The organism is Okibacterium fritillariae (assembly GCF_052783725.1).
Genome location: NZ_CP199917.1, coordinates 1,534,239 through 1,649,581, shown reverse-complemented (window position 1 = coordinate 1,649,581; position 115,343 = coordinate 1,534,239). Strand labels below are relative to the sequence as shown.

Below are 115,343 nucleotides of genomic sequence, written 5' to 3'. Positions count from 1 at the left end.
ACGAGAGCGCGTTCGGCGGCGAGGTCGCGGAACGCTTCCAGACCGACGAGCGACTCGACGCGGCGGTTGGTGGAACCGACCGACGATTCGCTGACGAGGCTGATAAGGCCGATCTCGGAGCTGCGCTCGACGTGGGTGCCCGCACAGAGTTCTCGCGACCAGGGGCCACCGATGTCGACGACGCGCACGACGTCACCGTATTTCTCGCCGAAGAGGGCCATGGCCCCGAGGGATTTGGCCTCATCGATGGGCAGCTCGCGCGTGACGACCTCGAGGTTGTCGCGCACGGCGTTGTTCGAGATCTCTTCGATCTCGCTGCGCGTCTCGGGCGACAGTGCCTGGTTCCAGGAGAAGTCGAGACGGAGATATCCGGCCTTGTTGTAGGAACCGGACTGGTGGGCGTTGGGGCCGAGGACCTGTCGCAGGGCAGCGTGAATGAGGTGCGTGCCGGAGTGCGCCTGTCGGGCACCGCGGCGGTAGTTGGGATCGACGACGCTCGTGGCGACATCGTCGACACCGACCTCGCCGAAGGTGACCTGCACCTTGTGGCTGATGAGCCCCTTGATGGGCTTCTGCACGTCGAGAACCTCGAGTTCGAATCCGGCGCCCACGATGAGCCCCTGGTCGGCGTCCTGTCCACCCGACTCGGCGTAGAGCGACGTCTCGGCGAGGATGACCTCGGCGATGTCGCCGGCCTGGGCCTTCTGCACGGACTCGCCATCGACGATGAGCCCGAGCACGCGCGACTCGGTCTGCAGCTCGGTGTAACCCGTGAACGTGGTCTCGCCGTGGGCTCGGAACGCCCCATAGACCGAGAGGTCGGCCAGAGCCGTCTTCTTCGACTTGGCGTCGGCCTTCGCGCGCTGACGCTGCTCGCTCATGAGGCTGTCGAACGCCGTGCGGTCGACGGTGAGCCCGGCTTCCTGAGCGATCTCGAGCGTGAGGTCGATGGGGAAACCGTAGGTGTCGTGCAACAGGAACGCCGTGTTGCCGGGCAGGGTCTGCGCGCCCGTCTGCTTGGTCTTGTCAACAGCCAGGTCGAGGATGGTCGTGCCGCTCGCCAGCGTGCGGAGGAACGTCTCTTCCTCCCCGTAAGCAACCTGCGAGATGCGCGAGAAGTCGGTGTCGACCTCGGGGTAGGCCGCCATCATGGCCTGACGCGAAGCGTCGAACAGCTCGGGGAAGGTCGCCGTGTCGACGCCCAGGAGGCGCATGGCGCGTACGGTGCGGCGCATCAGACGACGCAGGATGTACCCGCGCCCCTCGTTGGACGGCGTGACGCCATCGCTCATCAGCATGAGCGACGAGCGCACGTGGTCGGCGATGACACGCATGCGGATGTCGTCGCCGTGGTCGGCACCGTAGCGACGGCCGCTCAGCTCGGCGGCGCGATCGAGCACCGGGCGGACCTGGTCGATCTCGTACATGTTCTCGACGCCCTGCTTCAGGAAGGCGACGCGCTCGAGCCCCATGCCCGTGTCGATGTTCTTCTTGGGAAGCTCGCTGACGATGCGGAAGTCCGTCTTGCTCTGCACGTTGTCGACGAGGTACTGCATGAACACGAGGTTCCAGATCTCGACGTAGCGGTCGTCATCCGTTGCAGGGCCGCCGTCGCGGCCGTAGGCGGGGCCGCGGTCGAAGAAGATCTCGGAGCAGGGGCCGGCGGGGCCGGCTTGTCCGGTGGACCAGTAGTTCGTGTCGGCGCCCAGGCGCTGAATGCGCTCGTCGGGCAGACCGGCGATTTTCTTCCACAGCGAGATCGCCTCGTCGTCGTCTTTGTAGACCGTGACCCACAGGTCCTTCGGGTCGAAGCCGTAGCCGCCGTCGGACTCGGACGACGTGAGAAGCTCCCACGCGTAGCCGATGGCGCCCTCTTTGAAGTAGTCGCCGAAGGAGAAGTTGCCGTTCATCTGGAAGAACGTGCCGTGGCGCGGAGTCTTGCCGACCTCTTCGATGTCGCTTGTGCGGATGCACTTCTGCACGCTCGTGGCGCGCGGGTAAGGCGCGGGCACCAACCCGGTGAGATAGGGCACGAAAGGCACCATGCCGGCCACCGTGAACAGGAGGGTGGGGTCGTCGCTGACGAGGGAGGCCGAGGGGACGACTGTGTGCGAACGCTCGCCGAAGAAGTCGAGCCAGCGCTGACGAATGTCTGCTGTTTTCATGATTCCGTTCAGGTGGTGCGGATGGGGGCGTGCCACGGACCGACGGGGATGATCGGCCGGCACCGCGGATGACGCTTAGTTCTTGCGGAGCTCGTCGAGCGTCTCTTGCGCCTCGTCGACGATCGTGTCGATGCGTTCTTTGAGCTCGGCTTCGCGTTCTTTGTAGGCGTCACCGATCGTCTCGGTGAACTCGCGGATGCGGGAGTCCACGTCTTCGAAGAAGTCGCGACCACGCTGGCTCTTGTTGATCTCGTGGGCGACCACGAAACCGGCACCAACGCCCACGATCAGCCAGAAGACGTTCTTCATGCGGTTCTCCTCAGAGTCGACGATCAGGGACAGCCTGACAATCCTAGCCGGATGCCTCGCGCGCATCCCGTTGGCACAGGGACCCGGGAGAAATCGCTCGTTTTCGCGCTGTGGAGAACGATCCGTACATCCGACCGACGAGACCAGCAACGCCGAAGCCAGGAACACCGAAGCCGGGAACGCTGAAGGGGGCCACGGCTGAACCGTGACCCCCTTCGGGCTGAACTCTGTGTCTTACTAGCGCGCGGCGTAGTACTCGACGACGAGCTGAACTTCACACGTGACGGGAACTTCGGCACGCTTCGGGCGGCGAACGAGTCGCGCCTGGAGCTTGTCGAGCTCGACCTCGAGGTAGCCCGGAACCTTGGGCAGAACCTCGGCGTGACCGCCGGCGGCTGCGACCTGGAAGGGCTCGAGGCCTTCGCTGCGCTCCTTGACGTGCACGAGCTGACCCGGCTTCACGCGGAAGGACGGGCGGTCGACGAGCTGGCCGTCGACGAGGATGTGACGGTGCACGACGAGCTGGCGGGCCTGCGAGGTGGAGCGGGCAAAGCCGGCACGCAGGATGACAGCGTCGAGACGCATCTCGAGCAGCTCGACCAGGTTCTCACCGGTCAGGCCGTCGGCGCGACGAGCTTCCTGGAACGCGATCTTGAGCTGCTTCTCGCGAATGCCGTACTGGGCGCGCAGACGCTGCTTCTCACGCAGACGAACGGCGTAGTCGCTGTCGGCCTTGCGCTTGGTGCGGCCGTGCTCACCGGGAGCGTAGGGGCGCTTCTCGAGGTACTTCGCTGCCTTCGGGGTGAGGGCGATGCCGAGCGACCGCGACAGGCGGGTCTTGCTACGGGTACGTGACTTGGTAGACACGGTTTCCTTTCGTGGAATTCTGAAGAGTGGATGTCAGCGCCGCTCGGCTCTCACTCGCGGGCGCCAGGGCACATGCGAGCAATCGCTGAGAAGCGATGCAAAATCAGAGGGGTTGGCCGGGACGTTCGGCTACAGAACGTTTCCCATCGATCGCTGGTGTCGCGCAGCCGCACGCTCAACCGGATCTTTGGCCTCATAGATCGTAGCACGACGAAAGGCCATCAGCCCGGATGTCGGTGCGCCGCGTTTCGTCGCCGTTACTTCTCGCCGCGCACGATGCGCATGAGCTTCGCCAGACGTGACGACACGTCTCGCTCATTGCCGTGGTTGGTCGGCGTGTAATAACGGACGTTGCGCAGCTCGTCGGGCAGGTACTGCTGCTCCGCGACGCCCAGATCCGTGTCGTGGGGGTAGCGGTATCCCTTGCCATGGCCGAGGCGTTTGGCACCGGCGTAATGGGCATCTCGCATGGGCTTGGGCACGCGCCCGAACGCTCCCGCTCGGACATCCGCAATGGCCTTGTCGATCGCAAGATAGGACGCGTTGGACTTGGCCGCTGTGGCGAGATAGACGACGGCCTGGGCGAGAGGGATGCGACCCTCCGGCATGCCGATGAATTGAACGGCATCGGCGGCCGCCACGGCGACACCGAGAGCATTGGGATCGGCCATGCCGATGTCTTCGGAGGCCGAGATGATGATGCGGCGCGCAATGAAGCGCGGATCCTCCCCCGCCTCGATCATGCGCGCCAGGTAGTGCAACGCCGCGTCAACGTCGGAACCCCGGATCGACTTGATGAACGCGCTGATGACGTCGTAGTGCTCGTCGCCGTTGCGGTCGTAGCGCAGGAGGGCCCGGTCGACGGCCGAGGAGACGATATCGGCCGTGATGCGAGGCCGGGCTGGGCCGTCCGAGGCCGTCGCGTCACGCGCACCCGATGCGTCTTCGTCGCCCTCTTCGCTCTCGTCCTCGTCGTCGTCGCCGTCTGCGCTCTCGTCGTTCTCGCCGTCGTCGCTTCCCGTCGGAGCGTTCTGTGCGGCTTCGACCAGATCGGGCACGACGTTGGCCAGCGAGTCGGCGCTCACCGAGGCCGCCTCGAGAGCAGTGAGCGCGCGGCGGGCGTCACCCGAAGCGAGGCGGATGATCGTGTCCATCGCTTCGTCGGTGACCTCGAAACGACCGCCTAAACCGCGAGGGTCGTCGACGGCACGCTGCACCACGGTGCGCAGATCGTCGTCGCTCAATTGCTCGAGTGTCAAGAGGAGGGAGCGCGAGAGCAGGGGCGAGATGACGGAGAACGACGGGTTCTCGGTCGTTGCCGCGACGAGGATGACCCAGCCGTTCTCGACCCCCGGCAGCAACGCGTCCTGCTGCGCCTTGGTGAAACGGTGGATCTCGTCGAGGAATAAGACGGTGGACAGCCCATAGAGATCGCGACTGGTCATGGCCTCTTCCATGACCTGGCGCACGTCTTTCACGCCCGCGGTCACGGCCGACAGCTCGACGAAACGCCGTCCAGAGCTGTGCGCGATGGATTGCGCGATCGTGGTCTTGCCCGTGCCGGGAGGCCCCCACAGGATGACCGAGGCAGAACCCTTGGCGCCCGAGGCATCCGTCGCCAGACTGACGAGGGGCGAACCGGGCTTCAGCAGATGCCGCTGCCCCGCGACCTCATCGAGGCTCTTCGGACGCATGCGCACCGCGAGGGGTACTGCGCCCGAGAACATGCCGCTGCCCGCCAACGTGTGCCTTTCTTATGCCGGTCGTCTCCTACGCGGCCGGAAACAGCCGCTCGTTCAGGCTAGCCGCAACCACTGACACCGCGGATGCCGAGGGGCCGCAGCATCCGCTCGGTTCGTCGTTTGTCCGCCCAAAGCTTCGAACAATAGAGTTCTCCTGGCGACACCGGACGTTGCCACCCGCACGCCGATGCAACCCCGCCCCTGCAGCACCGCCGAGGAGTACACGTGGCCCCCAACAGAAGCACCGATCGACTGAGCCGTGAGTCGCGCGAACGCCTGCGCGGGTACGAAGCTCGGCAGACCGTGCACCGGCACAAGATCGCTCGCCGGCGCCGCGACAACTGGATCGCCGCCATCGCCTTCGTGGTCGCCATCGCGGCCGTCACCGGCGCGCAGATCTTCTACTTCTCGGGCGGCCCCGGCACACCCGCCGCCACGCCGACGGCCAGCGCCACGCCGACACCGACCCCCGGTGCGACACCGTCCACCACGGAGAACACGGGCGACGTCCCCTCTGCCGACCTGTCGGAGAGCCGCACCTGGACCGGCACCATGACCATCAACGGCATCCCGCTCGGAATCGACCTCGACGGTGCCGCCGCTCCCCAGGCCGTCGCCTCCTTCGTCACGCTCGTGCAGAACACCTTCTACAACGGCCTGACCTGTCACCGTCTCACCACGGGCGGCGCGGCCGTTCTGCAGTGCGGAGATCCCGAAGGGACTGGCTCGGGCGGCCCCGGCTGGTCGTTCGGTCCCGTCGAGAACGCCCCGGCCGACAACGTCTACCCCGCTGGCACGATCGCCATGGCACGTCTGGGCGACAACGGTTACAGCAACGGCAGCCAGTTCTTCATCGTCTACGAGGACACCACGCTGCCGGCCGACGCTGCCGGTGGCTACACCGTGCTCGGACAGGTCACCTCCGGGCTCGACACGCTCAACTCCGACATCACGAGCAAAGGCACGGTGGATGGCTCGGGCGACGGCGCTCCCGCAGTGCCCACCACCATCGACTCGATCACCGTTCAATAACGTCCCGAGTCAATCCCTGCAAGATCGGCGTTCGCCTGGACTGCCGACGTAATAGGCTGGGACCAGTTTCCGGTCGCGCGCCATGCGCGACACCCGCAGCAAGGTGAGGCACGTGTCAACTACCGAACAGCAACCGTGGGGCCGCGTCGATGAGACCGGCACCGTATTCGTCCGCGAGGGCGACGAGTGGCGCACCGTGGGGCAATATCCCGACGGAACCCCCGAAGAGGCGTTGGCCTATTTCGAGCGCAAATTCACCGACCTGGCCGGCCAGGTCACGTTGCTCGAGCAGCGCGTCAAACGCGGCGCTCCTGCCGCTGACGTGCAGAAGGCTGCGTCTCGTCTGACCGAGGCTCTCACCGAGCCCAACGCGGTGGGCGACATCGCAGCCCTGCGCACGCGTGTCGCAGCTCTCGACACGACGGTCGAGGCGCTCACCGAGCAGCAGACCGAAGAGGCGAAGGCGGCGGTGGCCGAGGCCCTCACCTACCGCGAATCGATCGTCGTGGAAGCCGAGACTCTCGCCGCCGGCGACCCGGCCAAGACGCAGTGGAAGCAGGCGACCGAGCAGATCACCGAACTGTTCGCTCGCTGGCAGGCGCACCAGCAAGACGGGCCCAAGCTGCCGAAGAGCGACGCTAACGATCTCTGGAAGCGGTTCCGCACCGCACGATCCACGATCGAGGCCAACCGGCGCGCGTTCTTCGCCGAACTCGACAATGTGCACCGCGACGCCAAGACCAAGAAGCAGAAGCTCATCGAGCGCGCAGAAGCCCTCGTGCCCCAGGGCGCCGATGGCGTGCACGCCTACCGGGGTCTGCTCGACGAGTGGAAGCTCGCGGGCCGTGCCGGCAAGCGTCACGACGACGCACTGTGGGCTCGCTTCAAAGCCGCCGGTGACGCGATCTACGGCGCCAAGTCCGAAGTAGACGCTCGCGACAACGCGGAATACCAGGAGAACCTCGACGCGAAGTTGGCGCTGCTGACCGAAGCCGAGCCCATCCTCGAGATCAAGGACCGTGACAAGGCTCGCCAGGCACTGACGGCAATCCAGCGTCGCTGGGACGAGATCGGTCGCGTTCCGCGCGACCAGGTCAAGCCCGTCGAAGAGCGTTTGCGCAAGGTCGAACAGCATGTGCGTGGGCTGGACGAAGAATTCTGGGAGAAGAACAACCCCGAGCGCAAGGCACGTTCGGAGGGCCTCGCCGGCCAGTTGAACGCCGCGATCGAGAAGCTCGAGGCCGAACTCGAAACGGCCAAGGCGTCGGGTGACTCCGCCAAGGTCGCCGAAGCCACCGAAGCGCTCGAAGCGCGCAAGGTCTGGCTGAACGCCCTGGGCTAACCGGGAGATCTGGGCTAGTCGGGAGATCTGGGCTAGTCGGAGAAATCTGAGCTCGACAACGGAACCCGCGTCCGGCATCACTGCCGGAGGCGGGTTCCGTCTTGTGACGGCCCATCTTTCTTCTCCACGACCCGGTGACGGTCGCGTTCTCCACAGAAGCGGCGACGGCGAGTCCGGGATGGTCGTGGTCCATCACACTGGGACCATGCCTCGTGCACTGCCCGCAACTCTCGGACCGGACATCCTCCCCCGGCCCGAGCTCAGCGCGCTCGTGCTCGACGGCGACGTGTGGCCACTCGACCGCACGTTCCATGCCGTCGACGAGCCCGACCGTCCGGGCTTGCGAGCGGATGCCCTGTTCCGCTCGTTCGTGTTCGACCTCTCGTGTCGCCGCGGCTCGACAGCACCGCACTCGGTTTCGCAGCGGATCGCGGCGGCGTCGGGCGCGGGTGCGGCTTTCGTGGCGAGCGGACTCAGCGCGGCGTGGGTGCACGGCGCCATCCTCAACCCTCCCCGGGTGCACGAGGTGCTGGCCCGGGCTCCAGCGCGCGTGCCCGTTCCGCCGCTCGCCGCTGACTGGCAGGTGGCGCAGGCGCACATCCGTGACACCGACGTGTGCCTGCGGGGAGGGTGGCCGGTGCTGACAGAACTGGCCACGGCGTTTGCCCTCGCGAAGGCGCTGATCGATGCGAGGGTTGATGAGCGTCCGGAGGGTGCAGCGAGCGTCGATGCCGGCACGGGGGTGGCCCCGACGGGGTGCCCGTCAGCGACCCGGGGAACAAGCATCCGCTCGGCCGCGCTCGTCACGATCGTGCGTCTGGCCGGCGTCGACACTGTGCAGGCCTACCTCGCGGCGTCGCGACCGCGACGGGGAACACGGGCACATGACGCTTTCGAACTCATCGCGCGCATCACTCGCAATCTCGCTACCGACGATCTCGGGGCGGCCGAACGCGAGCGGCACCGTGAACAGGAACGCGAACGCGAACGAGAACGAGAACGGCCGACCGCCGACCACCTCTATTGGACCTCCGCGCCGTCAGCTCTCGAGCTGGACAGATCTCGATCGCTCTCCGGCCAGCGTGTGCACGACGACGACGAGGAGCCTCGCCTGACCGAGCACAAACGCCTGGCCCCTCTTGCCGATCCACGAAGGCAGGGGGCCGCGCGGTGGGTGCCGCCTAGCGGTCCCGAAATAAGCCTGGCACACCCGCACTGAGGGTCACACCGGCACTAAGGGTCACACCCACACAGGGGGTCTAACCCGCACAGAGGGTCACACCCGCACAGAGGGTCACACCCGCACAGAGGGTCTAACCCGCACAGAGGGTCTAACCCGCACAGAGGGTCTAACCCGCACAGAGGGTCACACCCGCACAGAGGCTAATCCGCACAAAGGGTCTAACCCCCACCGAAGGTCTAACCCGCGCTCACCCGGTAAACGTCGTAGACGGCCTCGATGCGGCGCACCGCATTCAGCACGCGATCGAGGTGGGTCGTATCGCCCATCTCGAAGACGAAACGGCTCAGGGCGAGTCGGTCACTGTTCGTCGACACCGTGGCCGAGAGGATGTTCACGTGATACTCGCTTAACACCCGCGTCACGTCACTCAACAGGCCCGCCCGGTCGAGCGCCTCGACCTGAATCTGCACGAGGAACACGCTCTTCGACGACGGCGCCCACTCGACCTCGATCATGCGCTCGGGCTCGTTGAGCAGCGACGCCACGTTATGGCAATCGGCCTGGTGCACGGACACGCCCGAACCTCGCGTCACGAAGCCGACGATGTCGTCACCCGGCACGGGCGTGCAACACTTCGCCAACTTCACAAGGATGTCGGGGGCTCCGCGCACGAGCACGCCGGAATCGCTGTGCGGCACCGGCCGCGTGCGACCGCGCACCGGGAAGTCGATTTCGGTGTTCTCGCTCTCGGCGTCGCCATGCAGCAGGGCCGCGACCTTCTCGAGCACGGACTGCGTGGAGATGTGCCCCTCGCCCACCGCGGCGTAGAGCGCGGACACGTCTTCGTAACGCATCTGCGCCGCTACCTCGGCGAACGAATCCTGATTCATGAGCTTCTGCAGCGGGAGGTTCTGCTTGCGCATGGCGCGGGCGATCGCATCCTTGCCCTGCTCGATCGCCTCGTCGCGTCGCTCCTTGGTGAACCACTGGCGGATCTTGTTGCGCGCGCGAGTGCTGCGCACGAAGTTCAGCCAGTCTTGGCTCGGGCCGGAGTCGGGGTTCTTCGAGGTGAAGACCTCGACCACGTCGCCGCTGTTCAGCTCGGTCTCGAGCGGCACGAGTCGTCCGTTGACCTTCGAGCCCATCGTGCGGTGGCCGACCTCGGTGTGCACGGCATACGCGAAGTCCACGGGGGTCGCACCGGCGGGCAGGCCGATGACCCGGCCCTTCGGCGTGAAGACGTACACCTCTTTGGCGCCGATCTCGAACCGCAGCGAGTCGAGGAACTCCCCCGGATCGGCTGTCTCGGCCTGCCAGTCGGAGATGTGGGCGAGCCAAGCCATGTCGGTGTCGTTCGACTTCGACGTCACGGACGGCGTCTTTCCGTTGACACGCTCTTTGTACTTCCAGTGCGCCGCGACGCCGTACTCGGCGTGCTGGTGCATTTCGTGCGTGCGGATCTGGATCTCGACGGATTTGCCGCCCGGGCCGATTACCGTGGTGTGCAGCGACTGGTACAGGTTGAACTTCGGCGTCGCGATGTAGTCCTTGAAACGACCTGGGATGGGCGTCCACCGCGCGTGGATGGCACCCAGCACGGCGTAACAGTCGCGCACCGAGTTGACGAGAACTCGAATGCCGACCAGGTCGTAGATGTCGTCGAACTCGCGACCCCGCACGACCATCTTCTGGTAGATCGAGTAGTACTGCTTCGGGCGGCCGACGACCTTGCCCCGGATCTTCTGCGACTTGAGGTCGTCGTTGACCGCGTCGATGACGTGCTGCACGAATTCTTCGCGCTGGGGCGTGCGCTGCCGCACGAGGCTCTCGATCTCGGCATAGATCTTGGGATAGAGCACGGCGAAGGAGAGGTCTTCGAGTTCCCACTTGATGGTCTGGATGCCGAGGCGGTGCGCGAGCGGCGCATAGATCTCGAGCGTCTCGGTGGCCTTCTTGCTCGCCTTCTCCGGCGGCACGAAACCCCAGGTGCGAGCGTTGTGCAGCCGGTCGGCGAGCTTGATGATGAGAACGCGGATGTCTTTCGACATGGCGACGATCATCTTGCGCACGGTCTCGGCCTGCGCGCTCTCGCCGTATTTCACCTTGTCGAGCTTGGTGACGCCGTCGACCAGCATGGCCACTTCGTCGCCGAACTCGGCCTGCAACTCGTCGAGGCCGTAGTCGGTGTCTTCGACGGTGTCGTGCAGCAGCGCGGCGGCGAGGGTCTTCGGACCGATGCCGAGGTCGGCGAGGATCTGCGCGACCGCCAGTGGGTGCGTGATGTAGGGCTCGCCGCTCTGGCGTTTCTGACCGCTGTGGGCACGATCGGCGACGGCGTAGGCGCGCTCGAGGATCGAGAGATCGGCCTTGGGGTGGTGCAAGCGGGTGGTGCGCACGAGCCGATCGACGGCGCCCGCGGGTTGTGCTTTGGAGAAGATGCGCGGCACGAGTCGGCGCAACGACGCGGTGGAGGACTGTACGGCCTCGGACATATTCGCTCCTCCCACGGAATGAGACAACACTCCATTATCCCGCGAGATCGACCGCCCGAAGACCAGCGGCCGACCCAGCGCTCCCCTGCGCGCGAAAAGAGGCCGCATCCCGAAGGATGCGGCCTCTGCGACCTCCGCGAGACACCCCGAGGGGTGAGGAGCGGATGGCCGCGGTGTTAGACGGTCTCTGCTGCCGGAACGGTGTCGGCCGAGGCGCCGGACACACTCGAGCGGTTGGCCTTCTCGCGGGCCGCCAGCACACGAGCGTCGCGCTTCTTGATGGCCGGCTCGTTCTGGCGGAACAGCGCGTAGAGCGGGGCCGCCACGAAGATCGTCGAGTAGGTGGCGACCAGGATGCCGATCAGCAGCGACAGTGAGATGTCACGCAGCGTCTCAGCGCCCAACACGAAGTCACCGATCACGAGGATGGCGGCAACGGGCAGAGCCGCCACGACCGACGTGTTGATCGATCGCACGAGCGTCTGGTTGACCGCGAGGTTGACGGATTCGGCGAAGGTGCGGGAAGCATTCTCCCCGTCATCCGTCGTGTTCTCGCGGATCTTGTCGAACACCACCACCGTGTCGTAGAGCGAATAGCCCAGGATGGTGAGGAATCCGATCACCGCCGCGGGCGTGATCTCGAAGCCACTGGCCGCGTAGACGCCGAGCGTGATGATGAGCACATCGAGAAGCGCGAGCATGGCGGCCGCGGACATCTTCCAGGTGCGGAAGTAGAGGGCCATGATGACGAACGCGAGCGCGAGGAACGCGACGAGGCCGAGGAGCGCCTGGCGCGTGACATCCGCACCCCATGAAGCGCCGATGAACGAGGTGCTGACCTCGGAGGCGTCGACCTTGTACGCGCTGGCGAGCGAGTCCTGGACCTCTTTGGTCTCGGCGGCGGTCATCTGGTCGGTCTGGACTCGGACGGCGTTATCACCGACGGTGGTCACACGCACGACGGCATCGGGGACGACCGAAGCGACGGCATCTTGTGCGACGGTCTGATCGGTGGTGGAGACCTCGGCGATCTGGAACTGCGATCCGCCGCTGAACTCGATGCCGAAGTTGAAGCCGCCCTTCACGATGGGGACGAGGATCGACAACACGACGAGCGCGATGGCGACGCTGAACGACACCTTGCGCTTGCCGACGAAGTTGATCGACTTCTTACCCGTGTAGAGGTCGTTGCCGAAGCTGGTCAAGCTGGCCATCAGGCGTCCTTCTTCTTGCTCGTGGTGGCGGCGTCATCGGAGCGAGTGGCTGCGCCCGCCGATACCGACTCGCGCTCCTGCTCGGCCCGCTTGCGCTCGGCGATGGTCTGGCGACGCTCGGCCTCGCGGCTCGACTTGGCGACCTTGGAACCGGGCACGTCAGTCGGCGTGCGGAACTGCGCGCGGCCGCGGTAGACGGCACCAAGGGCGTTCGGGTCGAGCCCCGACAGCTTGTGTCCGCTCGAGAAGAACCGCGTCTGCGCGAGCAGCTGCAGCATGGGGTGCGTGAAGAGGATGACGACCAGGATGTCGATGATGGTCGTGAGCCCCAGCGTGAACGCGAATCCACGCACGTTGCCGACCGCCAGCACGTAGAGCACGACGGCGGCGAGCACGTTGACACCCTTGGACGCGTAGATCGTGCGCTTGGCACGACGCCAACCCGCCTCGACCGCGGACTCGAGCCCACGACCATCGCGCAACTCGTCGCGGATGCGCTCGAAGTAGACGATGAACGAGTCGGCCGTGAAACCAATGGCCACGATCAGACCCGCCACACCGGCGAGCGACAGGCGGTAGCCCTCGCTCCACGACAGCAGGGCGATCGACAGGTAGGTCAGGATGCCCGCCACGATGAGCGACGCGATCGTGACGAAGCCGAGCAGACGGTATTGGAAGAGCGTGTAGATCACGACGAGGATCAGACCGATGAGACCGGCGATGAGGCCGATCGTCAGCTGCGACGAACCCAGCGTGGCCGAGATGGTGTCGGATGACTGCACCGTGAAGCTGATGGGCAGCGCACCGTACTTCAGCTGGTCGGCGAGCGTCTTGGACGTCTCCTGCGTGAAGCTTCCCGTGATACTGGGCTTGCCGTCGGTGATCAGACCGTTCATCGACGGGGCGGAGAGCACCTTGCCGTCGAGCACGAACGCGAACTGGTTGAGCGGCGCCTGTGCGCCGTAGAGGCGCTGGCTGATCTGGGCGAAGACATCGCTGCCCTTGCCGTCGAGCGTGATGTTGACGGCCCACTGGCCCGTCGATCCGCCGGACTGCGTGGTCTGCAGGCCGTTCGTCGCGTCGGTGATGGCCGAACCATCGAGCTCGACGGGGCCGAGAATGTACTTGGCCGAACCGGCGTCATCACACGTGATGAGCGGCTGATCGGCCGGAGCCTGGTCTTCGTCGCTCGGCGGGTTGGCGCAGTCATAGGCCTGGAACTGCGCCTGCAGTGCCGGTGTGACGTATGCGAGGTCGCTGCCGTTCGTCGGCGCGGCCGTCGGCGTCGCCACGAGACCCGGGTCGGGAGACGGGAACGGCGTGGACTGGCCGTCATCCCCCACGAACGTGTTGGCCGGTGCACCCGCGACGAGCACGGGACGGAATTCGAGCTTGGCGCTCGACTCGATGCGGTTGCGCGTCTCTTCGTCGGCTTCGCCCGGGATGGACACGACGATGTTCTGCCCGCCCTCGGTCGTGACCTCAGCTTCGGAGACACCCGAGGCGTCGACGCGCTGGCGGATGATCGAGACCGCCTGCGTCAACTGCTCGTTGGTGATCTGCTCACCGCCCTGCAGCTGCGGAGCCAGGATGATCTGCGTTCCACCTTGCAGGTCGAGCGCGAGTTTGGGCATCCACGAGGCGTTCGACCAGATGACACCGCTGGCGAGGACGCCAAACAGAACCAGGACGATGACACCCAACCACGAGAGGGAACGCCATGCTTTGCGCACGGGCGTCGATCTGGACTTAGCCAACGATTTACTCAGCTTTCTTAGGCGTCCGGCCCTTTCGGGGCCGGACGGGGCAATTCCAGTATGTTATTCGTCGATCTTCTTGTTGCGCGAATCGTTGGTGGTGCGCTCAGTTCCGTCGACGCGCTCACCGAACTCGGGGTTCTCGGCGTAGGTCGCGTGGTCGGCGTTGAGCTCGGGGCCAGCAACCGTGTCCGTGGCGTCGTCGGCGGGCACGATGACCTCGTCGGTGATGACGCGTGCGATGGTCTGGCGGTGCACGGTGACGACGTTGCCGGGGCTCGTCTCGAGCTGCACCTTGTTGTCGCCCTCGTCGATGGCGAGGATCGTGCCGTAGAGACCGAAGTTGGTCATCACCTCGGCACCGGGGACAACTTGGGACTGCAGGCTTTCCATGTCGCGCTTGCGCTTCTGCCCGTTGCGGAACATGAAGAAGATGAGCACGGCCAGAATGGCGAGCATTCCGATAGTCAGCGGATCAAATGCCATGAGAGACGAACCTTTCGCGGCGCTTTTGCCGCATGTTTTGGGGTAACCGGCCAGGGGGCCAGCTTGAATTATAGGACACCGGGCAGGAAGGCTCCCTGGGAGGGCTCGATTCCGAAGTGTTTCCAGGCTTGCGGGGTCGCGACCCGTCCGCGCGGTGTGCGCGTGATGAGTCCGATGCGCACGAGGAACGGTTCGACCACACTCTCGATGGTCTCGGATTCCTCTCCCACCGACACGGCGAGCGTGTTGAGACCCACCGGTCCCCCGTCGAAACGGTCGAGCAGGATCTGCATGACGGCCCGGTCGAGGCGGTCGAGCCCGAGGGGGTCGACATCGTAGAGCTCGAGGGCCGCGCGCACGGCATCGGCGTCGGCATCCCGACCGTGCACGAGGGCGAAGTCGCGCACACGGCGCAGCAGACGGTTGGCGATACGTGGCGTTCCGCGGCAGCGGCCGGCGATCTCGGCCAATCCCTCGCGGTCGAGATCGAAGTGCAGCAGGCGGGCGGCGCGCGCCAAGACCTCGCGCAGCTCATCTTCTTCATAGAACTCGAGGTGCGCCGTGAAGCCGAAGCGGTCGCGCAGCGGGTTGGGCAACAGGCCCGCCCGCGTCGTGGCGCCGACGAGCGTGAACGGCGCCAGCTCGAGGGGAACGGACGTGGCACCCGCCCCCTTGCCGACCATGATGTCGATGCGGAAGTCTTCCATCGCCAGGTAGAGCATCTCTTCGGCCGATCGGGCCATGCGGTGGATCTCGTCGATGAAGAGCACCTCGCCGGGCACGAGCGACGACAGCACGGCCGCCAGATCACCCGAATGCTGGATGGCGGGGCCGCTCGACATGCGCAACGGTCGACCCGATTCGTGCGCCACGATCATGGCGAGCGTCGTCTTGCCGAGCCCGGGGGGGCCCGCGAGCAGGATGTGGTCGGGCGTGCGCCCCTGCATCGACGCGGCGGTCAGCAGCAGCTGCAGCTGGCCGCGCACCTTCGTCTGCCCGACGAATTCGGCGAGCGACTCGGGTCGGAGCGCACCCTCGAAGGCGAGCTCGGCATCCGATTCGAGGTCGGGGCGCGTGAGATCGTCGGACATCAGCGGGCCCTCCCGGCGGCACTACTCGCGGCGGGCCCGAGTTGGGCGAGCGCCAGGCGCAGCAGGGCGGGCACGGAGGAGACATCCGCTTCGGGGTTGTTCGCGACCGCGTCTTCCACGGCGCGCTGGGCGATTTTCTCGGACCACCCCAGGCCGATGAGCGCCACGAGCACGCTCTCGTCAACGGGCTGGGCCGCAACGGCGCGCGACGACGAGGCCGACGTGGTGGATGCCGTGATGCGCAGTTTGCCCGTCAGCGCAACGACGATGAGCTTGGCCGTCTTGGGCCCGATGCCCGACACTTTGCGGAACACGGCGTCGTCTTCGCTCGAGACGGCGCGGGCCACCTGGTCGGGGGTGAGCACGGCCAGCACACCGAGCGCCGACTTGGGGCCGACGCCCGTGACGCTCGTCAGCAGCTCGAACACGGCGAGCTGCTCGGCGGTCTCGAAGCCGAAGAGGGAGAGGGAGTCTTCGCGCACGATGAGCGTGGTGTGCACGAACGCCTCTGATCCGGTGCGCATCGAGAGCGCGTGCTCGGGGGTGACCTGGATCGACAGACCCACCCCGCCGACCTCGATGACGGCCGTCGAACCCAGGGCGCTCAGAACTGTTCCACGTACCGAAGAAATCACTCTGTCAGCCTAGGCGACGCCCCCGACGTTCCCCCGGAGCGTTCGGCGGCGCGCCATGCCCGTTGCGCCGGCGTGAGCCCGGCCGAGCGTGTGCCCGCCGATGCCTGCGCCTTCGCCATGCGGGTCGATACTCCCCCGCCGGCGGCCGCGGCCTGTTTCTGCAGCGACACGTTGCCGCGCCACGCGTGGCAGATTGCCAGCGCCAAGGCGTCGGCGGCGTCGGCGGGTTGCGGCAGTTCGGCGAGGCCGAGGATGCGCGCGACCATGGTCTGCACCTGCTTCTTCTCGGCCGAGCCATAGCCCGTGATCGAAGCCTTGACCTCGCTCGGCGTGTGCATGCCGACCGGGATGCTGCGACGCGCGGCCGCGTGCAGCGCGAGTCCCGACACCTGCGCCGTCCCCATGACGGAACGCAGGTTGTGCTGGGCGAACACCCGCTCGACGGCGACCGCGGCGGGATTGAACTCGTCGATCGCTTGGTCGATGCCCTGCGCGATCGTCAGGAGGCGCTCCTCGATGGGCGCATCGGACGACGACCGGATGACGCTGTAGTGCACAAGCGACGCGGTGCGCGTGCGCTCGACATCGACCACGCCCACACCACAACGGGTGAGGCCGGGGTCGATGCCGAGCACGCGCATCGTCACGCTCGACTACTCGTCGTCGTCGGCGTGCAGCTCGGCTTCGACCTCGGGGCTGAGGTCGAGGTTGGTGTAGATGTTCTGCACGTCGTCGCTGTCTTCGAGCCCGTCGATGAGCTTGAACACGCGGCGGGCGGTGTCGGCGTCGACCTCGACCTTGAGGTTCGGGACGAAGGCCACGTCGGCGGAGTCGTAATCGATGCCCGACTCCTGCAGCGCCTGACGCGTCGAAACGAGGTCGGACGCTTCGGTGAAGACCTCGAAGGTGTCGCCCTCGTTGGTGACCTCTTCGGCGCCGGCTTCGAGCACGGCGGCGAGGATGTCGTCCTCCGTCGTGTTCTCGGCCGGAACGACGATGACGCCCTTGCGGCTGAAGTTGTAGGCCACGCTGCCGGGGTCGGCCATGGTGCCGCCGTTGCGCGTCATGGCGGTGCGCACGTCGGCCGCGGCGCGGTTCTTGTTGTCGGTGAGGCACTCGATCAGCAGCGCGACGCCGTTGGGGCCGTAGCCCTCGTACATGATCGTCGTGTAGTCGATCACTTCGCCCGTGAGACCGGCGCCGCGCTTGATGGCGCGGTCGATGTTGTCGTTGGGGACCGAGGTCTTCTTCGCCTTCTGCACGGCGTCGACGAGCGTCGGGTTTCCCGACATGTCGGCGCCGCCGATCTTGGCGGCGACCTCGATGTTCTTGATGAGCTTGGCGAACGATTTCGCACGTCGCTGGTCGATGACCGCTTTCTTGTGCTTGGTCGTCGCCCATTTGGAGTGGCCGGACATATGCTCCCTTACTGCCGTGAAATCCCGTCTATTCTATGGCCCGACGGGATGTCCGGGGCCCGCGCACCGCCGACGTACGCCACCACGGGCGCTCAAGCCCGGACTCGACCGGCGATCGTGTCGAGGAAATACCGGTGGAACCGCGTGTCGCCCGTGACCTCCGGGTGGAACGATGTGCCGAGAACGTTGCCCTGCTGCACGGCGACGATGCGCCCGTCGGGCACGCGTGCGAGGACATCGACGCCCTCGCCCGCAGCATCCACGACGGGTGCGCGGATGAAGACCGCGTGCACGGGCGGATCGCCCAGCACGGGAATGTCGAGGTCGGTTTCGAACGAGTCGGTCTGCGTGCCGAAGGCGTTGCGCCGCACGGTGATGTCGAGCCCACCCAGGGTCTGCTGGCCGGAGATGCCGTCGACGATGCGGTCGGCGAGCATGATGAGGCCGGCGCACGTGCCATAGGTGGGCAGCCCGCCCCGGATGGCGTCGTGCAGGGGTTCGGCCACGTCGAATGCGCGCGACAGCTTGTCCATGACGCTCGATTCGCCGCCCGGGATGACGAGCCCGTCGATCTCGGACAGCTCACTGGCACGCCGAACGGGCACGGCCGTTGCGCCGAGCCCGTTCAGAACCGCGAGGTGTTCGCGAAAATCGCCCTGGAGTGCCAGGACCCCGATGCGGGGCGTCGCGCTACCAGCCACGCTCGGCGAGGCGGTGCGGGGCGGCGAGGTCGGCGACGTTGATGCCGACCATGGCTTCACCGAGACCGCGCGACGCTTCGGCGATGACCTTGGCGTCGTCGTAGAACGTGGTGGCCTTGACGATAGCGGCGGCACGCTTGGCCGGGTCCCCCGACTTGAAGATGCCCGATCCGACGAACACGCCGTCGGCGCCGAGCTGCATCATGAGCGCGGCGTCGGCCGGGGTGGCCACGCCGCCCGCGGTGAAGAGCACGACGGGGAGCTTGCCGGTCTGCGCGATCTCGGCGACGAGCTCGTAGGGCGCCTGCAGCTCTTTTGCGGCGACGTAGATCTCGTCCTTCGTCAGTGCCGACAGGGCGCGGATCTCGGCGTTGATGGTGCGGATGTGCTTGGTGGCCTCGGAGACGTCGCCCGTGCCGGCCTCACCCTTGGAACGGATCATGGCCGCGCCCTCGTTGATGCGGCGCAGGGCCTCGCCCAGGTTGGTGGCACCACAGACGAACGGGATGCCGAAGCCCCACTTGTCGATGTGGTTGACGTAGTCGGCCGGGCTCAGCACCTCGGACTCGTCGATGTAGTCGACGTTGAGGGCCTCGAGCACCTGCGCCTCGACGAAGTGGCCGATGCGCGCCTTGGCCATGACCGGGATGGACACGGTGGCCTGGATGGCCTCGATGAGGTCGGGGTCGCTCATGCGGGCCACGCCGCCCTGGGCGCGGATGTCGGCGGGGACACGCTCGAGGGCCATCACGGCCACGGCGCCGGCATCTTCGGCGATGCGCGCCTGCTCCGCCGTGACGACGTCCATGATCACACCGCCCTTGAGCATCTCTGCCAGGCCGCGCTTCACGCGGTTGGAGCCGAATTCGCCGTTCGTGGTGCTGTCAGTCATAGTCTCAGATTCTACTCGGGATTGATGAAGAGAACGCGGCCGGAAGCCACAGTATTACGCTCGGGAAGCGGGGCACCCGGGCGGGGAGATATCAGGCCGGCCAGGCCGCCGCGAGCGACGAACGCACGTCGCCGAGCAGCTGCGGCAGCGCCTTGGTCTTGGCGATGATCGGCAGGAAGTTGGCGTCGTGCTGCCAGCGCGGCACGATGTGCTGGTGCAGGTGTGCCGCGATTCCGGCCCCCGCCACCTCGCCCTGATTCATGCCGATGTTGAAGCCGTGGTTGTGCGAGACCTCACGGATGACGCGCATCGCGGTCTGCGTGAGCGCCCCGATTTCAGCCACTTCTTCGGGAGTGGCCTGGTCGTAGGTCGCGATGTGGCGATACGGGCAGACGAGCAGGTGGCCGCTGTTGTAGGGGAACAGGTTGAGCAGCACGTAGGCGTGTTCGCCGCGTGCCACGACGAGGCCGTCCTCGTCGCTCAGCGAGGGCGCGTGGCAGAACGGGCACTCGTGTTCCTCGGGCTGTTGGCCCTTTTCGATGTAAACCATGCGGTGCGGGGTCCACAGGCGCTGGAACTCGTCGGGCACACCCGCGAGATGCGCGGCGTCGTCGATGCGCACCTCGGATGCCGCGGCATCCTCACCGGCGTCGTAGTCCCCCATGCTCAGGCGGGCCATGCGGTGTCCACCTGAACGCGGTCGGCGATCGACTGGGTGATGCGCTGGATGGCGTCGGCCACGGGGATGCCGTTGAGCTGCGTGCCGTCGCGGAACCGGAAACTGACCGAACCATTGGCCGAATCCTCTTCGCCCGCGATGAGCTGGAAGGGCACCTTGGCCTTGGTGTGGTTGCGGATCTTCTTCTGCATGCGGTCGTCGGAGTGGTCGACCTCGGCGCGCACGCCGGCCTTCTTCAGCTGGTCGATGACGTCTTGCAGGTAGTCGCCGTACTGCTCGGCGACGGGGATGCCCACGACCTGCACGGGGCTCAGCCATACGGGGAACGCGCCGGCGTAGTGCTCGAGCAGGATCGCGAAGAAACGCTCGATCGAGCCGAGGAGTGCGCGGTGGATCATGACGGGCTGCTGGCGCGATCCGTCGTCGGCCGTGTACTCGAGTTCGAAGAGTTCGGGCTGGTTGAAGTCGAGCTGCACGGTGGAGAGCTGCCACGTGCGGCCGATGGCGTCCCGAGCCTGCACCGAGATCTTGGGGCCGTAGAAGGCCGCTCCCCCGGGGTCGGCGACGAGCTCGAGACCGGACTCGACGGCGACCTGACGCAGGGTCTCGGTCGCTTCCTCCCAGACCTCGTCGGTGCCGACGTACTTGACCGGGTCTTTGGTCGACAGCTCGAGGTAGAAGTCGTTCAGGCCGTAACCGCGCAGGGTCTCGAGCACGAACTGGAGCTGGCGGGCCAGCTCCTCCTTGACCTGACCGGGCGTGACGTAGATGTGGGCGTCGTCCTGGGTGAGGCCGCGCACGCGCGTGAGGCCCGAGAGGGTGCCGCTCTTCTCGTAGCGGTAGACGGTGCCGAACTCGGCCAGACGCATGGGCAGCTCGCGGTAGCTGCGGCCCCGCGCGCGGTAGATGAGGTTGTGCATCGGGCAGTTCATGGGCTTCAGGTAGTAGTCCTGGCCCTGACGCGTGACTTCGCCGGCCTCGTTGTACTCGGCGTCGAGGTGCATCGCCGGGAACATGCCGTCTTTGTACCAGCTGAGGTGCTGGCTGGTCTCGAAGAGGTGGCCCTTGGTGATGTGCGGGGTGTTGACGAGGTCGTAGCCCGAGGCGACGAGTCGCTCGCGCATGTAGTTCTCGATCTCGGCGCGGATGATGCCGCCCTTGGGGTGGAAGACGGCGAGGCCCGAGCCGATCTCGTCGGGGAAGCTGAAGAGGTCGAGCTCGCGGCCGAGCTTGCGGTGGTCGCGCTTCGCCGCTTCTTCCATGCGGGCCTGGTAGGCGCGCAGCTCGTCTTTCGTGGGCCACGCGGTGCCGTAGATGCGCTGCAGCTGCGGGTTCTTCTCCGAACCGCGCCAGTATGCCGCGGCCACACGGGTGAGCGCGTAGCCGTTGCCGATCATGCGCGTCGAGGGCAGGTGCGGGCCCCGGCAGAGGTCCTTCCACAGCGTCTCGCCCGACTTCGGGTCGACGTTGTCGTAGATCGTGAGTTCGGCGCCGCCGACCTCGACGCTCTCGTTGTCTTCGCCGGCGGGTGAGCCCTTGATGCCGATCAGCTCGAGCTTGTAGGGCTCGGAGGCGAGCTCTGCGCGGGCCTCTTCTTCGGAGACGACGCGGCGCACGAAACGCTGCCCCTGCCGGATGATCCGGTCCATCTCTTTCTGCAGCGCCTTGAGGTCTTCGGGCGTGAACGCCTCGTGCACGTCGAAGTCGTAGTAGAAGCCGTCGGTGACGGGCGGCCCGATGCCGAGGCGTGCGTCGGGGTTGACCTTCTGCACGGCCTGCGCGAGCACGTGGGCGGCCGAGTGACGCAGGATGTTCAAGCCATCCTCGGAGTCGATCGTGACGGCCTCGACCGTGTCGGCGTCGGTGACCTGCGTGGCCAGATCTTTCAGCTCGCCGTTGACGCGCATCGCGACGACGGACCGGTCGGTGAATAGCTCAAAACCGTCAGGCACCAGGGTCCACTCCTTAGACAAAATCGTTCGATACAACTGTAGTGCGATGCCGGTGACTCAACGCGCAGCGGGTCCCCGCGGCCGAAGCCGCGGGGACCCGCTGCGGTCGGGCGCGGTGCGCTTAACGCTTGGCCGCGCGCCGACGCGCTGCGACCCAGAGGATCGATCCGAGGATCAGCAGTCCGAGCACTGCCAGGCCTGCCACCATGGGCGCGGCGCCGGTCGCCGCGAGGATGATCTTCGGCTCGGGCGACAGCGGCACAATCGCCACAGACGGTTCGGAGGCGACGGGTCCCGAGCGAGCGGATGCCGTGGCCGACGCCGTATTCGAAACACCCTGGGCACGGATATCGGCGTCGGTCACCGCATAATTGGCCGAGGCTGTCACGGTTTCTCCGGGCGCGAGTTGACCCGCCTCCCCCGGCCACGTGCCGAAGGTGATGAGCGAGAGCCGGGGCAGCCGATCATCCACTCGCACGTCGGTGAGCGTCACGTTGCCCTCGTTCGTCACCGTGAAGGAGTACTCGACGGATTCGCCGGGGACCGCGTGCGAACCGCCGGCGAAGGCCGCGCGCTTCTCGATGGTGAGCACGGCCAGATTGTTGAGGTCGACTTTCGCCGAGTCGAGCGCCTCCGGGATGACGCTCCCGTCCAGGGTCCGTGCCCCAGCCGAAGCGGTGTTGTCGACCGTTCCAGTATCGATGTCCGCTTGTGTCAGAACGTAGGAGGCGGTTGCGTGCACGCTCTGGCCGGGGGCCAGCACGCCGTCGGTTTCGCTCGGGTACGGCTCGAATGTCAGTGCCGAGAGGCGAGGTAAATCGTCGCGCAGAGTGACGTCTTTCGCGGTGGTGGCGCCGACGTTCGAGATTTCGAACTCGTAAGCGATGCGGTCGCCGGGCTTCGGTGTATCGCCTCCCTCGAAGACGGCTGTCTTCTCGATGGCGATCTCGGAGCGTGACGGGATCGGAACGCTCGCCGTGCTCTCGACGGGCGGCACGGGGCCGGCGCCGCTGACACCGGATACGGTCGCGGTGTTATCTACGGAACGCGCATCGATGTCCGCCTGCGTGAGTTCATATGTCGCGGATGCCGTGACCGTCTCGCCCGGGGCCAACGAACCGGGTGTTCCCGGCCAGGCGTCGTACTCCAGCGTGCTGAGACCGGGCTTCGGGTCGACGATCGCGGTTTGGGCGACCGTCAGCGACCCGGTGTTGGTGACCGTGAAGGTGTAGTCGACCCGTTCCCCCGCTTCGGCATCGCCCGGGGCCAGAAGGCCCATCTTCGTCAGGGTCAGGCTCGCGGTTCGGTCGAGCGGTGTCGTGGTCGTCGAGTCGGGTGCGTCCACGGCCTGGCCGAGCGGAGACTGCGCCGAGGCGGATGCCGTGTTGACCACCGACCCGCGATCGGCGTCCGCCTGGGTCACCGTGTAGTCGGCTCGGAACGTGACACTCTGGCCGGGACGCAGCACGCCGGCGCTGCCGCTCGGCCAGACCGAGGCCGTGAGGGTGCCGAGCCCGGGAAGCGGGTCCGTGACCGTCACGCCCGTCAGAGACACTGAGCTCGGGTTGGTGACGACGAACGCGTAGGTCAGCACATCGGAGGTGTTGGTGACGGCGTCTTTCGATACATCCGTCACCTTTTCAACGGTCTTCTCGAGATCGAGCGTGGGCTCGGCGGCGACAAGCTCAACGGAGTAGTCCTCGACTTCACCCGCGCGCTGCGGGCCAACCGGGCTGGGCGTGGCGTCGGTCCCGACAGCGAGGCGAACCCGCGCGAACGACGGTCCGCTGGCCGCGATGCGCTTCTCGAGGCCCGTCCAGGTCACGCGCGTGCTGGTGCCGGATGCACCGGGAGGAACGGCGGCCGAGGCGGCTTCATTCGGCTCGAACGTTCCGTTCCGGTCGAAGTCGATCCAGGCGGTCAGTGTGGCCGGAACCGACAGGACACGGTTCGTGGTCGAGATGTCGAGCGAGTACCCCGCACCTTCGACGGCCTGGACGGTCGGCAGAGTGGCGACGCCATCCTCATCGTCGACAGCCACGTTCGGGCGATCCCCGGAGGAGGCGTCGTCACCGCGAGCGTCGGCACTGAAGGCGGACGTCTTCTCGCCGTCGACCAGTGTGCCGAGGAACGTGCCCGCGTTCGCGGGGTGGGATGCCGCCCCATAGCTCTCGGGCGCATCGCCGTGATCGACCGCGAAGGTCGCACAACTGGGCGCGTACCCGTCGAGACCTTCGCCGCCGAGCTGTGGACGGTAGCCCCGCACGATGGATGAATTCAGCTCACCATCACCCGATTCGCACAACGGTCCTTCGATGCGCTGGCCCGTGGGGTTGGCACGGCTGTCTCCCGCTGTCACGAGCGTCTTCTGTGCCGTGCCATCCACCTTCAGCTCACCGTCGGCTGTCACGACGAGGGGGCGGCAACTGAGGATCGCGCTCTGCGTCCACTGTGTGGCTTCGCTGGTGAAGGTCGAGCCGGAGAGCTGATAGGCCACTTGGTTCGCCGGGCAGAGGCCTTCGGTGGTGTTGCCCCGGCTCTCGTTGAATGTGGGAAAGGTCAGCCATTCCGCGTTCGGGGTCACAGCAGGCTTTCCATCGGCACCGATGTCGACGGAACCGCACAAGAGATCCAATTGCACGAGGATGCCGCCGGGGCCCGTCGCTCCCACACGGTTCTGCCCTCGGGCACCGATGAGGACTTCGTCACCCTCGCACTCGCGCGGCACGTCGGTGTTCTTCTGCGTACCGATCACGCCTCCGCTCATGGAGGGCGTCACCGGCACCGCGGCCAACGCAGCGCTCGCGGCGCCACCCCCGACCATCAGAGCGACGCAAGCCGCTGCAACAAGCCCCCGCCCGCGATTTCGCCGCGTTCGCGACCTCTTCTTCTGCCCTCTACCTGGATCGATCACTCGGCACACTCCATTCATCAAACTGTCATCACATCATGACATGCTGATATATTGCTTGCAACAGTGAGATACACATCGCCAAGCTCTGGTCCGTATGTCGCGATACCGGGACCGAACTACCCCGATCGCAGGTCATGCGATCGCGGACCACCGCCGATCCCCCAAAGAACCCTCAGCTGCCAATAGCTGCACCTGCCCCAGCAGGAAGCCTCCAGATCTCAATCCGGAGGCTCGGTTGGCTGGCCGTACTGGGATCGAACCAGCGCGATCGCGGGTTATGCGATCGCGGGTCACTGTCGATCCCCAACATGAATCGCTGCTGCTTCGGGTTGCAGCTTGTCGAAAACGAAAAACCCCCGGATCTTGATCCGGGGGTTTGCTTGTGGGCGATACTGGGATCGAACCAGCGCGATCGCAGGTTATGCGATCGCGGGTCACTGTCGATCCCCAACACGAGCGATGGCTACGAACAGTTGCAGCTTTTCCCAAACAAAAAACCCCGGATGAACTCCGGGGTTTTGTCTGTGGGCGATACTGGGATCGAACCAGCGCGATCGCAGGTTATGCGATCGCGGGTCACTGTCGATCCCCAACACGAACGATCGCTGCGAACAGCTGCAGCTTGTCCCAAACAAAAAAACCCCGGATGAAATCCGGGGTTTTGTCTGTGGGCGATACTGGGATCGAACCAGTGACCTCTTCCGTGTCAGGGAAGCGCGCTACCGCTGCGCCAATCGCCCGCTGAACATCTTTCGATGTGTGGGGTTTGTGAGTGTTGGAGGTGGCGACGGGATTCGAACCCGTGTGGACGGCTTTGCAGGCCGCTGCCTCGCCTCTCGGCCACGCCACCGCGTGTGGTTGCCCACATGCCGTGACCAGCCTGGAAGACTGATCTTGACACTCGAGCGGATGACGAGATTCGAACTCGCGACCCTCACCTTGGCAAGGTGATGCGCTACCACTGCGCCACATCCGCATTGCGCTCATTTCTGAGTGCTTAGGAACTCTAACTGACGGGGAACGCTTTGCACAAACCGAGAACCCACTTTTTCGGTTTTCGGGGTGTTTGTGACGGTTTCGGGGGTTTCGTTTCGGTCGCCGATTCGGGATGTGACCGGGCCGATCGTCTTAGGGTAATTTTTCTCTGTTTTCGGGTAAATTTTTTGGCGGACCGCTCGTCGGGGTGCGGATGTCGGCCCGGTTCGCGTTTCCCGGTTTCGCTCCGCTAAGATCGAATCTCGCAGGCGGACGTTCTTCCGTTTCGCGGGCGATTGGCGCAGTTGGTAGCGCGCTTCCTTCACACGGAAGAGGTCATCGGTTCGAGTCCGGTATCGCCCACCATCCCCTCATCTCCGTCAGCTGTTGCTGGCGGATTTTTTTGTGCCTGAGACGGCGGGGCCTCTCTGGGGCCCGCTACGTCGGGTCCGCTGGTTCGTCAACGGGGTGTCGCCGGCATCCGTGTCGTTTTAGCGTGGGATGCGTTCGACCGGTTGGCCGGACGACGCGAGAAGGAAGGATTCCACGATGGCTGAGAACATTTCGGGTAAGAAGGTCGCTTTTCTGTTGACCGACGGTTTCGAGGACGCTGAGCTGACGAGCCCCTGGGAGGCCGTGACGGAGGCTGGCGGCATCCCCACCCTGGTGGCGCCGTCGTCGGGCGAGGTGACCGGCAAGAACGGCCACACGCAGAGCGTGGACCAGACGGTTGCGGATGCTTCGGCCGATGCGTTCGACGCGCTCGTGTTGCCGGGCGGAGTCGTGAATGCCGACAACATCCGCATGGAGCAGGGTGCCGTGTCGTTCGCCCGCTCATTCTTCGAGCAGCACAAACCGGTCGGCGTGATCTGCCACGGCCCGTGGTTGCTGATCGAGGCCGACGTCGTGCGCGGACGCCAGATGACCAGCTTCGCCAGCTTGCAGACCGACCTCAAGAACGCCGGCGCCGATTGGGTCGACGAGGAGGTCGTGGTCGACAGCGGCCTCGTGTCGAGTCGCACGCCCGACGACCTGCCGGCGTTCAACGCCAAGCTCGTCGAGGAGATCGCCGAGGGTGAGCACTCCGGTCAGACCGCCTAAGAGCGACCCGGTGAGCGACGAGGGGATGGCGTTTCGACGCTCATCCCCTTTTTGCTGCCCGGTGAGCGTCACAACACGGCGCGTCGGCGTGGGTGCTGGCCGCATGCCGCCCAGCCGGGTAGACAGGATGCCATGTCAGGAGCCGAGCAGGTCGAGATCGAACGCAAGTATGACGTGGCCGCGGGGAGCGCCGTGCCCGACCTCACAGAGGTCGAGGGCGTGGAGGCGGTCACCCGGCACGAGGGCGTGCCGCTCGACGCGCTCTACTTCGACACGGCGGATCAGGCCCTGGCGGCGAATCACATCATCATCCGGCGGCGCTCCGGCGGCGCGGACGAGGGGTGGCATGTCAAGCTGCCCGCCGACGAAGGTCGCACCGAGGTGCACTGGCCGTTGGAGGACGGGTCCGAGGAGTCCGTGCCAGAGGGCGTGCTCGAACGCTTGGCACCGGTCCTGGCGGGCCGGACGGTGACGCCGTTGGCACGCATCCACACTGTTCGCACTCTGGTTCACCTGCAGGATGCTGCGGGGAACGATGTGGCCGAGATCGCCGACGACGAGGTGTCGACGACGGACCTGCGGGCCGGCACGAAGCGCGCCTGGCGTGAGTGGGAAGCGGAGCTCCTGCCGGGGGCGCCCGCCACACGGGACGAACGCACCGCCCTGCTGGATGACATCGAGCGAGTGCTCGTCGCAGCCGGAGCGCGGCCCTCGTCGACGGTCGCCAAGATCGCCCGCGCCCTGGGCGCAGACGCCGACTTCGAGGGCTAGTCGCGCAGCGTCGGAACCTCTTCGCCCGCCCGCGGCGGAAGCGGCGGGGTGCCGTCACCAAACGGGCGACCCCCGAGGGCCTCACGACCGTGCGGGGTCAGCCATCCGGTCTCTGAGGGGCCCTTCGGCACGATGCCCGTCGGGTTGATGTCGCTGTGCACGATGTAGTAATGCTTCTTGATCTGGTCGAAGTCGATCGTGTCGCCGAATCCGGGGGTCTGGAAGAGATCGCGCGCGTAGGCCCACAGGACCGGCATCTCGGTCAGCTTGTTGCGGTTGCACTTGAAGTGGCCGTGATAGACGGCGTCGAAGCGCGCAAGGGTCGTGAAGAGGCGGACATCCGCTTCGGTGATCGTGTCGCCGACGAGGTAGCGCTGCCCGGCGAGCCGTTCCTCGAGCCAGTCGAGGCGTGCGAAGAGGGTGTCGTAGGCGCGCTCGTAGGCGCGCTGCGAACCGGCGAAACCGGCCTTGTAGACGCCGTTGTTGACGTCGTGGAAGATCTTCTCGGCGACGTCGTCGATCTCGGCCCGCAGGTGCTCCGGGTAGAGGTCCGGCGCGCCGTCGCGGTGGAATTCGGTCCACTCGGTCGAGAAGTCGAGCGTGATCTGAGGGTAGTTGTTGGTGACGACCTTGCCGCTCGGAACGTCGACGATGGCGGGCACCGTGATGCCGCGCGGGTAGTCGGGGAAGCGGGCGAAGAAGGCCTGCTGCAGGCGCTCGATGCCGAGCACGGGGTCAACGCCGCCCTCGTCGAGGTCGAACGTCCAGCTGTCCTTGTCGTGCGTGGGGCCGGGCAGGCCGAGGCTGATCGCGTCTTCGAGGCCGAGTAGGCGCCGCACGATGATGGATCGGTTGGCCCAGGGGCACGCCCGAGCCGCTACCAGCCGGTATCGCCCCGCCTCGACCGGCCAGCCGTCGCGGCCGTCACGCGTGATGCGGTCCTCGATGTAGTTGGTGTCGCGGTTGAACTCTTGACCGGGCTCGACGTAGCGGCCCTGCGTGCTCTCTGCCATGGGTCGAGCCTACGCGTCGCCGTCTGTGGAGGCTGCGCCCGAGGCGTCGTCGTCTTCTGATTCGACCGTGTCGCTGTCGGCGTCGTAGGTGTAGGCGGGGCCGTCGGCGGTTTCGCCCGCTTTCGTGCCGTCGGCTTTCGAGCCGCCGCCCTCGGTCGATTCCTCGGCCGGGTCGGTCGGGAACGGTCCGCCGTATCCCCCGGTTCCCTGCTCTTCGGCCTTCTCGACCGTGTAGTCGCCGTCGTTGTCTCCGAGTTGTGCGTCAGGCATGTCGCTCCTTTTGTCGGTGTGTTCAGCAGACTAGGTGAGCCGCTGGGGCCGAGAAACGGGGTTGCGGGATGGCACGAGGCATGCCACGAGGTCGCACGCCATGAGCCTCGGATGCCGCGGCGTCAGGTCGAGGGGATGCGGCGACCAGCGGAGGACACGGGATGTCAGGTCGAGGGTGCCCGGCGGGCCGTGCGGGGTGCCGCGGGCCGATACGGCGAGACGGTCGGGTCGTCGGTGATCCAGAAGCGCCAGGGGAACGCCTCCGACCCGGCCTCGCCGCTCACGCCCGTGCGGGGGCCGCTGGAGATGTGCCGGGGAGGGACATCGGGCAGTTCGAGGTGGGCCCGCGTGCGTGGGTCGAGCGGCCGCTCGTCGCCGGCATGCTCCGGCCCACGGGGCCCGCCGGATCTGTATGCCTGCAGCGGCGTGTCGCTCAGGGCATCCATGCCGTCGTGCAGGGTGTAGACGAGGCCGAGCGCCTGAGCGAGACGGCCCGGACCACGGGCGAGGTCGCGAGACGTCTTGGCGGCGGGCCGGCGGCTGCGGGCCAGCTCCTCCCCCGCGACGATCTCGCCCGCGCGGAGCAGTACTCCTGAGGCGACGCCCTCGGGCGAACAAGCGACGTTCACCGCGTTGTGCATGCCGTAGGAGAAGTACACGTAGAGGTGCCCGGGTTCGCCGAACATGGTGGCGTTGCGCGCGGTCTTGCCCATGCGGGCGTGTGAGCCAGCGTCGTGCACCTGACCCGTTCCGAGGCCGTGGTAGGCCTCCGTCTCGGTGATGCGCACCGTGATGTCGCCCTCGGGGGACGAGATCGTGAGGTGGGCGCCAAGCAGTTCGGGGGCTACCTCGAGCGCGTCGCGGGCGAAGAAAGATCGGGATGCGCGCATCCGCTCATCTTCTCAAGCGGCCGGGGTTGCGGGCAACGGGCCGCGTGAACGAGATGTCGAGGCGCGATCGCGGCGGCCCCAGATGGCCCAGGTTGCGGCGGCCACGAGCAGGGCGACGACCGTTCCGAGGGCCGTTTCGACGAGGCGGTCGACGATGAGCGTGGCCGTGTCGGTGGGATGCGCGAGGTCGATCATGACGAGGGCGAGCGGTGTGACGAACAGCAGCGCGAAGCCGTAGTTGCGCGTGACGAAGAGCTCGGCCGCGATCTGCAGCGCCACGACGAGCGCGATGGCGGCGAGACCGGAGGGCTGAGCAGACAGCAGGATGGCCGCGAGGATGAGGCCGAGGAAGGTTCCGACGATGCGGTGGGTGGCGCGCAGGGCCGAATGCGAGAGGCGCACGGCGACGAGGGGAACGACGGCGGCGATCATGGCCCAGTAGGGGTGGCCGATGCCGAGCGCCGTCGAGAGGCCGCCGGCGAGGGCCGCGGCGACGCCGAAACGGGCGGCATGGGCGAGCCGCTGGGCGCCGTCGGGAAGGAGCCGGGTGCGCCGGCGGGCGACGGGGTTCGAGGGAGCGTCCGCGGGCCGGGCGGATGCGGCGACACGCTCGTCCGCTCGGGCGCGTCTGACGATTACCGAACCCGCGCCGCCGACGAGGAGCGATACGACGGCGGCTCCCGACGAGACGACAAAGGCGATGAGGAGCGAATCGGGGCCGGGCGGCACCGACGCGACGGCGCACAGCGCGAAGACGCCGAAGAGCGGGCCGGGCGGGTTCCAGCGGAACACGTCGGAGAGGACGGCCACGAGCGTGGCCCACGCGGCTCCGATGCCGACGATCCACCACTCGTGGGAGGGCATCCCGGCGACCACGACGCCCAAGACGACCGCACCGACCAGCACGACCGCCGCCGAGAGTTGCATGAGGAACCGGTGGCGGTAACGCACGTTGCGGCCGTAGAGCGCGGCGAACGAGCCGAAAGCGGCGTAGAGCGACCATTCGACGTGGCCGAGCGCCCAGACCGTCACGAGCGGCACGACGACCGAGATCCCGGCGCGGACGGCCACCCGATGGGACCCCGCGTGGGGGCCGAAGACGAAGACGGTCTTCCACCAGGGAAGGGCGGGTACAGCAGAACTCATGCTGTATATTTTACCAGTAAAGCATTCCGCAAAGGAGCACCGTGCCCGATACCTCCGACTCACCGGTCACCTCCGACTCACCGGTCACCTCTGACTCACCCGTCACCTCTGACTCACCCGGCACCCGGGACTCGGTCGACGACACGCGTGACGCCTGGGCGACCGTGCGGCCCGAGCTCGACACGACCGCGATCGCCGTGCTCGGCCGCATCCACCGCCTGTCGCGCGCCGTGACCCTGCTGAGCGACGCCCTGCTCGAACCGTTCGGCATCGGCCGCGGCGAGTTCGACGTGCTGAGCGTGCTGCGCCGGTCAGACTCCCCCGTGGCCGCCACCCGGCTGGCGCACCTGCTCACGGTGTCGAACGCCGCCATCACCAAGCGGATGCTGCGGCTCGAGGCATCCGGCCTGGCCGAGCGACAGCGCAGCAGCCACGACAAACGCGTCGTGCTCGTCGACCTCACACCCGCCGGCCGCGACCTGATCGACACAGCCCTGCCGGCGCAGCTGGGGCTCGAGGCCGAGATCGCCGACGTGCTCGGATGCGGCGATCGCGACGCCACCGAAAGCGCGTTGCGTCGGCTTCTCGTCGAGGCCGAACGACGACTGAACGCGTGACGCCCATGGCTTCCGAACCGAGTTCCGGTTGCGCCGTCGGTGATTGAATAGCGGGATGGACGTTAACCGCTACATCGACGACTTCGCCAGCTACCTCCAGGCCTCGCCCAGCTCGTATCACGCCGCCGCCGAAGCCGCCCACTGGCTCGACGAGGCCGGGTTCACCCGCCTGGACGAGCGTGGCGACTGGCTCGACGCCGCAGCAGACTCGACCGGCGACGACTCCGACTCGGCCTCGCCCCGCACCGAGGCCCGCCGCCACTACGTCGTGCGCGACGGCGCCATCATCGCGTGGGTGCAGCCGCGCGACGCCCACGCCACCACGCCGTTCCGCATCCTCGGCGCGCACACCGACTCCCCCGGTTTCAAGCTCAAACCGCACCCCAGCATCGGCTCGAACGGATGGCTGCAGGCCGGCGTCGAGGTCTACGGCGGCCCCCTGCTCAACTCCTGGCTCGACCGCGAGATCGAGCTCGCCGGGCGCCTCGTCGACCGGCAGGGCAACGAGCGCCTCGTGCGCACGGGCCCGTTCCTGCGCATCCCGCAGCTCGCCATCCACCTCGATCGCGGCGTCAACGACGGCCTCACGCTCGACAAGCAGCGCCACACCGCGCCCGTCTACGGCGTCGGGGATGTCGGCCACTCCGATCTGCTCGCACACCTGGCGGGGCTCGCCGGGCTCGACGCGGCGGATGTGAAGGGCTACGACATCCTCACCGCCGACACGCAGGCGCCCGCCCGCTTCGGCCTCGACAAGAAACTCTTCGCGGCCGGGCGCATGGACAACCTCAGCTCGGTCTTCGCGGGCCTACGGGCGCTGATGGAGGTCCCCGCCGACACCAAGACCATCAGCGTGCTGGCGGCCTTCGACCACGAGGAACTCGGCTCGGAGACGCGCTCGGGCGCCAGCGGCCCGTTCCTCGACGACGTGCTCACGCGCATCGGCGCGGGGCTCGGCCAGACCCCCAGCGACCGCCTGCGGGCCTACGCCGCCTCGTGGTGCCTCTCGGCCGACGCCGGGCATGTCGTGCACCCCAACTACCCCGAGCGCCACGACCCGGCCAACCGGCCGATCGCGGGGTCCGGTCCGCTGCTCAAGATCAACGCCAACCAGCGTTACGCCACCGATGCGCACGGGGCGGCGATGTTCGCCCACGCCGCGGCGCAGGCCGGCGTGCCGTATCAGGAGTTCGTGTCGAACAACGTCATCCCGTGCGGCTCGACGATCGGGCCGCTCACGGCGACGCGCCTCGGAATTCGCACGGTGGATGTCGGCATCGGCCTGCTCTCGATGCACTCGGCGCGCGAGCTGTGCCACGTCGACGATGCCCCCGCGCTCAGCTCGGCGATCGGGGCGTTCTTCGCACCCGCCGACGAGAAGTAGCACGCGAGCCGCGGACGAGCGAACTGCCACGGCCGGAAGGTCGGAACGCGCGACGAAGGGGATGCCGCGTGGTGCGACATCCCCTTCGTGCTGTGCTGGCTCGTGTGACCCGCAGGATCAGACGACGTCGAGCGCGTAACCCTCTTCGCCGTGCACCGACGTGTCGACGCCCGCGATCTCGTCCTCGTTCTTCACGCGGAACCCGATGGTCTTCTGGATCGCGAAACCGATCACCAGCGCGACCACGAAGGAGTAGATCAGCACGGCCAGAGCCGCCACGACCTGCAGCACGAGCTGCTCCCATCCGCCGCCGACGAACAGACCCGTCGAGGTGGCGAAGAAGCCGAGGTAGACGGTGCCGATGAGGCCGCCGATGAGGTGGATGCCGACCACGTCGAGCGCGTCATCGAAGCCCAGCTTGAACTTCAGTTCGACGGCGAGGGCACACACGGCACCCGTGACGACGCCGAGCAGCAGGGCCCAGCCCGGGGTGAGGTTGGCGCAGGCGGGCGTGATCGCCACGAGACCGGCAACCGCACCGGATGCCGCGCCCACCGACGTGGCCTTGCCGTCCTTGAACTTCTCGATGACGAGCCAGCCGATGATGGCCGCGGCCGTCGCGCCCAGCGTGTTGATCACGATGAGGCCGACGTTCTCCATGTTGTTGAGCCACTCGGCGCCGGCGTTGAAACCGAACCAGCCGAACCACAGGATGGACGCGCCGAGCAGCGTCAGCGGCACGTTGTGCGGCTTCGACATGCCCTTCTGGAATCCCACACGCTTGCCGAGCACGAGGGCCAGGGCCAGAGCGGCGGCACCCGCGTTGATGTGCACGGCCGTTCCGCCGGCGTAGTCGATGACCGCGAGGCCCGCCTCTTCGCCGAAGAGCGTCGTGCCGAGGTTCATGATCCAGCCGCCGCCCCACACCCACGCGGCGATCGGGAAGTAGGCGACCGTCGCCCAGATGCCGGCGAAGATCATCCACGCGCCGAACTTGGCGCGGTCGGCGATGGCGCCCGAGATGAGCGCGACCGTGATGATCGCGAACGTGGCGCCGTAGGTGGCTCCCAGCAGGTCGGTGTTGGCGGTCTCACCCTGCGACAGGGCGGTGAGGCCGAAGTCGGAGAACGGGTTGCCCGCGAAGTCGAAGGCGCCCGTGACAGCGCTCATGTTGAAGCCGTAGAGAATCCAGAGCACGCTGATGAGGCCGAGGGCCCCGAAGCTCATCATCATCATGCTGACGACGCTCTTGGCCTTGACGAGTCCGCCGTAGAAGAATGCGACGCCGGGCGTCATGAACAGCACGAGTGCTGTCGCCGTGATCGCCCAGGCAATGGTGCCGGTGTCCATATCGTGTCCTTAACCTGCTCGAGTGTGCATCGGGTTTGCCACCGGACGCTGAGCGTTCGGCTGGCACGATGACAGTCTCTGCGGGCGAGGTTCCACGGGTGTTCACACCGCATTTCGGGTGTGTTACGGATGCTCGCGAGTGTTGCGGGCGTGTTTCGGCGGTGCTCTACTCCCCCGTCGTGAGGGCGATCATGCGCGACATCGAGCGCAGATACTTCTTGCGGTAGCCGCCCGAGAGCATGTCCCCGCCGAAGACCTCGTCGAGCGGCGTGCCCGTCTGCACGATGGGGATCTGGGCGTCGTACACGCGGTCGATGAAGGCCACGAGCCGCAGCGCCTCGGTCTGGGAGTCGAGCACGTGCACATCGCGCAGGCCGATGAGTGACAGGCCGTCGAGCAGGCCGATGTAGCGCGACGGGTGCACGGTCGACAGGTGCTGGATCAGGTCGTCGAAGGTGTCGTCGGATGCGTCGTCCCCCGCGCGCCGGGCCGTGGCATCTTCGAGCGCCTCGGTGTAGGCGGCGTCGTCGCGCACGGCCGCGTGTCCCTCGATCGACCGGCGGCGATAGTCGTTGCCGTCGATGCGCAGCGTGCGGAAGTTGTCCGACATCGCCTGGATCTCCCGCAGGAAGTCGGCCGCCGCGAAGCGCCCCTCGCCGAGCGCATTGGGCGGCGTGTTGGATGTCGCGGCGATGCGCGTGCCCGTCGCCACCAGTTCGCCGAGCAGACGCGTCATGACCATGGTGTCGCCCGGGTCGTCGAGCTCGAACTCGTCGATGCAGATGAGCGTCGACCCCCGCAGCTCTTCCACCGTGGCGGCATAGCCGAGCGCGCCGACGAGCGCCGTGTATTCGATGAACGTGCCGAAGTATTTGCGCGGGCCGGGCGCGGCGTGCCACAGGGCCGCGAGGAGGTGCGTCTTGCCGACGCCGAAACCGCCGTCGAGGTAGACCCCGGGCTTCACCGCGGGGGCCTTGTTCTTCTTGCGCCCGAAGAATCCGCCGGACTTCTGCACGCCCCACGAGTCGGCGAATTCGGTGAGGATGGTGACCGCCTCGGCTTGCGAGGGGAAGTCGGCATCCGGCCGGTAGCTCTCGAAGCTGGCCGTCTCGAACTGACGCGGGGGCACGAGGCTGGCCACGATCTGCGCGCCCGAGATCTCGGGGCTGCGGGCGGCCAGGCTGACGACGCCGGTTGTTTCGGAGGGCGACATACGCTGACACCTTTGTTCATTCAAGGGGCGCGAATATGACATCCGGTTGACGGATGCGTAGATTCACTCGGGGAAGAAATCAGGACGGGCAGCCGGGAATGAAGCTGGCCGTGCTCCAGCTTAACCTCACCAGGAGGAACAATGACCGTCGAACGTGAGCAGAATCCCGAGTTCGAGGCGTACGCGCACCCCGAACGTCTCGTCAGCACCGCCTGGGTGGCGGAGAATCTCGGCCGTGAGGGCCTCGTCGTCGTCGAATCCGACGAAGACGTGCTGCTCTACGAGACCGGGCACATCCCGGGCGCCGTGAAGGTGGACTGGCACACCGAGCTCAACGACCCCGTGCAGCGCGATTACATCGACGGTGCCGGTTTCGCGGCCCTGCTCTCGAAGAAGGGCATCTCGCGCGACGACACCGTCGTCATCTACGGCGACAAGAACAACTGGTGGGCCGCCTACGCCCTCTGGGTCTTCAGCCTGTTCGGCCACGAAGACGTGCGATTGATGGATGGCGGCCGCGACACGTGGATCGCCGAGGGCCGCGCCTTGAGCACCGAACGCCCTGCACGCCCCGCCACCGACTACCCCGTCGTCACGCGCGACGACTCGGCTCTGCGCGCCTACAAGGACGACGTGCTGGCCCACCTCGGCCGCCCTCTCATCGACGTGCGCAGCCCCGAGGAGTACAGCGGCGAACGCACGACGGCCCCGGCCTACCCCGAAGAGGGCGCCCTGCGCGCCGGCCACATCCCCACCGCCCGCAGCGTGCCGTGGGGCAAGGCCGTTGCCGAAGACGGCCGATTCAAGAACGTCGACGAGCTGTCGGCCATCTACCGCGACGGCGCCGGCCTCACCGACGGCGAACCCGTCATCGCCTATTGCCGCATCGGCGAACGCTCGAGCCACACGTGGTTCGTGCTGCAGCACCTGCTGGGCTTCGAGGACGTCAAGAACTACGACGGCTCGTGGACCGAATGGGGCAGCGCCGTGCGCGTCCCCATCGTCACGGGTGCCGAGCCCGGCGAGGCCCCGCAGACGCGCTAGCGTTGACGCATGAGTGACAGCACCCTCACCGGCCAGGCGGCCGAGATCCGCGACGAATTCCTCGACCTCGACCTGTCGTCGCGACTCGAACTGCTGCTCGAGTTCTCGAACGAGCTGCCGGCTCTGCCCGAGCGTCTCGCCGACCATCCCGAGCTGCTCGAGCGCGTGGCCGAATGCCAGGCCCCCGTGTTCATCGTGGTCGAGGTCGACGACGGTCTCGTGACGATGTTCGCGCAGGCCCCGCCCGAGGCCCCGACCACGCGCGGGTTCGCGTCCATCCTGGCCCAGACGCTCAACGGCCTCACGGTCGACGAGGCGTTGGCGCTGCCCGACGACTACCCGCAGATGCTGGGCCTGTCGAAGGCGGTCTCGCCGCTGCGCCTCAACGGCATGAGCGGCATGCTGCAGCGCGCCAAGCGACAGCTGCGGGCCCGGGTCGGTCGATGACCGAGGCGGATGCCGACGCCCCCGTCATCGCGCGCGGCACCGGGTTGACCGAGATCGTACCCGCCACGGCATCCCGCTGCACCGGCCGCACCGCCGACTCGAAGAAGTGGGTCTCGGAACGGTACCGCCCGCAGGCCGATCGGTGGTTGGCGCTCAACATGATCTCGAGCATCAACGGCTCGGCGACGGGCCCGGATGGCACGAGCGAAACGCTCTCGAACCGCACCGACCGCATGATCCTCGGCGTCATCCGCGACCACGCCGACGCCGTGCTCGTGGGCGCCGAGAGCGTGCGCGCCGAAGGCTACGTCATGCCGAAGACCGCCGTACTGGCCGTCGTCACGCGCTCGGGCTCCCTCGCGGGCCACAAGCTGGGCGACGACTACGACGCCGAGCGACTCGTCGTGCTCTACCCGGCCGGCAACGAGGAGCAGGTGCTCGCCAACCTCGGCGACCTGCCGTGCCGACGCCTGGCCATGCCTGGCAACGACCCGGGGCCGGCCGAGATCGTCGAGACGCTGGCGGCCAACGGCTACCCGAGCGTCGTGTGCGAGGGTGGGCCCAGCCTGGCGGGTCAATTCATCCGTGCCGGTCAGGTGGATGCTGTGTACCTCAGTGTTGCGCCCACCTTCGTGCTGCCGGCCCGCCCCCTCATCGGTGGCGACGACGAGTTCCAGCGGTGGTTCACGCTCGACGGGCTGCTCGTCGACGACGACGGCAACACCTACCACCGGCTGCGGCCCGACACGCAGGACCGCACCGCGGCTTAGGGCTCACGGGCCGCTCAGGCGCCGCGCGGGAAGTTCTTGTCGAGCCAACCCGCGATCGAGCGGTTCCAGCGGTCGGGGTCGTAGTTCCACAGCTTGGTGTGGCGTGCCACCTGGAAGATGTCGAGCGTCACGAGGTCGGGGCGCGCGTCGGCCAGGGCGTGCGAACCGCTCGACGGCACGAAACCGTCGTCGTCGCTGTGCAGGATGAGGATCGGCACCGACAGTTCGCTGCTGCGCGCGACGATGTCGAGCGACGGCAGGTCGAGCGGCGCGTCGAGGCCCGTCAGGCGGCGGCCCCACGGGTTGCCGAGCGCGGCCAGTGCGCCGTGTCGAACGATGGGCGGGATGCTCTCGGCCTCGGCCTGGAACACGAGCACCCGGTTCCAGTCGGTGACGGGAGATTCGAGGATGATTCCGCGCACGGCCTCACGATTGCGCCCCTGTAGGGCGACCTGCAGGCTGATGGCGCCGCCCATCGACCAGCCCATGAGGATCACGTCGCGCGCGCCGGCGGCCAGGGCGTAGTCGATGGCCGCGTCGACGTCTTCCCATTCGGTGGCACCGAGACCATAGCGACCGTCGGCACTCCGCGGAGCGTCGCCGTCGTTGCGGTAGGACACGTTCAGGGTGGTGAAGCCGGCGTCGCGCAGCACGGGCACGGCACGCACCGGCTCGCCGCGACCGACGCCGCGGCCGTGCACCAGGATCACCCAGGTGTCGCGGGGATTCTCGGCGGGCACGAGCCATGCCGGGGCCGCTCCGATGGGCGTCTCGATGCGCACGCTCTCGGACTCGAGGCCCAACTCGCGCGGGTGCTGGTAGTACCAGCCGCTGAAGGTCGCCCGACCGTGCAACGGAAGGCCGATCTCGTCGCTCTCGAGGCGACGCGTCACCGACGTGCGGTCGCGCCAGAGCACGGGGCCGAGCTTGAGGTAGCGCTCGGGCTGCCCGAACCACATGCCGTATCGACCGGGAAGGATCGTGTCGGGCGTGGCCCGCAGCGTGATGGTCTTGCGACGCCGGTTGAGCGAGAGCACCTCGGTGTCGCGCTGCCTCTGCTTGGCGGGAGTCACCACCATGCGGGCGACGGCGCCCACGGCGACGACGGAGGCGATCGATGCGAGTGCGGCGACACCGCCGACGGCAGCGGCAGCGATGCCCACAATGCTCGACGACGGCTTGCGGCTTGGGACGGCGTGGCTCTGGGCTTTCATTGGAAAGTAACTCTAGTCTGCGAGGGTGGCTGATACACCGATCCCGGGCGAGTACCCGGTGGAGTTCCAGGTTGCGCTCGACGCCGTGCGTCGCGCGGACAACCGTCCCGAGCTCACCGTGACCGAAATCCCCGCCCCCGGCAAGCTGGCGCCCTACGCCGTCGCCCTTGCCGCCGATGTCACGCCCGCCCCCGCCCGGCACGGCGAGGACTCGCCGCTCGGCACCGGCCGCTTCATCCTCTTGCACGATCCCGACGGGGTGGATGCCTGGGGCGGCACGTTCCGCATCGTGTGCTTCGCGCAGGCCCCCCTCGAGACCGAGATCGGCCTCGACCCGTTCCTCGCCGAGGTGTCGTGGTCCTGGCTCGTCGACGCTCTCGATGCCCGCGACGCCCAGTACACGGCCGCCTCGGGCACGGCCACCAAGATCCTGTCCTCCGGTTTCGGCGAGCTCGCCGAACAGGGCGATGGCGCACAGATCGAGCTGCGCGCATCCTGGACCCCCCTCGAGCAGGATGTCTCGGCACACGTCGAGGGCTGGGGCGAGCTGCTGTGCATGCTCGCCGGCCTGCCCCCGACGACCGAAGGCGTCACGCTGCTCTCGACGAAAAGGAACCTCCGTGGCTGATCGTCACGTCATCGACACCCGCGAAGAGTATCTCGAGGCCGTCGACGCCATTGCTGCGGGTCACGGGCCCGTGGCCGTCGACGCCGAGCGCGCCTCGGGTTACCGCTATTCGCAGCGCGCCTACCTCATCCAGGTGTTCCGGCGCGGCGCCGGCATCTTCCTCTTCGACCCGCCCGCGATCGGCTCGTTCGACGAGCTGCAGGCCGTCATCCGCGACGAGGAGTGGGTGCTGCACGCCGCGAGCCAGGACCTGGCCTGCCTGCGCGAGGTCGGCCTCTCCCCCACGCACATCTTCGACACCGAGCTGGGCGGGCGCCTGCTCGGCCTGGCACGCGTCGGCCTCGGCGCCGTGGTCGAGGAGTTGCTCGGCATCCACCTGGCCAAGGAGCATTCGGCGGCCGACTGGTCGACGCGCCCGCTGCCCGAATCGTGGCTCGAATATGCGGCGCTCGACGTCGAACTGCTCGTCGACGTGCGCGACACGATGGACGAGATGCTCGTCGAGAGCGGCAAGAAGCAGATCGCCGAGCAAGAATTCGACGCCGAGGTGCAGAAGCCGGAGCGCGCCCCGCGGCACGAGCCGTGGCGCCGCCTGTCCGGCCTCCACTCGGTGCGCGGTGCCCGCAACCTGGCCGTCGCGCGTTCGCTCTGGGAGGCGCGGGATGCCCTCGCCCGCGAGCTCGACACCGCGCCCGGCCGACTCGTGCCCGACACGTCGCTCGTCGCCGCTGTGAAGGCCGAGCCCAAGACATCCAGCCAGCTCGCCAGTCTGCGCGCGTTCAGCGGACGCGCCAGCCGAACCGAGATCGACCGCTGGTGGGCCGCCATCGAGGCGGGTCGCACCACGACCGACCTGCCTGTGCTGCGGCCGCAGACCGACACGCTGCCCCCGCCCCGCAGCTGGTCGGAGCGCAACCCCGAAGCCGATCTGCGCCTGAAGGCCGCCCGCGCCGCGTTGACCACGGTCGCGGAAGAGCTCGGCATGCCCGTGGAGAACCTGCTGACCCCCGAGACGCTGCGCCGCGTGGCATGGGAACCGCCCGCCGAACTGGATGCCGCACACATCCGCTCTGCTCTCGAAGCGCTCGGCGCGCGCCCGTGGCAACTGGAGATAACCTCCGAGCCAATCACCACAGCCTTTGTGGAAGCCCACAACACGCCACCGGTCGAGGAGAGCCCGGAGTCGTAGGAAGGGTCAAAGGATTCCCCCGGGGAATGCGCTCCTCCTAGGCTTTCGAGCAACATCCGAAAGTGGGAGGCAGAGTGGCCGAGAGAACTGACGTCTATTTCGTCGATGGTGTTCGTACCCCGTTTGGGCGCGCCGGAGAAAAAGGCATGTACTGGAACACCCGGGCGGACGATCTTGTGGTGAAAGCCATGATCGGTTTGCTTGAGCGAAACCCCGACATGCCGAAGGATCGAGTGGATGACGTGGCCATCGCGGCCACCACCCAGGTCGGCGACCAGGGCCTCACGCTCGGCCGCACCGCCGCGTTGCTCGCCGGACTCCCCCGCTCGGTGCCCGGTTTCGCCATCGATCGCATGTGCGCGGGCGCCATGACGAGCGTCACCACGCTCGGCAGCGGTATCGCCTTCGGCGCCTACGACGTGGCCATCGCCGGTGGTGTCGAGCACATGGGCCGGCACCCCATGGGATTCAACGCCGACCCCAACCCGCGGTTCCTCGCCGAGAAGCTCGTCTCGGGTGACGCGCTCGACATGGGCAAGACCGCCGAGCGCATCCACGACCGGTTCCCGCACCTCACCAAGGAACGCTCCGACCGGTTCGGCATGCTGAGCCAGCAGAAGATCGCGGCGGCCTATGCCGCCGGCAAGATCCAGCCCGACCTCGTGCCCGTCGCCCTGCGCTCGGAGCAGGGTTGGGGCCTCGCCACGCAGGACGAGGGCATGCGGCCCGAGACGACCATGGAGGGGCTCGCCACGTTGCGCACGCCGTTCCGCCCGCACGGGCGCGTCACGGCCGGTAACGCCTCTCCCCTGACCGACGGCGCCACCGTGAGCCTGCTCGCGGGCTCGGATGCCGTCAAGGAATTCGGGCTGCGACCCAAGATGCGCATGGTCAGCTTCGCCTTCGCGGGCGTCGAACCCGAGATCATGGGCATCGGCCCCGTGCCTTCCACCGAGAAAGCGCTGCGCAAGGCCGGCCTGACGATCGACGACATCGGGCTGTTCGAGCTGAACGAGGCGTTCGCCGTGCAGGTGCTGTCGCTGCTCGACCACTTCGGCATCGACGACGACGACCCGCGCGTGAACCCCTGGGGCGGTGCGATCGCCGTGGGCCACCCGCTCGCCGCATCCGGTGTGCGCCTCATGATTCAGCTCGCGGCCCAGTTCGAGGAGCACCCCGAGGTGCGCTACGGCCTCACCGCCATGTGCGTGGGCCTCGGCCAGGGCGGCTCCGTCATCTGGGAGAACCCGCACTTCACGGGCAAGAAGGGACGCAAATAGCCATGACCGACTACACCACGATCGACTTCTCCGAACTGCTCGCGCTGAGTGCCGACGAGGTCGTGACGCACGCGTTCGTGCGCGACATCCCCCTCGCCTCGGGCAAGACGCTCGCACTCGTCACGCTCGACAACGGGCGCGACCACACGCGGCCCAACACGCTCGGCCCGGCAACGCTGCTCGAGCTGGACGGCGTTCTCGACGCTCAGCGCGCCCGCGCCGCCTCCGGCGAGATCGACGGGCTGGCCATCACGGGCAAGCCGTTCATCCTGGCCGCCGGCGCCGACCTGTCGAAGGTCAGCGAGATTCCCTCTAAGAAGGTCGCGAAGCAGCTCGCGCAGCTCGGGCACCACGTGCTCGGCAAGCTGGGCGATCTGGGCGTTCCCACCTTCGTGTTCATCAACGGGCTCGCGCTCGGTGGTGGGCTCGAGATCGGTTTGAACGCCACCTACCGCACCATCGACGCCTCGGCCCCGGCCGTCGCGCTGCCCGAAGTGTTCCTCGGAATCATCCCGGGCTGGGGCGGCGCCTATCTGCTGCCCAACCTGATCGGCATCGAGAACGCCCTCAAGGTGGTCGTCGAGAACCCGCTCAAGACCAACCGGATGCTGAAGGCCCAACAGGTCTTCGATCTCGGCATCGCCGACGCCATCTTCCCGTCGGCCAGCTACCTCGAATCGTCGCTCGCGTGGGCCGACGGCGTGCTCTCGGGCCGCATCAAGGTCGTGCGCAAGAACGAGCCGGGCAAGGTCGAACGACTCGTCAAGTGGGATGCCGCCATCGGCATCGCGCGCAAGATGCTCGAGTCGAAGATCGGCACCGTGCCGAAGTCGCCGTATGCCGCGCTCGATCTGCTGAAGGCCGCGAAGAGCGGATCGAAGGCCGACGGGTTCGCGCGCGAAGACGAGGCGCTCTCCGAACTCATCTCGGGCGACCAGTTCCAGGCCAGCATCTACGCGTTCAACCTCGTGCAGAAGCGGGCCAAGCATCCGGCCGGCGCGCCCGACAAGAAGCTCGCGCAGCGCGTGACGAAGGTCGGTGTGATCGGAGCGGGTCTCATGGCCAGCCAGTTCGCGCTACTGTTCGTGCGGCGCCTGCAGGTCCCCGTTGTCATCACCGACCTCGACCAGGCGCGTGTCGACAAGGGCATCTCCTACATCCGTGACGAGATCGACGCGCTCCTCACCAAGGGGCGCATCGGCAACGACGAGGCCAACCGGCTTAAGGCGCTCGTCACGGGCACGACCTCGAAGGCCGACTTCGCGGACTGCGACTGGGTCATCGAGGCTGTCTTCGAAGAGCTGGGCGTCAAGCAGGATGTCTTCGCCGACGTCGAGCAGTACATCTCCGACACCGCCATCCTCGCGACCAACACGTCGTCGCTGTCGGTGGAGCAGATCGGGTCGAAGCTCGCGCATCCCGAACGCGTCGTCGGCTTCCACTTCTTCAACCCGGTCGCCGTCATGCCGCTCATCGAGGTCGTGCGCACGCCGCACACCACCGACGAGGCACTCGCGACCGCCATGGTGACGGCCGCCAACCTGAAGAAGAACGCCGTCATCACGCGCGACACCCCCGGGTTCGTCGTCAACCGCATCCTCGCCAAGTTGCTCGGCGAGGCTATGCACGCCGTCGACACGGGCACCCCCTTCGACGTGGTCAATCACGCGCTCGACGACTTCGGCCTGCCGATGTCGCCATTCGAATTGCTCGAGCTCGTCGGGCTCACGGTGGGTGCGCACGTGCTCGACACGCACCACGCCGCGTTCCCCGAGCGGTTCTTCGACAGCCCCAACCTGCACCGCCTCGCCGAGCACGGCAAGATCTTCGAGCGCGACAGTAAGGGCAAGATCACGGGCTTCGACAAGAAGGCCGTGAAGATCGTCTCGGGCGGCAACGCGCCACAGACGGGCGAAGAGATCCGCCGCCGGGTCGAAGACGGCCTGGCCGACGAGATCCACCGCATGCTCGAGGACGACGTGGTGCACGCGCCCGAGGACATCGACCTGTGCCTCATCCTCGGCGCCGGCTGGCCGTTCCACATGGGTGGCGCGACGCCCTACCTCGACCGCGTGGGCGCCTCCGAGCGAGTCTTCGGCGACACGTTCCACCACCCGCCCATCGTCGGCGTGGAGTAACACCCGATTGCACGCAAAAGGCCCCCTGTCTGTGGAGAGGGGGCCTTTTGCGTGTGAGATTATTCGAACTCAGAGCTGCTCGGCGTCTCCGTCGGCCTTCGTCGTGCGGCCGGGAACGGCGTGCTGCTCCTCGTCGGAATCGCCGCCCAGCGAGGGCTCGTCACCGTCGTTGGAGAGAGGTCGCGCAACGGGGATCCGGCTGCCGAGAACCTGGTCGACGACGTCACGCGCGATCTGCTGGGCAGTGAGGCCTGCGTCCGACAGGATCTGCTCGCGCGAGGCGTGGTCGATGAACTCGTCGGGCACACCCAGCTCGTCCACGGCCGTGTCGACTCCGGCCGCGCGCAGGTCCTGTCGGATGCGCGTGCCGACGCCGCCGACGCGGATGCCGTCCTCGATCGTGATGACCAGTCGGTGTTCGCGCGCCAGCTCGATCACGCTCTGCGCCACGGGAACGACCCAGCGCGGGTCGATGACGGTCGCGCCGATGCCCTGCGCCTGCAGCCTCTCCGCTACGTCGACGCCCATGGCGGCCATCGGGCCGACCGTGATGATCAGCACGTCGTTGCGCTCGCTCTCGACGAGCACCTCCACGCCGTCATCGAAGCGTCGGATGGCTGGAAGCTCGGGGTTGACCAACCCTTTCGGGAAGCGCAGCACGGTCGGGGCGTCCTCGACGCGCACGGCCTCGGCGAGCTCTTCGCGCAGGCGCACGGCGTCGCGCGGTGCGGCGATGCGGATGTGGGGCACGACCTGCAGAATCGCGAGATCCCAGATGCCGTGGTGGCTCGGGCCATCGGGGCCCGTGACCCCGGCGCGGTCGAGCACAAAGGTGACGCCGGCCTTGTGCAGCGCGACATCCATGAGGATCTGGTCGAAAGCGCGGTTGACGAACGTAGCGTAGAGCGCGACGATGGGGTGCAATCCCCCGAAGGCCAAACCGGCGGCGGATGTCGCGGCGTGCTGTTCGGCAATGCCGACGTCGTGCACGCGCTTCGGGAAGCGCTCGGCCATGCGGTGCAGACCGGTGGGCCGCAGCATGGCGGCCGTGATGCCCACGATCTTGTCGTTGCGCTCGGCTTCGTGCACGAGCGCGTCGCTGAAGATGCCCGTCCACGAGTCGCCCTCGGAGGCCGTCACGGGTTCACCGGTGATCGGGTCGATCTTGCCGACGGCGTGGAACTGGTCGGCGACGTCGTCGACGGCGGGGCCGTAGCCCTTGCCCTTCTGCGTGATGGCGTGCACGATGACGGGCGCGTTGTGGTCGCGCGCCTGCGTGAGCGCCTCCTGCATGGCGTCGACGTCGTGCCCGTCGACCGGGCCGATGTACTTGATGTCGAGGTTGGAGTAGAGCGCCTCGTTGTCGGTGAAGCGGCTGAGGAACCCGTGCAGGCCGCCGCGAACGCCGCGGTAGAAGGCGCGTGCCGGCGAACCGAGCCGCGAGAAGGCCTTCTCGCTCGACTTCTGCAGCGTCGTGTACATGGGGCGCGTGCGCACGTTGCTGAGGAACTTGGCCATGCCGCCGATGGTGGGCGCGTAGGACCGGCCGTTGTCGTTGACGACGATGATGAGGCGACGCGTGTTGTCGTCGCTGATGTTGTTCAGCGCTTCCCACGTCATACCGCCCGTGAGGGCCCCGTCGCCCACGACCGCGACAACGGCACGGTCGTGCTGGCCCGTCATGTCGTAGGCACGCGAGATGCCGTCGGCCCAGCTGAGGGATGACGATGCGTGCGAGGACTCGACGATGTCGTGCGGAGACTCGGAGCGCTGCGGATACCCCGCGAGACCCCCGCGTTGGCGGAGGCCCGCGAAGTCTTGCCGACCCGTGAGCAGCTTGTGCACATAGCTCTGGTGTCCGGTGTCGAACACGATGGAGTCACGCGGGGACTCGAACACTCGGTGGATCGCGATCGTGAGTTCGATCACACCGAGGTTCGGCCCCAAGTGCCCGCCGGTCCGCGACACCTCGCTGACGAGGAAGTCGCGGATCTCTTGGGCGAGCTGCACCAGCTGCTCGCTCGAGAGGCCATCGAGATCACGGGGACCATGGATGTTCTCGAGAAGGCTCATGAATCTGAGTCTAGCTCTGCTAGCTAGGCGACCAATGAGCGCAACACGTACTGCAGGATTCCACCGTTGCGGTAGTAATCGGCCTCACCGGGCGTGTCGATGCGGACGACGGCGTCGAACTCGATCGGGGTGCGCGAGGCAACCGATTCGTTGCTCGGCGTTGCCACCACGTGGACGGTCTTCGGCGTGCGGCCCTCGTTGAGTTCTTCGATGCCCGTGATCGAAACGACCTCGGTTCCGTCGAGTCCCAGGCTCTCGGCCGTCTCGCCCGCCGGGAACTGCAGCGGCACGACGCCCATACCGATGAGGTTGGAGCGGTGGATGCGCTCGAAGCTCTCGGCGATGACGGCGCGCACGCCGAGCAGCGACGTGCCCTTGGCGGCCCAGTCACGCGACGAACCCGAGCCGTACTCCTTGCCCGCGAAGATCACGAGCGGGGTGCCGGCGGCCTGGTAGTTCTCGGACGCGTCGTAGATGAACGACTGCGGGGCGCCCTCCTGCGTGAAGTCGCGGGTGTAGCCACCCTCGACGCCGTCGAGCAGCTGGTTGCGCAGGCGGATGTTCGCGAAGGTTCCGCGAATCATGACCTCGTGGTTTCCGCGGCGCGAGCCGTAGGAGTTGAAGTCCTTGCGGTCGACGCCGTTCGCGGCCAGGTAGTGGCCGGCGGGGCTGTCGGCCTTGATCTGGCCGGCGGGGCTGATGTGGTCGGTGGTGACCGAGTCGCCCAGCTTGGCGAGAACACGCGCACCCGTGATGTCGGTGACCGGGGTGGTCTCGAGCGTCATGCCGTCGAAGTATGGGGGCTTCCGCACGTAGGTGGATTTCTCGTCCCACTCGAACGTGGCGCCCGTCGGGGTGGGCAGCGAACGCCAGCGCTCGTCGCCCTCGAAGACACCCGCGTACTCGTGGGTGAACATCTCGGTGTCGATCGACGAGTCGATGGTCGACTGCACCTCGGCGGCGTCGGGCCAGATGTCCTTCAGGAAGACATCGTTGCCGTCAGCGTCGAGGCCGAGTGCGTCGGTCTCGAAGTCGAAGTTCATGGTGCCGGCGAGGGCGTAGGCGATGACGAGCGGAGGGCTCGCGAGGTAGTTCATCTTGACGTCGGGGTTGATGCGACCCTCGAAGTTGCGGTTTCCGCTCAGCACGGCGGTGACGGCCAGATCGTTCTTCTGCACGGCCTCGGACACTTCCTCGGGCAGCGGGCCCGAGTTACCGATGCACGTGGTGCAGCCGTAGCCGACGAGGTAGAAGCCGAGGTCTTCGAGGTAGCCTGTGAGGCCGGCCTTGTCGTAGTAGTCGGTGACGACCTTCGAGCCCGGTGCCAGCGTGGTCTTGACCCACGGCTTGGCCTTGAGGCCCTTCTTGCTGGCGTTGCGTGCCAACAGACCGGCCGCGAGCATGACCGACGGGTTGGACGTGTTGGTGCACGAGGTGATCGCCGCGATGGCGACGGCGCCGTGGTCGATCGTGACGTCATCACCCGAGGCGAGCGTGATCTCGGTGGGCTTCGTCACGGTCTGCGGTGCCGTGCTCTGGTGCTCGTGGTGGTGGTGCGACTCGCCATCCTCCGGCTGCAATTCACCGGGGTCGGATGCCGGGAACGACTGCGCGACGGTCAGATCGACGATGTCGTGCTCCACCGTTGCGTAGTTGTTGAGGTCGACCGCGAACTGGCTCTTGGCCTCGGACAGCTCGATGCGGTCCTGCGGGCGCTTCGGGCCGGCGATCGAGGGGACGACCGTCGCGAGGTCGAGCTCGAGGTACTCGCTGAAGACCGGCTCGACCGACGGGTCGTGCCAGAGCGTCTGCTCCTTGGCGTAGGCCTCGACCAGGGCGACCTGCTCGTCGCTGCGACCCGTGAGGCGCAGGTAGTCGAGCGTGACGTCGTCGATCGGGAACATGGCCGCGGTGGAGCCGAACTCGGGGCTCATGTTGCCGATGGTGGCGCGGTTGGCGAGCGGCACGGCACCCACCCCCGAGCCGTAGAACTCGACGAACTTGCCGACGACACCGTGCTTGCGCAGCATCTCGGTGATCGTGAGCACGACGTCGGTGGCCGTGACACCCGTGGGGATGGTGCCGGAGAGCTTGAAGCCGACGACCTTCGGGATGAGCATGGAGACGGGCTGGCCGAGCATGGCCGCCTCGGCCTCGATGCCGCCCACGCCCCAGCCGAGCACACCCAGGCCGTTGACCATGGTGGTGTGCGAGTCGGTGCCGACGCACGTGTCGGGGTAGGCCTGCAGCACGCCGCCGACCTCACGCGTCATGGTGACGCGCGCCAGGTATTCGATGTTGACCTGGTGGACGATGCCCGTTCCGGGCGGCACGACCTTGAAGTCGTCGAACGCGGTCTGGCCCCAGCGAAGGAACTGGTAGCGCTCACCGTTGCGCTCGTATTCGATCTCGACGTTGCGCTCGAAGGCGTTGGGCTGACCGAAGAGGTCGGCGATGACCGAGTGGTCGATGACCAGCTCGGCGGGAGCGAGCGGATTGATCTTGGTGGGGTCGCCACCGAGGGCCGAGACGGCCTCACGCATGGTGGCGAGGTCGACGATGCAGGGCACACCGGTGAAGTCCTGCATGACAACGCGGGCGGGGCTGAACTGGATCTCGGTGTCGGGTTCGGATGCCGGGTTCCACTGCGAGATGGCCTCGATCTGCGACCGCGTGACGTTCTTACCGTCTTCGGTGCGGAGCAGGTTCTCGAGCAGGACCTTCAGGCTGAACGGGAGCTTCTCGTAACCGGCGACACTGTCGATTCGGAAGATCTCGTAGTCGGATTTACCGACGGTGAGCTGTTGTTTGGCCCCAAAGCTGTTCACGTTTGACACTGTGCCTTCTCCTTCGTTGGCAGAGGCAAGTCGCACGCTTGCCGCTTGTCGATTCTCGGCCTCAGAAGGGGGGTAAGGCTAGCAAGGCGAGCCTAAGTGCTTCCGAGAGACGGCGATCGAACGTTGCCGTATTTATCTTGATGTCGAGATAATTCTAGCAGCGTGCGGTGAGGTGCAGCGTCAGGTGGGCGAACCCGGGCGAGCAGGCGTGTCGGATGCCGCGGCATCCGTTTCGGGAGCACGGTAAAGGCCGCGCACCACGAGCCAGCTGACGACGAGCAGCGGGGCGTAGAGCGGGATGCCCATGAGCAACTTGGTGGAGCCCAGCCATTCGACGTTGCCCGAGTAATAGAGAGGCAACTGCACGGCCAGGCGCAGGATGAAGAGACCCGCCCATGCCAGCGTCAGCCAGCGCAGGGCGCGGCGCTTGACGCGGTCCTGGCGCCAGGCGACACCGTCGTTCATGAGGAAGCCGACCGCGAGGCCGATGAGCGGCCAGCCGACGAACACCGAGACGAGCAGCACGGCACCATAGGCGCCATTCGTGATGAAGCCCAGAACGAAGTTGTCCTCGGGTTTGTTGGTGATCAGCGCCAGCACGGCCGACAAGACCACGCCCACGAGGCCGCCGAGCGCCGCCGTCACGGGAGTCTTGCCGATGATGCGCAAGAGCGTGAGGATGGCCGCGACGCCGACCGAGACCCCGAGGGCCCAGGGAAGACTCTTCGTGAAGGTGAAGACGAGGAGGAACAACAGGCCGGGAACGATCGCCTCGATGATGCCGCGCACACCGCCCATCGCCTTCAGCAGGGCCGCCCCTGTCGGCCGCTCGGACTCCATGAGATCGCCCAGCCCGGCCTTACGAGCCGCCCCGGCCAAGGAAGCCCCGAGGACCGTCGCCGGCTCGGGAGCGTCTTGACCTGTCGCACCGTGATCGTCGGCCGTGGAGCGCTGTGCCGACGACGGCGCCGGCGCCGCCGACTCGTCGGGCGACGCGCCGTAACGGCCGACGGGATGCTCGCCGCTTGCCTGGTGGGGATCGCTCATGTCGAGGCTCTACGCCTCTTCACCCGCGCCGGCGGGCATCTTCAGGGGAATGAGGTCGCGCGGGGGCATGGGGGTGTCGCCGCGCACGACGACGACGCTGCGGAAGAGCTCCTCGACGAGGGCGCCCTTCTCGGCATCCGTCGCCCCGGCACCGGCGATGACGCCGCGCAGGAACCAGCGGGGTCCATCGACGCCCACGAAGCGGGCGATGCGGGTGGCGGCCGGCTGACCGGCGGGCACCTGAACGGGCACCTCGGCGAGCAGCTCGTAGCCGAGACCACCCTCACGCTCGGTGACCGTTCCGCCCTGAGAACCGATCTGCTCGGCGATCTGCTCGCGCGTCTCGTTCCACAGGCCGATCGAGCGGGGCGCCGCGAAGGCTTGGATCTGCAGCGTGGATTCGGCGTAGTCGAGACCCACCGCCACGATGCGTTTGGTCGACTCCTCGATCTCGAGGCGCAGGTTCAGCCCCTCCCGCGGAAGGATCTTCACTCCCCCGAGGTCGATGTAGGGGCGCACGGCGTTGGCTTCGCTCTCGTCGAGCGGGCCTTCGGTGGCGCGGTCGTCGGGTGCCGACTTCGTGGTGTCGAGAACCGTCTCCTCGTCGGCGGGAGCTTCGAGCGCGTCACCCGTGGCCGTCGTCACCTCGGACGACGCCTCATCTGCCGTGGCGGCGTCGACCGTCTCGATGGCGGTGTCGGGCTGTTCCTCTTTGTTCTTGCCTTTGCGCAGTTTCATGCGTTCGCTCCAGTCGGTGTGTCAGAAGAAGTGGGGTCGGATGCCGCGGCGCTGTCGTAGCCCGTCGAACCGAAGCCGCCGGCGCCGCGGGCACTACCCGGCAACGTCTCGACGGGAACGAACGTGGCCCGGGAGACGGGCATGACGATGAGCTGCGCGATGCGGTCGCCGACCGCGATCTCGTAGGGCTCGCGCGCATCCGTGTTGAGCAGGGTGACCTTGATCTCGCCCCGGTAGCCGGCGTCGACCGTGCCCGGCGAATTCACGATGGTGATGCCGTGCTTGGTGGCGAGGCCGGAGCGCGGCACGACGAAGGCGACGAAGCCGTCGGGCAGGGCGATGGAGACTCCCGTGCCGACCAGTCGACGCTCGCCCGGCTGGAGAATCAGGTGCTCGCTGGACACCAGGTCGGCGCCCGCGTCACCCGGATGGGCGTAGCGCGGAACCTCGGGGGCGATAATAAGAACGTCAACGCTTTCGGTCACAGATCGAGGGTAGTGCAGATCGATCAACGAAGTGAGTCATGTCCCCTTATCGCGAACGGCTCTGGCCGGCCCCCTGGATCTACATTTCGACGGCGCTCGTCATCCCCGCCAGCATCCTCGTCCTCGCCCCCATCTCGTGGGTGGCCGGAGTCATCACGGCGGTGATTCTCTATGGCGGCATGACCACCCTGTTCGTCGTGGGCGCTCCGACCATCAGCGTCGGTGACGGCGAGCTGCGCGCCGGCCGGGCCCGCATCAGCCTCGACCTGGTCGGGACTCCCAAGGCATTCACAGGAACCGACGCCGCTTTACAGCGTGGCCGCAAGCTCGACGCTCGCGCCTACATGTTGTTCCGCGGATGGATTTCCGGGGTCGTCCGCATCCCCGTGCTCGACGACAACGACCCGACGCCCTACTGGCTCGTGTCCACGCGGGAGCCACAAAAATTGGCCGCCGCGATCGAGGGATCGCGACGGCCAGAAAGCGTCTGAGCAGGCCTGCTGCTTAGGCGGCGCACTCCACGCAGATCGCGCCGAGCTTGGTCTCGTGGTCGATGAGCGAGCGGTGCTTCACGAGGAAGCACTCCACGCACGTGAACTCGTCTGCCTGGGGAGGCAGCACGACGACATCGAGGTCGAGGTCGGAGAGGTCGGCGCCGGGAAGGTCGAAGCCACCCGGGTTGTCGGCGTCTTCGACGTCGACCGCACCAGACAGCTTGTCGGGGACACGCTCCTTCAGGGCCTCGATCGACTCAGAGTCGTCGTCGCTCTTTCGGGGTGCGTCATAATCCGTTGCCATTGTTTTCCACTTCTTTTCTCGTCCGCCGACCGTGTCCGGCGGCGATAGTTTGCATCAAAGATGAACGAATAGCAAACCAGTACTGGGCTCCCTGATTCGTCGCTGCATCCAACTCACGGCACGCCCGCGTTATTCCCGGTCTACAGGGGTTCGACGTGCGACCATCGAGTGAATTGATCTCAGCCTCGGAGGCACATGATTATGCAGGAACTGACTGTCATCGGCGTCGACGGCAATGCCATCGTCGCGAGCACCGACAACGGGGTGCAATTTCGCCTCGCCGTCGACGAGTCCCTTCTCTCCCATGTGCGTCGCGCGCGCAAACAGGCGACGGGCGATGCCCCGAAGCTGAGCCCTCGCGAGATCCAGGCTCACATCCGCTCGGGCATGTCGGCCGAAGAGGTCGCGGATGTCACGGGCGCCGAGATCGACTACGTGCGCCGTTTCGAGGGCCCCATCGTCGCCGAACGTGAGCACATGGTTGCAGCGGCCCTCAGCGTTCCGGTGCTCGCGGCCATCGACCCCCGCGTGGATGACGAGGAGCCGACGTTCGGGTCCGCCATCCGTGCGCGCCTCGAGAGTCTCGACGCGAGCGACGAGCGCTGGACGAGCTGGAAGGATGAGAACGGCTGGATCGTCAAGCTGTCGTTCACGGCCTCCGATGTCGAGCACGACGCCCGCTGGACCTTCGAGCCCAAGAAGAACGCCCTCGCGCCGCTCGGAGCCGAAGCCGTGACGCTGTCGCGCCAGGGCGCGCTGCCCGCCGAGGGACTCATCCCCAAGCTGCGCGCCGTCGAGCGCGAGTCTTCGTCACCCGATGACAGCCGGTTCGACAGCGGAGCGTTCACGTTCGTGCCAGCGGCCGCCGACCCCGAGATCGACCTCAACGACACGGCCTCTCAGATCGAGATCGGCCCCGTGGATGTCGCGCCCCACCACCGCAGCTCGTCGAAGGCCGCGGATGCCGCGATCAACCGTGCCGAGGACCAGGGCGGGCCGTCGAACCAGACGGCCGACCTGCTCGAAGCCCTGCGCCGCCGCCGTGGCGAACGCGAATCGGCCGCCCGTGCGCCGCAGCCCGAAGCCTCGCCCGCTCCCGACGCCGCGCGCCCCTCCGTGCAGCCGTCCGGTGAACGTGGTTCCGCCCCCTTCGGCGGCTCGCCGTTCTCCGACTCCCCCTTCGCCGCCGGCGCCGCCAGCGCGTCGAACCCTTCGGGCCTGCGCGATGCGTCGCGCACCGACGAGTCCCGCGAGCGTGCGAGCGGCGACCGCAACGATCGTGGCGACCGCGGTCCGCGCAACGGTGAGGCCGAGGCCCACGACGATCACGGCCCGTTGCGCGGCCCCGTGCGGCCCGTCGACGTGCCGCTCGAGAACTTCGACACCCTCACGGGCGCGGCCTCCTCGAAGCGCTCAGACGACGACCAGAAGCCCCCGGCCATCACGCCGGCTCGCGGGTCCAAGCGTGGCCGCACGGCCATGCCGTCGTGGGACGAGATCGTCTTCGGCGCTCGAACCGACGACGACTGAGAATCGCTGACGCCCGACATCCCGAGGGCGCTCGTGAGGCGACTGCCGCACCGCGGATGAGCCCGGTCCACCGGGACATACTTCGCGGTGCTCTCTCGGATGATCGTGAGTGCTCACTGTGAGTGCGCACTAACGCGTCGGGGTCGTTACTGTCCGAAGGCTCCGAAGCGGATGAACGGAACCGTCCGTTCCTCATCGGTCAGCGAACCATGCTGACCGACCATGCGTCGCGCCGCCTGATCGGCCGGCCGGGAGTCGTAATAGGCGATGCGTTTGCGGGCCGCCACGATGACGTCGCCGATGCGCGGCAAAACGTCGTCGTGCACGTCCCCGAAGAGTCCGTCGCCGACCGCTTCGTCCCGGCTGAACACCCATGCACGCTCGCCCTCCGAGTCGCGCCAGACATCCGCCAAGCCGAGCCGATCGGATGCCGTCGCACCGGGTTCGAGGTAGAGGTGCAAGCAGCGCGGCTCCCCGCCCACGTGCCGCACCCCCTCGACCAGCTCGGGCGCCTGATCGAACAGCACCTGCGACCCGTGCGGAACGTCGAGCGAGCCGTGGTCGGCCGTGAGGATCACCCCGACGCGCCGACCGACGGATGCGACAAAACGTCGCATCTCGCCGTCCAGCTCCTCGAGGGCCGCGGTCCAGCGGTCGGACTCCCAGCCGTGCTGGTGCGAGATCTTGTCGAGTTCGGGCACGTAGAGGTAGGTGAGTGAGCGGCTGTTCGCCCGTGTGAGGGCGTCCGCGCGTTCGAAGCGGGCGCGCAACGTGTCGGCGGGCTCGTAGGACGCGCCGCGCAGGGTGGCCCGGGTGAAGCCCGAACCCGCGAACGTAGCGGGGCCGACGGCGAAGGCTGCGACATCCGCATCGCCCGCCTGTTCGAAGACCGTGCGGCAGCGCTGCCACGTCTCGGGGTCCATGCCGGCATCCCAGCCCGTCAGGCCGTTGACCAGCCGATCGTGCCGGGCATCGAGCATGCGATAGCCGACGAGGCCGTGCTGCCCGGGTTCAGCCCCCGTCGTGAGGGACGTCAGCGCGGCCGCCGTCGTCGACGGGAAGACCGTCGAGATGGTGCGGTCGGGGGCCGAGCGGAGGAAGCGGGCATAACCCGACCGCGCCGAGAGCAAACGCGAGCCGAGGCCGTCGACGACGACCACGACGACGTGATCGACCGCGGGCAGGCCCGACGGGTTGGCGACACCCCCGATCGCGGCCAGCGAATCCGGCAGCACACCGGTCAGGCTGCGCGGACGAACGGGCGGGATCGATACGATTGAAGCCACCGGGAAAGTCTGGCACATCCAGGCGAGAACCCTCCCGTCGCCCGCAACCGGACCACCACCCAGGTCAGAAAACACGTATGCCCCGCAGCGATAAGAATGCCCCCGCCGCCCCGATCAACGAGCGCATCGAAGACGTCGACGTCTCGGCTGAAATGCAGGGGTCCTTCCTCGAGTACGCCTACTCGGTCATCTATTCGCGTGCGCTTCCCGATGCCCGCGACGGACTCAAGCCCGTGCAGCGCCGCATCCTCTATCAGATGACCGAGATGGGGCTGCGGCCCGACCGTGGGCACGTGAAGTCGGCCCGCGTGGTCGGCGAGGTGATGGGAAAGCTGCACCCGCACGGCGACAGCGCCATCTATGACGCCCTCGTGCGCCTGGCCCAGCCCTTCACCCTGCGCGTGCCGCTCGTCGACGGCCACGGCAACTTCGGCTCGCTCGACGACGGCCCGGCCGCCTCGCGCTACACCGAGGCGCGCCTCGAGGCCGCCGCGCTCGCGCTCACGGCCGACCTCGATGAAGACGTCGTCGACTTCGTGCCCAACTACGACAACCAGTTCCAGCAGCCCGAGGTGTTGCCGGCCGCCTACCCCAACCTCCTCGTCAACGGCGCGAGCGGCATCGCGGTCGGCATGGCCACCAACATGGCCCCGCACAACCTCATCGAGGTCGTGGGTGCCGCGCGCCACCTGCTCGAACACCCGGATGCTTCGCTCGACGATCTGATGGAGTTCGTGCCCGGCCCCGATCTGCCCACCGGTGGCACCATCGTCGGCCTCGACGGCATCCGAGACGCCTATGCCACGGGCCGCGGAGCGTTCAAGACGCGAGCCCGCGTGCGCATCGAGGCGATCACGCCGCGCAAGCAGGGCATCATCGTCACCGAGCTGCCCTACCTCGTCGGCCCCGAGAAGGTCATCGAGAAGATCAAAGACGGCGTCAACAACAAGAAGCTCTCGGGCATCTCCGACGTCACCGACCTCACCGACCGCACCAACGGGCTGCAGCTCGTCATTGGCATCAAGACGGGTTTCAGTCCCGAGGCCGTGCTCGAACAGCTCTACCGCTACACGCCGCTCGAGGACTCGTTCTCAATCAACAACGTCGCGCTCGTCGAGGGCGGGCCGCGCACGCTGGGCCTGCGCGAGCTGCTCGAGGTCTATGTGAAGCACCGCATCTCGGTGGTCACGCGCCGCTCGACCTACCGCCTGGCGCGGCGCAAGGAGCGCCTGCACCTCGTCGAGGGTCTGCTCATCGCGATCCTCGACATCGACGAGGTCATCCAGGTCATCCGCGCGTCGGATGACAGCGACCAGGCGCGCTCGCGGCTGATCGACGTATTCGACCTCAGCCAGGTGCAGGCCGAGTACATCCTCGAGCTGCGCCTGCGGCGCCTCACCAAGTTCTCTCGTATCGAACTCGAGGCCGAGCGCGACAAGCTGCTCGCCGAGATCGCCGAGCTCGAAGAGATCCTCGGCAGCACGGCTCGGTTGCACGCTCTCGTGTCCGACGAGCTCGAGGCCGTCGCCGAGCAATTCGGCACACCCCGACGCACCCTCCTGACGGCCGCAAAGCCGTCTATCGCCTCGGCCGGGTCGCGCAAGAACCAGCCCGTGCTCGAGCTCGCCGACACGCCCTGCCGCATCTACCTGAGCGCGACCGGGCGCATGGTGCGCGTCGACTACCCCGGCGAGGGTGGCCTCGAACCCGTCGCCGCTCCCCCGCGCCGCAGCAAACACGACGCCGTGCTGTCGATGCTCGAGACGTCGAGCCGCACCGAGGTGGGCGCTGTGACGAGCCTCGGCCGCCTCATCCGGTTCTCGCCGCTCGAGCTGCCCGTCGTGCCGCCCAACTCGGTGCAGCTGGGCGCGGGCGTGCGCATCGCCGACTACATCACGTTGCAGCCCAAGGAGCGCGTGCTCGCGGTCGTGGCCCTCGACTCGGCCAAACCGATCGCCCTCGGCACGCGGACCGGTGTGGTCAAACGCGTCACGCCGGGCGACTGGCCGAACAAACCCGAGTTCGAGGTCATCCAGCTGAAGCCGAAAGACGTCGTCATCGCGGCGGCCCCGTCGACCGACACGGATGAATTCGTGTTCGTCACGAGCGACGCCCAGCTCTTGCGGTTCGCCGCCTCCGCCGTCCGCCCGCAGGGGCGTACCGCCGGAGGCATGGCGGGCATCAAGCTCGGTGCCGGCGCCTCGGTCATCTCGTTCCACGTCGTGCGGGCCGACGAGACGACGCGCACCGTCGTCGCGACGGTCGCTGCGAACACCAGCGCGCTGGCCGGCACCGACCCCGGCAGCGGCAAGGTGAGCGCCTTCGACGAGTTCCCGGCCAAGGGTCGCGCGACCGGCGGCGTGCGGGCGCAGCGCTTCCTGAAGGGTGAGGATGCACTCGTCGTGGCCTGGGTCGGCCCCGAGCCGGCTCTGGCCGTTGCTACCGACGGCGCCGTGCGCAAGCTCCCCGAGGCCCTCGCCAAGCGCGACGCGTCGGGTCAGTTCCTAGAGGGCGTCGTGGGCTACATCGGTGCGAGCATTGCGACGCCGGCCGACGCCGTGGGAGCCCTCGCGGCCGGATCCGACCCCGTGCCGCTTACCGCCGCCGAGCGGGACACCGCCGATTCGGCGCCATCGGCGCCCAGCGAATCGCCTGAGAGCGCCGTCGGAACCACCTTGACCGTCGACGGGGCCGGCTCTGAAGCATCCGTCCAGGATGCCCTCGACACGCCATTGGCGGCGTCAGACATCCCGAGCGTGCCTGACGACGGCGGCGAGTCGGACGACGCTGCTCTCTTCTAAGGAAGTCACGCCCGAGGAGCACTCTTCCGGAGGCATATTGAGGGGCCGCCCGCTTTCGCTCGTGGGCGGCCCCTCAACGTCGATGTGGCTGCCGAGCTCACCGAAACACGAACGCTCCGCTCCACGGACGCTCCGCTCCGCCGCATGATCGCTCCGCTCCACAGGCTCGCCGGTGCAACTACTCCGGGGCTCGTCGCGGAACGGCACAGCGTGCACAGCTGACAGAGGCGGATCGCTGTTAACGTAACGCCCCGATCCCCTACGGGTGCTAGACGTCGATGCTGTCGCGGTTCAAACGATCCGAGCTCTCGACGATGAACTCCTTGCGCGGCGCCACCTCGTTGCCCATGAGCAGTTCGAAGACCTTGCCGGCCATCTCGGCATCCTGCACCTGCACACGTCGGAGCGTGCGGTTCGAGCGATCCATGGTGGTCGTCGCCAGCTGGTCGGCATCCATCTCGCCGAGACCCTTGTAGCGCTGAATCGGCTCCTGGTAGCGCTTGTTGGTGCGCTTGAGCCCCGCCAGCACTCCGGCCAGTTCGGCCTCGGAATAGGTGTAGATCGTCTCGTTGGGCTTCGACCCCGGGTTCATCACGACGACGCGGTGCAGCGGCGGCACGGCGGCAAAGACGCGACCCTCTTCGATCATGGGCCGCATGTAGCGGAAGAACAGCGTGAGCAGCAGCGTGCGGATGTGGGCGCCGTCGACGTCGGCATCGCTCATCAGGATGACCTTGCCGTAGCGCGCCTGCGAGATGTCGAATGAGCGCCCCGACCCGGCGCCGAGCACCTGGATGATGGAGGCGCACTCGTTGTTCGACAACATGTCCGACACGGAGGCCTTCTGCACGTTGAGGATCTTGCCGCGGATGGGCAGCAGCGCCTGGAAGTTGCTGTCTCGGGCGAGCTTGGCCGTGCCGAGTGCCGAGTCACCCTCGACGATGAAGAGTTCGCTGTGCGCGACGTCGCTCGATCGGCAGTCGACGAGCTTGGCCGGAAGCGACGAGTTCTCGAGCGCGTTCTTGCGTCGCTGCGTCTCTTTGTGCGCGCGAGCAGACAGCCGCGACTTCATCTCGGCCACGACCTTGTCGAGCACGAGGGCCGTCTGCGCCTTGTCGTCGCGTTTCGGCGAGGCGAACAGCTCTTTCATGGCCTTGGCCACGACGCTCGAGACGATGCTGCGCACGGCGGGCGTGCCGAGCACTTCTTTGGTCTGCCCCTCGAACTGCGGTTCGGGCAAGCGCACCGTCAGCACAGCCGTGAGACCGGCGAGCACGTCGTCTTTCTCGACCTTGTCGTTGCCTGCCTTAAGGCGACGAGCGTTGAGCTCGACCTGCGAGCGAACGAACTTGAGCAGCCCCTGGTCGAAGCCCGCCTGGTGCGTTCCGCCCTTGGGCGTCGCGATGATATTGACGAAGGAGCGCATGATGGTCTCGTAGCCGGTGCCCCAGCGCAGCGCGATGTCGACCTCGCAGCGACGCTCGACCTCGGTGGGCACCATGGCCCCGCCGTCGGTCAGAACGGGCACGGTTTCAGTGAAGGTGCCATCGCCGGTCAGACGCCAGGTGTCGGTGATGGGCTGATCGCCCGCTAGGTAGTCGACGAACTCGGAGATGCCGCCGTCGTAACGGTATTCGGTGCGGATGGGATCATTGGCGCGCTCGTCTTCGATGATGAGCGTGAGGCCGGGCACGAGGAACGCGGTCTGCTGAGCGCGAGCCTGCAGGTCTTCGACGCTGAACGCGGCGCCCTTGGTGAAGATCTGACGGTCGGCCCAGTAGCGAATGCGCGACCCCGTGACACCGCGCTTCACCTTGCCCACGACGCGCAGCTCGCTGCCGTTCTCGAACGGCGTGAAGGGAGCATCGGGTGTGGGCTCGCCGTTGTCGGCGAAGATGCCGGGCTCGCCGCGGTGGAAGCTCATGGCATAGGTCTTGCCGTTGCGGTCGACCTCGACATCGAGGCGCTCGGACAGCGCGTTGACGACGGATGCGCCGACACCGTGCAGCCCACCCGACGAGGCGTATGACCCCGAGCCGAACTTGCCGCCGGCGTGTAGCTTGGTGAACACGACCTCGACACCCGTCAACCCGGTCTTGGGCTCGATGTCGACGGGGATGCCGCGAGCCGTGTCGCGCACCTCGACGCTGCCGTCGGGGTAAAGACGGATGTCGATGCGATCGCCGTGACCGCCGAGGGCTTCGTCGACAGAGTTGTCGATGATCTCCCACAGGCAGTGCATGAGGCCGCGGGAATCGGTGGAACCGATGTACATTCCGGGCCGTTTGCGCACCGCTTCGAGACCTTCGAGGACCGAGAGATGGCGGGCGGAATAGTCGGAGTTCACAAGCGTTAACTCTACGTGGAACCACCGACGTCCAATCCAATGACACCCACGGTGGCGAAGATATCTACGCGTACAGCGAAATACCCCGCACGGCTCCGATCGTTCCCAGAAGCGCGTGGTTACATAGCAAGTACGCGAGACCATCCCCACGAGTCAGGAGGGCACACCATGTCACACATCGCAAACGAAACAGGCATCGACACCGCTACGGGCACCGATGCAGCCCAGCAGCAACTGACCGCGGCCGACCGCTGCGACAGCTGCGGGGCCCAGGCTTACATCCGCGTGACGATCAACAACGGCGACCTCTTCTTCTGCGCCCACCACGGCCGCAAGTACCAGGAGAAGCTGTCCTCGATCGCTCACACGTGGCACGACGAGTCGTCGCGACTGTTCGAAGAGCAGCGCGCCTAGTCAGCCCATCCGTGCACGGCGTCACACGATGCCGCCGTGCACCCCACCGTCTTCGTGACGAACCATCCTTCTGACACGACGAAGCGCCCGACCATCAGGTCGGGCGCTTCTGTATTGTCTGAATGTATTCCGCGCTCATGGCCCGCTGAAGGCTCCGAGCGTTGCGAGTGCTCTAGCCGAGGTTCGCCTTGTCGATGAGCACCGTGCGCGCCAGGTCGACCACGCGGTCGATCGACTCGTGTTCGGCATTCTTCGTATAGGTCTCGCCGCGGCGCGTCGTCGCGACCTCGATGATGTGGTCGGTCAGCCGCGGGTTGAGCACGAGTACGGGCCCACCCAGGTGGGTTCCAACCGCCTCGTTCACGACGATGCCTTCGTGGCGCGCACCATTGGGTGCGACACGGTTGCCGCGTCCATTGCGCACGGTGCCGAGCGGCACTGCCGTGCCACCGTCGACAACGGACTCCGAGCTGTGGTTCTCCGTGCCGACGAGCAGCCCGTAGTTACTGTCGGCCGCGAAAGCGTCGGTGCGCACGCGCGCGACGTTGGCGTCGGTGTCCATCGGGAACACGCCCGCGCCCTGAACCGTGCCAGCCTCGCCGAACGAGACCGTGCGACCGAAGAGGTGGAAGCCTCCTCCGACCGCGATCATGGGCACACCAGCGGCGGCCCACGACTGCAGGGTCTCGGCGTGGCGCTGCAGCTCGGGCGCGATGGCGCGCACGGCGCTTCCCGGCCCCGAGCCGATGGTCACGATATCGGCGCCCTCGGGCAGGTCGTCGCCCTCGTTCACCTGGATCTCTTCGACATCGATACCGGCGAGTCGCATGCGGCGTGCCAGCACGAAGACGTTACCCACGTCGCCGTTCACGGCGAGGTAGTCGCGGTAGAGCTCAACGATCTTGATGGTCATGCCGCACCCGCTTCCAGGTCTTTGTAGCCCAGGTATTTGCGCGTCAGCAACATCTGGTCGTAGTCGAGGAAGAACGTGTGTCGCCCGCTCTTCGGCTTGGGACCGTCGAGCATGCGCTGCACCGCCTTCGTCGTGTCGCTCTCGATCACGCCGTATCCCTTGCCCTCATAGGCGAGGCGCAGGGCGATGAAGGCGCCCTTGGGGCCAGAGATCACGTCGACGTAGTCGAGCTTCGACAGGTCGGCTGTGTAGAGCCAGGACGGGTCGTAGCTGGAGTCGTCGTACGCGAAGAGCACCGAGTCGGGCACGCGGTCGAGCGAGTCGAGGTTGAGCTGCAGGCTCGCGAGGTTCTTGAGCATGAGAATCTCGATCTCGACGCCGTCCACCGTGAGGATCTCGCCGCGACCGTAGACGGTCTTGGTGGTCTGCACGGCGTGGATGGCTTTCGCAATGTCGAACTTCTCGCCGAGCGTCTTGCGCGCCAAGGTGAAAGCGGCGGCGATATCGACGGCGTAGTGCAACCCGCGAGCGGGCATGCGCACCGCGTGTTCGACGCCCTCGAACGAGATGGTCGCGTCATAGCCAGAAGCAGCGACCACTTCGGCCACCACGTGCCGGGGTGCGGCCGACGGGTCGGCCTTGCCTCCGGCATAGTCCGTGGCGGAGACCTGACCGTGCGGCGCGGCGGCGAGCACCTCGGCGTCGACGCCGAAGTAGTCGATCGCCAAACGACCCTCGTTCTCGATCGTGGTGCCGAGGTTGGCGAGGAAGTTGTCGTCGCGGTTGAGCGCGACGTAGTCGCTGACCTCGCCCAGGATGTCGCGGAACATGCCCGCGACTCGGTCGGGCTCGCCGAAGCGATAGATCTGGTCGACCACGAGGTTGAGGATGACGGCCGAGCGCGGCTTCACCTGACGGCAGATCAACTGACCGTAGGCCTCGTCCACCTCGAGGATGGCGATATCGGCGTCGAGCTTGCCCGTCAACGACGTGTCGGCAAGCAGCGCCGAGGCGATGCCCTGCGGCATGTTCGCGCCCGACGGGTTCGAGAACACCTTCAAGCCGTGTTCGCGCACGATGGCGGTCAGGATGTTGGTGGTCGTCGACTTGCCGTTCGACCCGAGCACCACGACGGCGCCGTAGGGCAGCTGCGACATCACGTCGCTGATGAACGTGGGCGCCACCTTCTGGGCTACGAGCCCCGGGAACGCACTTCCGCCGCCGCGCAACCGCGTTGCGAACCGGGCGAGCCGGCCCGCAACGACGGGGGGTACGAACGCGAGGCTTCCGGGCTTACTCAAGGTAGTCCCGAAGCGACTGCGACCGCGACGGGTGGCGCAGCTTCGCCATCGTCTTGGATTCGATCTGACGGATGCGTTCGCGGGTGACCCCGAACGTGTCGCCGATCTGGTCGAGTGTCTTCGGCATGCCATCGCCCAGGCCGAAGCGCATGCGGATGACTCCGGCTTCGCGCTCGGAGAGCGAGTCGAGCAGGCTTTCCAGCTGCTTCTGCAGCATGGTGAATCCCACGGCGTCGGCGGGAACCACGGCCTCGGTGTCTTCGATCAAGTCACCGAATTCGCTGTCGCCGTCTTCACCCAGGGGGGTGTGGAGAGAGATGGGCTCGCGGCCGTACTTCTGCACCTCGACGACCTTCTCGGGCGTCATGTCGAGTTCGCGGCTCAGCTCTTCGGGCGTGGGTTCGCGACCCAGGTCCTGGAGCATCTGGCGCTGCACGCGAGCGAGCTTGTTGATGACCTCGACCATGTGCACGGGGATGCGGATGGTGCGGGCCTGGTCGGCCATGGCGCGCGTAATGGCCTGACGGATCCACCAGGTGGCGTAGGTCGAGAACTTGAAGCCCTTGGTGTAGTCGAATTTCTCGACGGCACGGATGAGGCCCAGGTTGCCTTCCTGGATCAGGTCGAGGAACTGCATGCCGCGGCCCGTGTAGCGCTTCGCGAGCGAGACGACGAGTCGGAGGTTGGCACCGAGGAGGTGGCTCTTGGCACGGGCACCGTCTTTCGCGACCCAGGTGAGCTCGCGGCCGAGCTGCGTGCGCTTCTCCTGGTCGGTCATGTGCGACAGCTTGTCTTCGGCGAACAGGCCCGCTTCGATGCGCATGGCGAGCTCGACCTCTTCGGCCGCGTTCAGCAGCGCGACTTTACCGATCTGCTTCAGGTAGTCCTTGACCGGGTCGGCGGTGGCACCGGTGATAGCGCTGGAGTAGACGGGGACCTCGTCCTCGTCGTCGCCGCCGAACGAGAGCACCATGGCGCCCTGCGGCAGGACCTCGGCGGCGGCGGCCACGGCGGCCTTCTCCCCCGTGCCCTCTTCGACCTCGGCGGTCTCGTCGTCGTCGACCTCGATCGCGACGTCTTCGACGGGCTCGGCGTCCTCATCGGGCTCGTCGGTGGCTGCGGCCTTGGTGCCGCGCTTGGCGGTGGTGCCGGCAGCCTTCTTGGCGGGCGCCTTCTTGGCCGGTGCCTTGGCGGCGGGAGCCTTAGCGGCAGCTGCCTTCTTCGCCGGGGCCTTCTTGGCCGCGGCGGTGGTCTTCTGGTCGACGGTGTCGACCTCTGTTTCGGAGGTAACCGCTTCTGCAGCGGCTACGGCGGCCTTAGTGGCCATACGAACACCTTCCAGTCCCACGCGTCCCCGGAAGCGACGCGACTTTATTCGAGGCCCGTGTGTCAGCGATATCGCTCCCCCGCACACGGACGCAACAGGTATCGGACAGACACGCTTTCGCGTGTTTTCGGACATTACGAAGACCCATGTCAAGTCCTAAACGAACTCACCCGAAATCACGGTGCTTCCTTTTCCTGTGCGGATGCACGGAGGGAATCACGAGTTTCGGATGCGCCTATGACAAGACCGGGTCTCTGTCAACCATTATGCCACGGTTTTCTGCAAATCTGAGCCACGGACGGGGGTGCCTCGATGACTCAGCGTCGCCGTCCGCGCCTCAGCTTGTGTACCAGTGCAACCCAGATGGGGGCCACGCGTATTCCTTCTTCTTCGTTCTGGCGTCGACGCGTGCGACGGCGGGCGTGCAGGAGCATGACGACACCCGCACCGATGACCACGTATTGCACGCAGAAGGCGGCCCGGAACGAATCGAGCGAATAGAGCTCGGACGGCGAGTCGGCGCCATGGCCGAGGGCATCCAGCACGGTGCCGATGAGGAACATCATGACGAAGCTGGCGAGGAACCCGCCCACGTTGACCACGCCATTGGCCGAGCCGAGCACGCGCGTGGGGTTGAAGGTGCGCGCGAAGTCGAAGCCGATGAGCGAGCCCGGGCCGCCCGCGCCCAGAACGATGAGGAGCAGAAGCACGAGCCAGAAGGGCGGCGTTCCCGGCCAGAGCAGAACCGCGGTCCAGGCCACCGCCATCGCGAAGACGATGCCCAGCACGAGATTCGACCGGCGATAGGGGTAGCGCGCCGTCAGCAACCCGAGGAGCGGCCCGAAGACCACGCCGGATCCCACGATCACGAGCAGCATCGCGGCCGCGAAGCCCTCGGAGTAGCCGAGGCCGTAGACGAGGAACGGGATGCCCCAGAGCAACGAGAAGACCGTTCCGCTCGACTGTGTGACGAAGTGAGCCCAGAAGCCGAGCTGGGTGCCGGGGCGTTTGAAGCTGAGCTTCAGCTGGTGCAGGGCCTCGCCCCAACTGCTCACGCGTGGCGGCTCGATCGAGTCGCGCGGTCGGTCGCGGATGCACGCGAGGCCGAGAACGAGGGCCAGCGCGGCCATGGCGGCGGCGAAGAGGAAGGCCGGCTGCCATCCGAATGAGTGCAGAACGAACGCGAAGGGGATGGCGGACAGCACCTGGCCGAGCTGGCCCAAGTTGCCCACCCACTGCGACAGCTGGGGCACGATGCGCCCCTGGAACCACGAGGTCACCAGACGCATGACCGAGACGAAGATCGCGGCATCGCCGGCACCGACGAGGATGCGACCGCCGATCGCCTGCGGGATGACCTCGGCGAACGCCATGAGGCTCTGGCCGATAACGAGCATGACGAGCCCCGACATGATGAGCACGCGGGGGCCCAGGCGGTCGATGAGCACGCCCACCGGCACCTGCATAGCGGCATAGACGATGAGTTGAAGAACGGCGATCGACGACAGGGCGGCGGCGGATGCGTCGAACCGGTCGACGGCCGAGACCCCTGCCACCCCGAGAGTGGTGCGCTGCATCACTGCGGCGATGTAGGCGAAGACGCCGATCCCGAAAACGAGCCAAGATCTGCGAGAGTTCACCGGACAACCCTACGCCTGCTGCGCACAGCGGATGACAGTCGAGCGCTAGACGGATGCCGCCGGCTAGAGAAGAAGGCGCGCCGAACGAGTGCGCCGGGTGAAACTGCTAGCGCCAGTCCTCGGGGCGACGCTCGTCTCCGCCACGGCGACCCGCGAGGAACTTCTCGAGCTCGGCCGCGATCTCGTCGGCCGACGGCAGCCCGCCCTCGGAGTCGACGAGCGGCGACTTCAGCGCGCTCCCCTCCATATAGGTGTCGTAGCGCTCCTCGAGCGTTCCGACGAGGCGCTGCAGCTCTTCGTTGCCCGCGACCTGCTCGTCGATGCGCGAGACGAACTCGCGACCGTCTTCGCGCAGGGAGTCGGTGGGCAGGATGAGCCCGGTGGCGGCGCTGATGCTGTCGATCGCGGCGAGGGCCGCCGACGGATACTCGGTGTCGGCCAGGTAGTGCGGAATCAGGAGCGCGAAGCCCGAGACATCCGCCCCGCGCGCCGCGAGCCGGAACTCGAGCAGGTGCAAGACGTTGGCCGGCACCTGCGTGTGCGGGCGCCAGACGCTCATCGACTCGATCAGGTCGGAGCGGTTGCCCGAGACCGTGACGCCGATGGGGCGCGTGTGCGGAACGGGCATGGGGATGGCGTGCACCCACGTCGTCGACGCGACCTCGAACTGGTCCATGAGGTCAAGCACCTGCGCGATGAACCCGTCCCAGCGGAAGTCGGGCTCGTAGCCCGTGAGCAAGAGGAACGGCTGCTGCAGGTCGTCGAAGGCGAGGCTCAACTGCAACTTCGCGGGCGAGTAGTCGCTCACGTGATCTTGATTGAAGTAGATGATGGGACGTCGCGCACGGTAGTCGAGCAGTACGTCGTTGTCGAAGACGGCGACGGGTTCAGAGGTCAGGGCGCCCAGGGCGTACTCGTTGAACTGCGACGCAGCGGAACCCGCATCGGAGAAACCCGTCAGTGAGACGACGAGGTCGAGGCCGCTCGGCACCCGTCCGAAGGCGTCGGTGGTCTGGTACAGCCGGTCGGTCTCGTTCATCCTCCAACTCTAAACGGGGCCATGGCCGGAGGTGGCTCGATCGGGCCGTCGGGCGTCGCGCCGAGAGCGAACAGGCGCGGGTGCGGGCACCTGGCGCCCAGCAACGAGCACCTAACATGGATGGAATGAGCGTTCCGCAGATCTCCCTCACCGTCCGATCGACCACCGAATACGGAAGTGGGGCGAACGACACTCAGCCCGACATCATCCTGCTGGCCGCGCGATCGACCGCCGACGGCCCGGCCCTCGTGACTCTCGACGGCAGCGTCGACACCGACGCCATCGAGGCCCAGCTGCGTCAGGTGGGGTCCACGGGTGCCAAGGACGGGCTCGTGCGCTTGCCGGCCCCCGCGGGCACCTCGATCCCCCTGGCCGTCGCCGGGCTCGGTTCGACGGTGGATGCGGCATCCCTGCGTTACGCGGCCGGCTCGGCCCTCCGCCAGCTGGCCGGTCAGTCGACCGTCGCCATCGCTATCGCCACGCAGTCGGCAGATGAACTCCAGGCGCTCGCCGAGGGTGCCGCCCTGGGTGCCTACGCTTTCCTCGACTACCGCAGCGCCTCGCTCGGCGAGCACAAGCAGGCCGTCGAGAACGTCGTCGTGCACCACACGGGCGAGCATGTCGCCGACGGGTCGGATGAGGCATCCCACGTCGCCGCGCACGCCTCCGCCGTCGCCGAGGCCGTGTCGACCGTCAAGAACCTCGTCAACACCCCGCCGTCCGATCTCTACCCCGAGACGCTCGCCCAGGCAGCCGTCGAGGCCGCGGCAAGCCTCCCCATCGACGTCACCATCTGGGACGAGGAGCAGCTCGTCGCCGAAGGCTTCGGCGGCATCATGGGCGTCGGCCAGGGTTCCGCTCGCCCCCCGCGCCTCGTCAAGCTCAGCTACTCCCCCGCGGGCGCCTCGAAACACCTCGCGCTCGTCGGCAAGGGCATCACCTTCGACACGGGCGGCCTCTCGCTGAAGCCCGCGGGCTCGATGATCGGCATGAAGTACGACATGGCGGGTGCCGCGAGCGTATTGGCCGTCGTCGTCGCCGCCGCGCGCCTCGAACTGCCCGTGCGCCTCACATCCTGGATGTGCATCGCCGAAAACATGCCGTCGGGTCAGGCCATGCGCCCCGACGACATCCTCACCATCCGCGGCGGCACCACCGTCGAGATCAACAACACGGATGCCGAGGGCCGCCTCGTTCTGGCCGACGGCCTCGTCGCCGCGAGCGAGGAATTCCCCGACGCCATCGTCGATATCGCCACCCTGACCGGCGCCCAGCAGGTCGCCCTCGGCAACCGCTACTCCGGACTCATGGGAGACGACGCGTTCGTCGCCCAGGTGAAGGCGGCAGCCGACGCCGTCGACGAGCCCATGTGGCCCATGCCGTTCGCCGAGGAACTGCGTAAGAAGCTCAATTCGCCCATCGCCGACCTGCAGAACGCCAAGCTCGGCCAGACCGCCGGGGGCATGCTGCTCGCGGGCGCGTTCCTGCGCGAATTCATCGGTGACACCGAGGACGGCAGCGGCACCATCCCCTGGACCCACATCGACACGGCCGGCCCGTCGAACAATACTGACGCCGCCTATGGGTTCACGGGTGGAGGTCCGACCGCGTCGGGCGTTCGCACACTGCTGAAAGTGGCCGAAGAGTTTAGCCGCCCGTAGTAGGCTCGAATGGGCAAAGGATGCCCGCCTCTGCGCCACCTGAGAACCAGGCGGGCGCACACCAGCAACACGCACAACCAGATGCTTGAGGGAGAAGTTCAGTGTCGGAAACCAACCCGTCCGGAAACACCACGTCTGAGAACCAGGGATCGAGCGACACGTTCGACCTGGTCGTGTTGGGCGGTGGATCAGGCGGATACGCCGCAGCGTTGCGCGCGTCAGAGCTCGGCTTCACCGTCGGCATGATCGAGAAGGACAAGGTCGGCGGCACCTGCTTGCACCGCGGCTGCATCCCCACCAAGGCGCTGCTGCACTCGGCCGAGATCGCCGACGGCGCTCGCGACTCCGAGAAGTACGGCGTGAAGGCCACGTTCGAGGGTGTCGACATCCAGGCCGTCACGGCCTACCGCGAGGGCATCGTCGCCAAGAAGTACAAGGGTCTGCAGGGCCTCGTCAAGGCGCGCAAGATCACGACCATCGAGGGCGAGGGGCGTCTCACGTCGCCCACCACCGTCCAGGTCGGCGACCGCACCATCACGGGTAAGAACGTCATCCTCGCCACCGGCTCCTACAGCCGCTCGCTGCCCGGCCTCGACATCGGCGGCCGCGTCATCACGAGCGAGCAGGCGCTGCAGCTCGACTTCATCCCCAAGAAGGTCGCCGTGCTCGGCGGCGGTGTCATCGGTGTCGAGTTCGCGAGCGTCTGGAAGTCCTTCGGCTCCGACGTCACGATCATCGAGGCGCTCCCCCACCTGGTCCCCAACGAAGACGAGTCGATCTCGAAGTCGCTCGAGCGCGCGTTCCGCAAGCGCGGCATCAACTACTCGCTCGGTGTGCGTTTCCAGAGCGTCACGCAGAACGATGACGGCGTGGTCGTCACGCTCGAAGACGGCAAGACCTTCGACGCCGATCTGCTGCTCGTTGCCGTCGGTCGCGGCCCGTCCACGGCCAACCTCGGCTACGAAGAGGTCGGCGTCACGATGGACCGCGGCTTCGTCATCACCAACGAGCGCCTCGAGACGAGCGTGCCCGGCGTCTTCGCCGTGGGCGACATCGTCCCCGGCCTGCAGCTCGCGCACCGCGGGTTCCAGCAGGGCATCTTCGTGGCCGAAGAGCTCGCGGGCCTGAAGCCCATCGTCATCCCCGACATCAACATCCCCAAGGTCACCTACTGCGACCCCGAGGTTGCCTCGGTCGGCTACAGCGAAGCCAAGGCCAAAGAGCAGTGGGGCGACGACAAGATCTCGACCTACGACTACAACCTCGCCGGCAACGGCAAGAGCGAGATCATCGGCACGACCGGGTCGGTCAAGGTCGTGCGCGTCAACGACGGCCCCATCGTCGGTGTGCACATGATCGGCGCCCGCGTCGGTGAGCTCATCGGCGAAGGCCAGCTCGTCGTCAACTGGGAGGCCTACCCCGAAGACATCGCGCCCCTCATTCACGCGCACCCCACGCAGAACGAGGCGGTCGGCGAAGCATTCCTCGCGCTGGCCGGAAAGCCTCTGCACGCGCTTTAGGTCGAACGACAGAAGCACCAAGACAAACAGTCACGAATTAGGTTTTTGAAGGAGTTAAGGTCATGAGCGAATCCGTTAGCCTCCCGGCACTCGGCGAGAGTGTCACCGAGGGCACGGTCACCCGCTGGCTGAAGAATGTCGGAGATCGCGTCGAGGTCGACGAGCCTCTGCTCGAGGTCTCGACCGACAAGGTCGACACCGAGATCCCGTCGCCGGTCGCCGGCGTCATCGAGAAGATTCTGGTCCAGGAAGACGAGACCGTCGAGGTCGGCACCGCGTTGGTCGAGATCGGCGACGGTTCGAGCCAGGGCTCGTCCGACGAGGGATCCGCTCCCGAGGCCGAGGCACCCGCAGCCGAGCCGGCACCCGCCGAAGAGGCACCCGCGCCCGTCGAAGAGCAGCCCGTTCCCGAGGCTCCCTCGACCGAGCAGCCCGCCGACGAGGCCGCGACCGCGCCCGCCGAAGACGCTCCCGAGGCCGAGGACGAGAAGGGCAACGCCTACGGCGCCGCCGCTCAGCCCGCCGCCCCGAACGCGCCGTCGGCTCCCACCGAGGCCCCGGCGCCGGTGTCCGCAGCGTCGTCCGCTCCCGCGGCTTCCGCCCCTGCCGAGCAGTCGGCTCCGGCCGGCGACGGCAGCAACTCCGGCTACGTGACTCCGCTCGTGCGTCGTCTCGCCCAGCAGGAAGGCGTCGACCTGTCGACCGTCTCCGGCACGGGCGTCGGTGGCCGCATCCGCAAGGAAGACGTGCTCGAGGCTGCCAAGGCCAAGACCACATCGAGCGCTGCACCGGCCGCCGCTTCCACCGAGGCCGCGCGCAAGCCGCTCGAGACCTCGCCCCTCCGTGGCACCGCGCAGCCCATGTCGCGTCTCCGCAAGGTCGTCGCGCAGCGCGCCGTCGAGTCGATGCAGTCCTCTGCTCAGCTCACGAGCGTCGTCGAGGTCGACGTCACCAAGATCGCTCAGTTCCGCGATCAGGTGAAAGGTGAGTTCCACTCCAAGACCGGCAACAAGCTGTCCTTCCTGCCCTTCTTCGCCCTCGCGGCGACCGAGGCGCTGAAGGCCTACCCGGTCATCAACGCCACGATCGATGGCGACCAGATCGTCTACCCCGACCACGAAAACCTGAGCATCGCCGTCGACACCGAGCGCGGCCTGCTCACTCCCGTGATCCGTGACGCCTCGTCGCTCGACCTCAACGGTTTCGTCACGCAGATCGCCGACCTGGCGGCCCGCACGCGCGACAACAAGCTGAAGCCCGACGAGCTGGCCGGCGGAACGTTCACGCTGACCAACACCGGTTCGCGCGGCGCCCTGTTCGACACCCCGGTCGTCTTCCTGCCGCAGGTCGCCATCCTCGGCACCGGCATCGTCACGAAGAAGCCTGTCGTCATCTCGAACGGCGGCGTCGAGTCGATCGCCATCCGTTCGATGGTCTACCTGGCCCTGTCCTACGATCACCGCATCGTCGACGGCGCGGATGCCTCGCGCTTCCTCGTGGCCGTGAAGAACCGTCTCGAAGACGGCAACTTCCAGAACGACCTCGGCATCTAACCGGAGGATCCACTCCTCGGTTCGATCCCGTCAAGCGGCGTCCACTTCGGTGGGCGCCGCTTCGTCGTGCTCGGGCGTCGCGTCGTGCGCGGGATGCTCGGGCGTCGCGTCGCGCGCGTTGTGCGTGGGATGTGCGGGATGCGTGGGATGCGTAGCGCGAGCGGATCGCACCTCCTCCGCATGCCAGGCGACGAGTTGCGCCTCGAGGAGGGTGAGGGTGGCTCGTGCCGACGCGCCCTCGATCTGGTCGCACCACGACGCCCAGCGGGCCGCCAGTCGTGCGCCCGGGCGGGCCTCACTGCCCGCGCGGTGCCACCAACGCGAGAGTTCCTCGACGACCGGGGCCAGTACCGCGAGTGCCTCCTGGGGCGTTGCCTCGCACGCGTCCGCATTTTGTGCGGCCTCAGCGACGCTTCGATCGTCGCGCGACACCGAGAACCGTCCCGCATCGATAATCACGATGTGCCCGGAGTCGTCGCACGCGAGGGCGTCCAGCGCCAGCGGTCGGGGCCGGTAGCCGCACTCGCCGAGCTCGATCAGGCCATTCAGCAGCGGAACGAGGACGGCGAGGACGGTGTCAGCTCGAGCGTTCCGGTCTCGCGAAAGCAGGTCGATGAGCGCGTTCCCGATCGCCGGAAAGATCGCGGCCTCACAGCCGCCGAAGGGTTCGTCGATCGACGGGTCGGTTGTCGACAGGACGATCGGACGAGCGATGATGTCGCTTCGAATGCGGTGGTCCGATGCGAGGTCGTGCTCGTGCCGTCGAGTTCTCTGCGGCGAGGGCGTCACGAAGACACGAATCTCGGCCGTGCGGCTGCCCCGGGACGACGAGCCCCGTCTGCGCAAGAATCGACGCATCATGCTGTGACGTGAGAGCCAGGCTTGGGCTCGGTGGGCCTGCACGGGCGGGTCGCTCGACGGGGGTGCCGGCGGCGACCCGGTTGCTCCCGGCTCATGCCACACCCGGATTCGCACGTGCTCGAACGGGGCCGTGCCGCACCCGTGCGCCTGTCGCGCGGCACCTCGCCGGCGCATCGGCACCTCGGGCGCGGAATCATCCGTCAGGCGCCGCGGCCGCAATGCATCGAAGTCCGTTGCGCAGGGCCAGGTGAAGCGCACAGCGTGAAGCGTGAAGCCCTGGACAGTGGAGCCGAGCAGGGGGTGGGGTGCAGCATCCGTCATGTCACCCAGCCTCACGCAACGGGGTCGGAATTGCGCCGTCGGCGATCACGGTGTGGACGAAACCGAGGATCGCAAACTGTGCAGAGCGAAAGCGCCGGATGCCGGTATCCTTGACACCATGGCACGTAAGGAAAAACCCGCGAAGAAGGCGAAGGAGCCGGGTCGTCTCAAGCAGATGGCTCAGGTCTTCCAGATGACTCGCCGCTATGACCCGAATGTCGTCTGGGCGATGCTGCTCGGCTTCCTCGGCGGCGTTGCCGTCGGTGTGGCACTGGCACTCATCTTCTCGCGCGATAGCGTCTTCGGCATCGTCCTCTGGGTGATCGCCGGTGTGCTCGCCGGAATCCTGGCGGCCATGCTCATCTTGGGTCGCCGCGCCGAGCGTGCCGCCTATGGGCAGATCGCCGGTCAGCCCGGTGCCGTCGGGGCCGTGTTCCGCGGCTCGCTCCCCCGCAGCTGGCGCGGCAGCGAAATGCCCGTCAACGTCAACGGTCGCACGCAGGATGCCGTCTACCGTGCCGTCGGCCGCGGCGGCGTCGTGCTCGTGGGCGAAGGCCCCATCTCGCGCACCCGCAAGCTCGTCGACGACGAGAAGCGCAAGATCAACCGCGTTCTGCCGAACGTTCCCGTCACGGTGCTCTATGTCGGCCCCGACGAGGATTCGGTCGAGCTGCACAAGCTGGCCAAGTCGGTGCGCAAGGTGAAGAACACGCTCACCAAGCCCGAGGCGCTGGCCGTCTCCAACCGACTCGCGTCCCTCGGCACGCAGATGCCGATCCCCAAGGGCGTCGACCCGTTCAAGGCTCGCCCGCAGCGCGCCCGCTAGTCCAGTTCAGTATCAGAAGGAGGCTCGTCCGAGAGGGCGGGCCTTCTTCGTTTGCGGGGCCGGGTCGCGGCTAGGCGAGGCGAGAATGTCTACGGACACATCGTTTGACCGGCGCATAGAGGGCGCTCAGCTCAGTGGCTGACGCGGACGCGGTGGCCCTCGAAGCCGACGATATCTCCGACCTGCAATTGGCGCCCGCGGCGGCGATCAACGTCGCCGTTCACGGTCACGAGACCGTCGGCGATCACCTCTTTGACGTTTCCACCGGAATCGAGGAGCCCCGCGAACTTCAGGAACTGGCCGAGGCGGATGTCGTCCCCGCCGATGGGAACGTCTTCAACCGCAGCAGGATTCGTCATCCATCCATGTTAGCCGCGAGCAGCGCACGCGATTCGAACCTGCGACCAAGAGATGAGACGGTTCCTAATTTTCCGCGGCACGTCTCACGGGAGCCCGCCCGCGGCACGCGCAGCTCCGAGGCGATCAGCGGCTGCGGATGAGGAGCGTGCCCGCGACCTTGTCGTGGAAGCCACGCTGGTCCGAGTCCCAAACGAGGGCCGGAACGAGGATGGAGAGGAGGAGGGTGCGCACGACCGGACGCCAGACGCCGATCCATCCGCCGCCCAATTTGACGACGCGGATGCCGACCGCACGGTGGCCGAGACCGCCGCCGATCGTCGGGATGAAAACGATCTGCGTGACAACGAAAACGAGCAGCGTGGCCCACGTGTCGTAGTTGAAGAACGCGAACGAAATGAGCGCCGAGATGGCGCTGTCGATGAGGAACGCCGAGATGCGGCGACCCGGCCGAGCGATGCTCATCACACCCTCTTCGGGCAGGCCCAGACGCTGCCCGGGATAGCTGCTCGGTTGGAGGTCTCCGAAGCGGACGCTAGGCTTTGGGGGGTTCGGCACGGCTCAAGTCTACGTGCCCTTCGACTCGTAACACGCCCGAAACATGGGCGACACTGCGGGGTAATGCCCTATCAATAGCCTCGGGTTGGGTGCATGTCGCACCCCGCTCGGTACGAAGCCATTTGGAGTTCTTCCCATGTTCAGTGATTCCTCCGAGGTGCTCAAGTTCATCAAAGACACGGACGTCAAATTCCTCGACATCCGATTCACCGATCTTCCTGGTGTGCAGCAGCACTTCAACATCCCCGCCTCGACCGTCGATGAGGAGTTCTTCTCCGTCGGCCAGTTGTTCGATGGTTCTTCCATCCGCGGTTTTGCCAACATCCACGAGTCCGACATGCAGTTGATCCCGGATGTCTCGACCGCCTACGTCGACCCCTTCCGCGCCGAGCGCACCCTCATCATGGTGTTCGACATCTACAACCCCCGCAACGGCGAGGTCTACTCCAAGGACCCGCGTCAGGTCGCCAAGAAGGCAGAGAAGTACCTGGCCTCGACCGGCATCGCCGACACCGCGTTCTTCGCCCCCGAGGCCGAGTTCTACATCTTCGACGACGTCCGTTACGAAGTGAACCAGCACTCGAGCTTCTACTTCGTCGACTCCGAGGAGGGCGCCTGGAACTCGGGCCGCGTCGAAGAAGGCGGAAACCTCGCTAACAAGACCCCCTACAAGGGCGGCTACTTCCCCGTCTCCCCCGTCGACAAGCAGGCCGACCTGCGCGATGACATCTCGCTGAAGCTGATCGACGCGGGCCTCATCCTCGAGCGCGCTCACCACGAGGTGGGCACGGGCGGCCAGGCCGAGATCAACTACCGCTTCGACACGATGGTGCACGCGGCCGACGACATCCTCAAGTTCAAGTACATCGTCAAGAACACGGCCGACCAGTGGGGCAAGACGGCAACGTTCATGCCCAAGCCCCTCTTCGGCGACAACGGTTCGGGCATGCACACCCACCAGTCGCTGTGGAGCGAAGGCAAGCCGCTGTTCTACGACGAGGCCGGCTATGGCGGGCTCTCCGACCTGGCTCGCTGGTACATCGGTGGCCTGCTGAAGCACGCCCCCGCCGTGCTCGCGTTCACCAACCCGACCGTGAACTCGTACCACCGTCTGGTTCCCGGCTTCGAAGCCCCCGTCAACCTGGTCTACTCGGCCGGAAACCGCTCGGCCTCGATCCGCATCCCGATCACGGGCACCAACCCGAAGGCCAAGCGCATCGAGTTCCGCGCGCCCGACGCCTCGGGCAACCCGTACCTCGCGTTCGCCGCTCAGCTCATGGCCGGCCTCGACGGCATCAAGAACCGCATCGAGCCGCACGAGCCCGTCGACAAGGACCTCTACGAGCTGCCCCCCGAGGAAGCGAAGAGCATTCCTCAGGTTCCCGCCACGCTCGAAGGCGCCCTGGCCGCGCTCGAGGCCGACCACGAGTTCCTGCTCGCCGGCAACGTGTTCACCCCGGAGCTCATCGAGACCTGGATCGAATACAAGCGCGAGAACGAGATCAAGCCGCTGGCCCAGCGCCCGCACCCGTTCGAGTACGAGCTGTACTTCGGCGTCTAGTCGCTGAACGACCGCTCGCCGGTTCCTGAGGGCCGCTCCGATTCGTCGGGGCGGCCCTCAGGCGTTCGCTCAGCCTTTCGCTCAGGCCGTCGAGGGCTGGATGCGGTCGGGTAGGCCGTAGAAGCGCTGCTCGAAGACGCGGCGGGCCCGGCGGGTGACCGCGAGATAGTCCTGCTCGAGCTGTGTGGCCGAACCCGGCGGGTACTCCATGACGCGCGCGATGCCCTCGAGTTGGCGCCGGTCGCTCGGCAAGACATCCGTGGTCTTGTTGAGCCAGAGCGTCATGCTGCTGCGGAGGCGCGAGGCGAAGAGCCAGGCCTCGCGCAGGCGTTCGGCGTCGGCATCGGGGACGAGGTGTTCGCGGGCGACGACGGCGAGGGCATCCAGTGTGGATGTCGTGCGCAGGTCGGGAATGGCGGCGGCGTGTTCGAGCTGCATGAGCTGCACGAACCACTCGACATCGCTGAGCGAACCGCGCCCGAGTTTCACGTGGCGGGTCGGGTCGGCGCCCTGCGGCAGGCGCTCGTTCTCGACGCGGGCCTTGATGCGTTTGACCTCGCGCACCGCCTGTTCGGCGATCGCGGCCGGGTAGCGCACGGTGTCGGCCAGGGTCTCGAAGTCGGCGAGCAGCTGCTCGTCCCCCGCAACGCCGCGCGCCCGCAGCAGCGCCTGCGCCTCCCATGTGAGCGACCAGCGCTCGTAGTAGGCGCGATAGGAGTCGAGCGAGCGCGCCTGGGGCCCGTTCTTGCCCTCCGGCCGCAGGTCGGTGTCGAGGTCGAGCGGCACGCGGTGATCTTCGGTGAGGCTCGACAGCGCCTTGACGATCGCGTTGGCCGCCTGGGTGGTCGCCTCGGGGATGCCGGTGGTCGCACGGAAGACGTAGAGCAGGTCGGCGTCCGAGCCGAAGCCGAGCTCGCCCCCGCCGTAGCGTCCCATGCCGATCACGGCGAACTCAAGCGCGTCGGGTCCGAGACCGTCGCGGCGGCGGATGGCCCGGAGCACGCCGTCGAGGGTAGCCGTCGTGACGTCGGTGAGGCCGGCTCCGAGCTGCTGCAGTTCGACGACACCAAGCACCGACGAGATCGCGAGACGCAAGAGCTCGCGCCGACGCATCCGCATGATGGCCTTGGCGGCGGGCTCGGCATCGGCATGGCGCCGCAGAATCGAGGATGCCTCATCACGCAGCGTCGTCAGGCTGCGGGGCTTGAGCTCCCGATCGTCCTCCAACCACGCGGATGCCTCGGGGATCTGATCGAGCAGCTCGCCGATGTAGCGCGATCCACTGAGCACGCGCGTGAGACGCTCGGCCACGCCCGACGAGTCGCGCAGCATGCGCAGGAACCAGTGCGTGCCGCCGAGCGACTCGGACAGCCGCCTAAAGGCGAGGAGGCCGTAGTCGGGGTCGGCGCCGTCGGCGAACCAGCGCAGCATGACGGGCAGCAGGTGCCGCTGGATGGTGGCCCGGCGCGACACCCCGCCCGTGAGCGCCTGGATGTGCGACAGCGCACCCCGGGCATCGCGGAACCCGATGGCCGCCAGGCGCGCCTCGGCCTGCTTGGGGCTCAGCGTGACCTCGTCCTCGGGCAGGGCGGCGACGGCGCTCAGCAGCGGGCGGTAGAACAGCCGCTCGTGCAGCGTGCGCACCTCGTTCTTCGTGCTCTCCCAGCGCGTGACGAGAGCGTGACCGGTGGTGGCGAGACCCGAGGCGCGGGCCAGAACACGCAGGGATGCGTCATCCCGGGGCATGAGGTGCGTGCGACGCAGCCGGCTGAGCTGCAGGCGGTGTTCGAGCACCCGCAGGAGGCGGTAGTCCTGTGCGAAACCGGCGGCCTCGACGCGACCGATGTAGCCGCTCTCGGACAGGGCCCCGAGCGCCCGGATCGTGCCGCGCTCGTGCACGCTCTCGTCGCTCTGGCCGTGCACGAGTTGCAGCAGCTGCACCGTGAACTCGATGTCGCGCAGGCCCCCCGGCCCGAGCTTCAGCTGGTAGTGCAGCTCGTCGGACGGGATGTTGTCGGTCACCCGCTCGCGCATGCGCTGCACCGAGTCGACGAAGTTCTCACGCGACGCGCTCGACCACACCTTGGGCCAGAGGGCGTCGACGTAGCGCTGCCCGAGATCGGGGTCGCCGGCGAGCGGGCGCGCCTTCAACAGCGCCTGGAACTCCCAGCTCTTGGCCCAGCGCTCGTAATAGGCAATATGCGAGTCGAGGGTGCGCACGAGCGCGCCCTGCTTGCCCTCGGGGCGGAGGTTCGGGTCGACCTCCCAGAGCGGCGGCTCGAAGCCGGCCTCGGAGATGCCCCGCATGGTGAGCACGGCCAGGCGCGTCGCGATGTCGACCGCCTTCGAGTTGTCGAGACCGCCCTGCTCATCGCCCTCGGCCACGAAGATGACGTCGACGTCGCTGACGTAGTTGAGCTCGTTCGCGCCCGCCTTGCCCATGCCGATGATGGCGAAGCGGGTGAGGGCGACCTCGTCGCGCGTGAAGCGGGCCGGTCCGGCGCCGGGCATGGTGACGTGGGTGCGGGCGACGGCGAGGGATGCCTCGAGCGCGGCGCCCGCGGCATCCGCCAGTCTCGTGGCCACGCGGTCGAGCACGGCCGAGGCGTCGGCGGCCGAGAGGTCGAAGGCGGCGATGCGCACGAGCCAGCGGCGGTAGCGGATGCGCAGATCGGTCCACAGGCGGTCCTCCGACCAGGCCGGGGACGACGTGCCGCTCGATGCCGACGAACCGGAAGCGTTCGAGCCGGAAGCGTTCGAGCCGGAGGCGTTCGAGCTCGTATCCGCGGCAGCTGCGGTCCGGGCGTCGGACAGTCCGTCGGCTGATGTCGCGCCCGCGGACGCGAACCCGTCGACCTCCTGCACGATCGCCAACAGGTCGTCGGCGATCTGCGCGGCCGACGGCAACTCATCGGCGGGCTCGGTGACGACATCCAGCTGGTCGGGATGACGCTCGAAGAACTCGACGAGCCCCTGCGACGCCCCGGCCAACCGCAGCAGCACGACGCGGTGCACGGGGTCGGCCAACAGCCGGGCCGTGCGCCCGTCGTCCACGCGCGCGAGCGACACGATGGCGCGCAACGCCTGGTCGGGGTCGGCGGCCACCCGGAAGTCCTCGAGGAACTCTCGCGGGTCGACACCGGCCACCTCATGCAGCGTGTCGAGAACCTCTCTCGACTCGCTGAGATCGGCAAAGCCGATGCGCGCCAATTCGGTCAGAGTCGCCATCTGCCGCTGCACGGAGAATCCTGCTTAGAGGATTTCGATGTTCTTGGCGAGCTCGTACGGCGTGACCTGCGCGCGGTACTCCTGCCATTCGCGCCGCTTGTTGAGCAGCACGTAGTTGAACACCTGCTCGCCCAGCGTCTCGGCGACGAGCTCGGACTCCTCCATGTACTGGATGGCGTGGTCGAGGCTCGCGGGCAGCGACGAGTAGCCGAGGGCGCGGCGCTCGGTGTCGCTCAGGCTCCACACGTTGTCTTCGGCCTCGGGCGGCAGCTCGTACTCTTCCTCGATGCCCTTGAGGCCGGCGGCAAGCATGAGCGAGTAGGCGAGGTAGGGGTTGGCGGCCGAGTCGATGGCGCGGTATTCGACGCGCGACGACTGCCCCTTGTTGGGCTTGTAGAGGGGCACGCGGATGAGCGCGGACCGGTTGTTGTGACCCCAGCACACGAAGCTCGGGGCCTCGTCTCCACCCCAGAGCCGCTTGTAGCTGTTGACGAACTGATTCGTGACGGCCGTGATCTCGGGCGCGTGCTTGAGTAGACCGGCGATGAACTGGCGGCCCGTCTTGGACAGCTGGTACTGCGCGCCGGCCTCGTAGAACGCATTCTGGTCGCCCTCGAACAGCGACATGTGCGTGTGCATGCCGGAACCCGGGTGGTCGGAGAGCGGCTTCGGCATGAACGTGGCGTAGACGCCCTGCTCGATGGCGACCTCTTTGATGACCGTGCGGAACGTCATGATGTTGTCGGCCGTGGTGAGCGCGTCGGCGTAGCGCAGGTCGATCTCGTTCTGGCCGGGGCCCGCCTCGTGGTGGCTGAACTCGACCGAGATGCCGAGGTCTTCGAGCATGCGCACCGAGCGGCGGCGGAAGTCGTGGGCCGTGCCACCGGGAACGTTGTCGAAGTATCCGGCCGAGTCGACGGGGATGGGGCCCTCGGGGCCGAGCTGCGCCGACTTCAGCAGGTAGAACTCGATCTCAGGGTGCGTGTAGAACGTGAAGCCGCGGTCGGCGGCCTTTTCGAGCGTGCGCTTCAAGACATTGCGCGGGTCGGCGACGGCGGCGACGCCATCCGGGGTCGTGATGTCGCAGAACATGCGCGCGGTGGGGTCGATCTCGCCGCGCCACGGGAGGATCTGGAACGTGGTCGGGTCCGGGTGCGCCAGCAGGTCGGACTCGTAGGAGCGCGTGAGGCCCTCGATGGCCGAGCCGTCGAACCCGAGGCCCTCGGCGAAAGCGCCCTCGACCTCGGCGGGCGCGATGGCCACGGACTTGAGCGTGCCCACCACATCGGTGAACCAGAGCCTGACAAACTTGATGCCTCTGTCTTCGATGGTCCGAAGAACGAAGTCAGTCTGCTTATCCATGCACTCCTCTTTCCGGGCGATCGCCGATGTCTCGAAGCAAGCCTCAAGAACTCCAGGCTAGTGGATTCTGACGACCGTCGCGGATGCCGAACCTCAGCGGTCTTCGGCTGCTTCTTCGGCGGCCCAACGCTGGCTGTTCTCGCGCAACTTCTCGAGCGCGTGCGCCGCCTCGCTCTGGGTGGCGAACGGGCCCACGCGATCGGCCGACGGCGAGGCGTAGCCCTGCTCGACGGCCTGTGTCTTCATGTTGTACCAGTACTGCTTCGACGGATCTTCTGACATCGTCGTCCCCTTCTGTGCCGCGCCGATTCTGCTTCTGTGCCGCGCCGATTGAGCGCCGGACTAAGCTTGATCCTATGCCCAAGGACTCTCACGGACACCTGATTCCCGGCCAGCTCACCGCGGTCAAACCGGTGCCGGCCAGCATCCCCCGCCCCGAATATGTGGGCAAGACGGCCCCGTCGCCGTTCACCGGATCGGATGTCTACCCGCCCGAGAAGATCGAGGCGATTCGACGCGCCGGCCGCATCGCCGCCGACGCCATCGCGCTCGTGGGTGAGAACGTGAAGCCGGGCGTCACCACCGAGCAGCTCGACGCCATCGGGCACCGCTACCTCATCGAGCACGACGCCTATCCGTCGACGCTCGGCTATCGCGGCTACCCGAAGTCGCTGTGCAGTTCGGTGAACGAGGTCATCTGCCACGGCATTCCCGACGACACGGTTCTGGATGACGGCGACATCGTCAACATCGACATCACGGCCTTCATCGGCGGCGTGCACGGCGACTCCAACCGCACGTTCCTGGCCGGCGAGCCGCGCGACGAGGTGCGCCTGCTGGTCGAGCGCACTGAGGAGTCGCTGCGCCGCGGCATCAAGGCCGTCGCGCCGGGCCGCCAGGTGAACGTCATCGGCCGCACGATCGAGTCCTACGCCAAGCGTTTCGGCTACGGCGTCGTGCGCGACTTCACGGGCCACGGCGTGGGCGAGGCATTCCACTCGGGCCTCATCATCCCCCACTACGACTCGGCGCCGCAGTTCGACACCGTCATGGAGGTGGGCATGGTCTTCACGATCGAGCCCATGCTCACGCTCGGCACGCACGAGTGGGACATGTGGGGGGATGACTGGACCGTGACGACGCGCGACAAGAGCATCACCGCCCAGTTCGAACACACGCTCGTGGTGACCGAACGCGGGGCAGACATCCTCACCTTGCCCACCGGCCAGACGAGCTTCTAGCGCGGCGACGGCGCGCGCCACCACCCCTCCCGTTCAAACCCGCAACCCCTCTAAGGTGACTGTCATGGCGAAAACCACCAGCGGAACTCCGATTCCCGCTCAGACCGCATCCGACACCGACGTCTCGTCGGCCTCCACCAAGACCGCGATCGGCATCGACATCGGCGGCACGGGCATCAAGGGCGCGATCATCGACCTGGCGTCGGGCGAGTTGCTCACCGACCGCATCAAGGTGCCGACGCCCGACGGTGGCAAGCCCGCCGACATCCTGCAAACGACCGTCGACCTGCTTAAGCAGCTCGACCCGCCGTCGGCCGACACACCGGTGGGCGTCTGCTTCCCCGCCATCGTGAAGCACGGCAAGACGCTGTCGGCCGCCAACGTGTCGAAGAAGTGGATCGGCCTCGACGCCGAGAAGCAATTCGAAGACGCGCTGGGCCGCGAGATCACGTTCGTCAACGACGCGGATGCCGCAGGCTACGCCGAATCCGCGTTCGGTGCCGCGAAAGATCAAGAGGGTCTCACCATCATGACGACGCTCGGCACCGGCATCGGAGGCGCGCTCATCTTCAACGGCGTGCTCATTCCGAATGCCGAGCTGGGCCACCTCGAGATCGACGGGCACGACGCCGAGTCGAAGGCGTCGTATGGCGCCAAGGAGCGCGACGACCTCTCGTGGGAGCACTGGGCCAAGCGCCTGCAGAAGTACTACGACAAGCTCGAGTTCCTCTTCTCCCCCGACCTGTTCATCGTGGGCGGCGGCGTGTCGAAGCACCACGAGAAGTTCCTGCCGTTGCTCAGCCTGAACACGCCCATCGTGCCGGCGCGTCACCGCAACAACGCGGGCATCCTGGGTGCCGCGGCGCTGGCCGTGCACGGCGATGCGGCCGCGCATGTGGGCAGCACGTCTGCCGGCGCCGGCTCCCAGGCTGACGCCAAAGCCGAGAGCGACGGTGCGTCAGGCGAGAAGATGGCCGACTCGGGCGCCGCCAAGAAGTAAGGCGGCTCACATCCGGCGAGAGTGTTAAAAGAACGATGCGGCGGCTCGATCATGAGCCGCCGCATCGTCGTTTCCGCTGCGCGGATGTTGCCGCTCCGAGGCAGCAAAGAAGGTGAACGGGTCGGCCGATACGCCGGGTTCTGTCGGCCGCTTGCGCGACCGTGACGGCCATCTCTCTCGGGACTACGTTGCCGCAGCCCTCTAGCGGTCTACCCGAACACGGGACGAGCAGCCCCATGGTGTTCTGTCTGACCTTGCTCCGGACGAGGTTTACCGAGCCGACCAGGTCACCCTGGCCTCTGGTGGTCTCTTACACCACCGTTTCACCCTTACCGCCGGTTGCCCGGCGGCGGTCTACTTTCTGTGGCACTGTCTCGCGGGTTGCCCCGGGTGGGTGTTACCCACCATCCTGCTCTGTGGAGCCCGGACGTTCCTCGGCATCGCACCCGAAGGCGGATGACGCGACCGTCTAGCCGGCCCGTTCGCCTCCAGTCTATCGAGAGCTACTCGGCGAAGCTGACCTTGCGGTCCATGGCCTTATTGGCGATGGCGTCGGCGCGGGAGTTCTCGGCGCGCGGAATCCACTCGAACGTGACCTGGCGCGAGCCGATGAGCGCGTGGGCCTCGCGCGCGAGCTTCTGCATGTCGGGGTGCTTGATCTTCCAGCGGCCCGACATCTGCTCGACCACGAGCTTCGAGTCCATGCGCACGTGCACGACGGCCGTCGGATCGATCTCGAAGGCTTTCTTCAACCCGGCGATCATGCCGTGGTATTCGGCGACGTTATTGGTGGCGATGCCCACATAGACGCCCTCTTCGGCGAGGATCTCGCCGGATGCCTCGTCGATGACGATCGCGCCGCTGCCGGCGATGCCGGGGTTGCCGCGCGAACCGCCGTCGGCCTCGACGACGAAGGAGTGGCTCACCAGAGACCCGACTCTTCGGTGCGCACGACGATGGCGTTGCATTCGGGGCACTGCACAACGGCGTCGATCTCTTGAGCGCGCAGCGACTGCAGGTCGTTGCCCGTGAACGTGATGTTGCAGGCCCCGCAGGTGCCCGCGCGGAAGAGCGCCGCGCCGAAACCGCCGCGTGCACGCAGCTTCTCATAGAGCGCGAGCAGCTCGGGCGTGACCTTCTCGGCCACGGTGTTGCGCTCGCCGGTTGCGGTGCCGAGCTCGCCACTCAGGCGGTCGAGGGCGGCCTCGCGCTCGGCTTCGAGGGTCTGGATGCGAGCGGTGAGCTCGGCCTCGTCGGCCCGGGTCGCGTTCACGACGGCCTCGTCGGTCTCGGCCCGCTCCATGACGACGAGTTCCATCTCTTCGAGGTTGTCGCGGCGACGCTTCAGCGACTCGAGCTCCTGCTCGAACGCCTGCACGTCTTTCGCCGAGGCGGTCTGCTGCAGGCGCTCGGTGTTGCGCGCGACGCGGGCCTCGACCAGCTGCACATCGCTCTCGAGCCGCGAGAGTTCGGCGCGCGTGTCGTCGAGCGTTCCGGTCTCGGTGGCGAGTCGACCGCGCAGCGCGTCGAGCTGCGTGCGCAGCTGCGCGATCTCCGCGTTCTGCGGCAGATTCTTGGTGCGGTGGTTCAACTGAGCGACCGTCGTATCGACGGCCTGGAGCGAGAGCAATTGCTTCTGCTCGGCAAGACTGGCTTTCACACTGATCCCAACGTTGTAGCGATACCTCTATCTTGGCTCATTGCGTGACGACAAAGTCCCACGGATCGGTGCGAATCTCGCTCACGAGCACCTCGACGCCCGGCAGTTCGCGGCGCAGGTGTTCGGCCGCGACATCCAACCAGAGCCATTCGGATGCCCAGTGGGACGTGTCGATGAGGGCGGGGCCGTCGCCCAGTCGCGCCTGCTCGACGAATTCGGACGCCGGATGGTGTCGCAGATCGCTCGTGATGTAGACATCGGATGCCTGCACCGCAGCCTCGCCGGTCAGCGAGTCGCCGGCGCCCCCGCAGAGTGCCACGCGCTGCACCAGTCGGTCGAACTCCCCCGCGACGCGCACACCCGTGGCCGTGGCGGGCAGGATCGTGCCGAGGGCCCGGGCGAGGTCGCCGAGGCGCACGGGTTGCGGCAGAGTGCCGACCCGGCCGATGCCGGCGAGAGGCGCTTCGGGGTCGGCGTCGCGGAGGGGCTGCTCCTTCGAGACCACGATGGGTGAGACGTCGGCGAGGCCGAGGTGCCGGGCGAGCACGGCCGAGGTGCCGTCGGCCACGACATCCGCGTTGGTGTGGGCGGCGAGCAGGGCGCAGTCATTCTTGATGAGCTTCTGCAGCAGCGCGCCCTTGTAGGTAGAGGACGCGATCGTGGTGACACCGCGCAAGAGCAGCGGATGATGCGTCAGCAAGACTCCGGCGCCGCGCTCGACGGCTTCGTCCACCGTCTCGGCGACCGCGTCGACCGCGAGCAGGACGGTGGAAACGGGCTGCTCGGAGGCGCCGGCGATGAGGCCCGAGGCATCCCACGACTCTTGCCCGTCGATCGGCCAGAGCTTTTCGACCACGTCGGTCACGGTGCGCAGGGTGGTAGTCATGACAACCAGCCTAGGCCGGGCGGCACGGTGCTCGACAGGCGTAGATGATCGAGGTGTCGCTGTCAACGGTCGGGCGATTATGCCGGACCCCACCCCTGGATGCGACGATAGAACCGACGCCGAGGGGGACGTGTGGGAATGAAGGCACCGACGATGGAACTCATGCGGCCGGGCCAGGCGCTGCAGCTGGGCCTGCCCGAGCGGGCGCCCGACTTCGCGCGGCTGCTGGTTGCGCCCCCGCTCGACGAGGTTCCGCTCGGCGACCGGGAGTGGCTGCATGAGCGCTACCGCGAGATCGTTCCGATCGTGCTTCTGCCGGCCCTCGTGGCCGTCGAGCAGGGAACACCCGTGCCCGAATCCTGTCTGGTGCGGCTGCGGCACGTGGCCGCCCGCGCTGCCGTCGGGCCCGGCGTGAACTTCTCGGTCGTGCTGCGCGGGGCGTTCCCTGCGCTGAAGGTGTTCTCGGTCGTCATCCGGCACACGCGGAGCGCCAGTCGCGCTCAGACGGTGATCGCGATGGCCCGTGCCTCCCACGTCGCTTATGAGCTCGGCTCGTGTTGGGCCGAGAGCTGGGCCGCTCATCGCGCGCATCTCGACGCGGCGGACGCATCGGACCTTGCGGGTGGCGCAGGGGATGACACCGCGCGCGATTCGGTTGAGCTCGGAGGGAACCCGTTCGGTCAGAGCTCACTGAAGGACCGCGCGGGGAGCACGGGTGCGCAAACGATCGGCCTGCAGGATGCAGTGCCGACGAGTACGCATTCCGACCCCGATACACGGCAGGCCGGCGAGCTTCCGGCCGACCAAGCGCTCACGGACGCCGGGCTCGCAGATGTGGGGCTGTCGGATGTCGAGCTGGCTGCGGCATCCGATGCGTTGACTGCGGACGAAGCGGACATGCTCACGCTCGCCGCCTACGGGTTGTCGAACGAAGAGATCGCGCGGAGTACGCGGTTCAGCCGCCAGACCGTGGCCTGGCATCTGTCGCGGCTCATGCGGAACTGGCGCGCGCCCAACCGCACGGCCCTCGTCGCCGTCGCCTTCGTTCGCGGCGCCCTGGTCGCCCGTGCGCCGCGTCAGACCCATCGTTCGAAGCTCGCGGCGTTGCCGCCCGCGTCCCCGCCCGCCGGGCCGTCGGCAGCGCCGGTCATCGACACAAGCTTGAGGGTGCCACCAGCGACGCCCGACTCAAACTCGACGGCGCCACCAGCGACGCCCGACACAAACTCGACGGCGCCACCAGCGACGCCCGACTCAATCTCGACGGTGCCGCCAGCGGTGCCCGACACAACCGACGCCGCAGAGGCGTCGTGAGCGATGTCTGACCGGGCCGACACGACAGAGGCCCCGCCCACCGACGAGCGGTGAGCGGGGCCTTTCGTCACGCGGCGTCTATCCGAAGTAGTCGTACCACTGGTTCGGGTCTTCGGGGACGCGGTTGGTCTCGCCGCAGGGAGCCTCGCCGCGGCCGGACTCGCCCATGCGCGTCGGGTCGGGAACGTCACGCTGCACGTCGTTCAGGCTCTGCGTGCCGGCGTCCTCCCACACCGAGACGACCTGGCCGGTGGTGAGGCCGATACGGTTCTCGCGCTCGACGACCACTTCGATGGGGCCCGACTCACGCACGAACGGCTCGCCCAGGGTCGCGAAGTTCGTCTGGCCCGAGTTCGCGACGATCTCGTCGGTGTTCGCGGTCGCCGTCGTGGAGGTCTCGGTGTAGCTGCTCTCGACGCCGATGCTGAAGATGTCCTTGATGTCGAGGCCGGCGCTGCCACCGACCGTCCAGGACTGCGAGAACGTCACGGTCTGCATCTGGAGGCGCTTCGTCTGGTTACTCTGGCCGTCGCAGGCCGAAACCTTCGTGTCGGGGACGGACTTCCAGCGCATGAACTGCTGCACGTCACCGCTCGGCTTGTACGTGCAGTTGGCGGAACGGAAGACGCCGCCATCCTTCGAAATCGTCTCTCCGCTGCACAGCTGCTGCAGCTCTTCGCCCGAGAAGCCGGGGGCGTCGGCGGCGTTCGCCGGGGTGACGCCCATTACGGCGCCAAGGATGCCGGCCGACAGCGCCGCCGAGGCGATACCGATCGAACGACGGGTGCGGGTCTTGGTCGGGGTGCTCTGGACATTCGTCATGATGAGGTTCCTTCCGCGTTTCGCTTCTGTGTGGTGTCTTCAGATTGGCGCGGCCGAGGGACGGGCGGAAGGAGCTCATCCGAGTGTTAGTCGATCGACTAATGGTGGAATCGGCCGTGTAGGAAAGAGTCGCCTGGGAAAGGGTCGGATGACGGCCATCCGGTCGTAGGTTGGGGCTATGACCGACACTGCGCCCACGGCAACCCTCGACGGATGGACGAAAGCTCCCTTCACGGGTGGCGGGTTCACGTATGACTGTTACGAGAAGGGCAGCGGGCCGGGCGTCGTCCTGATCCCCGAGATCCCCGGCATCACGCCCCAAGTTCTGGGGCTCGCCGAACATCTCGTGGCCCAAGGGTTCACGGTCGTCGTCCCGTCGCCGTTCGGGCAGCCGGGACGTGCGGCGTCGACCGGGTACATCCTCAAGACCGTGGCCCGGTTGTGCGTCGCGAGCGAGTTCCGTGCCTTCGCCGCCGGGGCGCATCGACCGATCACCGACTACCTGCGTGCGGTTGCCTCCGATCTGGCTTCGCGCACGCCCGGGCGTGGTGTCGGAGTCATCGGGATGTGCTTCACGGGAGGTTTTGCGCTCGCCGTCGCCGTCGACGACTCGGTCGCCGCCTCGGTGTTGAGTCAGCCCGCCGCTCCCTTCCCGATCGGGCGCGCGCGTCAGATGGACCCGACCATGTCGCCCGGCGAATTCGACCGCGTCGCCGAGCGTGCCAGTGCGGGCGAGGTGTGCGCGATCGGCCTGCGGTTCAGTGAGGACTCGAGCGTTCCTCGCGCACGGTTCGCCACGATCGCCGACCGGCTGGGCGACGCGTTCGAGGTCATCGAACTCGACTCCTCGACGGGCAACCCAGATGGTTTCGCCCGCGGCGCCCATTCGGTGCTCACGAACGAGGTGCGCGAGCATCCGCAGAACAGCGCCTACCGTGCCCGGGAGCGGGTCGTAGAGTTCCTGCGCGATCGCCTCAAGGTTGAACACTGAGCCACCGCAACCGCCAGGTCGACGGGACCGTCATCAGCGCCGCCCGCACTGCGCGCGATAAAAACATCCGCACCGCCTGCAAGGCGGGCGATAAACCCGACTGCGCCGCCTGCAAGGCGGGCCATAAATACGGTGGGCCCTACCGGGATCGAACCGATGACATCCACGGTGTAAACGTGGCGCTCTACCAGCTGAGCTAAAGGCCCCTCACCGCGTGACGCGGCAGGCACCCATGTTACGGCATACACTCGGCCTCATGGAACAACACCCGTCGAGGCAGGTGCCGGCCGAGCATCGCTGGCCCGCCATCATCGGGGTGGTCGCGGCCCTGGCGCTGTACACGTTCCTGCCGAACGATCTGCTGAGCGTGCAGCGTTATGTCGTGGTCGGCATTGGACTGCTGCTCGTCATCCCACTTCTCATCCTGAACCCGCACCGGCTGAATCGCGAGACGCGCCTGTCGCGCCTGCTGTCACTCGGCCTCGCGCTCCTCATCCTGGTCGCCAACCAGATCACGCTCGTGCTGCTGATCAAGCTGCTCGTCGAGGGAACCCATGACGGGCCGCCCCTGCTGCTCTCGGCGCTGCAGGTGTGGCTGACGAATGTGATCGCCTTCGCGCTCGTGTTCTGGGAGCTGGACCGCGGCGGGCCCGTTGCCCGCACCCGCCTGGCCCGCGAAAAATTGCAACCGGCAGACTTCCGTTTTCCGCAGGATGAGGACGACGACGCCATCACCGAGGTGCGCGCCCGATCGAGCGCCGTGGCCGACTGGGTGCCGACGTTCGTCGACTACCTCTACTTCTCGCTGTCGAACTCGATGGCATTCTCCCCCACCGACACCATGCCGCTGTCGCATCGCGCGAAGCTGCTCATGGGGTTGGAGGCGCTTGCCGGGTTCATCATCCTGGCGCTTGTCATCGCGCGCGCCGTCAGCCTGATCGGCTGAGCCGGAAACCTAAGCCGGCTGGTGCAGTTCTTCGAGCGCGGCGCGATAGGCGGCCAGCGAGCGGGCCTCGCCGGGCGCCGTAATGAAGCTGGCGCGGATGATGCCCTGCGTGTCGATGATGAAGGTCGCCCGGTTGGAGAGCCCCTTCACGTCGAGGAACACGCCGTACTCCTTGGCGACCTGGCCGTGCGGCCAGAAGTCGGCCAGCAGGTTGAAGTCGTAACCCTCTTGCTCGGCCCAGGCGCGCAGCGTGTGCTTCGAATCGACCGAGATGCCGATGAGCTCGACACCCTCGGTGCGGAACATGGCGATATTGTCGCGCAGGGCGCACAGCTCGCCCGTGCAGATGCCCGAGAACGCGAGGGGGAAGAAGACCAGAACGACGGGACGCTTGCCCCGAAACTCGCTCAGACGGATCAGTTCGCCGTATTGGTTGGCGAGCTCGAAGTCCGGAGCCTGTGTGTCGTTCTCCAAAGCCATGAGTGAAACGTGTCCTTTCAGGCCGCGTGAGCCTGGCATCGATGCGGCAGGGGTGTGCGCGCCTAACGTAGGCCGATCGTACTCCTCACCTCGCGCGTGTCAAACGAAGGCTGAACAGAACCTGAACGCCACTCGGATGCGGGGGCTCGCGGCATCCTCGTGTGCAGGTGTGCGCGTGGTCACCGAAACCGCCCGAAGTGGCTAGGCTGGAGTGTGGTGCCCGATGGCCACAACACGGCTATCCACTCCTGTGCGCACCGCCCATCAGGCACGATCTGCCGCGTAGAGAAAGGTCGACGGTGACTGTAAACAACCAGGACCCGTATTCGGTCAGCGACAACGACATCGATCCCGAAGAAACTTCGGAATGGAACGAATCGCTCGAACAACTCGTTGAGGTCCACGGCCGCGGGCGTGCCCGCGAGATCATGCTCAGCTTGCTGAAGCGGTCGCGCGAACTGCACCTCGGTGTGCCCATGGTTCCGACCACGGACTACATCAACACCATCGCTTCCGAGAACGAACCCGAGTTCCCCGGCAACGAAGAACTCGAGCGCCGCTACCGCGCATGGATCCGCTGGAACGCGGCCATCACGGTGCACCGGGCACAGCGGCCCGGCATCGGTGTGGGCGGCCACATCTCGACGTACGCGTCATCCGCCGCTCTCTATGAGGTCGGCTTCAACCACTTCTTCCGTGGGCAAGACCACGCGGGCGGCGGCGACCAGATCTTCATCCAGGGTCACGCCTCCCCCGGCACCTACGCACGCGCCTTCCTCGAGGGCCGCCTCACGACCGACCAGCTCGACGGGTTCCGTCAAGAGAAGTCGCACGCCCCCAACGGCCTGTCGTCCTACCCGCACCCGCGCCTCATGCCCGAGTTCTGGCAGTTCCCGACCGTGTCGATGGGCCTCGGCCCGATCAACGCCATCTACCAGGCGCAGGCCAACCGCTACCTCACCAACCGCGGCATCAAGGATGCGTCCGACCAGCAGGTCTGGGCGTTCCTCGGCGACGGCGAGATGGACGAGGTCGAGTCCCGCGGCCAGCTGCAGGTCGCGGCCAACGAGGGCCTCGACAACCTGAACTTCGTCATCAACTGCAACCTGCAGCGACTCGACGGACCGGTGCGCGGCAACGGCAAGATCATCCAGGAGCTCGAGAGCTTCTTCCGCGGTGCCGGCTGGAACGTCATCAAGGTCATCTGGGGCCGCGAGTGGGACTCGCTGCTCGAGAACGACACCGAGGGCGCGCTGCTCAACCTCATGAACAGCACCCCCGACGGCGACTTCCAGACCTACAAGGCCGAGTCGGGCGCGTACATCCGCGAGAACTTCTTCGGCCGCGACGAGCGCGCCGCGAAGCTCGTCGAGGACTACTCCGACGACGACATCTGGAACCTCAAGCGCGGTGGCCACGACTACCGCAAGGTCTACGCCGCATTCAAGGCCGCCTCCGAGCACAAGGGCCAGCCGACCGTCATCCTGGCGCACACCGTGAAGGGCTACGGCCTCGGCCCGCACTTCGAGGGTCGCAACGCGACGCACCAGATGAAGAAGATGACGCTCGACAACCTCAAGACGTTCCGCGACGCGATGCACATCCCCATCACCGACGCGCAGCTCGAAGAGAACCCCTACCAGCCGCCGTACTTCAAGCCGGCGGACGACGACGAGGCGATCCAGTACCTGCACGACCGCCGCAAGGCCTTGGGCGGATACGTTCCCGAGCGCCGCTCGAAGTACACCGACATCACGCTGCCCGACGATTCGGCCTACGCCATCGCCAAGAAGGGCTCCGGCACGCAAGAGATCGCCACCACCATGGCGTTCGTGCGCACGCTGAAAGACCTGATGCGTGACAAGCAGTTCGGCAACCGCGTCGTGCCGATCATCCCCGACGAGGCCCGCACGTTCGGTATCGACGCCTTCTTCCCGACGTCGAAGATCTACAACCCGAACGGCCAGCACTACACGTCGGTCGACCGCGAACTGCTGCTCGCCTACAAGGAGAGCCCGCAGGGCCAGCTCGTGCACGTGGGCATCAACGAGGCCGGAGCATCCGCCGCCTTCACGGCCCTCGGCACGACCTACTCGACGCAGGGCGAGCCGCTCATCCCGGTCTACGTCTTCTACTCGATGTTCGGCTTCCAGCGCACCGGCGACGCCCTCTGGGCAGCCGGCGACCAGATGGCCCGCGGGTTCATCATGGGCGCCACGGCCGGTCGCACGACGCTCACGGGCGAAGGCCTGCAGCACGCCGACGGCCACTCGCCGTTGCTCGCCGCGACCAACCCCGCCGTCGTCACCTACGACCCGGCCTACGGCTACGAGATCGGCCACATCCTGCGCGCCGGCCTCGACCGCATGTACGGCGGACACCACGAAGACCCCAACGTGATGTACTACATCACCCTCTACAACGAGCCCATCGTGCAGCCGAAAGAGCCCGAGAACCTCGATGTGGAAGGCCTGTTGAAGGGCATCTACAAGGTCAACGAGTCCGCGCACGACGGCATCAAGACGCAGATCCTCGCGTCCGGTGTCGCCCTGCCGTGGGCCCTCGAAGCCCAGGAGCTGCTCGCCAACGACTGGGGCGTCTCTGCGGATGTCTGGAGCGTCACCAGCTGGAACGAGCTGCGTCGCGAAGGCCTCGCCGCCGACGAGCACAACTTCCTCAACCCGCACGAGGACGAGCGCATCCCGTTCGTCACGCAGAAGCTGCAGGGCACCGAGGGACCGGTCGTCGCGGTGAGCGACTACTCGCACGCCGTGCCCGACCAGATCCGCCAGTTCGTGCCGAACGACTTCGCCACCCTGGGTGCCGACAACTTCGGCTTCTCGGACACGCGCGCCGCAGCCCGTCGATTCTTCAAGATCGACGGACCGTCGGTGGTCGTACGCACGCTCGAGCTGCTCGCCAAGCAGGGCAAGGTCGACCGCTCGCTCGCGTCGCAGGCCATCGAGAAGTACCGTCTGCACGATGTGAACGCGGGCACCTCCGGCAACGCCGGCGGCGAGAGCTAAGCTCAGCCACCCACCGTGCCACGAACGAAAGAGGAGACGCTCGCCTGGCTGCGCCGCATCAGCGGCGAGCTGGCGACCGTCACATTGAAACGGCTCGAAGACACGCTGCCCTGGTATGTAGAAATGCCGCCGGGGCGGCGGTCGGCGGTCGGACTGGTCGCGCAGGCGGGCATCTCCTCGTTCATCTCCTGGTACGAAGACCCCCAGAGCACCCCGTGGATCGCCGCCGACGTGTTCGGCGCCGCCCCGCGTGAACTGCTGCGATCGGTGAGCCTGCAGCAGACGCTGCAGCTCATCCGCGTGGTCGTCGAAGTCGTCGAGGAACGCGTCGCCGACAAGGGCGAACACCTGCGCGAAGGCATCCTGCTCTATTCGCGCGAGATCGCCTTCGCCTCGGCCGACGTCTACGCGCGGGCCGCCGAAGCGCGCGGCCTCTGGGATGCGCGCCTCGAAGCGCTCGTCGTCGACTCGATCCTGTCCGGCGAGGCCGACGACGAACTGCCGTCGCGCATCGCCGCCCTCGGCTGGCACGGGCACGGAGAAGTCGCCGTGCTCGTCGGCACGACTCCCCCGCAGCTCGACGTCGACCAGCTGCGACGCACGGCCCGGCACCTGTCGGCCGACGTGCTGATCGGTGTGCAGGGCAGCCGCCTCGTGCTCGTCATCGGGCGCGCCGAGGTGCGCGAGACCGACGACGAGAACGGCGGCTCGACACAGCCCCTCAGCTTCATGGAGATCGCCCGGCAGCTCGAGACCGGTTTCGGCGCGGGACACCTCGTGCTCGGACATCCGGTGCCGACACTCGTCGAAGCCTCTCGCAGCGCACGGGCGGCCCTCGCCGGGTTCGCCGTCGCTCGGTCGTGGCGGCACGCCCCGCGCCCGGTGCAGGCCGACGAGCTGCTGCCCGAACGCGCCCTGGCCGGCGACCCCCTGGCCCGCACCACCCTGATCGAGAAGGTCTACCGGCCGCTGCACGCGCACTCGGCCGAACTCGTCAACACGCTCTGGTGCTACCTCGACAACGGGCGCTCACTCGAGGCCACGGCGCGCGAACTCTTCGTGCACCCCAACACCGTGCGCTATCGGCTGAAACGCGTCTCGGATGTCATCGGGTGGGACGCCACGGGCGCGCGCGAGTCGCTCATCCTGCAGTCCGCCCTCATCCTCGGGTCGATCGCCGAACCCGAGCAGACCAAGCGCCGCCGCTGAGACATCCGGCCCATTTTGCCGAAACCAACAAAGGGTTTGGCGATAGTTGTGCCGTGTTCAACACCCGAAACGCTCGACCTGTTGGCAGACTAAGAGCGTGATCGTCATTGTCTGCCCGGGTCAGGGCTCCCAAACTCCCGGTTTCCTCACTCCCTGGTTGCAGGATGCCGAGGCCCGCGACCTGCTCGCCGGCTACTCCGAGGCGGCCGGTGTCGACCTCGAGAAGCACGGCACCGAGTCCGACGCCGACACCATCCGCGACACGGCCGTCGCCCAGCCGCTCATCGTCGCGGCCGGCCTGCTCACGCTGCACGCCCTGCGCCGCGCCGGTGCGCTCGACACGATCGGCGGCATCGCGGGCCACTCCGTCGGCGAGATCACCGCGGCCGTCGGTGCCGGCATCCTCACCGAAGACGCCGCCATGCGCTTCGTCGCCGCACGAGCCCGCTACATGGCCGAGGCCGCGGGTCAGGCATCCACCGGCATGAGCGCCGTGCTGGGTGGAGACGAAGCAGCCCTGCTCGAACGCCTCGCCGAGCTGGGGCTCGAACCCGCCAACTTCAACGGCGGCGGCCAGATCGTCGTCGCCGGCGCCACCGACGCCCTCGCCGAACTCGCCGCAGAACCGCTGCGCGGAACCCGTGTCATCCCGCTGCAAGTCGCCGGCGCCTTCCACACGCGCTACATGCTCGCGGCACGCGACGCCCTCGCGGCCGACGCCGCGGCCCTCACGCCCGCCGACCCCACGCTCACGCTCTGGTCGAACCACGACGGCGCCGTCGTCACCTCGGGGGCCGAGTTCGTCTCGTCTCTCGTGGCCCAGGTCTCGTCGCCCGTTCGCTGGGACCGCTGCATGGAGTCCTTCCAGGCCGCCGGGCTCGACGGCCTGGTCGAACTGGCACCCGCCGGCGCGCTCACCGGGCTCGCCAAACGCGGACTCAAGGGTGTAGCGTCCGTTGCGATCAAGACCCCGGACGACCTCCAGGCCGCCCTCGAACTCGTTTCCTGATTTCCCTTCACCGGATGCCGCAGCCCGCGACGACGGTGACATTGCCTGGTCGATTCCCGGATCGGCCCGAACGACGCTTGGATTCTCCCCTATGACTTCACTCCCCGCCCTGCAGCAGTCCACCGGACCGCGGTTCACGCGCATCTACGCCCTGGGCGCCGCCCGCGGCGACCTCGTCGTGCCGAACGAAGACATCATCGGCCCCATCAACTCCTCGGACGAGTGGATCCGCCAGCGCACCGGTGTCATCACGCGCCGCCGCGCCTCCGAGAACATCACGGCCGTCGACCTGGCCGAAGAGGCCTCGCGCGAAGCGATCGAGAAGTCGGGCGTCGACCCGCAGAAGATCGGCGCCGTGCTCGTCTCCACCGTGAGCAACACCGTGCAGACCCCCTCGATGGCCGCGCTGCTCGCCGACCGCGTGGGCGCCAACCCGGCAGCGGCCTACGACATCTCGGCCGCCTGCGCCGGTTACACCTACGGCATCGCCCAGGCCGACGCGCTCATTCGCGCCGGACTCGCAGAATACGTGCTCGTCGTCGGTGCCGAGAAGCTCAGCGACATCATCGATCCCACCGACCGCACCATCTCGTTCCTGCTGGGTGATGGCGCCGGCGCGGCCGTCGTCGGCCCGAGCGACTCCGCGGGCATCTCGGCCTCGGTCTGGGGCTCGGATGGCTCGAAGTGGGACGCCGTCGGCATGTCCGGCACGCTGAAGGACTACCGCACGAACGGTGCCGAATGGCCGACGCTCCGCCAGGAGGGCCCGACCGTGTTCCGCTGGGCCGTGTGGGAGATGGCGAAGGTCGCACAGGAGGCGCTCGACAAGGCGGGTGTGACGAGCGACCAGCTGGCCGCCTTCATCCCCCACCAGGCCAACATGCGCATCGTCGACGAGTTCGCGAAGCAGCTCAAGCTGCCCGACACGGTCGTCATCGCGCGAGACATCGAAACCACCGGAAACACGTCGGCCGCGTCCATCCCGCTCGCCGCCCACCGCCTGCTCGCCGAGAACCCCGAACTGTCGGGTGGACTGGCGCTGCAGATCGGCTTCGGTGCCGGCCTCGTTTTCGGCGCCCAAGTGGTCGTTCTGCCGTAAATACCGTCCGTCCTCACCTAAACTGGGTGACGGTCAATCGACACCCCCAAGGAGATAAAAATGGCATTGTCCAACGAAGAAGTACTTGCCGGCCTGGCCGAGCTCATCAACGACGAGACTGGCATCGCGACCGACACGGTCGAGCTGGACAAGTCGTTCACCGACGACCTCGACATCGACTCCATCTCGATGATGACGATCGTCGTCAACGCCGAAGAGAAGTTCGACGTCAAGATCCCCGACGAAGAGGTCAAGAACCTCAAGACCGTCGGCGACGCCGTCACCTTCATCGTTCAGGCTCAGGGCTAATTCGGCGCGGCCCTCGGGTCACGCCAACCAGCTTCTCCGCGACGGGGGCCACGGTTCCAGGACTCGTTCCTGGGCCACGCCCCCGTCGCGAGCCAGATCGCACCGTACTTTCAGAGAGTTTGTCGAATGACCCCCAAACGTATTGTTGTGACCGGCCTCGGAGGCACCTCGCCGCTCGGAGGCACCGCCGACGAATCGTGGCGCAACCTGCTCGCCGGCCAGTCCGGAGCGTCGACCCTCGAACAGGAATGGGCCTCGAAGTACGAGCTGCCCGTGCAGTTCGCCGCCCAGGCCCGCGTGCCCGCGTCCGAGGTGCTCGAGCGCGTCGAGACCAAGCGTCTCGACCCCTCCAGCCAGTTCGCGCTCATCGCCGGGCGTGAGGCCTGGAAGAACGCCGGCACCCCCGAGGTCGAGCCCGAACGCCTCGGCGTCGACTGGGCCACCGGCATCGGCGGCGTGTGGACACTCCTCGACGCGTGGGATGCCCTGCGCGAGCGAGGCCCCCGCCGCGTCATGCCCATGACCGTGCCCATGCTCATGCCCAACGCCCCGGCCGCCGCCGTCGGCATGGACCTCGGCGCCCGCGCCGGAGCCCGCACCGTCGTGTCGGCCTGCGCGTCCAGCACCGAGTCCATCGCCAACGCCTACGAGCACCTGCAGCAGGGCCACGCCGACATCATCGTCGCCGGCGGTTCCGAGGCGGCCATCAACCCACTTCCGCTCGCGGCCTTCGCCTCGATGCAGGCCCTGTCGAAGCGCGGCGACGACCCCGCGACGGCCTCCCGCCCCTACGACGTGACGCGCGACGGCTTCGTGCTCGGAGAGGGCGCGGCCGCCCTCGTGCTCGAGACCCTCGAACACGCCGAAGCCCGCGGCGCAACGATCTACGCCGAACTCGTCGGCGGAGCGGTCACCAGCGACGCCTACCACATCACCGCGCCCGACCCCGAGGGCTCCGCCGCCGCGCGCGCCATGCTCGAGGTCGTGCAGAACGCCGGTGCCTCACTCACGGATGTCGTGCACGTCAACGCACACGCCACGTCGACGCCCGTCGGAGACATCGCCGAATACAACGCCCTGCGCCGCGTCTTCGGCGACCACCTCGACAACATCGCCGTCAGCGCCACGAAGGCTTCCACCGGGCACCTGCTCGGCGGCGCTGGCGCGATCGAGGCGCTCTTCACCGTGATGGCGCTGCACGAGCGCATCATGCCGCCCACGATCAACCTCACCGAACAAGACCCCGAGATCCACCTCGATGTCGTGACCTCGCCGCGCAAGCTGCCCGATGGCGACCTGCTCGCGATCAGCAACTCGTTCGGCTTCGGCGGGCACAACTCGGTCATCGGGTTCCGCAGCTTCAACTAGTCGACGCGCTCGATAACAGACACCCAGACACAGACAGAAGGCCCCGGCGGTATTCCGCCAGGGCCTTCTGTTCATCTGTGGGGGTGTGCGCCGGAGGATGTGCTCCGCTCGCGTCACCCGGGTGGGTGGTCAGCCCACGTGGTGCAGCCACACGACCGGTGCCGCCTGGTCGCCGGCGTAACGGAACGCCTCGAGTTCGTCGTCCCACGGCTGGCCGAGCGCGCCACTCAGTTCCTGCTGCAGCAGGTGTGCGTTCGCGCCCGCGGTGGACATGGCGGCACGGATGCGGTCTTCAGGGATGACGATGCTGCCGCCCGCATCCGTCTGGGCGAAGAAGATGCCGAGATCGGGCGTGTGCAGCCACCGACCGCCGTCGGAGCCGGGGCTCGCGTCTTCGGCGATCTCGTAGCGCAGGTGCTCCCAGCCGCGCAGGGCAGAGGCGAGTGCCGCGCCGGTGCCCTGTGGGCCCTCCCACACGAACTCAGCACGCTTGGCGCCCCGCAGGACGGGTTGCTCGGCCCAGTCGAAGTTCACCGCACGACCAAGAGCGCGACCTGCGGCCCATTCGACATGGGGGCAGAGCGCGCGGGGAGACGAGTGGATGAACACCACTCCTCTGGTTGACGTCGCCTGCATCTCATCCTCCGTTCACTGCGGTGCGTCTTCCCCTACGACCGCTCGGATGATTCGAGATGCTGCTTCTGAAGTTATAGTCCCGATTATCACCCAGGGTCAGGGCAAAAACAACCGACATTCCGGCACGGCGGCCGATACCCAGGCTGGGAGCATCCCTATACTGAGCAGAGGTTTCCGATCGGGGGCCCGAGCCGAGGGGTGCAGCATGTCGGTACGAGCCGGACTTCTCGCTATTTTGAGCCTCGGGCCCGCCTATGGTCTGCAGGTGCGCGACGAGTTTCTCGACCGCGCCCCGCACCGCACGAGCGTCAACGTCGGCCAGATCTACAGCACCCTCGACCGCCTCATGACGGCGGGCCTCGTGTGCAATCGCGGCATGACCGACGACGGCCTCCCTCTCTACGGCCTGACGGATGCGGGCGAGAACGCGGTGGCCGAGTGGGTCGGCGCGGCCGAGACGAACGTGGGTGACCGGATCGACGACCTGCTCGACCAGGTGTTGATCGTCTCATCGCTGCCGGGGGTGGATGTCGCCCCCGTCGTCGCGGGCTATCGGGCGCAGTTGGCGCTCGGCGAACACGGCGAGGGGGGCGACGGCAGCGCGAACGTGCAGCGCGGGGCGGCCGAGGCGGCGAGGCGCAGCATCCGCGGGGCGATCGTGGCGTGGCTGGACGAGTTCGAGCGGACGATCGCCGCGGGCCCCGATGCATCCCGGCCCCAGCGCGACGTGCGGCCGAGTCGCGGCCGGCGCCCGGGGTCGACGCTCGCATGAACGTGTCGACGGATGGCGCGGCGCTCGTGCTCGATGCCGGCACCCTCGGCTTGCAGCGCCGCGAGATCGAGACGACCCTGGGGCGCGTCGTCGTCCACACCCGGGCCGGGGTTGTCGGCGCGGGGACGCCCCTCGTTCTTCTGCACGGCGCCGCCGGATCATGGAGCACGTGGACACCGCTCATCGCCGAGTGGGACCGTCGGGGCGATATGGCCGGCCGGGCGCTCGTGCTGGTGGACTTTCCCGGCTGGGGTGAGTCGCCGTTCCCGGGTGATGAGGGTGCCTACACGATCGAGGCTCTCGGGCAGACCGTGCTCGAAGCTGCCGACGCCGTGCTCGACGCGCGAACGGCCGCCACACGCTACCGGCTGGTCGGGCATTCGCTGGGCGGGTTCGTCGCCCTGCACCTCGCCGCCGCCGCACCCGAGCGCGTGAGCCGCGTCGACCTCGTGTCGGCCGTGAGCTTCGCGGTCATCGACAGCGGCGCCCATCCGGTGCGCGCGTTCCGGCGTCTGCCGGGGTTCACGGGGCTCTTGCAGGGCATGCGTTTTCTCAGCATCCTGCCCGGCCGGGGCGCGCCGCTCGTGCGCTTCCTGACGCGCCTCGGGTTGCTCCCGCTGCTCGTATCGCCCCTGTTCGACCGGCGGCGGCCCGTTCATCCGAGCGTCGTCGCCGCCCTCGGCGAGGAACTCCGGCCCCGCGCGTTCGTGGCGGGCACCCGACGCGCGGCCCGGTATCCGGCCGCGGAGCGGTGGCGACGCATCACGTGCCCCGTGCACCTGGTCTCGGGCGACCGCGACGTCTTCGTGGCCCGTGACGATCCGGCCGCGCTTGCCCGCACCGTGCCCACGTTGCGGCGCACACGGCTGGCCGACACGGGCCACTTCGCCCACATCGAGAACCTCGACGGCACGCTCGAGGCCTGGGGTTCCGACACGCGGTCGGCGGGCTGAGCGGATGCCTGCCTCCCCCGCGCTTTGCCATCCGTTCAACGACCGTCTACCTCCGCTCCGTAGCCTGGCAGCACCCGAACCAGCCTCACGACACCATCGGAGCCCGGCGTGACCGAAACGCTCGATACCCCCGCCGACAACGAAGCCGCACGTCTGCTCGAACGCGGCGCTCTCGCATCCGCACCGCGCACGCTGATCGATATCCTGCGCGAAACGACGGCGCGGCATCCCGACGCCTCGGCGCTGGAAGACGCCCGAGGCGCCCTCAGCTATCGCGAGCTCATGGCCAACGTCGTGCGGGTGGCTGCGCGCCTCGTCGAGGACGGTGTGGGCCGCGGCGATCGCGTGGGCGTGCGACTGGCCTCGGGTTCTCGCGAGCTGTACATCGCCATCCTCGCGGTCATGGCCGCCGGCGCCGCCTACGTGCCCGTGGATGTCGACGACCCCGACGAACGCGCCGACCTCGTGTTCCGCGAGGCCCGGGTGCGGGGCACTCTCACGGCCGACGGCTGGCTCGAGGGGCCGGACGGCACCACCCGCACGCGCATCTTCGACGGCACCGTGCCCCACGCGAGCACCCACTCGCAGCCCATGCTCACGCCCCCGACGCCCGACGACGACGCCTGGATCATCTTCACCTCGGGGTCGACGGGCACGCCCAAGGGCGTGGCCGTGACGCATCGGTCGGCCGCGGCCTTCGTCGACGCCGAGGCGCGCCTGTTCCTCGCCGACGAACCCATCGGCCCCGACGACCGGGTGCTCGCGGCTCTCTCGGTCGCGTTCGACGCCTCCTGCGAGGAGATGTGGCTCGCCTGGCGGAACGGCGCCTGCCTCGTGCCCGCGCCGCGATCGCTCGTGCGCACGGGCTCCGACCTCGGCCCCTGGCTGACGACCCACGGCATCTCGGTCGTGTCGACGGTGCCGACCTTGGCGAGCCTCTGGCCAGACGATTCGCTCGAGAACATCCGCCTGCTGATCTTCGGCGGCGAGGTGTGCCCGCCCGAACTCGTCGCACGCGTCGCGGTGCCGGGGCGCGAGGTCTGGAACACCTATGGCCCGACCGAGGCGACCGTCGTGGCGTGCGCGGCCCTGCTGCACGCGGGAGAACCCGTGCGCATCGGCCTGCCCCTCGACGGCTGGGACCTCGCGGTCATCGGCGACGACGGCTCGCCCGTGCGCGGTGACGAGGTGGGCGAACTGGTCATCGGTGGCGTCGGCCTGGCCCGCTATCTCGACCCGCAGAAGGATGCCGAGAAATACGCCACGCTGCCGTCTCTCGGCTGGGAGCGCGCCTATCGCTCGGGCGACCGTGTGCGCTTCGACGGCGAGGGTCTCGTGTTCGCGGGCCGCGTCGACGACCAGGTGAAGATCGGCGGCCGCCGCATCGAGCTGGGCGAGATCGAGGCGGCGCTGCAGAAGCTGCCCGGCGTCTCGGCCGCGGCCGTCGCCGTGCAGAAGACCGAGGCCGGCAACACCGTGCTGGTCGGCTATCTCGCGGTGGCCGACCCGCAGGTCTTCGATCACGCGGGCGCGACGCATGCCCTGCGCGACGAATTACCGGCGGCGCTCGTGCCCGTGCTCGCTCCCCTCGACACCCTGCCGACGCGCACGTCGGGCAAGGTCGACCGCGGCGCCCTGCCGTGGCCGCTCCCCGCCGCGGACTCTCTTCCGGGTGGTGCGGGCGGCCGGCGCGGCGATCGCGGCGACGAGCAAGGCGATGCCTCCCCCGCCGAGGTCCTTTTCCGCAGCGTGGCGGCCGATTGGCAGGCCGTGCTCGGCATCCCCGTGTCGGATGCCGACGCGAACTTCTTCGATCTCGGGGGCGGTTCGCTCTCGGCCGCCCAATTGGTGGGCCGCCTGCGCAGCCACGTCCCCGAGTACACGGTCGCCGATCTCTACGACCACCCGCGGCTCGGAGCCCTGTGCGACGACCTGCTCGAACGCCGCGCGGATGCCGCCGCCGACGCGGCCGCGCACGCGAACGCCGGCGGCCGCGCACGCAGCTCCGACCACGTCGTCCCACCCGTGCCCCGCTCGATGCAGGTCTTCCAGACACTCGCGGGCCTCGTGCTGCATCTGGTCGGCGGCATCCGCTGGACCGCCATCGCCCTCGGCATCGCCACCCTGCTGCACGCGATCGACGACCTGTCGAACAATACGTCCTTCGACGCGCTCCCCACGGCCCCGCTGTGGTTCGTCGTGCCCGCCCTGCTGCTCTTCGCGACCCCCCTCGGCCGCATGGTGTTGTCGGTGGTCGTCGCGCGCGTGTTGCTTCACGGGGTTCGACCGGGCGATCACCCGCGCGGAGGCTCGGTGCACCGCCGACTCTGGTTCGCCGAGCAGATGCAGACGTCGATCGGCGCGGTCTCGCTCGCGGGCGCGCCCTGGATCGTCTACTACGCCCGTGCGCTCGGCGCCAAGATCGCCCCCGACGTCGACCTGCACACCGTTCCTCCCGTGACGGGCATGCTCACCATCGGCCGCGGCGCATCCATCGAACCGGAGGTCGACCTGTCGGGCTACTGGATCGACGGGGATGTCGTGCGGCTCGGCTCCATCCGCATCGGCGCCGAATCGTCGGTGGGTGCGCGCAGCACGCTCGCTCCGGGAACGCGTCTCGGCCGGGGCGCCGAAGTCATCGCGGGGTCCGCCGTCTTCGGGCGGGTTCCGGCCGGCCAGCAGTGGGCCGGTTCACCGGCCGTCCGCGTCGGCCGCTCGCGCGCCTGGTGGCCGGGGGCGCGCCCGGCCAAGCGCACACGCTGGGTGGCCGCCTTCGGGGCGTCGTCGGTGGCCCTCGCCGGCATCCCCGTGCTCTCGTTCGCGCTGGGCGTGGCGGTCGTCGCGGTGTCCATCACCGACGCTCCCGATCTGGGCGCCGTGCTCCTCCGCGCGCTGGCCGGCATCGTGCCCGCCACCCTGGCCGCGGGTCTTCTGCTCGCCGCCCTCGTCGTGGTCTGCGTGCGCATCCTCAGCATCGGCGTGACCGCCGGCGTCCATCCGGTGCGCAGCCGCGTGGGCTGGCAGGTCTGGTCGATCGAACGGCTGCTCGACCTCGCACGCTCGTTCCTCTTCCCGCTCTACTCCAGCCTCTTCACGCCCGTGTGGCTGCGCCTGCTCGGGGCGGATGTCGGGCGCAACGTCGAGGCATCCACCGTGTTGCTCGTGCCCTCGATGACGACGGTGCGCGACGGGGCGTTCCTCGCCGACGACACCCTCGTCGCCTCCTACGAGCTGGGCGGCGGATGGTTGCGCATCTCCCCCGTCGTCATCGGCAAACGAGCGTTCCTCGGCAACTCGGGCATGGCCGGCTCGGGTCGCAACGTTCCGAAGGGCGCTCTCGTGGCGGTGCTGTCGGCCGCACCCCGCAAGTCGAAGCCCGGCACGTCGTGGCTCGGATCACCGCCCGTGCAATTGCGCCGCTCGGCCGAAACCGGCGACCAGAGTCGCACCTACGAGCCGCCCACGCGCCTGCGTGTCGCGCGAACCATCTGGGAGCTGCTGCGCGTCGTGCCCGTGATCGTGAGCGCGTCGCTCGGCCTGCTCGTGATCGTCGCGCTGCTCGCGGCGGCCGATGCCGGTGGGGTGGGACTCGCGATCATCGCGTCGCCGTTCGTGCTCACCGCGGCTGCAGCGCTGGCGGCCGTCGTCACGTCGGCGGCCAAATGGGTGCTCGTCGGCCGGATTCGTGAGTCGGAGCATCCGCTCTGGTCGTCGTTCGTGTGGCGCACCGAGGTGGCCGACACGTTCGTCGAGATGACGGCGGCACCCTGGTTCGCGCGCTTAGCCTCGGGAACGCCCGCGCTCGTGTGGTGGCTGCGCAGTCTGGGCTCGCACATCGGCCGCGGTGTGTGGTGCGAGAGCTACTGGTTGCCCGAGGCAGATCTCGTCACCCTGGGCGACGGCAGCACCGTCAACCGCGGCTGCGTTGTGCAAACACACCTCTTTCATGATCGAATCATGTCTATGGATTCGGTCACCCTCGCGGCCGGCTCGACACTCGGGCCGCACAGCGTCATTCTCCCCGCCGCCACGATCGGTTCCCACGCCACGGTCGGGCCCGCGTCGCTCGTCATGCGCGGCGAGACCGTGCCCGCGTCGAGCCGCTGGTCGGGCAACCCCATCGGCCCGTGGCGCGACGTCACGACCGCCGACTATCGCGTCGTCGCCCCGTGACGGGCGCCCCGGCGGCACACAACGCCGACCCCTACATTCCGGCCCTCGGCAACGACGGCTACCGCAGTGTGCACTACGACCTCGAGCTCGATTATCGGGTGGCGACGAATCGGCTCACGGCGACCGCGACCATCACGGCGATCGCGGATGGCGTGGACGCCGCGAGTTCCGGCACCGACACCCAGCCCCTCGAGCGCATCGAGTTCGACCTCGCGGGCCTGAGCGTCTCGTCGGTCTCGGTCGACGGCGTGCGCACGCCCAAGGTGCGCCAGGTGCGCAACAAGGTCGTCATCCATCCGCGCGAACCCATCGCCCCCGGCGCGACCTTCGAGGTGCGCATCGCCTATGCGGGCGCCCCGAAGCCCCGTCGCAGCCGCTGGGGACTCGTCGGCTGGGAAGAGTTGCAGGACGGCGTGATCGTCGCGTCGCAGCCATCCGGGGCGTCGTCGTGGTACCCGTGCAACGACCTGCCGAGCGACAAGGCGAGCTACCGCATCCAGGTCACGTGCGAACGCGACTATGCGGTCGTCTGCAACGGCGTGCTCGAGGCAAGCTCGACGACGGGCGGCCGCACGCGCTGGGTATACGAGCAATCCGAGCCGACGTCCTCCTATCTGACGGCTGTGCACATCGGGCGCTACCGCCGCGAACGCATGACCGTCAGCCCGACCTCGTCGCCCGTGACCATCCACGCCGCCTTCCCGCCGGCACTCGGCGCGCGCGTGAAACACGACTTCCGTGACCTTCCCGCGATGGTGGATGTCTTCAGCCAGCGTTTCGGCCCCTACCCGTTCCCCGAGTACACCGTGGTCGTGACCGAGGACGAGCTCGAGATCCCGCTCGAAGCCCAGGGCCTCGCGTCATTCGGATCGAACCACGCCGACGGGCATGGCGGCTCCGAGCGGCTGATCGCCCACGAGCTGGCCCACCAGTGGTTCGGCAACTCGGTGGGCCTGCGGTCGTGGCGGCACATCTGGCTGAACGAGGGCTTTGCCTGCTATGCCGAGTGGATCTGGGCCGAAGCGTCGGGCGGGCCCACCGCGGATGCCTCGGCGCGCTCGCACCACGGGCGACTGTCGGCCTCCCCTCAAGACCTCGTCCTCGGCGACCCCGGCGCGGACGACCTCTTCGACGACCGGGTCTATAAGAGAGGCGCGCTCCTGTTGCACGCCCTGCGCCTGATGCTCGGCGATGACGGTTTCTTCGCGCTCGTCACGGCCTGGACGACGCGCTTCCGGCACGCGACCGCCGAGACCTCGGACTTCACGCAGCTGGCGCGCGAGGCCGCCGGGCGACCCCTGGATGACTTCTTCCGCGAGTGGCTCGAACAGCCCGAGTTGCCGCGGCTCCCGGCACCTCGCCGCTAACGCAGCTGACGCCGCAGACGCCGCAGACACTGTTGACACTGTTGACACTGTCGATGCTGTCGACGCTGTCGACGCCGCAGGAGTCGCAGAAACCGCTCCGGCGACGCTAGGCGAGCCGAGCCACGGCCCCGACCGTGTCGGGGCCGACGGCAAGATCGCTGCCGCGATAGACGGTGTCGACATCGTCCCGCACGATCGCGCGCCAGCGTGACAGGCCGGTAACCGGAACAGCGCCGCCGTGGTTGTGGTCGTCGTAGTCGTGGTCGTGGTCGTGGTCGTCGTGGTCGTGGTCGTCGTCCATGAAGGACACCTCGCGCGGATCGACACGCAGGCCGCGCCCATCGGCCTTGAGAACGGCCTCGACTCTCGTCCACCGCTGCAGCACATCGCGTTCGGCGCCCGCGTCGGTTCCGAGCACGGACGCCACGTGCCGCACGCGTTGAGCCACATCATCCGAGCCCACGCCGCGGCGCGCCGAGAACAACACGTCGACGTCGACGCCGAGTCGCGCATCATCTGAAACGGCCACCACGATTGCCTCTTCCGAGGCCGACAGCGACACGGACGGCGCTGCAGACCGCGACGACTGCAGCGACCCCGACGACCGCAACGATCGCGACGACCGCAGCGACCGCAGCGACCGCCGGGACGTTCGTTCCGTGCCGGCCAGTGTCAGCGGCCCGTGTGGTCCACCGCACGTGGGGCAGCGAGCATCCAGCACCAGGTCTGCGTGAGGCGCCCCCGAGCCGATGACCTTCGCCTCCAGGTCGAGCCCGCTCGCCTCCAGGAATTCGGCAACGACCTCTTGAACCGCCGCCCGCGAGCGTGCGAAACGCCTGCGCTCGTGCTCATTGTCGAGCGCATTCCATCGCTCGCGCTGCGTCGCGCCGAGCAGAACGCGTCCTCCGACAGGCTCGGCGAACACGTCGAATGAAGTAGGGCGGGCGGGACTCGAACCCGCGCATAGTCGTGTTATGAGCACGATGCCTTAACCAGCTTGGCTACCGCCCCAGGCTTGCAGCGCCGCATTCATCCTAGCGACAAGCGTCGCCGCTAGCGCTCGGACGGAGCGGACGCGGCGACCTCGGGCTCGTCGCTGTCATCGGCGGCGTAGGTGGTGGTGACGGCCTCACCGCGGTACAGGCTCTCGAACGTCGACAACGTGCGCTGGATGTCGTGTGCCTCGATCAAACGTAGCGACTCACGCTTCATGGCCACCAGCTGCTCCTCCGGCATCGTGAAGATGTCGGTGAGGCGCGCGGCCAGCTCGTCGGCGTCGCCGGGCTCGAACAGGTAGCCGTTCTCGCCATCGTGCACGAGGTGCGGCAGGGCCATGGCGTTGGCGGCGACCACGGGAAGCCCGGATGCCATCGCCTCCATGGTGACGATCGACTGCAGTTCGGCGATGGAGGGCATGGCGAGCACGGTCGAGCGCGTGTAGGCAGCCCGCAGCTCGTGGTCGTCGACGTAGCCGGTGAAGGTGACGCGGTCGCCGAGCCCGAGCTGCTGCACGAGGTTTTCGAGGTTCTTGCGCTGGTCGCCACCGCCGACGATCTCGAGCGTGGCGTCGAGCGCGGGGTCGAGCTTCGAGACGGCTTTGATCAGGACGTCGATCTGCTTCTCGCCCGTCACGCGGCCGACGAAGACGATGCGGTTGGCGGTGCGGGGCGTGAAGTCCGGCGTGTACATGTGCGCGTCGATACCGCACGAGATGGCGCGCACGCCCGTCAGGCCCGTGTACTTCTCGAGGAAGTCGGCGGCCTTCTGGGTGGGGGTCGTGACCGCTTCGGCGCGGCTCAGGGTCTTCTTGGCCGTTTTCCACGCCCACGAGATGAGGCGGTTCTGCAGGCGCTTCGGGATGAGCGTGAACTCGAGCATGTTCTCGGGCATGAGGTGGTTGGTGGCGACGATGCGGATGCCGCGCTTCTCGGCCTCGTAGGACAGCCCGAAACCGGTGACGAGGTGCGACTGCGAGTGCACGACATCCGGTTTGACCTCGTCGAGGATGCGGGCGCTATGACGCTTGATGTCCCAGGGCAACGCGAAGCGCAGCCAGTCGTGCGGGTACCAGCGCCAGCTGCGCAGGCGGTGGGCCGTCATGAGTTCGCCCTCGTGGCGTTCGGTCCAGGTGCCGTGGCGGCGTGAGGCGGCGGGGGCGACGATGTGCACCTCGTGGCCGCGGGCCACCATTCCGGCGGCGAGACGCTCGGCGAAGCGGGCGGCACCATTGACATCGGGGGCGAAGGTATCGGCTCCGATCAGAATGCGCAGAGGGCGCTTCTGCTCGTGGCCGGTGGCCGGGGCGGACGCGCTCGGATCGACGGGATCAGACAAGGCGGGTGGTTCCTTCGCTCGTGGTCGGCAGGGCTTCGGCCGGGGCCGGAGTGGTGCTTCTCGCGGATGTGCACCGTCAGTCTAACCAACGGCTCGGCGCGCGCCCGGGAGCGCCGCGCTTACTTCGTGATGCCCGGGTGATGCCGGGCCAACTGGAAGACGCCCCAGACGGCGATGGCGCCCGCGATGACGAAACCGATGGCCGCCCAGAGGGGGGCCTGCGAGGCCTCTCCCAGCACGATGATGCCGATTCCGACGGCGACCATCGGGTCGATGACGGTGAGACCCGCGACCACCAGGTCGGGCGGGCCGGACGAGTAGGCGTTCTGCACGAAGTAGGCGCCGAGGGCCGTCGCGACCAGCAGGCCGATCACGCACAGCACCGTGAGCCACTCGAAGTTGCCGTTCTGGATGCGGTTGATGATGACCTTGGCGAGGGTGGCCACGAAGCCGTAGATGATGCCGGCGCAGAGGATGTAGTAGATCGCCTTGAAGCGTTTGCGCAGGGTGCCGAACGACACGCCCGCCGCGATGAGCACCACGAGCAGAATCCACAGGATGGTGATGAGCTCGCTGTCGGTGATGGGCTTCTCGACCGCGAAGCTCGCGGCCAGGGCCACGAAGAGGCCGACGCCCGCCACGCAGGCGATGACCGCCTGCACGGATTTACGGTTGAGACGCACCCTCGAGATGCGGGCGTTGAGGATGGTGGTGATGACGAGCGCCACGGCACCGAGCGGTTGCACCACGATGAGCGGGGCGAAGTTCAGCGCCGTCAGCTGCAGCACGATGGCGAGGCCCAGCATGACGGTGCCGAGCACCCACGAGGGCCGCCTGATGAGCGCGCCGAGCTGAGCGCCCGAGAGACCGGAGTTGGCGTCGTTCGACCGCGCCTCGACCTTGGCCACGCCGCGGTGCTGGTACTGCGCACCGAACGACAGGAACACGGCACCGATGAGCGCGAGCGGGATGCCGATGAGCGCCCGCGGGTCTGGCACCAACGAGGCGGTGAGGTCGGCGATGTCAGCCATGTCGTCGATCAGTGGAATCACGTAACGACTGTACCCGTAGGTCGGCCCGGATAGGCTCAATGAATGACCATCCTCCCCATTCGAATCACCGGAGATCCGGTGTTGCACTCCCCCGCCAGCCCCGTGACCGAATTCGACGACACGCTGCGCACGCTGGTCTCGGACATGTTCGAGACGATGGATGCGGCGCCCGGTGTCGGACTCGCGGCGCCCCAGGTGGGCGTCGGCCTGCGCCTCTTCGTCTACAGCTACGACACCGACGAGGGCGAGCCCTGGCGCGGCGTGGCCATCAATCCCGAGCTGTGGATCACGCCCCTCCCCGCCGGTGCCCCCGAAGACGAACTCGACTCGGAGGGGTGCCTGTCGGTGCCGGGCGAGCGTTTTCCGCTCGTGCGGTCGGAACGCGCCATCCTGCGTGCCGTCGACCTCGACCAGAAGCCGTTCGAGCTCGAGGTAGACGGGTGGCGGGCACGCATTTTGCAGCACGAATTCGATCACCTCGACGGCGTGTTGTATTCCGACCGCCTCGTGGCGCCCTTCTATAAGACCGTGCAGAAGGCCATCAAGAAGGCCGGCTGGGGCGTCGACGGCATCAGCTGGATGCCGGGGGTGGACGACCTCGACGCGTGAGGGATGCCGGCGCGCCGGTCGTGCGCGCCGGCCCTGGCCCTGGATTGCCCGAGCTTCACGACCGGGCCACGGGTTTTCGGGCACAAAAAAGGCCGCGGGGGTGGAGCCCACGCGGCCTTTCGCTCCCCGAGTTGGACTCGAACCAACAACCTATCGGTTAACAGCCGATTGCTCTGCCAATTGAGCTATCGAGGAAGACGATCTGGTGCATTTCTGCATCAGCGCGTAGCAACTCTACCAAAGGATTTGATTCCGCAAAATCGAGGGGCGGAGTAGCGGTTATTCGGGCGTGTCGGCGGCTGCGGCATCCGACTGTTCGATGCTGTTCAGACGAGCCAGGAAGGGGTGCCGACCCTCGGCGAGCAGGTCGTCGACGTCGCCGACGCCCACGATGCGGCCGCGGTCGAGAGCGAGGACACGTGTCGAGACTTTTCGGTGCAGGGTCAGGTCATTCGAGACAACGACGGCCGCGAAGTCGCGCCCGGTGCGGAGTGTCTCGAGCAGGCTCACGATGGCGGGCCGCACAGTGACGTCGATACCGGCCGTGGGCTCGTCGGCGATGAGAAGCTGGGGGCCGAGGATCAGTGACCGCGCAATGGCCACTCGCTGCCGCTGGCCGCCCGAGAGCTCGAAGGGAAACTTCTCGAGCACGGCGAGCGGCAGTTGGACGGCTTCGAGCATGGCGGCCACCCGCGTGCCAAGGGCTTTGCGGTTGTAGCGGCGGTCTCGGGACAGCACGGGTTCGGCGATGATCTCGGCCGCCGTGTAGTCGGGTGTCAGCGTGTCGCTCGCGTCTTGGGCGAGGTAGGCGACCGCGAATTGCACCTGGTTGCGGGCGCGGCGACGGATACCGCGCAGCTGCTCGCCCAGCACGGTGACCCCGCCGCCCGTGATGTCGGGGCTTCCGGCGCCGGCCTGGGCCGAGAGCACGCGCGCGAGCGTGGATTTGCCCGACCCGGATTCGCCGACGATGCCGACGATCTCGCCCATTCCCACGCGGAAGCTCACGCCGTTGACGGCGCTATACGGGAGCGAACCATGGTGTCCCGGGTATTCGGCGGTCAGATCGTCGACGACGATGGCGGACGAAGGCGGGGCGGACCGGTCGGTGCTCGTCATGCGTCCATCCTGCCCCATGGTGGGTGGCCGAAACGTCAGGACGTCTCTTTGAGCGCGCGGCGCTCGGCCTCGAGATCGAGCAGCTGGCGCTGCACGGCGCGGTAGGCCTCGCGGTCGGTCGGGTCGGTGCGCTGCAGTTTTCCGAGCATCTCGTGCGACTGGCGCAGCAGGTCGCGCTCGACGAGAGCGGCCGCGATCTCGCGCACATACGCGCTGAGGTCGCGCTCGGAGCGCTCGGGCACGGGGGCCACGGCGAGTTGCTGGATGAGCGAGGCGAGCGGCACGGGGACGGCGTCGATCACGCGCGGGAACCAGGCCTCGGTGCCGAAGCTGTCGAGCGTCGTGGCGATGGCATCGCGGATGACCGCGAGCGACGGGTTCACGAAACCGGTGTGCACCGCGCGCGCCACGAGTTCGTGACCGGCCAGCTCGGGGAACTGCAGGATCGCCATGAGCGCGTCGCGTTCGAGGCGCGTGGCCTGATCGGGCGGCAGGTCGGCGAGCGACAGCGGGCGTTCCTCGCGCAACGAGGTCACCGCTCCCCCGTCGCGGGCGTCGAGGATGCCGGGGCCACCGTCATCCGGACCGTTCGGCGCCCAGCCGCCCCCGTCGTCGTACTCGTCGTCGGGCTCGGGCGGGTATTCGTCGGGTGCGACGGCGTTCTGCGCCGGTGCCGACTCGGCGCGCGTGGGCGCCGGCGACGCGGGCATGCTCGGGGCGGCCGGCACATAGGCCGCCGTACCGCTCGGCGTCATGCCGAGCGTGATGACGCCGCCCGGGTTGCTCGTTATGGCCCGGCCCGCTGCGGGACGCGATGCCCCACGGGACCCGGCTCCGCTCGAGCCGCTGCCGCCGCGCGAGGAACCCCGCACGGCCGTCTGCACCTCGTCGAGCTCGAGCCCCAACTGCCGGGCGAGAACGCGCTCATAGCCCGGTCGAATCGACGCGTCGCGGATGTCGGCCACGATGGGCGCCGACGCGCGCAGGGCACTCACGCGGCCCTCGACGGTCTCGAGGTCGTACTGCGACAGCACCTGCCGGATCACGAACTCGAACATGGGCTCTTTGGCGTCGACCATGCGTTGCACGGCCGCATCGCCCTGGGCGAGTCGCAGATCGCACGGGTCGAGCCCGTCGGGCGCCACGGCGACATAGGTCTGTGCGGCGAAGCGGCGCTCCTCGGTGAACGCCCGCATGGCGGCCTTCTGCCCGGCCGCATCGGGATCGAAGGTGAAGATGACTTCACCGGTGGCACTGTCGTCTCCGAGCACGCGGCGCAGCACCTTGATGTGGTCGACGCCGAACGACGTGCCACAGGTGGCAACGGCCGTCGTCACGCCCGCGAGGTGGCAGGCCATGACATCCGTATAGCCCTCGACCACGACGACGCGTTTCGAGCGCGAGACGTCGCGCTTGGCGAGATCGAGCCCGTAGAGCACCTGGGCCTTGTGATAAACCGCGGTCTCGGGCGTGTTGAGGTATTTGGGGCCCTTGTCGTCGTCGAGCAGTTTGCGCGCCCCGAACCCGATGGTCTGCCCGGTGACGTCGCGGATGGGCCAGACGAGGCGCCCCCGGAAGCGGTCGTAGACGCCGCGGTCACCCGAGGAGACGAGGCCCGCGGCGCTCAGCTCCTCGGTGGTGAACCCGCGCGATTTCAGGGCATTGGTGAGGGCATCCCAGCTTTTGGGGGCGAAGCCGACGCCGAAACGCGTGGCCGCCGCCTGGTCGAAACCGCGCTCACCGAGGAACCGGCGGCCCACATCGGCCCCGGGCGTCATGAGCTGATCGCGGAAGAATTCTTCGGCCGCGAGGTTGGCGGCCAGCAACCGCGAGCGGGCACCGTGCTCGCTGCGCGCCTGCCCGCCGTCTTCGAACGTGAGCTGGAAGCCGACCCGGCCGGCCAGGCGCTCGACCGCGTCGGTGAAGGTGACGTGGTCCATCTTCTGCAGGAACGAGATGACATCGCCCGATTCGCCGCAGCCGAAGCAGTGGTAGAAACCGACCTGGGGGCGCACATGGAAGCTGGGGCTGCGCTCGTCGTGGAAGGGGCACAGGCCCTTCATCGAGCCGACGCCGGCCGATTTCAGCGAGACGTATTCGCCGACGACATCGGCGATGTTGGTGCGCGCCTTGACCTCGTCGATGTCGCTTTGACGAATGAGTCCGGCCATGTGTTCATCCTACGTGGCACCGCCGACATCCGGGCCCGTGCGGCAGCCGCCCGGAAGACGCTCGTCGACCCGCGTCCGCGACGCGACGGGGCGCTCATCGGTGCGGGCTGGTGAACGCTATTCGGCCAGCGCGCCCGGGCGTTCGTGCCAACTGAGCGCCGACTGGTCGGTGAGGCTCGCGACCTGGTCGACGACGACGCGTTTGCGCGCGGCATCGGAGTCGGCGCGCCGCCAATCGTCGGCGAAACCGACGTCGAGCGAGCGCTCACCCTCGGCGTAGAGCCGGTCGGCGAGCGTGGTCAAGACGTTGCGCTGCTGGCGGTAGATCGGCTGCCGCGCGTCGCTCGACATGACGAACGCCGCGACGACACCCTTCAGCACGGCGATCTCGGCCATGATGGCGTTCGGCACGACCACGTCGGCGTTGAAGCGGATGAGCGCGTCGCTGGAGGCCGCCTCGCGCGTGGCTGCCGTGGCCTGCCCCGCGAACCGGCCGATCATCTGGCTGGTGAAGTTCTTGAGCTTGGCCAGGTCGCGGCGCGACGCATCCCAGCTGCTCACCCACAGATCGGATGCTGCGAGCCGCTCGAACGCCGACGCCAGGTCGTCGAGGCTGAACTCGTCACCCGCCCAGGCCTGCACGGCCTTGATGAGCGAGCCGTGCCCGGCCCGCGCGCTCAGGAAGGCGGGGTCGATGTACTCGTTCACGATGGCGTCTTCGAAATCGTGCACCGAGTAGGCGATGTCGTCGCTCAGATCCATGACCTGGGCCTCGATGCAGCGCTGTCGGGCGACGGGGGCGCCCGAGCGCAACCACTCGAAGGCGGGGGTGTCGTCGTCGAAGAAACCGTACTTGGCGCGGCCGCCCGGGTCGGGCACGCTGGCGGCGGCCGGCCACGGATATTTGCAGCTCGCGTCGAGGCTCGCGCGCGTGAGGTTGAGGCCGTAGCTCTGGCCGTCGGGGCCATAGACCTTGGGTTCGAGGCGTGTGAGCAGACGCAGCGTCTGCGCGTTGCCCTCGAAGCCGCCGATGTCAGCCGCCCACTCGTTGAGGGCGCGTTCGCCGTTGTGGCCGAAGGGCGGGTGGCCGAGGTCGTGCGCGAGGCAGGCCGTGTCGACCACGTCGGGGTCGAGGCCGAGGCTGTTCGCCAGCTCGCGACCCACCTGGGCGACCTCGAGCGAGTGCGTGAGGCGGTTGCGGGCGAAGTCGAGGCCCGCCGTGGGGCTCAGGACCTGCGTCTTGGCGGCCAGTCGACGCAGCGCGCTGGAGTGCAGCAGACGCGCGCGGTCGCGGGCGAAGTCGCTGCGGCGCGACGAGTGGTGCTCGGGCAGCCAGCGTTCTTCGTCGTGCGGGGTGTAGCCGCCGCGCTGTTCGGCGCGCGCGACACCCTGGGGCTCAGCCACCACTGGTGCTCAATTCGGCCTCGTTCAGGTCGCTCTGCTCACGGCTGGCGAGCGTGCGGCTCTCGAGCCAGCCCTCGGGCAGCGCCGGGCGCTTGGGCGTGCCCGCACGGCCGCGCTGACCCTCGGCCGCTTCGCCGGGGTAGGGCAGGTCGCCGTCGAGCGTTCCGAGCAGGTCGTCCATCTGCTGCAGGGACTCGACCGTGGCGAGGCGCGCGCGCAGGTCGCCGCCCACCGGGTAGCCCTTGAAGTACCAGGCGACATGCTTGCGGATGTCGCGGCACCCCCGCTCTTCGCTGTCGAAGAACTCGGCCAGCAACACCGCGTGGCGTCGGAACGTGGCCGCCACCTCGCCGAGGCTCGGCTGGTGCGTGGTGTTCTCGCCGCGGAAGGCCGCGGCCAGGTCGCTGAAGATCCACGGGCGACCGAGGCATCCGCGGCCCACGACCACACCGTCGCAGCCCGTCTCTTCGACCATGCGCACGGCGTCGGCCCCCGACCAGATGTCGCCGTTGCCGAGAACGGGAACGTCGGTAATGGTCTCTTTCAGGGTGCGGATCGCGCTCCAATCGGCGTGACCCGAATAGAACTCGGATGCCGTGCGCGCGTGCAGCGCGATGCTCGCCACGCCGGCCCCCTGGGCGGCTTTCGCGGCCTCGAGGTAGGTCAGGTGGTCGGGGTCGATGCCCTTGCGCATCTTG

The 115,343-nt window shown here is 67.6% G+C and carries 95 protein-coding genes, 7 tRNA genes and 1 other RNA gene (2 of these 103 cut by a window edge); 40 read left to right on the top strand and 63 right to left on the bottom strand.

The genetic code is table 11. The annotated features are described in order from the left end of the window. The 4 genes from alaS to ACUWEX_RS07680 form a co-directional block, all read right to left on the bottom strand. On the bottom strand, window positions 1-2,165 hold the 5' portion of the coding sequence (gene alaS, locus ACUWEX_RS07695; RefSeq protein ID WP_079727556.1) for an alanine--tRNA ligase. Its footprint begins 493 nt before the window's first position; the window shows 2,165 of its 2,658 coding nt (coding positions 1-2,165); it begins with the start codon at window positions 2,163-2,165; its stop codon lies off the left edge, out of view. A gap of 75 nt (window positions 2,166-2,240) precedes the next feature. Further along, window positions 2,241-2,474, bottom strand: a complete 234-nt coding sequence (locus ACUWEX_RS07690) for a hypothetical protein (RefSeq protein WP_077053234.1) — start codon at window positions 2,472-2,474, stop codon at window positions 2,241-2,243. A gap of 237 nt (window positions 2,475-2,711) precedes the next feature. Beyond that, window positions 2,712-3,341 (bottom strand): 30S ribosomal protein S4, encoded by a 630-nt coding sequence (rpsD, locus tag ACUWEX_RS07685; protein WP_077053235.1) that lies wholly within the window; start codon window positions 3,339-3,341, stop codon window positions 2,712-2,714. 257 nt (window positions 3,342-3,598) lie between these two features. Beyond that, window positions 3,599-5,068, bottom strand: a complete 1,470-nt coding sequence (locus tag ACUWEX_RS07680; protein ID WP_445997624.1) for a replication-associated recombination protein A — start codon at window positions 5,066-5,068, stop codon at window positions 3,599-3,601. Between the two features lie 240 nt (window positions 5,069-5,308). Between ACUWEX_RS07680 and ACUWEX_RS07675 the strand changes: the two genes are divergently transcribed. The 3 genes from ACUWEX_RS07675 to ACUWEX_RS07665 all read left to right on the top strand — a co-directional run bounded on the left by ACUWEX_RS07675 (window position 5,309) and on the right by ACUWEX_RS07665 (window position 8,676). After that, window positions 5,309-6,115 (top strand): peptidylprolyl isomerase, encoded by an 807-nt coding sequence (locus tag ACUWEX_RS07675; protein ID WP_445995857.1) that lies wholly within the window; start codon window positions 5,309-5,311, stop codon window positions 6,113-6,115. A gap of 82 nt (window positions 6,116-6,197) precedes the next feature. Beyond that, window positions 6,198-7,457 (top strand): DUF349 domain-containing protein, encoded by a 1,260-nt coding sequence (locus ACUWEX_RS07670; RefSeq protein ID WP_079727553.1) that lies wholly within the window; start codon window positions 6,198-6,200, stop codon window positions 7,455-7,457. Window positions 7,458-7,662: 205 nt separating this feature from the next. Then, window positions 7,663-8,676 (top strand): hypothetical protein, encoded by a 1,014-nt coding sequence (locus tag ACUWEX_RS07665; protein WP_445995856.1) that lies wholly within the window; start codon window positions 7,663-7,665, stop codon window positions 8,674-8,676. A gap of 200 nt (window positions 8,677-8,876) precedes the next feature. Here ACUWEX_RS07665 and ACUWEX_RS07660 read toward each other — a convergent pair whose 3' ends face one another. The 16 genes from ACUWEX_RS07660 to ACUWEX_RS07585 all read right to left on the bottom strand — a co-directional run bounded on the left by ACUWEX_RS07660 (window position 8,877) and on the right by ACUWEX_RS07585 (window position 25,847). After that, a complete protein-coding gene (locus ACUWEX_RS07660) occupies window positions 8,877-11,132 on the bottom strand; it encodes a RelA/SpoT family protein (protein WP_445995855.1) in 2,256 nt (751 codons plus the stop codon). 176 nt (window positions 11,133-11,308) lie between these two features. Beyond that, a complete protein-coding gene (secF, locus tag ACUWEX_RS07655) occupies window positions 11,309-12,346 on the bottom strand; it encodes a protein translocase subunit SecF (RefSeq protein WP_445995854.1) in 1,038 nt (345 codons plus the stop codon). Then, the gene (secD, locus tag ACUWEX_RS07650; protein WP_079727549.1) at window positions 12,346-14,103 is read right to left on the bottom strand and encodes a protein translocase subunit SecD; all 1,758 of its coding nucleotides are present in this window, start codon (window positions 14,101-14,103) and stop codon (window positions 12,346-12,348) included. The genes secF and secD overlap by 1 nt, the downstream gene beginning before the upstream one ends. Window positions 14,104-14,166: 63 nt before the next feature. Then, a complete protein-coding gene (gene yajC, locus ACUWEX_RS07645) occupies window positions 14,167-14,589 on the bottom strand; it encodes a preprotein translocase subunit YajC (RefSeq protein WP_079727548.1) in 423 nt (140 codons plus the stop codon). A 68-nt stretch (window positions 14,590-14,657) separates the two neighbouring features. Then, complete coding sequence (ruvB, locus tag ACUWEX_RS07640; protein ID WP_445995853.1) at window positions 14,658-15,680, bottom strand: Holliday junction branch migration DNA helicase RuvB; 1,023 nt, start codon at window positions 15,678-15,680, stop codon at window positions 14,658-14,660. Then, window positions 15,680-16,315, bottom strand: coding sequence for a Holliday junction branch migration protein RuvA (ruvA, locus tag ACUWEX_RS07635; RefSeq protein WP_445995852.1), 636 nt, complete (start codon window positions 16,313-16,315; stop codon window positions 15,680-15,682). Before ruvA ends, ruvB begins: the two co-directional genes overlap by 1 nt. Beyond that, window positions 16,312-16,956, bottom strand: coding sequence for a crossover junction endodeoxyribonuclease RuvC (gene ruvC / locus ACUWEX_RS07630; protein WP_445997623.1), 645 nt, complete (start codon window positions 16,954-16,956; stop codon window positions 16,312-16,314). Before ruvC ends, ruvA begins: the two co-directional genes overlap by 4 nt. Window positions 16,957-16,968: 12 nt before the next feature. Then, a complete protein-coding gene (locus tag ACUWEX_RS07625) occupies window positions 16,969-17,733 on the bottom strand; it encodes a YebC/PmpR family DNA-binding transcriptional regulator (protein ID WP_077053245.1) in 765 nt (254 codons plus the stop codon). 92 nt (window positions 17,734-17,825) lie between these two features. Then, window positions 17,826-18,434: a pyridoxal 5'-phosphate synthase glutaminase subunit PdxT gene (pdxT, locus tag ACUWEX_RS07620; protein ID WP_445995851.1), complete on the bottom strand. Its 609-nt coding sequence runs from the start codon at window positions 18,432-18,434 to the stop codon at window positions 17,826-17,828. Continuing rightward, complete coding sequence (gene pdxS, locus ACUWEX_RS07615; RefSeq protein WP_079727544.1) at window positions 18,424-19,326, bottom strand: pyridoxal 5'-phosphate synthase lyase subunit PdxS; 903 nt, start codon at window positions 19,324-19,326, stop codon at window positions 18,424-18,426. The genes pdxT and pdxS overlap by 11 nt, the downstream gene beginning before the upstream one ends. 91 nt (window positions 19,327-19,417) lie before the next feature. Continuing rightward, window positions 19,418-20,005: an HIT family protein gene (locus ACUWEX_RS07610; RefSeq protein ID WP_445995850.1), complete on the bottom strand. Its 588-nt coding sequence runs from the start codon at window positions 20,003-20,005 to the stop codon at window positions 19,418-19,420. Continuing rightward, window positions 19,993-21,912 carry a threonine--tRNA ligase gene (gene thrS, locus ACUWEX_RS07605; protein ID WP_445997622.1) on the bottom strand — a complete coding sequence of 640 codons (1,920 nt, stop codon included), beginning with the start codon at window positions 21,910-21,912 and terminating at the stop codon, window positions 19,993-19,995. Before thrS ends, ACUWEX_RS07610 begins: the two co-directional genes overlap by 13 nt. Before the next feature lie 166 nt (window positions 21,913-22,078). After that, a complete protein-coding gene (locus ACUWEX_RS07600) occupies window positions 22,079-24,724 on the bottom strand; it encodes a DUF7507 domain-containing protein (protein WP_445995849.1) in 2,646 nt (881 codons plus the stop codon). 815 nt (window positions 24,725-25,539) lie between these two features. Then, a tRNA-Val gene (locus ACUWEX_RS07595) sits at window positions 25,540-25,611 on the bottom strand. A gap of 36 nt (window positions 25,612-25,647) precedes the next feature. Next, window positions 25,648-25,721: transfer RNA gene (locus tag ACUWEX_RS07590), tRNA-Cys, on the bottom strand. Between the two features lie 54 nt (window positions 25,722-25,775). Continuing rightward, window positions 25,776-25,847 (bottom strand) — tRNA-Gly (locus tag ACUWEX_RS07585). Between the two features lie 289 nt (window positions 25,848-26,136). Between ACUWEX_RS07585 and ACUWEX_RS07580 the strand changes: the two genes are divergently transcribed. The 3 genes from ACUWEX_RS07580 (at window position 26,137) to ACUWEX_RS07570 (ending at window position 27,718) form a co-directional block, all read left to right on the top strand. Beyond that, window positions 26,137-26,212 (top strand) — tRNA-Val (locus tag ACUWEX_RS07580). 183 nt (window positions 26,213-26,395) lie between these two features. Continuing rightward, a complete protein-coding gene (locus tag ACUWEX_RS07575) occupies window positions 26,396-26,947 on the top strand; it encodes a type 1 glutamine amidotransferase domain-containing protein (protein WP_445995848.1) in 552 nt (183 codons plus the stop codon). 132 nt (window positions 26,948-27,079) lie between these two features. Beyond that, window positions 27,080-27,718, top strand: coding sequence for a CYTH domain-containing protein (locus ACUWEX_RS07570; protein WP_445995847.1), 639 nt, complete (start codon window positions 27,080-27,082; stop codon window positions 27,716-27,718). Here ACUWEX_RS07570 and ACUWEX_RS07565 read toward each other — a convergent pair. From ACUWEX_RS07565 to ACUWEX_RS07550, 4 genes are all read right to left on the bottom strand, one after another. After that, window positions 27,715-28,731 carry a glutathione S-transferase family protein gene (locus tag ACUWEX_RS07565; RefSeq protein ID WP_445995846.1) on the bottom strand — a complete coding sequence of 339 codons (1,017 nt, stop codon included), beginning with the start codon at window positions 28,729-28,731 and terminating at the stop codon, window positions 27,715-27,717. The two genes, ACUWEX_RS07570 and ACUWEX_RS07565, sit on opposite strands and share 4 nt — an antisense overlap. Before the next feature lie 9 nt (window positions 28,732-28,740). Further along, window positions 28,741-29,001, bottom strand: coding sequence for a hypothetical protein (locus ACUWEX_RS07560; protein ID WP_445995845.1), 261 nt, complete (start codon window positions 28,999-29,001; stop codon window positions 28,741-28,743). Window positions 29,002-29,165: 164 nt separating this feature from the next. After that, window positions 29,166-29,891: a DNA-3-methyladenine glycosylase gene (locus ACUWEX_RS07555; RefSeq protein ID WP_445995844.1), complete on the bottom strand. Its 726-nt coding sequence runs from the start codon at window positions 29,889-29,891 to the stop codon at window positions 29,166-29,168. Window positions 29,892-29,903: 12 nt separating this feature from the next. After that, the gene (locus tag ACUWEX_RS07550; protein ID WP_445995843.1) at window positions 29,904-31,037 is read right to left on the bottom strand and encodes an FUSC family protein; all 1,134 of its coding nucleotides are present in this window, start codon (window positions 31,035-31,037) and stop codon (window positions 29,904-29,906) included. 41 nt (window positions 31,038-31,078) lie between these two features. Here ACUWEX_RS07550 and ACUWEX_RS07545 point away from each other — a divergent pair, with 41 nt between their 5' ends. Next, complete coding sequence (locus ACUWEX_RS07545; protein WP_445995842.1) at window positions 31,079-31,654, top strand: MarR family winged helix-turn-helix transcriptional regulator; 576 nt, start codon at window positions 31,079-31,081, stop codon at window positions 31,652-31,654. 55 nt (window positions 31,655-31,709) lie between these two features. Next, on the top strand, window positions 31,710-33,038 hold the full coding sequence (locus tag ACUWEX_RS07540) for a M18 family aminopeptidase (protein ID WP_445995841.1): 1,329 nt from the start codon (window positions 31,710-31,712) through the stop codon (window positions 33,036-33,038). 117 nt (window positions 33,039-33,155) lie between these two features. On the opposite strand, the gene ACUWEX_RS07535 is transcribed toward ACUWEX_RS07540, so the two are convergent. Both ACUWEX_RS07535 and zapE read right to left on the bottom strand, forming a co-directional pair. Further along, complete coding sequence (locus tag ACUWEX_RS07535; protein ID WP_079727524.1) at window positions 33,156-34,388, bottom strand: ammonium transporter; 1,233 nt, start codon at window positions 34,386-34,388, stop codon at window positions 33,156-33,158. Window positions 34,389-34,554: 166 nt separating this feature from the next. Next, window positions 34,555-35,601 carry a cell division protein ZapE gene (gene zapE, locus ACUWEX_RS07530; protein ID WP_445995840.1) on the bottom strand — a complete coding sequence of 349 codons (1,047 nt, stop codon included), beginning with the start codon at window positions 35,599-35,601 and terminating at the stop codon, window positions 34,555-34,557. A 141-nt stretch (window positions 35,602-35,742) separates the two neighbouring features. On the opposite strand from zapE, the gene ACUWEX_RS07525 reads away from it, so the two are divergent. Genes ACUWEX_RS07525 through ACUWEX_RS07515 form a run of 3 tightly spaced genes read left to right on the top strand, consistent with a single transcriptional unit; the run spans window position 35,743 to window position 37,862 of the window. Beyond that, window positions 35,743-36,645, top strand: a complete 903-nt coding sequence (locus ACUWEX_RS07525) for a sulfurtransferase (protein ID WP_079727522.1) — start codon at window positions 35,743-35,745, stop codon at window positions 36,643-36,645. Window positions 36,646-36,654: 9 nt separating this feature from the next. After that, entirely contained in the window at window positions 36,655-37,092 is a 438-nt protein-coding gene (locus ACUWEX_RS07520; protein ID WP_079727521.1) for a SufE family protein, read from the top strand. Continuing rightward, entirely contained in the window at window positions 37,089-37,862 is a 774-nt protein-coding gene (locus ACUWEX_RS07515) for a dihydrofolate reductase family protein (protein WP_445995839.1), read from the top strand. The genes ACUWEX_RS07520 and ACUWEX_RS07515 overlap by 4 nt, the downstream gene beginning before the upstream one ends. Before the next feature lie 14 nt (window positions 37,863-37,876). On the opposite strand, the gene ACUWEX_RS07510 is transcribed toward ACUWEX_RS07515, so the two are convergent. Continuing rightward, entirely contained in the window at window positions 37,877-39,076 is a 1,200-nt protein-coding gene (locus ACUWEX_RS07510) for an alpha/beta hydrolase family protein (protein WP_445995838.1), read from the bottom strand. A 25-nt stretch (window positions 39,077-39,101) separates the two neighbouring features. On the opposite strand from ACUWEX_RS07510, the gene ACUWEX_RS07505 reads away from it, so the two are divergent. From ACUWEX_RS07505 to ACUWEX_RS07490, 4 genes are all read left to right on the top strand, one after another. After that, on the top strand, window positions 39,102-39,704 hold the full coding sequence (locus ACUWEX_RS07505) for a DUF3000 domain-containing protein (RefSeq protein ID WP_077053264.1): 603 nt from the start codon (window positions 39,102-39,104) through the stop codon (window positions 39,702-39,704). Continuing rightward, window positions 39,697-40,893, top strand: a complete 1,197-nt coding sequence (locus ACUWEX_RS07500; protein ID WP_445995837.1) for an HRDC domain-containing protein — start codon at window positions 39,697-39,699, stop codon at window positions 40,891-40,893. The genes ACUWEX_RS07505 and ACUWEX_RS07500 overlap by 8 nt, the downstream gene beginning before the upstream one ends. Before the next feature lie 74 nt (window positions 40,894-40,967). Further along, entirely contained in the window at window positions 40,968-42,173 is a 1,206-nt protein-coding gene (locus tag ACUWEX_RS07495) for a thiolase family protein (protein ID WP_445995836.1), read from the top strand. A 2-nt stretch (window positions 42,174-42,175) separates the two neighbouring features. Next, a complete protein-coding gene (locus tag ACUWEX_RS07490) occupies window positions 42,176-44,311 on the top strand; it encodes a 3-hydroxyacyl-CoA dehydrogenase NAD-binding domain-containing protein (protein ID WP_445995835.1) in 2,136 nt (711 codons plus the stop codon). Between the two features lie 69 nt (window positions 44,312-44,380). Here ACUWEX_RS07490 and dxs read toward each other — a convergent pair whose 3' ends face one another. The 5 genes from dxs to dut all read right to left on the bottom strand — a co-directional run bounded on the left by dxs (window position 44,381) and on the right by dut (window position 51,491). Then, window positions 44,381-46,384: a 1-deoxy-D-xylulose-5-phosphate synthase gene (gene dxs, locus ACUWEX_RS07485; protein WP_445995834.1), complete on the bottom strand. Its 2,004-nt coding sequence runs from the start codon at window positions 46,382-46,384 to the stop codon at window positions 44,381-44,383. A gap of 23 nt (window positions 46,385-46,407) precedes the next feature. Then, the gene (gene acnA, locus ACUWEX_RS07480) at window positions 46,408-49,221 is read right to left on the bottom strand and encodes an aconitate hydratase AcnA (protein WP_445995833.1); all 2,814 of its coding nucleotides are present in this window, start codon (window positions 49,219-49,221) and stop codon (window positions 46,408-46,410) included. Between the two features lie 180 nt (window positions 49,222-49,401). Beyond that, window positions 49,402-50,268 carry a DUF3159 domain-containing protein gene (locus ACUWEX_RS07475; protein ID WP_445995832.1) on the bottom strand — a complete coding sequence of 289 codons (867 nt, stop codon included), beginning with the start codon at window positions 50,266-50,268 and terminating at the stop codon, window positions 49,402-49,404. Between the two features lie 9 nt (window positions 50,269-50,277). Continuing rightward, a complete protein-coding gene (locus ACUWEX_RS07470) occupies window positions 50,278-51,000 on the bottom strand; it encodes a DUF3710 domain-containing protein (protein ID WP_407668757.1) in 723 nt (240 codons plus the stop codon). Between the two features lie 2 nt (window positions 51,001-51,002). Beyond that, window positions 51,003-51,491, bottom strand: coding sequence for a dUTP diphosphatase (gene dut / locus ACUWEX_RS07465; protein ID WP_445995831.1), 489 nt, complete (start codon window positions 51,489-51,491; stop codon window positions 51,003-51,005). Window positions 51,492-51,529: 38 nt separating this feature from the next. On the opposite strand from dut, the gene ACUWEX_RS07460 reads away from it, so the two are divergent. After that, window positions 51,530-51,982: a DUF3093 domain-containing protein gene (locus ACUWEX_RS07460; RefSeq protein WP_079727511.1), complete on the top strand. Its 453-nt coding sequence runs from the start codon at window positions 51,530-51,532 to the stop codon at window positions 51,980-51,982. A 13-nt stretch (window positions 51,983-51,995) separates the two neighbouring features. Here ACUWEX_RS07460 and ACUWEX_RS07455 read toward each other — a convergent pair whose 3' ends face one another. Further along, entirely contained in the window at window positions 51,996-52,289 is a 294-nt protein-coding gene (locus tag ACUWEX_RS07455) for a DUF4193 domain-containing protein (RefSeq protein ID WP_077053270.1), read from the bottom strand. A gap of 201 nt (window positions 52,290-52,490) precedes the next feature. On the opposite strand from ACUWEX_RS07455, the gene sepH reads away from it, so the two are divergent. Beyond that, window positions 52,491-53,819 carry a septation protein SepH gene (sepH, locus tag ACUWEX_RS07450; protein ID WP_445995830.1) on the top strand — a complete coding sequence of 443 codons (1,329 nt, stop codon included), beginning with the start codon at window positions 52,491-52,493 and terminating at the stop codon, window positions 53,817-53,819. A 146-nt stretch (window positions 53,820-53,965) separates the two neighbouring features. On the opposite strand, the gene ACUWEX_RS07445 is transcribed toward sepH, so the two are convergent. Continuing rightward, entirely contained in the window at window positions 53,966-55,105 is a 1,140-nt protein-coding gene (locus ACUWEX_RS07445; RefSeq protein ID WP_445995829.1) for an alkaline phosphatase family protein, read from the bottom strand. A gap of 77 nt (window positions 55,106-55,182) precedes the next feature. Here ACUWEX_RS07445 and ACUWEX_RS07440 point away from each other — a divergent pair, with 77 nt between their 5' ends. Further along, window positions 55,183-57,906, top strand: coding sequence for a DNA gyrase/topoisomerase IV subunit A (locus tag ACUWEX_RS07440; RefSeq protein ID WP_445995828.1), 2,724 nt, complete (start codon window positions 55,183-55,185; stop codon window positions 57,904-57,906). 268 nt (window positions 57,907-58,174) lie between these two features. Here the strand turns inward: ACUWEX_RS07440 and ACUWEX_RS07435 are convergent, their stop codons facing one another. After that, on the bottom strand, window positions 58,175-60,253 hold the full coding sequence (locus tag ACUWEX_RS07435) for a DNA gyrase/topoisomerase IV subunit B (protein ID WP_445995827.1): 2,079 nt from the start codon (window positions 60,251-60,253) through the stop codon (window positions 58,175-58,177). A gap of 168 nt (window positions 60,254-60,421) precedes the next feature. On the opposite strand from ACUWEX_RS07435, the gene ACUWEX_RS07430 reads away from it, so the two are divergent. Further along, a complete protein-coding gene (locus ACUWEX_RS07430; RefSeq protein WP_445995826.1) occupies window positions 60,422-60,667 on the top strand; it encodes a DUF7455 domain-containing protein in 246 nt (81 codons plus the stop codon). Window positions 60,668-60,839: 172 nt separating this feature from the next. On the opposite strand, the gene ACUWEX_RS07425 is transcribed toward ACUWEX_RS07430, so the two are convergent. From ACUWEX_RS07425 to ACUWEX_RS07405, 5 genes are all read right to left on the bottom strand, one after another. Continuing rightward, window positions 60,840-61,580, bottom strand: coding sequence for a type 1 glutamine amidotransferase (locus tag ACUWEX_RS07425; RefSeq protein ID WP_445995825.1), 741 nt, complete (start codon window positions 61,578-61,580; stop codon window positions 60,840-60,842). Then, on the bottom strand, window positions 61,577-62,764 hold the full coding sequence (locus ACUWEX_RS07420; protein ID WP_143785352.1) for a Mur ligase family protein: 1,188 nt from the start codon (window positions 62,762-62,764) through the stop codon (window positions 61,577-61,579). Before ACUWEX_RS07420 ends, ACUWEX_RS07425 begins: the two co-directional genes overlap by 4 nt. A 109-nt stretch (window positions 62,765-62,873) precedes the next feature. Continuing rightward, window positions 62,874-64,208: an RNA polymerase sigma factor gene (locus tag ACUWEX_RS07415; RefSeq protein WP_445995824.1), complete on the bottom strand. Its 1,335-nt coding sequence runs from the start codon at window positions 64,206-64,208 to the stop codon at window positions 62,874-62,876. A 317-nt stretch (window positions 64,209-64,525) separates the two neighbouring features. Next, complete coding sequence (locus ACUWEX_RS07410) at window positions 64,526-65,848, bottom strand: MFS transporter (protein ID WP_445995823.1); 1,323 nt, start codon at window positions 65,846-65,848, stop codon at window positions 64,526-64,528. Window positions 65,849-65,954: 106 nt separating this feature from the next. Next, complete coding sequence (locus tag ACUWEX_RS07405; protein WP_079727501.1) at window positions 65,955-66,887, bottom strand: proteasome assembly chaperone family protein; 933 nt, start codon at window positions 66,885-66,887, stop codon at window positions 65,955-65,957. Between the two features lie 125 nt (window positions 66,888-67,012). On the opposite strand from ACUWEX_RS07405, the gene ACUWEX_RS07400 reads away from it, so the two are divergent. The 3 genes from ACUWEX_RS07400 (at window position 67,013) to sucB (ending at window position 71,621) form a co-directional block, all read left to right on the top strand. Next, a complete protein-coding gene (locus ACUWEX_RS07400) occupies window positions 67,013-68,548 on the top strand; it encodes a leucyl aminopeptidase (RefSeq protein ID WP_079727963.1) in 1,536 nt (511 codons plus the stop codon). A 101-nt stretch (window positions 68,549-68,649) separates the two neighbouring features. Continuing rightward, window positions 68,650-70,068 (top strand): dihydrolipoyl dehydrogenase, encoded by a 1,419-nt coding sequence (lpdA, locus tag ACUWEX_RS07395; RefSeq protein ID WP_445995822.1) that lies wholly within the window; start codon window positions 68,650-68,652, stop codon window positions 70,066-70,068. A gap of 62 nt (window positions 70,069-70,130) precedes the next feature. Continuing rightward, window positions 70,131-71,621, top strand: a complete 1,491-nt coding sequence (gene sucB / locus ACUWEX_RS07390; protein WP_445995821.1) for a 2-oxoglutarate dehydrogenase, E2 component, dihydrolipoamide succinyltransferase — start codon at window positions 70,131-70,133, stop codon at window positions 71,619-71,621. A 30-nt stretch (window positions 71,622-71,651) separates the two neighbouring features. Here sucB and ACUWEX_RS07385 read toward each other — a convergent pair whose 3' ends face one another. Continuing rightward, window positions 71,652-72,410, bottom strand: coding sequence for a hypothetical protein (locus ACUWEX_RS07385; RefSeq protein WP_445997582.1), 759 nt, complete (start codon window positions 72,408-72,410; stop codon window positions 71,652-71,654). 511 nt (window positions 72,411-72,921) lie between these two features. Between ACUWEX_RS07385 and ACUWEX_RS07380 the strand changes: the two genes are divergently transcribed. Continuing rightward, window positions 72,922-73,629: a DUF4191 domain-containing protein gene (locus ACUWEX_RS07380; protein ID WP_079727497.1), complete on the top strand. Its 708-nt coding sequence runs from the start codon at window positions 72,922-72,924 to the stop codon at window positions 73,627-73,629. Window positions 73,630-73,760: 131 nt separating this feature from the next. Here the strand turns inward: ACUWEX_RS07380 and ACUWEX_RS07375 are convergent, their stop codons facing one another. Both ACUWEX_RS07375 and ACUWEX_RS07370 read right to left on the bottom strand, forming a co-directional pair. Beyond that, window positions 73,761-73,988, bottom strand: coding sequence for an RNA-binding S4 domain-containing protein (locus ACUWEX_RS07375; protein WP_079727496.1), 228 nt, complete (start codon window positions 73,986-73,988; stop codon window positions 73,761-73,763). Between the two features lie 124 nt (window positions 73,989-74,112). After that, window positions 74,113-74,451, bottom strand: a complete 339-nt coding sequence (locus ACUWEX_RS07370; RefSeq protein WP_143785350.1) for an RDD family protein — start codon at window positions 74,449-74,451, stop codon at window positions 74,113-74,115. A gap of 229 nt (window positions 74,452-74,680) precedes the next feature. On the opposite strand from ACUWEX_RS07370, the gene glnA reads away from it, so the two are divergent. Next, complete coding sequence (gene glnA, locus ACUWEX_RS07365; protein WP_079727494.1) at window positions 74,681-76,105, top strand: type I glutamate--ammonia ligase; 1,425 nt, start codon at window positions 74,681-74,683, stop codon at window positions 76,103-76,105. A gap of 81 nt (window positions 76,106-76,186) precedes the next feature. On the opposite strand, the gene ACUWEX_RS07360 is transcribed toward glnA, so the two are convergent. The 3 genes from ACUWEX_RS07360 to ACUWEX_RS07350 form a co-directional block, all read right to left on the bottom strand. Continuing rightward, window positions 76,187-79,333, bottom strand: a complete 3,147-nt coding sequence (locus tag ACUWEX_RS07360) for a bifunctional [glutamine synthetase] adenylyltransferase/[glutamine synthetase]-adenylyl-L-tyrosine phosphorylase (RefSeq protein ID WP_445997581.1) — start codon at window positions 79,331-79,333, stop codon at window positions 76,187-76,189. Window positions 79,334-79,357: 24 nt separating this feature from the next. Continuing rightward, window positions 79,358-80,695 carry a glutamine synthetase family protein gene (locus tag ACUWEX_RS07355; RefSeq protein ID WP_079727489.1) on the bottom strand — a complete coding sequence of 446 codons (1,338 nt, stop codon included), beginning with the start codon at window positions 80,693-80,695 and terminating at the stop codon, window positions 79,358-79,360. A gap of 93 nt (window positions 80,696-80,788) precedes the next feature. Further along, window positions 80,789-80,977, bottom strand: a complete 189-nt coding sequence (locus ACUWEX_RS07350) for a hypothetical protein (protein ID WP_079727488.1) — start codon at window positions 80,975-80,977, stop codon at window positions 80,789-80,791. Window positions 80,978-81,051: 74 nt separating this feature from the next. On the opposite strand from ACUWEX_RS07350, the gene map reads away from it, so the two are divergent. Then, window positions 81,052-81,936, top strand: a complete 885-nt coding sequence (gene map / locus ACUWEX_RS07345) for a type I methionyl aminopeptidase (RefSeq protein ID WP_445997580.1) — start codon at window positions 81,052-81,054, stop codon at window positions 81,934-81,936. A 64-nt stretch (window positions 81,937-82,000) separates the two neighbouring features. Beyond that, window positions 82,001-82,936, top strand: coding sequence for a polyphosphate--glucose phosphotransferase (ppgK, locus tag ACUWEX_RS07340; RefSeq protein ID WP_445997579.1), 936 nt, complete (start codon window positions 82,001-82,003; stop codon window positions 82,934-82,936). Window positions 82,937-83,049: 113 nt separating this feature from the next. On the opposite strand, the gene rnpB is transcribed toward ppgK, so the two are convergent. The 4 genes from rnpB to ACUWEX_RS07320 form a co-directional block, all read right to left on the bottom strand. After that, window positions 83,050-83,417: RNase P RNA component class A (gene rnpB, locus ACUWEX_RS07335), an RNA gene on the bottom strand. A gap of 22 nt (window positions 83,418-83,439) precedes the next feature. Continuing rightward, window positions 83,440-83,862 carry a reverse transcriptase-like protein gene (locus tag ACUWEX_RS07330; RefSeq protein ID WP_077053291.1) on the bottom strand — a complete coding sequence of 141 codons (423 nt, stop codon included), beginning with the start codon at window positions 83,860-83,862 and terminating at the stop codon, window positions 83,440-83,442. Next, window positions 83,859-84,596 (bottom strand): zinc ribbon domain-containing protein, encoded by a 738-nt coding sequence (locus ACUWEX_RS07325; RefSeq protein ID WP_445997578.1) that lies wholly within the window; start codon window positions 84,594-84,596, stop codon window positions 83,859-83,861. Before ACUWEX_RS07325 ends, ACUWEX_RS07330 begins: the two co-directional genes overlap by 4 nt. Before the next feature lie 37 nt (window positions 84,597-84,633). After that, window positions 84,634-85,482 carry a Nif3-like dinuclear metal center hexameric protein gene (locus ACUWEX_RS07320; RefSeq protein ID WP_445997577.1) on the bottom strand — a complete coding sequence of 283 codons (849 nt, stop codon included), beginning with the start codon at window positions 85,480-85,482 and terminating at the stop codon, window positions 84,634-84,636. 138 nt (window positions 85,483-85,620) lie between these two features. Here ACUWEX_RS07320 and ACUWEX_RS07315 point away from each other — a divergent pair, with 138 nt between their 5' ends. Continuing rightward, window positions 85,621-86,796: a LuxR C-terminal-related transcriptional regulator gene (locus ACUWEX_RS07315; protein WP_445997576.1), complete on the top strand. Its 1,176-nt coding sequence runs from the start codon at window positions 85,621-85,623 to the stop codon at window positions 86,794-86,796. A 78-nt stretch (window positions 86,797-86,874) separates the two neighbouring features. Here the strand turns inward: ACUWEX_RS07315 and ACUWEX_RS07310 are convergent, their stop codons facing one another. Beyond that, entirely contained in the window at window positions 86,875-87,618 is a 744-nt protein-coding gene (locus ACUWEX_RS07310; protein WP_445997575.1) for a hypothetical protein, read from the bottom strand. A gap of 178 nt (window positions 87,619-87,796) precedes the next feature. Between ACUWEX_RS07310 and ACUWEX_RS07305 the strand changes: the two genes are divergently transcribed. Then, a complete protein-coding gene (locus tag ACUWEX_RS07305) occupies window positions 87,797-88,609 on the top strand; it encodes a dienelactone hydrolase family protein (protein ID WP_445997574.1) in 813 nt (270 codons plus the stop codon). 133 nt (window positions 88,610-88,742) lie between these two features. On the opposite strand, the gene ACUWEX_RS07300 is transcribed toward ACUWEX_RS07305, so the two are convergent. After that, window positions 88,743-88,815: transfer RNA gene (locus tag ACUWEX_RS07300), tRNA-Val, on the bottom strand. 50 nt (window positions 88,816-88,865) lie between these two features. Here ACUWEX_RS07300 and ACUWEX_RS07295 point away from each other — a divergent pair. Beyond that, a complete protein-coding gene (locus ACUWEX_RS07295; protein WP_445997573.1) occupies window positions 88,866-89,555 on the top strand; it encodes a hypothetical protein in 690 nt (229 codons plus the stop codon). Window positions 89,556-89,564: 9 nt separating this feature from the next. On the opposite strand, the gene ACUWEX_RS07290 is transcribed toward ACUWEX_RS07295, so the two are convergent. Beyond that, complete coding sequence (locus ACUWEX_RS07290; RefSeq protein WP_077053298.1) at window positions 89,565-90,035, bottom strand: peroxiredoxin; 471 nt, start codon at window positions 90,033-90,035, stop codon at window positions 89,565-89,567. 299 nt (window positions 90,036-90,334) lie between these two features. On the opposite strand from ACUWEX_RS07290, the gene aceE reads away from it, so the two are divergent. The 6 genes from aceE (at window position 90,335) to ACUWEX_RS07260 (ending at window position 98,055) form a co-directional block, all read left to right on the top strand. Then, window positions 90,335-93,061: a pyruvate dehydrogenase (acetyl-transferring), homodimeric type gene (gene aceE / locus ACUWEX_RS07285; protein ID WP_079727478.1), complete on the top strand. Its 2,727-nt coding sequence runs from the start codon at window positions 90,335-90,337 to the stop codon at window positions 93,059-93,061. A 15-nt stretch (window positions 93,062-93,076) separates the two neighbouring features. Beyond that, window positions 93,077-94,270 carry a PucR family transcriptional regulator gene (locus tag ACUWEX_RS07280; protein ID WP_445997572.1) on the top strand — a complete coding sequence of 398 codons (1,194 nt, stop codon included), beginning with the start codon at window positions 93,077-93,079 and terminating at the stop codon, window positions 94,268-94,270. A gap of 97 nt (window positions 94,271-94,367) precedes the next feature. Continuing rightward, entirely contained in the window at window positions 94,368-95,279 is a 912-nt protein-coding gene (locus ACUWEX_RS07275) for an ACP S-malonyltransferase (RefSeq protein ID WP_079727477.1), read from the top strand. Window positions 95,280-95,370: 91 nt separating this feature from the next. Then, window positions 95,371-96,378 (top strand): beta-ketoacyl-ACP synthase III, encoded by a 1,008-nt coding sequence (locus tag ACUWEX_RS07270; RefSeq protein WP_445997571.1) that lies wholly within the window; start codon window positions 95,371-95,373, stop codon window positions 96,376-96,378. A gap of 60 nt (window positions 96,379-96,438) precedes the next feature. Then, entirely contained in the window at window positions 96,439-96,687 is a 249-nt protein-coding gene (locus tag ACUWEX_RS07265) for an acyl carrier protein (protein ID WP_077053303.1), read from the top strand. A gap of 126 nt (window positions 96,688-96,813) precedes the next feature. Next, window positions 96,814-98,055 carry a beta-ketoacyl-[acyl-carrier-protein] synthase family protein gene (locus tag ACUWEX_RS07260; RefSeq protein WP_445997570.1) on the top strand — a complete coding sequence of 414 codons (1,242 nt, stop codon included), beginning with the start codon at window positions 96,814-96,816 and terminating at the stop codon, window positions 98,053-98,055. 129 nt (window positions 98,056-98,184) lie between these two features. On the opposite strand, the gene ACUWEX_RS07255 is transcribed toward ACUWEX_RS07260, so the two are convergent. Beyond that, window positions 98,185-98,691, bottom strand: a complete 507-nt coding sequence (locus ACUWEX_RS07255) for a DUF3145 domain-containing protein (protein WP_445997569.1) — start codon at window positions 98,689-98,691, stop codon at window positions 98,185-98,187. Between the two features lie 205 nt (window positions 98,692-98,896). Here ACUWEX_RS07255 and ACUWEX_RS07250 point away from each other — a divergent pair, with 205 nt between their 5' ends. The 4 genes from ACUWEX_RS07250 to ACUWEX_RS07235 all read left to right on the top strand — a co-directional run bounded on the left by ACUWEX_RS07250 (window position 98,897) and on the right by ACUWEX_RS07235 (window position 105,956). Further along, complete coding sequence (locus tag ACUWEX_RS07250; protein ID WP_445997568.1) at window positions 98,897-99,463, top strand: PadR family transcriptional regulator; 567 nt, start codon at window positions 98,897-98,899, stop codon at window positions 99,461-99,463. Then, window positions 99,460-100,416 carry an alpha/beta fold hydrolase gene (locus ACUWEX_RS07245; RefSeq protein ID WP_445997567.1) on the top strand — a complete coding sequence of 319 codons (957 nt, stop codon included), beginning with the start codon at window positions 99,460-99,462 and terminating at the stop codon, window positions 100,414-100,416. The genes ACUWEX_RS07250 and ACUWEX_RS07245 overlap by 4 nt, the downstream gene beginning before the upstream one ends. Before the next feature lie 108 nt (window positions 100,417-100,524). After that, window positions 100,525-104,589, top strand: a complete 4,065-nt coding sequence (locus ACUWEX_RS07240) for a Pls/PosA family non-ribosomal peptide synthetase (RefSeq protein ID WP_445997566.1) — start codon at window positions 100,525-100,527, stop codon at window positions 104,587-104,589. After that, window positions 104,586-105,956 (top strand): M1 family metallopeptidase, encoded by a 1,371-nt coding sequence (locus tag ACUWEX_RS07235; protein ID WP_445997565.1) that lies wholly within the window; start codon window positions 104,586-104,588, stop codon window positions 105,954-105,956. The genes ACUWEX_RS07240 and ACUWEX_RS07235 overlap by 4 nt, the downstream gene beginning before the upstream one ends. Window positions 105,957-106,062: 106 nt before the next feature. Here the strand turns inward: ACUWEX_RS07235 and ACUWEX_RS07230 are convergent, their stop codons facing one another. The 4 genes from ACUWEX_RS07230 to ACUWEX_RS07215 all read right to left on the bottom strand — a co-directional run bounded on the left by ACUWEX_RS07230 (window position 106,063) and on the right by ACUWEX_RS07215 (window position 109,321). Then, the gene (locus tag ACUWEX_RS07230) at window positions 106,063-106,485 is read right to left on the bottom strand and encodes a hypothetical protein (protein WP_445997564.1); all 423 of its coding nucleotides are present in this window, start codon (window positions 106,483-106,485) and stop codon (window positions 106,063-106,065) included. A gap of 407 nt (window positions 106,486-106,892) precedes the next feature. Continuing rightward, window positions 106,893-106,967 (bottom strand) — tRNA-Ile (locus ACUWEX_RS07225). 42 nt (window positions 106,968-107,009) lie between these two features. Beyond that, window positions 107,010-108,290, bottom strand: a complete 1,281-nt coding sequence (locus ACUWEX_RS07220) for a glycosyltransferase (protein ID WP_234991002.1) — start codon at window positions 108,288-108,290, stop codon at window positions 107,010-107,012. Window positions 108,291-108,409: 119 nt separating this feature from the next. Then, window positions 108,410-109,321: a DMT family transporter gene (locus ACUWEX_RS07215; RefSeq protein WP_445997621.1), complete on the bottom strand. Its 912-nt coding sequence runs from the start codon at window positions 109,319-109,321 to the stop codon at window positions 108,410-108,412. 63 nt (window positions 109,322-109,384) lie between these two features. On the opposite strand from ACUWEX_RS07215, the gene def reads away from it, so the two are divergent. Beyond that, the gene (def, locus tag ACUWEX_RS07210) at window positions 109,385-109,951 is read left to right on the top strand and encodes a peptide deformylase (protein WP_445997563.1); all 567 of its coding nucleotides are present in this window, start codon (window positions 109,385-109,387) and stop codon (window positions 109,949-109,951) included. 122 nt (window positions 109,952-110,073) lie between these two features. On the opposite strand, the gene ACUWEX_RS07205 is transcribed toward def, so the two are convergent. The 5 genes from ACUWEX_RS07205 to dusB all read right to left on the bottom strand — a co-directional run. After that, window positions 110,074-110,146, bottom strand: a tRNA-Asn gene (locus ACUWEX_RS07205). A gap of 84 nt (window positions 110,147-110,230) precedes the next feature. Further along, on the bottom strand, window positions 110,231-111,070 hold the full coding sequence (locus tag ACUWEX_RS07200) for an ABC transporter ATP-binding protein (protein ID WP_445997562.1): 840 nt from the start codon (window positions 111,068-111,070) through the stop codon (window positions 110,231-110,233). A gap of 35 nt (window positions 111,071-111,105) precedes the next feature. Then, entirely contained in the window at window positions 111,106-113,241 is a 2,136-nt protein-coding gene (gene dnaG, locus ACUWEX_RS07195) for a DNA primase (protein WP_079727464.1), read from the bottom strand. Window positions 113,242-113,358: 117 nt separating this feature from the next. After that, entirely contained in the window at window positions 113,359-114,645 is a 1,287-nt protein-coding gene (locus ACUWEX_RS07190; protein ID WP_445997561.1) for a deoxyguanosinetriphosphate triphosphohydrolase, read from the bottom strand. Further along, a protein-coding gene (gene dusB, locus ACUWEX_RS07185) for a tRNA dihydrouridine synthase DusB (protein ID WP_445997560.1) crosses the window boundary here: on the bottom strand, window positions 114,638-115,343 show its 3' portion. The gene runs 467 nt beyond the window's last position; 706 of the gene's 1,173 nt are visible here — the last part of the coding sequence; its start codon lies beyond the right edge, outside the window — the gene reads right to left on this strand; it ends in the stop codon at window positions 114,638-114,640. Before dusB ends, ACUWEX_RS07190 begins: the two co-directional genes overlap by 8 nt.

Bases quoted from the DNA above. Each gene is read 5' to 3' on its own strand.
- ACUWEX_RS07305 (WP_445997574.1), top strand. From the start codon at position 87,797: ATGACCGACACTGCGCCCACGGCAACCCTCGACGGATGGACGAAAGCT.
- ACUWEX_RS07550 (WP_445995843.1), bottom strand. From the start codon at position 31,037: ATGAGTTCTGCTGTACCCGCCCTTCCCTGGTGGAAGACCGTCTTCGTC.
- thrS (WP_445997622.1), bottom strand. From the start codon at position 21,912: ATGCGCGTCAACGGCGAGCTGAAAGATCTGGCCACGCAGGTCACCGAC.
- map (WP_445997580.1), top strand. From the start codon at position 81,052: ATGCCCAAGGACTCTCACGGACACCTGATTCCCGGCCAGCTCACCGCG.
- ACUWEX_RS07350 (WP_079727488.1), bottom strand. From the start codon at position 80,977: ATGTCAGAAGATCCGTCGAAGCAGTACTGGTACAACATGAAGACACAG.
- ACUWEX_RS07375 (WP_079727496.1), bottom strand. From the start codon at position 73,988: ATGACGAATCCTGCTGCGGTTGAAGACGTTCCCATCGGCGGGGACGAC.
- ACUWEX_RS07490 (WP_445995835.1), top strand. From the start codon at position 42,176: ATGACCGACTACACCACGATCGACTTCTCCGAACTGCTCGCGCTGAGT.
- ACUWEX_RS07215 (WP_445997621.1), bottom strand. From the start codon at position 109,321: ATGGCTGACATCGCCGACCTCACCGCCTCGTTGGTGCCAGACCCGCGG.
- ACUWEX_RS07460 (WP_079727511.1), top strand. From the start codon at position 51,530: ATGTCCCCTTATCGCGAACGGCTCTGGCCGGCCCCCTGGATCTACATT.
- ACUWEX_RS07400 (WP_079727963.1), top strand. From the start codon at position 67,013: ATGAGCGTTCCGCAGATCTCCCTCACCGTCCGATCGACCACCGAATAC.
- ACUWEX_RS07600 (WP_445995849.1), bottom strand. From the start codon at position 24,724: ATGAGCGGAGGCGTGATCGGTACGCAGAAGAACACCGACGTGCCGCGC.
- sucB (WP_445995821.1), top strand. From the start codon at position 70,131: ATGAGCGAATCCGTTAGCCTCCCGGCACTCGGCGAGAGTGTCACCGAG.
- ACUWEX_RS07315 (WP_445997576.1), top strand. From the start codon at position 85,621: ATGAAGGCACCGACGATGGAACTCATGCGGCCGGGCCAGGCGCTGCAG.
- ACUWEX_RS07515 (WP_445995839.1), top strand. From the start codon at position 37,089: ATGACCGAGGCGGATGCCGACGCCCCCGTCATCGCGCGCGGCACCGGG.
- ACUWEX_RS07560 (WP_445995845.1), bottom strand. From the start codon at position 29,001: ATGCCTGACGCACAACTCGGAGACAACGACGGCGACTACACGGTCGAG.
- ACUWEX_RS07380 (WP_079727497.1), top strand. From the start codon at position 72,922: ATGGCACGTAAGGAAAAACCCGCGAAGAAGGCGAAGGAGCCGGGTCGT.
- ACUWEX_RS07625 (WP_077053245.1), bottom strand. From the start codon at position 17,733: ATGTCCGGCCACTCCAAATGGGCGACGACCAAGCACAAGAAAGCGGTC.
- ACUWEX_RS07200 (WP_445997562.1), bottom strand. From the start codon at position 111,070: ATGACGAGCACCGACCGGTCCGCCCCGCCTTCGTCCGCCATCGTCGTC.
- ACUWEX_RS07510 (WP_445995838.1), bottom strand. From the start codon at position 39,076: ATGAAAGCCCAGAGCCACGCCGTCCCAAGCCGCAAGCCGTCGTCGAGC.
- ACUWEX_RS07425 (WP_445995825.1), bottom strand. From the start codon at position 61,580: ATGACCATCAAGATCGTTGAGCTCTACCGCGACTACCTCGCCGTGAAC.
- ACUWEX_RS07265 (WP_077053303.1), top strand. From the start codon at position 96,439: ATGGCATTGTCCAACGAAGAAGTACTTGCCGGCCTGGCCGAGCTCATC.
- sepH (WP_445995830.1), top strand. From the start codon at position 52,491: ATGCAGGAACTGACTGTCATCGGCGTCGACGGCAATGCCATCGTCGCG.
- yajC (WP_079727548.1), bottom strand. From the start codon at position 14,589: ATGGCATTTGATCCGCTGACTATCGGAATGCTCGCCATTCTGGCCGTG.
- ACUWEX_RS07575 (WP_445995848.1), top strand. From the start codon at position 26,396: ATGGCTGAGAACATTTCGGGTAAGAAGGTCGCTTTTCTGTTGACCGAC.
- dnaG (WP_079727464.1), bottom strand. From the start codon at position 113,241: ATGGCCGGACTCATTCGTCAAAGCGACATCGACGAGGTCAAGGCGCGC.
- ACUWEX_RS07245 (WP_445997567.1), top strand. From the start codon at position 99,460: ATGAACGTGTCGACGGATGGCGCGGCGCTCGTGCTCGATGCCGGCACC.
- dxs (WP_445995834.1), bottom strand. From the start codon at position 46,384: ATGAGCCTTCTCGAGAACATCCATGGTCCCCGTGATCTCGATGGCCTC.
- def (WP_445997563.1), top strand. From the start codon at position 109,385: ATGACCATCCTCCCCATTCGAATCACCGGAGATCCGGTGTTGCACTCC.
- ACUWEX_RS07415 (WP_445995824.1), bottom strand. From the start codon at position 64,208: ATGGCCACTAAGGCCGCCGTAGCCGCTGCAGAAGCGGTTACCTCCGAA.
- ACUWEX_RS07250 (WP_445997568.1), top strand. From the start codon at position 98,897: ATGTCGGTACGAGCCGGACTTCTCGCTATTTTGAGCCTCGGGCCCGCC.
- glnA (WP_079727494.1), top strand. From the start codon at position 74,681: ATGTTCAGTGATTCCTCCGAGGTGCTCAAGTTCATCAAAGACACGGAC.
- ACUWEX_RS07520 (WP_079727521.1), top strand. From the start codon at position 36,655: ATGAGTGACAGCACCCTCACCGGCCAGGCGGCCGAGATCCGCGACGAA.
- ACUWEX_RS07260 (WP_445997570.1), top strand. From the start codon at position 96,814: ATGACCCCCAAACGTATTGTTGTGACCGGCCTCGGAGGCACCTCGCCG.
- ACUWEX_RS07525 (WP_079727522.1), top strand. From the start codon at position 35,743: ATGACCGTCGAACGTGAGCAGAATCCCGAGTTCGAGGCGTACGCGCAC.
- ACUWEX_RS07610 (WP_445995850.1), bottom strand. From the start codon at position 20,005: ATGGCCCGCCTGAGCATGGGGGACTACGACGCCGGTGAGGATGCCGCG.
- ACUWEX_RS07565 (WP_445995846.1), bottom strand. From the start codon at position 28,731: ATGGCAGAGAGCACGCAGGGCCGCTACGTCGAGCCCGGTCAAGAGTTC.
- ACUWEX_RS07310 (WP_445997575.1), bottom strand. From the start codon at position 87,618: ATGACGAATGTCCAGAGCACCCCGACCAAGACCCGCACCCGTCGTTCG.
- ACUWEX_RS07440 (WP_445995828.1), top strand. From the start codon at position 55,183: ATGCCCCGCAGCGATAAGAATGCCCCCGCCGCCCCGATCAACGAGCGC.
- secF (WP_445995854.1), bottom strand. From the start codon at position 12,346: ATGGCCAGCTTGACCAGCTTCGGCAACGACCTCTACACGGGTAAGAAG.
- ACUWEX_RS07540 (WP_445995841.1), top strand. From the start codon at position 31,710: ATGGACGTTAACCGCTACATCGACGACTTCGCCAGCTACCTCCAGGCC.
- ACUWEX_RS07555 (WP_445995844.1), bottom strand. From the start codon at position 29,891: ATGCGCGCATCCCGATCTTTCTTCGCCCGCGACGCGCTCGAGGTAGCC.
- ACUWEX_RS07670 (WP_079727553.1), top strand. From the start codon at position 6,198: ATGCGCGACACCCGCAGCAAGGTGAGGCACGTGTCAACTACCGAACAG.
- ACUWEX_RS07430 (WP_445995826.1), top strand. From the start codon at position 60,422: ATGTCACACATCGCAAACGAAACAGGCATCGACACCGCTACGGGCACC.
- ACUWEX_RS07475 (WP_445995832.1), bottom strand. From the start codon at position 50,268: ATGAGCGATCCCCACCAGGCAAGCGGCGAGCATCCCGTCGGCCGTTAC.
- ACUWEX_RS07370 (WP_143785350.1), bottom strand. From the start codon at position 74,451: ATGAGCATCGCTCGGCCGGGTCGCCGCATCTCGGCGTTCCTCATCGAC.
- ACUWEX_RS07570 (WP_445995847.1), top strand. From the start codon at position 27,080: ATGTCAGGAGCCGAGCAGGTCGAGATCGAACGCAAGTATGACGTGGCC.
- ACUWEX_RS07355 (WP_079727489.1), bottom strand. From the start codon at position 80,695: ATGGATAAGCAGACTGACTTCGTTCTTCGGACCATCGAAGACAGAGGC.
- ACUWEX_RS07290 (WP_077053298.1), bottom strand. From the start codon at position 90,035: ATGGCTTTGGAGAACGACACACAGGCTCCGGACTTCGAGCTCGCCAAC.
- ppgK (WP_445997579.1), top strand. From the start codon at position 82,001: ATGGCGAAAACCACCAGCGGAACTCCGATTCCCGCTCAGACCGCATCC.
- ACUWEX_RS07295 (WP_445997573.1), top strand. From the start codon at position 88,866: ATGGAACAACACCCGTCGAGGCAGGTGCCGGCCGAGCATCGCTGGCCC.
- ruvB (WP_445995853.1), bottom strand. From the start codon at position 15,680: ATGTCCGACGATCTCACGCGCCCCGACCTCGAATCGGATGCCGAGCTC.
- ACUWEX_RS07270 (WP_445997571.1), top strand. From the start codon at position 95,371: ATGACTTCACTCCCCGCCCTGCAGCAGTCCACCGGACCGCGGTTCACG.
- ACUWEX_RS07680 (WP_445997624.1), bottom strand. From the start codon at position 5,068: ATGTTCTCGGGCGCAGTACCCCTCGCGGTGCGCATGCGTCCGAAGAGC.
- ACUWEX_RS07405 (WP_079727501.1), bottom strand. From the start codon at position 66,887: ATGAACGAGACCGACCGGCTGTACCAGACCACCGACGCCTTCGGACGG.
- ruvC (WP_445997623.1), bottom strand. From the start codon at position 16,956: ATGCGCGTGCTCGGCATCGACCCCGGCCTCACCCGTTGTGGTGTGGGC.
- ACUWEX_RS07360 (WP_445997581.1), bottom strand. From the start codon at position 79,333: ATGGCGACTCTGACCGAATTGGCGCGCATCGGCTTTGCCGATCTCAGC.
- ACUWEX_RS07535 (WP_079727524.1), bottom strand. From the start codon at position 34,388: ATGGACACCGGCACCATTGCCTGGGCGATCACGGCGACAGCACTCGTG.
- ACUWEX_RS07320 (WP_445997577.1), bottom strand. From the start codon at position 85,482: ATGACTACCACCCTGCGCACCGTGACCGACGTGGTCGAAAAGCTCTGG.
- ACUWEX_RS07665 (WP_445995856.1), top strand. From the start codon at position 7,663: ATGCCTCGTGCACTGCCCGCAACTCTCGGACCGGACATCCTCCCCCGG.
- ACUWEX_RS07660 (WP_445995855.1), bottom strand. From the start codon at position 11,132: ATGTCCGAGGCCGTACAGTCCTCCACCGCGTCGTTGCGCCGACTCGTG.
- ACUWEX_RS07455 (WP_077053270.1), bottom strand. From the start codon at position 52,289: ATGGCAACGGATTATGACGCACCCCGAAAGAGCGACGACGACTCTGAG.
- ACUWEX_RS07255 (WP_445997569.1), bottom strand. From the start codon at position 98,691: ATGCAGGCGACGTCAACCAGAGGAGTGGTGTTCATCCACTCGTCTCCC.
- pdxS (WP_079727544.1), bottom strand. From the start codon at position 19,326: ATGACTGACAGCACCACGAACGGCGAATTCGGCTCCAACCGCGTGAAG.
- ACUWEX_RS07690 (WP_077053234.1), bottom strand. From the start codon at position 2,474: ATGAAGAACGTCTTCTGGCTGATCGTGGGCGTTGGTGCCGGTTTCGTG.
- zapE (WP_445995840.1), bottom strand. From the start codon at position 35,601: ATGTCGCCCTCCGAAACAACCGGCGTCGTCAGCCTGGCCGCCCGCAGC.